Below are 93571 nucleotides of genomic sequence, written 5' to 3'. Positions count from 1 at the left end.
GCTCGGTTCAACCCGTTGTCCGGCCGGTACACGGTGCCCAGCGAACGCACCTTCCGTCGGGTCCTCGCCTGCCTGGACGGCGACGCCCTCGACACGGCGACCTGCGGTTACGCTACGGACGTCGTGCGAGGCGACGCGAGCGCGCCGGTCATCGCCGCGACCGAAGGACCCCTCGAACGCGAGCAACGCCGCACCGCGCAGCGGGCGGTGACCCACCCACGGCCGGACGGACTGCTCCCCACGGCAGCGGTCGACGGGAAACTGTTGCACGGCACCCGCACCCCGACCGGGCAGGTATTCCTCGTCGCCGCGATCACCCATCACAGCGGGGTGATCCTGGGCCAACGCCAGGTCCCCGACAAACGCGGCGAGAACGCGGTGGTCGCCGACCTGCTGGCACCGCTGGACGTGGCCGGGATGGTGCTGACCCTCGACGCGCTGCACACGACGAAGAAGACCGCCCGCCTGATCACCGACCAGCTGCACGCCCACTATCTTCTGATCTTGAAGGGGAATCAGCCGCTCGCCTACCAGGCCGCCCAGACGCTGTTATCCGGTAGCGACACCGAGTTCGCCGACCAGATGAGCATCGACGACGACCGCGGACACGGGCGTACCGAACGCCGAACCCTACGGGTCGCCCCCGCCGATGACAGCCTGTTCCCCGGCGCCCGGCAAGTCTTCCGGCTACGCCGCGACACCGGCGGCCTCGACGGTGTCCGCACACGCAAAGAAATCATCCACGGCATCGTCAGCCTGGACGCCGACCACGCCCGCCCGGACCACCTCAACCACTACACCCGAGGGCATTGGACGGTGGAAAACCGTCTGCACTGGACCCGTGATGTGACCTTCCGAGAAGACGATTCCCAGCTCAGGACCGGTACCACCCCGCGAGCCCTCGCCACCTTCCGCAACCTGGCTGTCAACACGTTCCGCCTCGCCGGCCGCGCGAACATCGCCCACGCCCGCCGCGACCTGCACGACCGCGTCGACACCTTCGCCGTCCACGGCATCTAACAAATCATGGTTAAAGCGGACGCAAAGGAACAACGCCGGGGCCGTGGGGTCCAGCCGAGGGTCTGTTTGAACAGCCGGAACGTGTGTTCGAGGTCGAAGCGGCGTAGGAACGACTGCCACCAGCGGTCCAGATCGGTGGATGGGGCGTCACGTCGTTCAACCCAGCCGTCGCCGGCGGCGGCGAGCTTGTCGGACCCGGCAGCTGCACAGGGTGAGCTGCAGCGCGGTCGGGCCGCGTGCGGTGCCGAGTCAACGGCTGCGTGGCTACGTAACCCATGGCCGTACGTGCGCGGGAAGCGGAATGCCGGACCACCGCTGTAAGGATCAAAGGCTTGGCTGGCTCTATCAGCCGAAAAATCTTGGGCGGTCCGAGCAACCGATCTCATCCCGCCGGTGCACTTAACGGTGAGAGGAGTCGGATGCGAGGCGAAGACGAGGATCGGCGGCAGTTCAGTGAGTACTTCGCTGCGCGGCGCGAGGTGGTGCGGCATTCTGCGTACCTGATGTGCGGGGACTGGCACTGGGCGGATGATTTGACTCAGGCGGCGTTTATCCGGGTTGCCTCGGCCTGGCATCGGGTCCGGGATCAGCAGGCGTTGGACGCGTTCGTGCGGACCTGTTTGGTCCGGACGTACTTGTCTGAGACGCGGCGGGTGTGGCGGCGCCGCGAGCGCGTTGTGGCGGAGATGCCTGATCTGGTCGGCGGGAATGATGACGCTGAGTCGGTGGCCCGTCGGGTGGTCTTTGCTCAGGCGTTGCGTCAGGTGCCACCTCGCCAGCGAGTGACCCTGATCTGCCGGTTCTATCAAGGGCTTGACGTGGCCGAGACGGCCGTCGCGTTGGGCTGCTCGGAGGGCACCGTGAAGAGTCAGACATCGAAGGGTCTCGCCACGCTACGCAAGGTTCTGGGTGACGCACTTCCTGTCCCCGCACTGGCCTGCGCTACGGAGGGAAAGGCATGACAGAGCTGCGTGAACTCTTAGAGGAAACGGCGAATTCAGCGCCGCCGCCGAGTCGGCTGGTCGCGGATGAGCTGTACGCGGCCGGACGCCGGCGTCGCCGTCGGCGGGCCGTCGCCAACTGCGCGGCCGTTGTGGCCCTCGTCATGACCGCCGGTACGGGTGTTGCTTCGATGATGAGGCAGGAGCGGTCCGTCAGTGGCGAGACGGGTGTTGATCAAGAGCAGTCGTTGCTTGGCGTTCTGCCACACCGCGGGGAGCTGATTCAGTGGGCCAGCGCGGCCGACGCACATCACCTTTATGTGACGATGTCGACGCATCTCAGCTGTTCCAAGGAGCCATGCGCCAAGACGATCGTGCAAATGGTTGGTTCCGACGATGGCGGGCGTACGTGGAGTGACCGGGGCGGGCCGATCAACGCCGTCAGCTTCAGGGTCCTTGGACCTGGCCGTTTGCTGGCGGCCATCCTGCCCGACACGCCCGGTGTGGGGGCGCGGACGCTGCAGGTCAGCACGGACGGCGGGCGGATTTGGCGCAAGCTGGTTCGGGCTTCTGCCGTCGCGGGGGTGCCGGCGGGAGGCACTGCCGTGTGCTGGCCGGAGTCCGACAAGGTGGCTGAGACGTGCACGGTGCACGCACTTGATGCGGCGCCACATCGGCTCGCGCCGTTGACGAGCCAACCCCCGTTCGCCCTCGATGAGGATTCGTCAATCGCGCAAACTGCCGGGCGACTGTGGGCGTCGGGTGTCGACCCGGCGACTGGCCGTCCGGCAGTCGCGGTGAGCCGGGATGCTGGGCGTAGCTGGGCCAGTGAAGTTTTCGCCGATGCGCCGGCCTGCCAACGGGGGGGTTGTCCGGCGCCGCACCTGGCGGTGGGTGACGGGCCGGCCGTGTATGCAGTGATCGATGGCGCGGGTCGCCTCGCGGTCTACCGCTATGTGGAGAGCGGCGGCCAGGGCGGTGATGGCTGGCAGCCCGTTTCTGGTGCGGATGAACTGCCGGCTGACCGCCTTGCCGGCGGCACGCCGTCGTTCGTCACGTCTGATGGAACGCATGTGCTGTCTGAGGTCGTGGCCCAGCCCGGCCAGGGTATCGATGGTTACCGCTGGTGGGCGGCCCGGCCGGATGGTGTGTACCAGCCAGTCGAACTGGATGGCCTTCCGCCCACCGTCAAACCCATCCGCCGCACGCCGGATGGCTGGTTCTACACCCACAGTTACACCGACGGAATGCTGTACGGGTCGGCCGATGGCTGGCGTTGGTTGCCGGTAGCACGCAGTTCGTAACACATCACGTCTCCTCGCGGTTCAAGTCGTTGGACGCCTGCACGGTTATAGCGGGTGTTAAGTCTGGAAGTAAGTCAGGAGAAACCAAACCGTGAATCGTTTAGATTTTCCACGCCGTTATCGGCACCACGCCGGGGCAGGGGCCGCTGTCATGGTTGCACTCGCGCTCAGCGCTTGCGGCGGCGCTGCGGAGGCGCCGCCGGTGGCCACGGCCGGCGGTTCCAGCGCCCAGCCGACAGGGTCGCCTAGCGCGGTCATTGGAGTGGTGGCCCAGTATGTCGAAGGGCGGCGCCAGTGGGTCAAATGCCTGCGAAAGGAGGGCTTTGACCTGCCGGACCCGGACGCTAAAGGATCTGTCGACATCGACTTAGGTGTACTTGGTGTGTCCAAAACTGATCCGAAGTGGAAAGCGGCTCTGACGAAGTGCATGGACTTCCTCCTGCCTGTCCCTGAGGAGTTGGAGGAGAAGGTGCCCCCGGCGACGGCGGAGCAGGTCGCGCACCGGCGTGAGTACGCCAAGTGCATGCGCGCGAACGGGATGCCGGACTGGCCTGACCCGGGACCCGATGGCGAATGGCCTGGGTGGGGTACTCGGGAGCTTACTCCGCAGGAGCAGACGGCGAATATTCGCGCGTTGCAGATTTGTGAGCCGGTGTTGGATGGGCGGCCGAAGACCACCCCGAACCCGAATGCGACCTACCCGGGATGAGCCAGCAAGTATCCCCGGCCGAGCCGGCCGCTACCCAATTGGGCTGGAGGCGGCGACGGCGGCTGCGGGCCGCGCTGGGCGGCGTTGCCGCGGTGGTCACCCTCGCGGTGGCCGGCGCGGCCACCCTTGGCCTCGGCGGACGCGGTAGGGATGAACCGCTGTCGGCGCGTACGGGGCCGGCCGCCACCGCGCAGGTCACTCGGCAGACGCTGGTCAAGACCGTGACGCTGGCCGGCGAACTTGGCTACGGCCCAGCCATACCGCTTGCCTCGACTGCCACGGGCACGGTGACCTGGCTACCTCAGGTTGGGGCCACGGTGCGGCGCGGCGGGGTGCTGCTGCGCGCTGATGAGCGGCCGGTGGTGCTGCTGTATGGGTTCCTGCCGATGTACCGGCCGCTGACCGAGGGCACAGAAGGCTCAGACGTGCGACAGTTCGAACGTAACCTCGCCGCCCTCGGCTATGGCGGGTTCACGGTGGACGAGAAGTTTTCTGCGGCCACCATCGAAGCGGTGAAGCGCTGGCAGAAGGACCTGGAACTGCCGGAGACCGGTACGGTCGAGCGAGGCCGGGTGATCTACGCGCCGAAGGCGATACGCATCGCACAGCACCTGGTACGCCTTGGCGCGAGTGCGACCGGGGACGTGTTGACGTACACCGGCAGCACCCGGATGGTGACGGTGTCCGCCGGCGCAGGTGAGGCTGGTTGGGCGGCGAAGGGCACCAAGGTCACCGTGACGTTGCCCACCGGCGGTTCGGTCGCTGGCGAGGTCAGTGCCGTCGGCGCCCCAGCATCCGGCGCCCCGGCCAGCGGTGGGCAGCAGCCTGCCAACCCGGAACGGCCCGGCACTGCCGCCGCCACGGTCGAGGTCACTGTCGCCATCGCTGATCAGAAGGCGTTAGGTGCGCTGGGCGCCACGCCGGTCGACGTGCGATACATCGCGGAGGAGCGCCGGGACGTGCTCACCGTGCCGGTGGAGGCGCTGTTGGCGCTCGCCGAGGGCGGGTACGGCGTGGAGGTGACCGGGCCGACGGGCACCCGGATCGTGGCGGTGGAAGCGGGCATGTTCGCCGACGGGCGGGTTGAGGTCAGCGGCGAAAGCCTGACCGAGAGCGTGATGGTGGGGGTGCCGCAGTGACTGATGTCATTGAACTCGTCGGGGTGTCTCGGGCCTATCCAGGCGGAGTGACAGCACTACGCAACGTCAACCTGACCATCGGCTGTGGGGAACTGGCTGGGATTGTCGGCCCCTCCGGATCAGGCAAGTCCACGCTGTTGAACCTGATCGGCACGCTTGACCGCCCGTCGACCGGCACGGTACGCATCGACGGGCACGACGTGCTCGCTCTCACCGACCGGGAGGTGTCCGCCCTCCGCAGCCACCGGATCGGCTTCGTATTCCAGCAGTTCCACCTGGCCGCCGGGGTACCCGTGCTGGACAACGTGGCCGACGGGCTGCTCTACGCCGGGGTACCCAGGCGGGAACGGCGGCGACGTGCGACGAACGCGCTGGCACGAGTCGGCCTCGACCACCGGCTCGACCACCGGCCGCATGAGCTGTCCGGCGGCGAACGGCAGCGGGTCGCGTTCGCACGTGCCGTCGTCGGCGAGCCGGCGCTGCTACTCGCCGACGAACCGACCGGCAACCTCGACTCGGCCGCCGGTGCAGCCGTGCTGGCGCTGCTACACGAGCTGCACGCCCAAGGCACAACGGTCGCGGTGATCACACATGACCAGGACATCGCGGCAAGCCTGCCCCGGCAGATCATGCTGCGCGATGGCCGGATTACTCGCGACTCCGGCGCGCCGCTGGCGGTGCGCCCGTGACCCGGAAAGCCGGCGGGGCCATGACGTTGAAACCTGGCACCGTGAAACCGAGACCGGCGCGGCTCAGCCCAGCCGACGTGGCCCGGCTGGGCGCGGCAGGATTGCGGGCCCGACCACTGCGGGTTTTCCTCTCCGCGCTGGGCATCGCCATCGGCATCGGAGCGATGCTGGCGGTAGTCGGCATCTCCACCTCCAGCCGAGCCGAACTGGACCAAACCCTCGACCGGCTCGGCACCAACCTGCTGACCGCAGCCCCAGGCGAAACCCGCACGGGCGAAGAGGCAGCCCTGCCCAAGGAGTCAACGGCGTCGGTCAGCCGGATCGGCCCGGTAGAAACGGTCAGTGCAACCGGTGCCATTGAAAAGTTCATCTACCGCAATGACCGGGTCCCCGCGGGCCAGACCGGCAGCATCCAGGTGCTCGCCGTTCAAGCTGAACTGTTGACCGTCGTTGACGCCACCATGCACGTCGGTTCCTGGTTCACGCCCGCCACCGCCACCTATCCAACGGTGGTGCTCGGCGCCACCGCCGCCCGCCGTTTGGACGTACCCGGAGTCGGGACGCGCGTATGGCTCGATGGCGAATGGTTCGCCGTGATCGGTATTCTGACGCCCGTACCCCTGGTCGAGGAGTTGGACTCGGCCGCGCTGGTGGGGTGGGATGCCGCTCAGTCTTACCTTGGTTTCGACGGCCATCCCACCCGGCTTTATCTCCGCGCCGCGCCGACTCAGGTCACGGCGGTTCGGGCAGTGCTCGGGCGCACCGTGAACCCGCAAGCACCAAACGAGGTGGCGGTATCCCGACCCTCCGACGCACTGGCTGCCCAACAAGCCACCGATAACGCGCTGAACGGGCTGCTCCTCGGACTGGGCGCGGTAGCGCTCCTGGTAGGGGGAGTCGGCATCGCCAACACCATGGTCATCTCGGTACTAGAACGCCGCGCCGAAGTGGGACTACGTCGAGCACTCGGTGCCACCCCCGGACAGATCCGCGGCCAGTTCCTGGCCGAGTCACTCCTACTCTCCACCCTAGGTTGCGCCGGCGGCACCCTGCTCGGCGTCGCCGCCACCGGGTTATACGCGGCCAGTCAAGGCTGGCCCATCGTGATGCCGGCCTGGTCAATGACCGGAGGGCTGGCAGCCACCCTCCTAATCGGCGTCGCCGCCGGCCTCTACCCCGCGATACAAGCAAGCCGACTCGCACCAACCGAAGCCCTCGCCGGACCATGATCACCAAGCCCCAGCGGCGTCCGGAGCGGAGCACGCAGAACGGTCGTCCGTCCGCCCGGACAGTCGATGTCGACCCGGCGTCCGTCGGCCGCAGAGTGAGGTGCCTCTTGCGCATCATGAGCGCTCGCAGCGGCAGAATCGGCGCGGTGGCCCCGGTGGCGGAGGCAAGTGACGGTTAGGCCGCAGGCGCGGCCAACCGGGGGCCGCCCCTCGGATCCGGCCGGTGGTCCGTGACGGTCTTCTGCCCCGGGCCACCGGTCAGCCGTCGTCCGGTGCTCAGCTGGTGGGGAGCTGGCTGGCGTTGTTGAGGACCTGATCGATCAGGCCGTAGTCGCGGGCCTGCTCGGCGGTGAACCAGCGGTCGCGGTCCCAGTCCTGCTGAATTTCGGCCAGGCTGCGCCCGCTGTGCTCTGCGATCAACTCTTGCATGGTCCGTTTCACGTGCAGCATGTTCTCCGCCTGGATGGTGATGTCGGAGGCGGTGCCACCCATCCCGCCGGAGGGCTGGTGCATCAGGATCCGGGTGTTCGGCAGCGCGTACCGCTTGCCGGCGGTGCCCGCGCAGAGCAGGAACTGACCCATCGAACCGGCCAGCCCCAGCGCCAGTGTCGCCACATCGTTGCGGACGAAGCGCATCGTGTCGTAGACCGCCATCCCCGCGCTCACCGAGCCGCCAGGTGAGTTGATGTAGAGGTGGATGTCCCGCTCTGAGTCCTCGGCGGCGAGCAGCAGGATCTGGGCGGAGATCCGGTTGGCGATCTCGTCGGTGACCTCGCTGCCGAGGAAGACGATTCGCTCCCGCAACAGTCGCTCGAAGACCTGGTCACCGAAGCCGCGCTGGCCGTCGTCCAACATCTTGATCATGGCGTCAACCTCCACCCGCCGGGGGCGACGTCGTGCGCCCGTGGACCGGCTTCCTCCAGCCTGCGCCAGCCGGGCGGCCCGGCTCGAGTGGTTCTGCCCCCGGCAGATCCGCCCACGGCAGAACGGGTGGGGCAGGTGCCGGCGGTGCGCACCCTCCGGAGGGATCAGCCTCCGGAGGGATCAGCCTCCGGTGGCGCCACCCAGGCCGGCGGTCGAGGCGGACAGGGCCCGGAGCCAGCGTCGTGTCCGGGCCAGCGTGCGACCTCGTCGGGTGGCCGCCACGGCTGAGCGTGCCTGTGCAGGTGCCCGTCGCGAGCCACCTGCCCGCCAACCGGCAGGCAGGTGGCGGTGTGCCGGGCTGTGGACTATCGCCTCGATGCCGGCGGGCGGGTCGGCGAACACGACGATCCGGATGCTGCCGTCCAGGCCGGCACCGAGCAGGCCACCGTCCAGGATGCTGCCGGGCGCGTCGTGGCGCAGACCGCTGCGGAACCCGCCGGACGAGCCGCCGCCGAACCTGGGCGCGGCGATCCCGGGCTCGCCGCCGGGGAACCTGCCGGCGACCAGCTTCCCGCCAGGGCCGAGACCAGGCGAGCTGGTGCTGACCTGGTTGCCGGCGATGCCGGTCCCGCCGGGCAGGATCACCTCGCTGCCGAAGCCGAGACCGTTCAGGCGGGCTACGGGATGTGTGGAGCCGTCGGTGCCGCGGCCGGCGGAGGTCGCGACCGCGGGAGCGCCGTGCCGGGCGATCGGGACGTGACCGGCCTTGGGAGCGGCCGGCAGCCGGCGTTCGACCCGCCGCAACTCGTCGCGGACCTCCTCAAGCAGGTCGGAGAGGTAGAGGTCGAGCGCCCGGCAGATCGCTGCGAGCACCTCCGAGGACGCCTCCTTGCGGCCGCGTTCGACCTCGGAGAGGTACGGCACGGAGACTCCGGCGGCGCGCGCGACCTCGCGCAACGTGCGGCTCTGGCGCTGGCGTTCCCGGCGCAGTACCGCGCCGATCACCCGTCGCAGCAACGACATGCGGGTCTCACTCTCGCCGGTCCTGCGCTGACCTTCCCATCATGCCTGTTCACCGGTCTGCCTGCCGTCCCTCCTTTGCCGCCACCGCCACATCCGGCTTCCCGATCACGGGCTATGTTGTGGGCGTGCAGGCGACCGAGGCGGGGCGGTGCCCCAGGTGATCCATTTTCCCGCGCAGCGGCGAGGCCCGCTGAGCGCGTTGAGCCTGCGGTTGGCCGCCGCCCTCGGGCTGGTGCTCGCCGTGGTGGCGATCGTGTTCATCGAGCGGGACGGTTATCGCGACGTCAACGGCGATGGACTGACGTTGCTGGACTGCTTCTACTACGCCGTGGTGTCGCTGTCGACCACCGGGTACGGCGACATCGTGCCGGCCACCCAGGAGGCTCGGCTGATCAACGTCCTGTTCATCACCCCGGCCCGGGTGCTGTTCCTGATCATCCTGGTCGGCACCACCCTCGAGGTTTTGACCGAGCAGTACCGGACCGGCCGTCGCCTGCACCGGTGGGAGAGAAAAGTGAAGGACCATGTCATCATCTGCGGCTACGGAACCAAGGGGCGGAGTGCGATCTCCGCGCTGATGGAGAACGGGCTGGACAAGTCCCGGATCGTGGTGGTGGAGCGCGACGGCCCGGCGTTGCGCCAGGCCACCTCGAACGGGCTCGTCGCGATTGAGGGGTCGGCGACCCGATCCTCGGTGCTCAACCAGGCGCACGTTCGTACCGCCAAGGCGGTGATCATCGCGACCGACAGCGACGACGCGTCGGTGCTGGTGGCGCTGACCGTACGCCAGTTGACGGCCGGCCAGGTCCGGATCATCGCGGCGGCTCGGGAGGCGGAGAACGCGCCGTTGCTCAAGCAGAGCGGCGCACACCACGTGATCGTCTCTTCGGCGACCGCCGGTCGGTTGCTGGGCCTGTCGACCTCGGCCCCGCCCCTGATCGACGTGGTGGAGGATCTGCTCACTCCGGGCCAGGGCATGGCGCTGGCCATGCGGTCGGCCGAGCGGCACGAGGTGGGTACGAATCCTCGTGATCTGGAGACGCTGGTGATCGCTTTGGTCCGGCGGGGCAAGGTGGTCACCGTGGCGGACCGGGCGGGCGCCGTCATCGAGACCGGGGACATGTTGGTGCATGTCCGCGACGACCGTCCCACGGCGAACACGCTGCCCTGACCGGGGCGACCGCGAGTTCATCGTGGTCACGTCCTGGGCGGCGGCTACGGCGCGGGCACCCCGCGCGGGAGGGCCGGGACCACGCCGAGACCTGGCTGCCGCACGGGCTCTGGCAGAACGGCTTCCAGCCGCGTTTCATCGCCGCCGAACTCACGCTCGCGCCGGTGGTGCCCGCCAGGGCCGAGCTGGTTCCACGGCACGGTGAGAGCCTCGCCGCCGCCCGAGCGGCGGTAAGGGTACGGTCAGCCGACGATCGTCCAGGTGTCGCCGCTGCTCAGCAGGCCGGTGAGCTGCTGCTCCGGGGTCTCGGTGACGTTGGCCTTCGCCTCGGCCAGCTGCGACTGCACCACGCTGTCGTACGACGGCCGACGCACCGACCGGAAGACTCCGATCGGGGTGTTGCGCAGGTCGAACCCGGGCAGCCGGGACAGCGCGAACGCGTACGCCGGGTCGGTGACCGTGGCGTCGTGCACGACGATTTCCTCGGCCGGGGTGGACGCAGTGTCGCGTACCTCCAGGCCGAAGCCGCCCGGCGGGTGTACCACGCAGAACTGGCCGTCGGAGCCGAACGTGATCGGCTGGCCGTGCGCCAACCGGATCAGGTGGTCGTCCCGGATGCCCGGCTCCTTGAGCTGCTCGAACGCCCCGTCGTTGAAGATGTTGCAGTTCTGGTAGATCTCCACGAAGGCTGACCCCTCGTGCTCTGCCGCGGCGCGCAGCACCGACTGGAGATGCTTGCGGTCGGAGTCGATGGTCCGGCCCACGAAGGTCGCCTCCGCGCCGAGTGCCAGCGAGAGCGGGTTGAACGGCGCGTCGGCCGAACCGACCGGCGTCGACTTTGTGATCTTGCCGACCTCGGAGGTGGGGCTGTACTGGCCCTTGGTCAGGCCGTAGATCCGGTTGTTGAACAGCAGGATCTTGAGGTTGACGTTGCGGCGCAGCGCATGTATCAGGTGGTTGCCGCCGATGGAGAGCGCGTCACCGTCGCCGGTGACCACCCAGACCGACAGGTCGGGGCGGGAGACCGACAGTCCGGTGGCGATCGCCGGCGCCCGACCGTGGATCGAGTGCATCCCGTAGGTGTTCATGTAGTACGGGAAGCGTGACGAGCAGCCGATGCCCGACACGAAGACGATGTTCTCCCGGGGGATGTTCAGCTCCGGCATGAACTGCTGCACGGCCGCGAGGATCGCGTAGTCACCGCAGCCGGGGCACCAGCGCACCTCCTGGTCGGACTTGAAGTCCTTCATGGTGAGCTTGAGGGCGACGGGCTCAGACATTCTTCAGGACCTCTTCCAGCGTCGTCTCCAACTCGGCGGCCGTGAACGGCAGGCCGCGAACCTGGTTGTAGCCGATCGCGTCGACCAGGTAGCGGGCCCGGATCACGTGGGCGAGCTGGCCGAGGTTCATCTCGGGGATGACCACTCGGTCGTAGGAGCGCAGCACCGCACCCAGGTTGGCCGGCATCGGGGCGAGGTGCCGCAGGTGCGCCTGCGCGATCGACAGCCCGCGCTGGCGCAGGGCGCGGCAGGCGGCGCCGATCGGGCCGTAGGTCGAGCCCCAGCCGAGAACCAGCACCCGGGCGTCGCCGTCCGGGTCCTCCACCTCGATGTCGGGCACCGGGATCGCCTCGATCCGGGCGGCCCGGGTACGCACCATGAAGTCGTGGTTCGCCGGGTCGTACGAGATGTCGCCGGTTTTGTCGGCCTTCTCCAGCCCGCCGATCCGGTGCTCCAGGCCCGGTGTGCCCGGGACGGCCCACGGCCGCGCCAGGGTCTCCGGGTCACGCAGGTACGGCAGGAAGGTGGTGCCGTCCTCGCCGTTGGGTGCCGTGGCGAACTCGACGCGCAGATCTGGCAGCGACCCCACCTCGGGTAGCAGCCACGGTTCGGAGCCGTTGGCGACGTAGTTGTCCGACAGCAGGATCACCGGGGTGCGGTAGGTAAGCGCGATTCGCGCCGCCTCCAGGGCGGCGTGGAAGCAGTCCGACGGCGACTTCGGCGCGATCACCGCCACCGGAGCCTCGCCGTGCCGGCCGAACAGCGCCATGTTGAGGTCGGCCTGCTCGGTCTTGGTCGGCAGGCCGGTGGACGGCCCGGCCCGCTGCACGTCGATGACCAGCAGCGGCAGCTCCAATGCGACCGCGAGGGAGATCGTCTCGCCCTTGAGCGCCACACCCGGGCCGCTGGTGGTCGTCACGCCCAGCGCGCCGCCGTACGACGCGCCAAGGGCCGCGCCGATCGCGGCGATCTCGTCCTCGGCCTGCATGGTGGTGACACCGAACCGCTTGTGCTTGCTCAGCTCGTGCAGGATGTCCGAGGCTGGCGTGATCGGGTACGCGCCGAGGAAGACCGGCAGGCCGGAGCGGACCCCCGCGGCGACGATGCCGAGCGACAAGGCGGCGTTGCCGGTGATGTTGCGGTAGGTGCCGGCCGGCATCTTGGCCGGCTTCACCTCGTAGCGGACGGCGAAGTCCTCGGTGGTCTCACCGAAGTTCCAGCCGGCCTTGAAGGCGGCGATGTTCGCCGCGACCAGCTCGGGTCGCTTGGCGAACTTGCGCTCCAGGAATCGGAGGGTCGAGGAGTACGGCCGCGAGTACATCCAGCTGAGCAGGCCGAGGGCGAACATGTTCTTGGCCCGCTCGGCGTCCTTCTTGGACACGTCCTGTTCGGCCAGGGCACCGATCGTCATCGAGGTCAGCGCGACCGGGTGCACGGCGTACCCGTCGAGGGTGTCGTCGTCCAGCGGGCTGCTCGAATACCCGACCTTGGCCAGGTTGCGCCTGGTGAACTCGTCGGTGTTGACGATGATGTCGGCACCGCGGGGCAGGTCGGCGAGGTTCGCCTTGAGCGCCGCCGGATTCATCGCGACCAGCACGTTCGGCGCGTCACCAGGAGTGAGGATGTCGTAGTCGGCGAAGTGGACCTGGAAGCTCGACACTCCCGGCAGGGTGCCGGCGGGCGCCCGGATCTCGGCCGGAAAGTTGGGCAACGTGGAGATGTCGTTGCCCAGTTGTGCCGTCTCGGAGGTGAACCGGTCACCGGTCAACTGCATTCCGTCGCCGGAGTCGCCGGCGAATCGGATGACCACCCGTTCCAGTTGGCGGATCTGCTTGGTCACGTCCGCACCTCGCTCTGCCGCGCCTGGCGCGGTCCGCTGAACTGGATGGTGACCTCGCCTTGCCCGGTCACGTGACCTCCTTGACGTGCCGCTGCACCGGCCGTCCGTGAGCGTACGGCCCGTCTGCCAGTCCTCACCGAGAAGCCTACGTCGGAATGGGGGGCCGCCAGCCCCAGAGGTCCGCCGACTGGGATCGGAATGTGAGAGTTTATGCGGGCTCTTGTGATGTTTCGCCCGGCCCGCCGTAATCCAGATCACCGCACGTCCCGGCCCGTACGGGTCAGGGTGCCGAGCCGGTCTCCGGGGCTGGAACCAGATATCCGCCCCGACGGCAGGAGTTGTTCTGGGACACCAGTCCCAGGTGAAACACATTCGTGGCGCCGTGCTGGGCGGGCGAGCCGGTAGGGTGATCCATCGTGACCGGCTACCTGGGCTCGTACGCGACGCTCGGGCTGCTGCTGCTCGCCGGCATCGGGTTCCTCGTGGTGGCGTTCGCGGCCAACCGGGTGCTCAGTCCCGCCCGTCCGGCCGACCCGCCCGGCAAGCGCGCCAGCTACGAGTGCGGCATCGACCCGGTCGGCGGCGACTGGGCGCAGATGCAGATCCGCTACTACGTCTACGCCTACCTCTACGTGCTCTTCGCCGTCGAGGCGGTTTTCCTCTTCCCCTGGGCGGTGGTCTTCGACCGGCCCGGCTTCGGTCTGGTCACCGCGGTGGAGATGGCGGTCTTCGTGGTGGTCCTCGCCCTCGGTCTCCTCTACGCCTGGCGGCGCAAGATCCTGACCTGGACCTGAACCCCGGTCAGCCGAGGCCGCGTCGGGTGAGCCGGGGTGCGCGGAGGCCCTGCACGGCGGCCACCATGTCGAGCACCCGGCGGGTCGGGCGAACCTGATGGGCCCGGAAGACCCGGGCGCCCAGCCAGGCGGAGACCGCCGTCGCGGCCAGTGTTCCCTCCAGCCGCTCCGTGACCGGCAGGTCCAGCGTCTCACCGATGAAGTCCTTGTTCGACAGCGCGACCAGCAGCGGCCAGCCGGTGGCGGTCAGTTCGCCGAGCCGCCGGGTGATCTCCAACGAGTGTCGGGTGTTCTTGCCGAAGTCATGTGCTGGATCGATGAGAATCCCGTCAGGGCGGACACCCAGCGAGACCGCGCGCTCGGCGAGCCCGGTCACCGTCGTCACCACGTCGGCCACCACGTCGACGAAGGCCGCCCGGTGCGGCCTGGTACGCGGGCTGACCCCGCCCGCGTGCGAGCAGACCAACCCGGCACCGGTGCGTGCGGCGACCCTGGCCAGCGCCGGATCCGCACCCGACCAGGTGTCGTTGAGCAGGTCGGCGCCGGCTGCCACCGCCTCCACCGCCACCTCGGCGCGCCAGGTGTCGATCGAGATGACCACCTCCGGGAAGGCGGCCCGGACGGCGGCGATGGTGTCCACCGTGCGCCGGATCTCCTCGGTGACGTCAACGTCGGCGCCCGGCCCGGCCTTCACGCCGCCGATGTCGACGATGTCCGCGCCGTCGTCCACCGCGCGTTCCACCGCCCGAAGCGCATTGTCCGACCGATACGTCGCGCCGCGGTCGAAGAACGAGTCTGGCGTGCGGTTGACGATCGCCATCACCACCAGCTGGTCGATGCCGAACGTACGTCCACCGAGCCGCAGCTCCCCGGCCACGCCGCCTCCCTCACCGCCGTACCTCGTCGGCCGATCGCGCCGCCGCCACGGTGACGCTATCCGGTCGCGGGCCGGGACGGTCCGTCCGGTTCGGCGCGCCGGGTGGGGTCGCTCCGTTCCCGTCGGCGTGCCACGATCAGTGCATGGGTCAGTTTCTGCTCCTGCTGGTCGTGGCGGTGACCGTCGCGGCGGTGGTGTTCGGCGTTACGGTGCTGGTCACCGGTCGGGATCCCGGCCTGGTGGCGGTCGAGGCGGACGGGCGGGCGGTGCCGCTGCCCGGTGACCGGCCGCTGCGCGAGTCCGACGTGGGCGAGGTTCGCTTCGACACCGCCCTTCGTGGGTACCGGATGGCGCAGGTCGACCAGGTGATGCGCCGGGCGGCGTACGACATCGGCTACAAGACCGAGCTGATCGGGGTGCTGGAGGCGGAGGTGACCGCGTTGCGGAGCGGGCGGACCGCCGAGGCCGACGAGTTGCGGCAGGCCCGTGAGCAGTCCTCGCGGCGGTCGGTCCTCCCGGCCGGGGAGGGCGGCGCGGAGCCGACCGGCGACACCGCACACCCTGCCGGGGTGGGCGGCGACGCCGACGCCGTCTCGGCCCCCGTCGTGTCCGTCGATGCCGCACCCGCACCCGCTGCCGAGGTCTCGGGCGATGGCGCATCGGGCGACGCCGGCTCCGGCGAGCCGCCGGCCGGTGCCGGGGAGCCGGATGCCGATTCGCGCACTCCCGTGGTGCGGTCGGAGCCGGCGTGAGCGGCTCGGACCGCTCCGACGATCTGCGGGAGGCGGCCCAGCCCGGCGCCGGTGAGGTCACCGCGACCGTGATCGTCAACGCGCCCGCCGAGCATGTTTTCGCCGGCCTACTGGCCTGGGAGCGGCAGTCCGACTGGATCCCGTTCACCACGGTCCGGGTGGTCGAGGGGGACGGCGGCGAGGGCAGCCTGGTGGAGGCGGTCACCACGCTCGGCCCGGTGGTGATCCGGGACAAGATGCGGGTGGTCCGGGTCGACGCGCCGTACGAGATCGGTGTGGTGCACTGCGGCACGCTGCTGCGGGGCCCGGGTGTGCTGCGCTGCACACAGTTGGCGAGCGGCCGCAGCCAGGTGGTCTGGCATGAGTGGTTCCACCTGCCGGGCGGGCCGGCCGGCCGGGTGGCCTGGCCGGTGCTCTGGCCCGGCTCGAAGTTCAGCCTGACGCGGGCACTGCGCAGGTTCGCCCGCCAGGTCGAGCAGGGCCGCCTGCCCTGACCCGCTCGGCCCGCCCTATCGTCCCCGGGCAACCAGGAGCGAGCAGGAGACCGGGCGGCGCGGCGAGCTGTCGGTGGCTCGCCTAACCTGATCGATGTGACTGAACTGGTGATCGGTGCTGATGGCCTGGCCAGGTGCGGGTGGGGCGCGAGTACCCCTGACTACGCGGTGTACCACGACACCGAATGGGGTCGCCCACTGCGCGGTGACAACGCGCTGTACGAGCGGATGACGCTGGAGGCGTTCCAGTCCGGGCTGTCCTGGTTGACCATCCTGCGGAAGCGGTCGGCGTTCCGGGCCGCCTTCGCCGACTTTCGGATCGACACGGTCGCGGGCTTCGGCGAGGCAGAGGTGACCCGGCTGCTGGTGGACGCGGGCATTGTCCGCAACCGGGCCAAGATCGAGGCGGCGATCGCCAACGCCCGGGCGGCCCAGGAGCTGCCCGAAGGGTTGTCGGCGCTGCTCTGGTCCTTCGCGCCACCGCCCGGGCGGGCCCGTCCGGCTTCGGTCACCGCCGTGCCGGCGCTCACCGAAGCGTCCACGACGATGGCCAAGGCGCTCAAGAAGCGAGGCTTCCGTTTCGTTGGCCCGACCACGGCCTACGCGTTGATGCAGGCGACCGGGATGGTCGACGACCATCTCGCGGGCTGCCACGTCGTGACGGACCGCGCGGGCGTGGTGGGATGAGGGCATGATGACCGACACCGCGCACCGGGCGCACGGGGTGAGCCACGCGGAGGGTACCGGCGCCTGGGCCGTGCTGCTGCCCGCCGGACGGTACGACGCCGAGCGGCTCGTCCATCACGACACGCTGGAGTTGACCGGGCTGGGTGAGGTGGTCCGACCCCGACCCGGTGACCAGGTGGCGGTGCTGGCCGACGAGCCGCCGCGGCTGGTGGCTGTGGGCCGGGTCGCCGGCCCGGCTGCCGCCCGTGCGGAGGATCCGGACGACCCGCAGTCCGACCGGGTGCCCGACACGCTGGTGGTGGCCTACACCCGGCGGGCCTTCGACGAACCGGTGCCGGTCGACTCACCGATCCTCGGTGGGCCCGTCACCGCGCTCGACCCGGTGACGTTCCGCGACCTGGTCGACCAGCTCGGCCCGGCGCCGCAGCGCCGCAACTGGCTGGTCAGTCTGGATCTGCCGATCGAAGCCGACACCCCGGCGGAGGCGGCCCGCCTGTTCTGGGCGTACGTGCAGGAGTTGGGCCCGCGCGAGCTGCCTGCCTTCGTCTCGCCTTCCGGCGACGAGCTGGCCATGCAGGCGTTCGTGCTCGGCGCCCAGGCGAACCAGGATCCTGAAGAGGACGACTGACCGCCGCCGGCGGGGCCGATACGGGCCACACCGGAATGGCTGTTGCCGGGCAGGGCGGCTCAGCGGCCCTCGAAGACCGGCTTCTGCTTGTTGACGAAGGACAGGGTGGCCGCCCGGTGGTCGGCTGTCTTGCCGCAGATCGCCTGGGCCTGCGCCTCGGCGGCCAGCGCGTCGGCCAGGGTGCCCGCGTCGGCGACGGAGAGCTGACGCTTGATCGCCCCGTACGCCACGGTCGGGCCGGCGGCGAGGCGGGCGGCGAGTTCCTGGGCGGCGGGCAGCACGGTCTCGTCGTCGTCCACCATCCGGGTGAGCAGCCCCAGCCGGGACGCCTCGTCGGCGCGTACCGGCTCGGCCAGCATCAGCAACTCGACGGCCTTGGCGTGGCCGACCAGCCGGGGCAGCGTCCAGGACGCGCCGGTGTCGGCGGCGAGCCCGACTTTCGCGAACGCCATCAGGAAACTGGTCGACGGCCCGCCGAGGCGGATGTCGGCCAGGAACGCCAGCGAGGCGCCTGCTCCGGCGGCCATCCCGCGGACTGCGGCGACCACCGGCTTGGGGAGGCTGGCCAGCCGGGCGGCGATCGGGTTGTAGTGCGCCCGGACGGTGTCCAGCGGCTTGCCGGCACTCGACTCCAGGGTGCTCACGTGCTCGCGTAGGTCCTGGCCGGCGCAGAAGGACCCGCCGGCTCCGGCGAGCACCACTGCCCGGCAGCTCCGGTCGGCCTCCACTTCGGCGAGGGTGTCGCGGAGCGCCTCCTTGAGTGCCACGTCCAGCGCGTTCATCGCTGTCGGGCGGTTCAGGGTGAGGGTGACGACGGCCTCGGTGCGGTCGACGAGCAGCGGTTCGGTCACGTCTGGCGACCCTTCTGTCGGGCTAACCGGTTTCCACCGTCGAGGCACTGCTCGACGTACCGGTCGGCGGCCGGCCTGAGCCGGGTCGCGTGCCGGTCGAAGAAGCCGGCCGCGGTGGTGCCGGGCCAGCGTTCGGGCAGCAGCGCCGGTGGCAGCTGCGGGTCCCGGAAGAGGAAGGTACGCCATGCGTGCACCAGCCGGAATCGGGCCGCGTACGCCTCCTCGTCGCCGCTGCGGGCGGTGACGCCGGTCAGCAGTGCCCGCTGCTCGGTGACGAACTGCTCGTACGCCCGGCCGATCTCGGCCAGGTCCCAGGCCCGGCGGACCAGGCCCATCGCGCCCGGGGTGCCGGCGGCGTGCGCGGCGGTGAACCGCTCGAAATGCACGCCGGCCTCGTTGAGAAGCAGGTCGACGTCCTCGCCGGGGCGGGTGGCCACCCAGGTCTGCTCGTCCATCGTGCCGTAGCCGAGGAAACGCAGGTTGCCGGCGAGTCTTTGGCGGTCCCGGCGTGCCGTTGGCGCGTCCAGCACCAGCAGGTCGAACCGGCCGTCCCAGGTGACCCGGCCGGTGCGGTAGATCCGGGCGGCGGCCTCGTCCAGCCGCCGGGCCGCCTTGGGTGTGATCGAATATCCCGGTCCAGCGGTCAACCTGACCGGTTCGAGCCAGCCCTGTCGCACCATGCGGGAAACCGCCGTCCGCACGGCGGGCGGGGCGATACCGAGCGGTGCCAGCAGCTTGACCAGGGCGGCAACGGGTGCGCGGCCACCCCGGGGTCGGAGGTGGTCGCCGTACAGGTCGAAGAGTGCCGACCGTGCCTGCATGACCGCACATTGTGACAGGCAATCTAAGGATAAGCTAGATGCTGTTACATCAATGCTGCTTCGGTTTGGGTCCGGCGGTGTTCATCAGGGAAAATCGTTGGTCGACACCCTCACGCAAGTTGCGGGTGGTCATGGCGAAGTGGCTGTGGGGCAACCCACCGACCCTGGTGTAGGTCTGAGGGGAGACAACATGGCGGCGATGAAGCCGCGGACGGGCGACGGTCCGCTGGAAGTCACCAAGGAGGGCCGGGGCATCGTCATGCGGGTCCCGCTGGAGGGCGGTGGCCGGCTCGTCGTCGAGATGACTCCCGACGAGGCGACCGCTCTGGGTGACGCGCTGAAGGCGGCCGCCGGCTGATCAAGGCCGGTTCGTCGGCGACGCTCGCCGCCGCGGACGGTTCGTCGAGGGCGTGTCTCCACCGAGTCATGCCCTCACCCTGAGCCACCGGCTCCGCCGGTGGCTCAGGGCCTTCGTACCAACTCCCGGGTTGCTGCCCCGGATACCCGATCTCGTGGAGCACCCGCTTCGCGACCCTTCCAGGAGGTACGGCTCCGCGTGCTCGCCATCCGTCTGACCGCCGAACCGGACCGGCTCGACACCCTGGCCCTGCCCGTGCGGTCGGGCGGCACTGCTGCCGCCCCGGCCGAGCCGCTCGCGACCTCGGTGGCGCTGCCCGACGAGGTCGCCGACGAAGCGGCCCAGTTGCTCCCGTTGGCCCGGTTCACCGGCCGGACCAGCGAGGTCCGGGTGCAGCTGCGCCCGGGGCGCATGCCGGATCGGTTGTTGCTGGTGGGGGTCGGCGAGGCGGACGAGGTCGGTTGGCGGGCCGCAGGCGCGGCGCTGGCCCGCGCCGGAAAAGATGAGACTCATATCACACTTGGGCTGCCGGTCGGGGTGACCCCGGAGGCGGTGCGTGCACTGGTCGAAGGGCTGCTGTTGGGCTCCTACCGGTTCCGGCTGGGCGAAGACGCCGACCCGCCCGAGCTGACCGGCGTCGACCTGGCGGTCACCGCCCCCGAGACGTACGAACGGGCGGTCGAGGTGGCCCGGACCACTGCCCGGATGACCTGGCTGGCCCGTGACCTCACCAACATGCCCTCGTCGGTCAAGAACCCGCAGTGGTTCGCGGCGCAGATCGCCGCGGCCGCCGCCGACCTGCCCGGCGTGGGTCTGCGGGTACGCGAGCCGGAAGAGTTGGCCGCCGAGGGCTTCGGCGGAATCCTCACCGTCGGCGGCGGATCGGCCAGCGGGCCGCGCCTGGTCGAGCTGGACTGGCATCCGGCCGACGCCCGTACCCACGTGGTGCTGGTCGGCAAGGGCATCACCTTCGACACCGGCGGCATCTCGATCAAGCCGGTGCCGGCGATGAAGCTGATGCGCAAGGACATGGCCGGAGCCGCCGCGGTTGTCGCGGCGACCCTCGGCGCTGCGGCGCTGCGACTGCCGGTTCGGGTCACCACGCTCGCGCCACTGGCCGAGAACATGGTCAGCGGCGGCGCGTTCCGGCCCGGCGACATCGTCCGCCACTACGGCGGGTTGACCAGCGAGACGACGAACTCCGACGCCGAGGGCCGCCTGGTCCTCGCCGACGCGCTGGCGTACGCGGTCAGGGAACTCAAGCCCGATCTACTCATCGACCTGGCCACCCTGACCGGCGCCAACTCGGTCGCGCTGGGCAGCCGCACCGGCGCCCTCTACAGCGACAACGACCAGTTGGCCAAGGACCTGCTCGCGGCCATCGACGCGGCGGGCGAGTCCGCCTGGCGGATGCCGTTGCCCGCCGACTACGTGGAGCACCTCGGCAGCGACCTGGCCGACCTGCACAGCGCTCCGAGGCAGGGCGCCGGCTCCGTGCTGGCGGCTCTCTACCTGCGGGAGTTCACCGGCGAGTTGTGCGACCGCTGGCTGCACTTGGACATGTCCGCGCCGTCCTGGAGCGACCGGGACGACGCGGAGCTGGCCCGGGGCGCGACCGGCTGGGGCGTACGCGGCCTGCTGCGCTGGCTGGCGACACTGACCTGACCGGGTTGCTCGGCAGCGCACCGGGGCTCGGTGGCTGTCAGCAGCGCACCGCGGCCAGCAGTCCGTGACCGATCGGCAGCAGCGCCGGGATCCAGTGCTCCGACTCGCGGATAGCCTTCACCGTCTCGCGTACCGTCACCGTCTCCGCGTCCCGGGCCGCCGGGTCACCGATCCGGCCGCCGGCGAACGCGCCGTTGAGCACCAGCACACCGCCCGGTCGCAGTAGCCGCAGCGCGGCGTCCACGCAGGCGGTGAAGCCGGTCGCCTCGGCGTCGACGAAGACCAGGTCGTACGCGCCGTCGGCGAGCCGGGGCAGGACGTCGCGGGCCCGGCCGGTGATGATGCGCGTCCGGCCGGCGACGAAGCCGGCCTCGGCGAAGATGCGGCGGGCGATCCGCTGATGCTCCACCTCGACGTCGATGGTGGTGAGCACCCCGTCTGCGCGCATGCCGCGCAGCAACCACACTCCGCTCACCCCGGTGCCGGTGCCGATCTCGACCACCCCGCGGGCGTTGCCAGCGGCGGCGAGCAGGCGCAACGCGGCGCCCGCGCCGGGCGTGACCGCTTCGAGGCCGACCTCGTGGGCGATGCTGCGGGCGGTACGCAGCACCAGATCCTCCGTGACGTACGACTCCGCGAACTGCAGGGCCGGGTTCGTCGAGCTGCCGGAACCGGCGACCGTGGCGATGGGGGACCTCCGGGGCGGCGAGCGTGGAGCGAGGGGCGGGTGGGCACTGTGACTCTAGAGGCGACCGGCCCCGAGCGCAGCCGGGCATCCACCCGCAGTGACAACCGCTGACCCGACGCGGCGCATCCGTGCAATCCTGGAAGCGGTATCCCGTCGATCGCACCTCTGGCGGCGCCCGATCGCGGATGGTGGATACCGGGGGACGGAGTGGGAGGCACCGAGTGACCGACGGCTGGGACTGGCGCCAGCCCGGCGCGAGCGGGGCACCGGCGGGACAACCGGTGCCCGGACAGCCGCTGGCCGGCGTGCCCTCGACACCACGCGACGGCGGCCACGGTGCCGAGTCGCCGTGGTGGTCCGACGCGCTCGCCGATCCGTGGCGGGACCCGAACGCCCCGACGGCGGTGGTGCTGCCCGTCGCAGTGGCCGCCGGCACCGAACCGGAGAGGGTCACCGACCCGGACTCGCCCGACCGGCCGACACTGGGCCAACTGCTGCTCGTACCTCTGATGATCGCCCTGCTCGCCGGGATGCTCGGCGGTGCGCTCGGCTACGCCTTCGCCATCCGGGCAGGTGCCGGCGGGCCGGTGCCCGGCGCGGCCCCAGGTCCGGTGCCCACGCTCGCGCAGCGCCCGCCGGAGTCGCTGGCCGGGGTCGCGGCACGCGTCCTGCCCAGCGTGGTCACCGTCCGGGTGGCCGGCGTGGGAGGCACCAGCGAGGGCTCCGGATTCATCGTCAGCGTCGACGGATACGTGATCACGAACGACCACGTGGTCGCCGGCGGTACCGGAAAGGCCTCGGTGATCTTCAACGACGGCAGTTCGGCCGGCGCGAGTGTGGTGGGCCAGGACCCGGAGTCCGACATCGCAGTGATCAAGGTCTCGCGCAACGGGCTGCGGCCGGTCGAGTTCGGTGACTCCGACGCGCTGGCGGTGGGCGACCCGGTGCTCGCCGTGGGTTCCCCGCTGTCGCTGGCGAACACCGTCACCGCGGGGATCGTCAGCGCCCTGGACCGGACCATGCACGCCGGCGAGCCGGGCGGCCCGACGCGCTACTACGCCGCGATCCAGACCGACGCCGCGGTCAACCACGGCAATTCGGGCGGGCCGCTGGTCGACTCGGCGGGACGGGTCATCGGCGTCAACTCCACGATCAAATCCCTGGTCGCCGACGGTCAGGAGGCCGGCAACATTGGCCTGGCCTTCGCAATTCCGATCAACCAGGCCAAGCGGATCACGCAGGACATCATCGGCACCGGCAAGGCCCGCCGTACCGTGATCGGCGCCCAGGTCGGCGGACCCGGATCGAGCACAAACGGCTCCGGCGTACGCCTGGGAACGGTCGAGCCGTCCGGACCGGCCGCCGGTGCCGGGCTACGGGCCGGTGACGTGATCCTGAAGCTCGGCGGCCGCCCGACCACCGAGCCGACCGACCTGATCGCCCTGGTCCGCAAGTACGCGCCGGGCTCGGTGGTGACGGTCGAGTACCGCCGGGGCTCGACCCGCCAGAACGCCTCGGTGACCCTCGCCGCGGACGCGAAGTGACCTCGCGCCCCCTTCTGGCCGAGCCACCGACGTGCGTACTCTGGCTTCGGTAGTGGGGGGAAGGAGGGTCGGAGGGTGTTCGAGAACCTGAACGTGTGGGAGGTCGGGGCGCTGCTGCTGCTGGCGCTGCTGATCTTCGGTGACCGGCTGCCGGTGGTGATCACCGACGGCCTGCGGATGGTGCGTAACCTCCGCAACATGGCCCGCACCGCCACCACCGATCTGAGCAAGGAACTCGGCACCGACATCCAGCTGGAGGACCTGCACCCCAAGGCGTTCATCCGCAAGCACCTGCTCACCGAGGAGGACGAGCAGGCGATCCGGAAGCCCTTGCAGGGCGTCTACGACGACCTTCGCGCCGACGTCACCGGCGTGCACAACGAGATCAAGGATGTCGCCACCGCAGCCGACCCGCGTCGGTCCGGGTCCGCGCCGGCACGCACCGACGCGCCGGCCCCCGCACCGCGTCCCGCCAGCTACGACGAGGTCACCTGACGCCCGGAACGCTCAGCGGCCGGCCGGCTTGAGGCCCAGCGGCTTACCGATCAGCGACTCGCGGCGGACCGCCAGTCGGTCGGCGACCTGGCCCAGCGCCTTCGACGCCGCAGAGTCCGGCTCGGCCAACACGATCGGGTTTCCGTCGTCGCCCGCCTCGCGTACCCGGGTGTCGAGCGGCACCTGACCCAGCAGCGGCACCTGCGCGCCGATGGTCTGCGTCAGCGAGTCAGCCACCGTCTGACCGCCGCCGGCACCGAAGATCTCCAGCCGGGAACCGTCCGGCAGCTCCAGCCAGGACATGTTCTCGATCACACCGACGATCCGTTGGTGCGTCTGCAGGGCTATCGCGCCGGCCCGCTCGGCCACCTCGGCGGCGGCGGCCTGTGGCGTGGTGACCACCAGGATCTCGGCGTTCGGCAGCAGTTGGGCCAGCGAGATGGCCACATCGCCGGTGCCGGGGGGCAGGTCCAGCAGGAGGACGTCGAGGTCACCCCAGTAGACATCGGCGAGGAACTGCTGCAACGCGCGGTGCAGCATCGGGCCGCGCCAGACCACGGCGGCGTTGCCGGCGGTGAACATGCCGATCGAGATGACCTTCACGCCGTGCGCCTCAGGCGGCATGATCATGTCTTCGACCCGGGTGGGAAGGCCCTCCGCGCCGAGCATCCGTGGCACGGAGTGTCCATAGATGTCCGCGTCGACCACGCCGACGGAGAGGCCCCGGGCAGCCAGTGAGGCGGCCAGGTTCACCGTCACGCTGGACTTGCCCACCCCACCCTTGCCGCTGGCCACCGCGTAGACCCGGGTACGACACCCCGGCTGGGCGAACGGGATGACAGGCTCCTGGCCGGCCGCGCCCCCGCCACGCAGCTTGGTCTGGAGCGCCTGGCGCTGCTCGGTGCTCATCACGCCGAACTCGATCTCGACGCCGGTGATCCCGCTCACCGCGCTCACCGCGGCGGTGATGTCCGAACGCAGCTTGTCCTTCAGCGGGCAGCCGGCCACGGTGAGCAGCAGCTCGACCCGGACCACACCGTCCTGGCCGACCTCGGCGGAGCGGACCATGCCGAGTTCGGTGATCGGCCGGTGGATCTCCGGGTCGTTGACGGTGGCCAGGGCGGCCTGAACCGCGTCGTTGACGGTGCTGACGGGAGCTGACATGCCGGCAATGTTACGTCGGTCCGGTCCGCCGCCGACGGCTGCCGCGGCCGGTGTGAGCGAGTCGATCGGGCGCCGGTGGTCAGCTCTGCGGGGCGCGGGGGGCTTCTGCGTCCTGGCGGCCGCCACCGGAATGGCCACCGTCGACCTCGTCGCGGGGCTCCTCCAGCCCGCCCCGACCGGCCAGCGTATCGGCGGAACTGTCCCGCTGCCGCCGGTCCCTCCGCTGCCGCCGCTGCGCCGCCTCGTCCAGCTCCTCGGCCAGCCGGGCCAGCTCCGAGCGGACGAAATCCCGGGTCGCCACCTCGCCCAGCGAGATCCGCAGCGCGGCGATCTCACGGGCCAGGTACTCCGTGTCAGCTTTCTGCATGGTGGCCCGGCGGCGGTCCTCCTCCATCCCCACCCGATCCCGGTCGGCCTGACGGTTCTGCGCCAGCAGGATCAGCGGAGCCGCGTACGACGCCTGGATGGACAGGACCAGGGTGAGGAAGGTGAAGGTGTACGGGTCGAAGCGCAGTCCGGACGGGGCGAGGGTGTTCCAGAGGAACCACGCGCTGATCACCAGCGTCATGTAGACGATGAAGTTCGCCGTGCCCATGCCACGTGCGATGCCCTCGGCCCAGCGCCCGAAGGTCTCCTGGTCGACCCGGGGCAGCTTCAGCCCGCGAGGCTCCCGCGGGAGGTCCAGCCGCTCCGCTCGTCGCTGCTCACTCATGTTTACCGTCCGTCGCCGCGTCGGGGGCGGCAGCCCTGGTCGCCGCGTCCGGGGTGGTGCCCACCACCGCGTCACGGTCCCGCCAGTCCCGGGGGAGTAGATGGTCCAGCACGTCGTCAACGGTGACCGCGCCCACCAGCCGGTTGTTCCGGTCGATCACCGGCATGGCCACCAGGTCGTAGGTGGCCATCCGGCGGGTGATCTCCGGCAGCGGAGTGTTCGGGCGCAGCGGGTCGATGTCGTTGACCACCACGCCGCCGAGCAGGTCGGCCGGCGGCTCCCGGAGCAGCCGTTGAAAGTGCACCATGCCCAGGTACCGTCCGGTGGGCGTGGCCATCGGCGTACGGGCCACGAACACCTGCGCGGCCACCGCCGGGGAGAGCTGCGGCTCCCGGATCCGGGCCAGCGCCTCCGCCACGGTCGCGTCGGGCGGCAGGATGACCGGCTCGGAGGTCATCACGCTGCCCGCCGTGCCCGGCGTGTAGTTCAGCAACTGCCGCACCGAGTCGGCCTCGTCCGGCTCCATCAGGTCGAGCAGCACGTCCTGCTCCGGCGGCGGCAGCTCGCCGAGCAGGTCGGCGGCGTCGTCCGGGTCCATCTCCTCCAGGACGTCGGCGGCCCGCTCGCGGTCCAGTGCGGCCAGGATCTCCACCTGGTCGCGTTCGGGCAGCTCACTGAGAACGTCGGCGAGCCGTTCGTCGTCCAGGGCGGCAGCTACCTCGTTGCGCCGGGTGTCGGGCAGGTCCTGCAACGCGTTGGCCAGGTCGGCCGGGCGCATCTCCTCCAGCACCGCCAGCAGGTTGGCGGTGCCGCGGGTGTCCGCCACACCACTGAGACCGCGGACCTGATCCCACTCGACCTGGTGCAGGTGGCCCCGGCGGGCCAGCCGGCCGGTCTGCTCGCGTACGGCCACCCGGGCCAACGACCACTCGCCACTGCGGTTGCACTCCATCGCCACGTCCACCACCGCCGCCGCCCGGCCCTCGGGGGCGACCTGCACCCGACGGTCCAGCAGTTCCTGCAGTACCAGCAGTTCGTTGGGGCGCTTCTCGAAGCGGCGCAGGTTGAGCGTGCCGCTGCCCAGCACGATGGCGTCGGCGTCGACCGAGGTGATCCGGTTGATGGAGAGGAAGATCCGTCGACGCATCGGCATCTCGGCGACCAGACCCACCACCTCGGGCGGCCGTTGACTCGCCCGCAACCGGGCGACCGCGTCGCGTACCCGGCCCACCTGGTCGCCGTTGGGGTCGAAGACCGCGACTCCGGCGAGGCGGGCGATGTAGACCCGGGTCGGCGTGCTCACGGGCACCAGCCTAGGGCGTGGGCCGAAGTCCCGGCCCGGCTGTGCCGTGGACAGACGCCGGAGGGCCTAGTGTTTATCACATGTCGACCTTGGCTTACGAGATCGTGGACGTCTTCACCGACCGTCCGTACGCCGGGAACCCGCTCGCGGTGGTCTTCGGTGCCGAAGGGCTGGCCACCGAGCAGATGCAGGCTCTGGCCCGGGAGTTCAACCTCTCGGAGACGGTCTTCGTGCTGCCTGCCACCCAGGTCGGCGCCACCTACCGGGCCCGGATCTTCACCCCGGTCGACGAACTGCCGTTCGCGGGTCATCCCAGCGTCGGCGCCGCGGTGACCGCCAGCCGGCGCGGTCTGTTCGATGCCGGGCAGGTGACCCAGGAATGCGGTGCGGGGGTGATGCCGATCGAGGTGACCGACGGCGCGGCCACCCTGACCGGCGGCACCCCCACCCTCGGGCCGGAGCTGGATCCGGAGCCGCTGCTGGAGATGGCCGGTCTGCGCGCCGGCGACCACCTCGGTCCGCCGCCGCGGGTGGCCGGCTGCGGACTGGAGTTCCCGTTCCTGCCGGTACGCCCCGACGCGCTGGCTCGGGCCGAGGTCGATTCGGTAACGGCACGGCGGTACGGGATCGAGCACGTCAGCGTCTTTTCCTGGGACGTCCCGACCCGAACCGCCCACGCCCGGGTCTTCGTTCCCGGTCTTGGTGTACCGGAGGATCCGGCAACCGGGTCGGCGGCGCTCGGCCTCGGGGTGTGGCTGGTCGCCAGCGGACTGCTGCCCGGCGACGAACGATCGTCGTACACCGTCCGGCAGGGCGCCGAGATGGGCCGGCCGTCCTCGTTGGCATGCACGGTCACTGCGGCCGGCGGCACGGTGCTGGGCGCCAGCGTCGCCGGTCAGGTGATGCCGGTGGCGCGGGGGGAGATCCTGGTCCCCCCGTTCGTCGGGTGAATGGTCGGCACGGACCAGCCCGGGTAGGAGAGGATGCGGCGGTGACCGACGAGCGGGACAGCAGCCCACTGGTGAACGAGGCGATGAAGAAGGCGTCGGTGGCCTGGGTGGCGGTGGCGGGTGGCCCGTCGCTCGCCCTGTGGTGCGTGCCGCTGGAGGGCGCGCTGTTCGTGGTCACCGGCCCCGGCGAGCAGTCCGCCCCCGGCCTGGCCGAGGCTTCCGAGGCTCAGGTGACGCTGCGTGGTGACCACGGCGGCCGGATCGTGACCTGGCCGGCGCGGGTGACCCGGGTGACCCCGGGCGGCGAGGAGTGGGAAACTCTGGCCCCGCTTGTGGGGGCCAAGCGGTTGAACGCCCGAGGTGCCACCGTGGACCTGGTGGCGCGCTGGGCGGCCGAGGGCTGCACGCTGCTGCGGCTCGCTGCCGGCGGTGAGCCGGAGCACGGCGGTGGGCTGCCCGACGGCTCGCTGGCCGAGTCACCCCGCCCGTCGCCGGCCGTGCGGGCCACCCGCAGGCCGTTCCGGCTGCACCGGGTCCGGCGGCGCTGAGGCCGGTCAGGCACCCGCGACTGGCGCCGGCACGATGATCTCCTCGACCAGGTCGAGCACCTCGCCCAGGGAGCCCAGCACCGGACCGGTCCACCCGGCGTCGAGGTTGAAGACCAGGTGCTGGGCGAGGTCCGGCGTGGCCAGCCGGACTGCGCTCAGGCCGGCGCGCCGCGCGCCGGTCAGCTCCTGGCTGCCGCCGTCACCCACGTAGAGGCAGTCCTGCGGGTGTAGGCCCAGCCGCGCGCAGGCGGCCAGGTAGAGCGCGGCGTCGGGTTTGCACCGTCCCGCCTGGATGGAAAAGACCTGGACGTCGAGCAGCGGGGCAATCGCCAACTCCGGCAGGAACAGTGGCAACTCGTGGGTGCAGTCGCTGATCACACCGGTCCGCACGCCCCGCCGCCGAAGCGCCCGCAGGGTCCCCACCGCCTCGTTCCGCAGCCGGGTGTCCGCGCGTACGGCCCGGTGCCGGGCAGCGACCGCGGCCCGCAGCATCTGCTCCGACGGGCGGACGCCGGCCTGCTCACACACCCACCGCAGGGTGGCTTCGGCGCTGCCTAAGCGCCCGCAGGCCCGTTCGTAGAAGCTGCCGTCGAGCACCTGCACGAAGGTGTCCGGCGGGCAGTTGAGCAACTCTGCGGTGCGGCGATGACCGGCGCCACGCTGGACCGGACGGGTCAGCGTGCCGAAAAAGTCGAACAGCACCGCCTGGAACCTGGGCATCGGGAACTGCCTCCGGGCGGATGGGGGGAGAGCCCCGGCGAGGACGCGCGTGATCGTAACCGAAGGCTGACGGAAAGTGGTGCCCGTTGACGTGTGAGGATTGCATCTCGTGTCCCCCGAACCCCACCGTCCGCCGCTCGACCTGCTGACCGGCGGAGCGCTGGCGCTCGCCGTCGTGGCCGTCTCGTCCTCCGCGCCGCTGATCGCCTTCGCCGCCGCACCCGCCCTGGCCATCGCGTTCTGGCGCAACGTGCTGGCGGTCGCCGTGCTGGGTCCGTTCGCCGTGGCTCGGCGACGGGACGAACTCCGGTCGCTGGTCAGCGGGGTCGGCCGGCGTGACGGCATGTTCTGCGTGCTGTCCGGGGTCGCGTTGGCGGCGCACTTCGCCACCTGGATGCCGAGTGCGAAACTCACTTCGGTGGCAGCGGCGACAGCGCTGGTCGCGACCCAGCCGGTCTGGCAGGGCCTGATCGCGAAAGCTCAGGGCCGCCGGCTGCCGGCCGGTGTCTGGGCCGGTATCGGCGTGGCGGTCGCCGGGGCGGTGCTGGCCACCGGGGCGGACTTCACGGTGTCCGCCGAGGCATTCGTGGGTGATCTCCTCGCGGTCGCCGGTGGTCTGTTCGCGGCGGTGTACACGGCGTTGGGCGAACGTGCCCGGGTCACGGTCAGCACCGCCACCTACACCACTATCTCCTACGGCGTCTGCGGGTTGATCCTGCTGGTCGTCTGCCTGGTCGGCCGGTTACCGCTGGGTGGCTTCGACACCGGGACGTGGCTGGCCGTGCTCGCCCTGGTCGCCGGGGCCCAACTGCTCGGCCACTCGATGTTCAGCTACGCGTTGCGGCGGATCTCGGCCACCACGGTCAGCGTGCTGATCCTGCTGGAGGCCCCCGGTGCCGCCCTGATCGGCTGGGCGTGGCTGGGCCAGCTGCCGGACCCGGTGACGCTGCCCGGCCTGTTGTTGCTGCTGGTGGGCGTCGCGGTGGTGGTGCTCTCCACCGCCCGCACGGCCCGCCGAGCCCGACGGGTGAGCACCGCCGTACCCGCCGACGCGGCTCCCATCCGCGAGTGAGGGCCGCCGGTCAGACCTCGTGCACCTCCAGCACCCGGGTCGTCGGCGCGGCCTCGCCCAGCATCGTGCGCAGGGCGGTCCGCTCCGGATCGGCCAGGGCCGCCTCGTAGCCGGCCCGGGTGTCGAACCGGATGACGTGCGCCTCGGTACGCCCGTCGCCGGTGCGTAGCCGCCGCTCCACCCGCCCGCCATGGCGCCGCAGCAGCGAGAGCACGGTGTCCTCGTACTGCTGGCCGGCCTCGACCGCGGCGGCCGGTATCTCGACCAGCGCGACCAGGCGCACCGCGGTGGCCGAGTCGGTGACCAGCGACTTCCAGAACTGGTGGTCGACGTGGCCACCCGGGATGCCCTCCCGGCGGCCGGTGTCGAGGTAGCCGTGTCGACGGTAGAAGTCGGGGGCCTGGAAGGAGAACGAGGCGACCGAGATCTCGGTGCAGCCGCGGCGACGGGCCTCCTCCTCGGCCGCCGCCAGCAGCCGGCTGCCCCAGCCCTCGCCCCGGCGGTCCGCGTGGACCCAGACCAGGTTGATCCCGGCACAGGCCCCCCAGCTCCACCCGGTCAGCCCGGCCACCAGGTCACCGCCCGAGTCGGTGACCTTCACCGAAAGGTCCGCCTCGTCGTCGGCGCCCGTCGCCTGCTGGTTGAAGGCGGTCAGCTCCGCCTCCAACCGGGCGGCCAACTCCTCGTCCTTGCCGTACACCCGCAGGTTGGTGCTCCCGGTCGTGGTCATGCCGCGGAGTATCGCAACGTGACCGGATCCCCGCGACCCTGTCGTGCTGCCGCCAGCGGCCTTCCGGTCAGGCGGTGATGCCGACGGCGACGGCGCTGGCCGTCCAGAGTCGGGCCGCGAGCCGCGGGTCGGCGGCCCTGGGCAGGGGACGGCGCGGCCGGCAGTCGAAGTAGTAACCGCCGTCGATCAGCCGGGACCGGTCCTGGTTGGCCAGCCACACCAGCGTCTGCGCACCCTTGACCGGGCCGCGCAGCGGCAGCAGGCGCATACCCAGGGCGACCACCCTGCTCTCGTTGCCGAAGCGGGTCCGCACCACGCCGGGGTGGAAGCAGTACGAGCCGACCGCCGGCCACCTGCGGGCCGCCTCCGCGGTGAACAAAATGTTCGCCTGTTTGCTGGTGCCGTACGCGGACAACGGGCCGTAGCCGCGCAGCGGCGCGTTGAGGTCGTCGGGGTCGAGGGTGCCGCTGCGGTGCGCGCCGGAGGCGGTGACCACCATCCGACGGACCCGGTCGGCCAGCAGGTTGCCGAGCAGGAATGGCGCCAGGTGGTTGGCCTGGATGGAGAGCTCGAAACCGTCGACCGTGGTGATCGGCTGGAGCACGATCGCGCCCGCGTTCTGGGCCAACACGTCGATCCGGTCGTACGCCGCGCGTAGCTGCCCGGCCAACTGCCGGACGTCGTCGAGCGCCGCGAAGTCGGCGCGGAACACCTCGGGCAGTTCCCCGGAGGCCTCGCGCACCTCGTCGGCGGCGGCCCGTAGCCGGGACGGGTCCCGGCCGACCAGCACCACCTGGTCGCCACGGCGCCCGAGGTCGACGGCGGCGGCCAGTCCGATGCCGGAACTGGCGCCCGTCACCACCACCAGTCGACGGTCAGTGAGATCTTCCGCAGGTCCATTCACCCCGGTCACGGACCGAGGTTACCGTGACGTCACAAGCACCTCGATGCCGCGAACGAGGTCTACTCGCATCGACGAGGCGTCCCGCAAGATGGCGCTGGTGGTCGCGGCCAAGGGGCGGGCCGCCGCCATGACGCGTACCTCCGCCTTCACCCCGCCCGCCGAGTGGTCGGCTCAGGTCACCTGTCTGCCCCGGCCGTCACCGGGGCAGACGGGCAACGGTTCAGACGTTCGACGAGTTCGCGATGGCGATGGCGATGGCGATGCCGTAGCCGATGATCACCAGCGCGAGCAGGCCGGTGAGGATCCAGCCGACGATGATGGCCGCCTTCGCCATTCCCTCGCCGCCCTCGCCGGTCTCCCGGATCTGGCGCATGGCAACGTGACCTATGATCGCCCCGACCGGGGCGGTGATGCACGAACCGATTCCGATCAGGGAGAGCACCAGGGCGACGATGGCCATGGAGTTCGTCTTCTGCTGTGGGTAGCCGTACCCGGGCGGTGGGTAGCCGTAGCCGGGTGGTGCCGGTGGATATCCCGGGGGTGGGGCGGGCGGGTACCCGGCTGGTGGATATCCGGCGGGTGGGTACGGTGCGGCGGCTGGTGGGGCACCGAGATCCGACTTCATGCCGGCGTACGGGTCGGCTGTCGGCTGGTACGGGTCGTACCCGGTGGGCTGCGATGGCACCGGTGGTTGTGGGCTCACCGGCATGGTCGGGTCGACGGGTGGGCTGGAAGGGTGGCCGGTCGACGCGGGGTCGGGCCAGCCGCCGGACGGCGGGGGCTGTGTCATCGGGGGTTCTCCTCCGTCGCGTTGCTGTGGCGCAGTCAGGGTAGTCACCGGGGGACAATTCCCGACGCGCCCGGCACCGGCCCGCGTTGCCCGGCGCGGCAGCAGAGGGCAGGATCTCGGCATGGGGATTGACGCACGCGCGACCGACCGTTCCGGCAACAGACCGAGACGGGACGTCAGCCGCCCAGGTGTGGCCCGGCGTTCCCGCCCCGTCGCGACGCCCGGGCCCACCGACCAGGACGCACCCGAGGCGCTGCCCGAGCCGGTGACGATGCGGTTGGACGGCAGGGTCGCGCTGGTGACCGGGGCGGGCAGCCCGGACGGCATCGGGTACGCCACCGCACGTCGACTGACCGATCTGGGCGCCCGGGTGGCGATCGTCTCGACCACCCGACGGATCCACGAACGGGCCGGCGAACTGGGCGTGATCGGCTTCGTGGCCGACCTCACCGACGAGTCGGAGGTGGGTGCGTTGGCCGACGCCGTGGCCGAACAGCTCGGTGACGTGGAGGTGCTGGTCAACAACGCCGGCCTGGCCAGCCGGGCCAGCCCGGAGGTGCTCCGCCCGGTCGCCCAGCTCAGCTACGACGAATGGCATGGGGAGATCGACCGGAACCTGACTACGGCCTTTCTGTGCAGCCGGGCGTTCATCGGCGGGATGGCCGAGCGCGGCTGGGGCCGGATCGTGAACCTGGCGGCGACCGCCGGGCCGGTCAACGCGCAGCCCACCGAGGCGGCGTACGCGGCGGCCAAGGCGGGTGTGGTGGGGCTGACCCGGGCGTTGGCGATGGAGATGATCGCCGACGGGGTGACCGTCAACGCGGTGGCTCCGGGCACCATCTACACCGCCGCCTCGACCATGGCCGAGCTCAAGCAGGGCCTGGGTACGCCGGTGGGGCGGCCCGGCACACCGGACGAGGTGGCCGCCGCGATCACGTTCCTCTGCTCGCCGGCCGCGTCGTACATCACGGGCCAGATGCTGGTGGTCGACGGCGGGAACAGTGTCCGGGAGTCCCAGTTCCGCTGAGCGGGGGTCAGGTGTTGGTGCTGCCGGAGCCGGCCCAGATCGCCAGCGCGAGCCAGCCGCAGCAGGCCACCAGGAAGATTCCGGTGAAAACGTAGCTGAGGATCAGACCCCAGGTGGCCAACTGTTCGCCGTCCTCGCCGCTGGTGCGCAGCTGCCGTTTGGCCAGATGCCCGAGAGCGATGCCGGCGGGGGCGAAGACGAAGGCGAAGACCAGCGACAGGACGGCGAGCACGTTGGTACCGCCACCGCCGCCCTGTGGAGACGGCGGGCCGTACTGCCCGTAGGGCACCTGCGGGGTGTACGGCGGCTGCTGTCCCCACTGCTGGCCGGGTGGCGGCTGGCCCGGGTGCTCGTACGCCGGCTGCCCGTAGGCCGGCTGGCCTGGCTGCGGCCCGTAGGTCTGGCCGTACTGGGGCTGGTCTGGCTGCTGCCCGGACGGCTGCCCGCCGGGAGGTGGCTCGTAGGGCGACGGTGGCTGGTCCGGTTCGGGTGGTTGGCTCACGTTCTCCTCCTCCGTGCCGCCCGGCGGCTCCGACCGGTACGCCCTGGTGGATGGGCACCCATTGCGGGACGCTACCCGCAGCGGTGAACCTTTTCACAGCGTTGTGTGGACTGGTCACCTTGGTCGCGTTCGGCCTCACCATCGCCGAGGTGCACGGCGGTCTCGGCGAGTCCCTGCTGACCTACGCCCTGGTGGTGGAGGAGCTTTCCCGGGGCTGGATGTCGATCTCCGGCATCGTCAACACGCACTTCATCGTGGCGTACCTGATCTCGCAGCACGGCTCCGCCGAGCAGCAGGCCCGGCTGCTGCCGAGAATGGCCACCGGCGAGGTGTGCGGAGCCTTCTCGATGTCGGAGCCGGAGTGCGGCTCCGACGTCTCGGCGATCAAGTCGAAGGCGTTCCGCATCCACGGCGGCTACGGCTACTCCACCGAGTACGAGATCGAACGGCTGATGCGGGAGGCGCCGTTCCTGCTCATCGGCGAGGGCACCTCCGAGATCCAGAAGACCATCATCTCCCGCGGCCTGCTCCGTTACTACAAGCTTTAAGGAAGGGCCCCCTGTCAACGCCTCCGGTAGAACTGGGGGCCCCTGTTAACGCCCGGCAGGTTGCGCGGCGCGCGTCAGTCGGAGTTGGCCGATTTCGGCCACGTTCTTCATCAGTTCGGCGTTGACCCACCCCAGCAACTGCGCGACGGTATGCCCGCTCTCTGCCGGCCAGGGAAATGCGGCGGTGGTGTCGAGGTCGGCGTCGGTCAGGGTGTCGGTCAGGGTCAGCCACCGCTCGCGCAGCTCGCGCAACCAGCTCACGGTCTCCTCTCCCGGCCCTGGCCAGTCGACGTCCTCGCGCGTCGGGACGGGCCGCCCGTGCAACTGGTCGATGGCCGCGCTCCACCACCAGCCGAGGTGCCAGGTGAGCCAGGCGATCGTGGGTACCGGGACCGGATCGGGTTCAGTGTCCGCCCAGTCCGGCGTCCAGGCTCCCTCGGAGCCTCGGTGCATGGTCCAGCTGAGTTCGGCTGGTTTCCAGCAGAAGTCCGTCGGTTCGAGCCGTTCGAGGTGGTACTCGAACAGCGACCAGGTCAGGTCGAACTGCCACCGCAGGAGGGCCCGGCAAGACATCGGCACCCGGAAAGGATGCTGGTCACCGCCGCCGAAGTCTACTGGAATTCAGTTCGCGCGGGTCAGTCCGGCGGCGGCGCGCTCCACGATGAGGCAGCGGTTCTCCACGTAGTCGACGCCGGCCTCCTCGGCGATCCGCCGGGCCGGTGGCGAGACGATGCCGAGCTGCAACCACACCGCCGGGGCCCCGAACGCCACCGCCTGGCGGACCACGTCCACGGCGTCCTCCGCCGGCCGGAACACGTCGACCAGGTCGACCGGGTGCGGAATGTCGGCCAGGGACCGGTACACCGGCTCGCCGAACAGCTCGTCGGCGATCGGGTTGACCGGGATGATGCGCCAGCCGTACCGCTGCAACTCGGCCGGCACCCGGTGGGCGGCCTTGGCCGGGTCGCGCGAGGCACCCACGACGGCGATCACGGCGGAGTCGGCGAGGATCTGCTGGGCGGAGCGCACCCGCCGACTCTAGCCGCGCCACCCGCCGGGCGATAACGGCAGGTCAGAGCAGGCTCAGCTGTTCAGGCTCCGGCGTAGGGGGCGGCACGTCGCGGTGTCCGCCGCGTTCGGGCCGGATCAGGCCGTGGCGGCGGGCGGCGATGCGTACCCGTGCGGTCAGTTCCCGTTGGTAGGACTGGGGCGCGTAGGAGCCCGACCGGTAGAGCTCACGGTAGCGGGGCAGGAGCCGGGGATGCTCGCGGGCGAGCCAATGCGCGTACCACTCGCGGGCGCCGGGGCGCAGGTGCAGCGGTAGCGGGGTCACGCTGGCCGCACCGGCGGCCGCGATCGCCGCGACGGTGGCCTCGATGGACTCGTCGGAGTCGCTGAGGCCGGGCAGGATCGGTGCCATCAACACCCCGACCTCGAAGCCGGCGTCGGCGAACTGGCGTACGGCGTCGAGACGTCGGCGTGGGCCCGGTGTGCCCGGCTCGACCGACCGCCACAACGCTTCGTCGACGGCGCCCACCGAGAAGGCGATGCCGACCCGGGTGACGTCGGCGGCCTGCCGCAGCAGCGGCAGGTCACGCAGGATCAGGGTGCCCTTGGTCAGGATCGAGAAGGGGTTCGCGAAGTCGCGCAGCGCCTCGATGATCGGTGGCATCAGCCGGTAGCGGCCCTCGGCCCGCTGGTAGCAGTCGACGTTGGTGCCCATCGCGAGGTGCGCACCCCGCCAGCGCGGCGCGGCCAGCTCGCGGCGTACCAGCTCGCCCGCGTTGACCTTGACGATCACCTGCCGGTCGAAGTCGGCCCCGGCGTCGAACTCAAGGTAGGTGTGGGTGTTGCGGGCGAAGCAGTTGTGGCTCACCACCCCGTCGGCGACGAAGTCACCGGTACCCGTGGTGATGTCCCACAGGGGAAGGTCCACCCCGAGAGATTCGATCGCGGTGACCCGGAGGCTGGCCTGGCACCTCACCGCCGCCCCCTCGACGATTTCCCGTCTGCGGGTGGTGGCGGGATCGGTCAGGTGAAAGAACCGTAGACGTTCAGCGAGGCCAACCGTAACCCGCAGGGTGCGGGCCCTGCTGGCCGGGTCACGGTCCTCGACGATGGAGGGCAGGACGAAGTGACGTAGTGCGTCCGCTGTCCGGGTCAGGATGGTCTCGTCGCCACAGGAGATCCGTAGGATCCCCCTGCTGCAACTTCCCCCGGCGTCGAAGATGCCGGCGAGGAAACCTCGGTACCAGTCGTCGTCGGGCTGCTCGGGCCACCTGATCAGCCTGCGGATAGCGCCTAGGTCCGCTTCCTTGGGGGAGCGGACGGCTTCCATCGCTCTGCGGCGTGAATTCGCAGGTGTGAAGGAGAACCATGCCGTTCCCACTCCGAAGGCGCGCAGGTAACGCCGGGCGCGGTGCAGCGCCTCCTCGTCGGCCGGTGCGGGCCGAAACCTGTGCGCGACGCCGTGCGGGTGAACGAGGGTGCCCAGGTTGCCGTCGCCACGAGTGATGCCGCAGAGATAACCTTGTCGGTAGGCGTCGTTCTCCTTCGGTCCGGCCGCGAATCGCCCTGTGCCGATCAAGCGGTCGTTCGTGGTCAGGTATGGGCGCCGGCTGTCGCCGTTCATGGCGCCCGTGACGTGCTTCCAGCCCTCGTCGGTGAGGAAGCGGTGGTCGCCGCTCGCGACGAGTGTCGTTCCGTCTGCGAGCGTGAGCCGGTAGGCCGGCTTCGTCGTCGACCACTTGGCCGCAACGGTGGTCACCGCGTAGCGGCGGTGGTCACCCTGCCGTTCGGTCCCGCAGATCCGATCGCCGACCACCAAATCGCGTATCGCTCTGGTACGTCCGTCGGCCATCAAGATCGGAGTGTCGCCAGACAGGCAGTAGACGCAGGCATGGCTGCATCCCCGGTACGGGTTGATCGTCCACTCGAAGGGTGCCCGTGATGTGCCGGGAACCTTGTTGAGGATCGACTTGGCCCGCACCTCGTAGAAAGTCATCCCGGCGAAGTCCGGGGTGTCGAAGGTGCGGACGACCGCGTCGGGCAGCGCCAGCGGCAGGGGTGGCGTCGCTGGCGCTGCCCGACCGGGAACTCCCTCGACCGGGGGAGCGGTGAGGTTGTCCCAGCGCATGGCTGCCATTCGAACACACGTACGATCACGGTGCAAGTGATCCGCCGGACACCCGAGCGCGGGCCCTCCTGCGCCGGGGGAGGATTGCGGCATGGAGAGGTCTACCTTCGTCTACGACGGGGACTGCGCGTTCTGCACCCGCTGCGCGGAGTTCATCGGGCGCCGGATCCCGACCGGGGCCCACGTGGTGCCCTGGCAGTTCGCCGACCTCGACCGGCTCGGCTTGACCGAGGCCGACTGCGAGGAGGCGGTGCAGTGGGTGGGGCGCGACGGCAGCCGCGCGGCCGGTCCGGAGGCGATCGCCGCGTTGCTCGGCGACAGCGGTCTGCTCTGGCGGGCCGCCGGGGTCGGGCTGCGGTTCCCGCCGGTACGCGCCGCCGCCTGGCCCGCGTATCGCTGGGTGGCCCGCAACCGGCACCGGATGCCTGGCGGCACGGCCGCCTGCTCGCTGCCCCAGGAGACACGGGATCGCCTGTACGGCCCGACGGGCAGCTGACTCCTGGCCTGGCCCGCGCAGAGTGCCACCGACCGCCGGCTACGGCGTGGCCGGACCGGGAACTGGCTCGCCCTCGACGAGCGGGACGTCCGGCTGCCTGGCGTCGTCGAGCGTTCCGGGGCCGGCGTCGGTGCCGTCGTCCGGGACCGACGGGGACGCGCGGCCGGTGTCGTTGCCGGGCCGGCGGGCCAGCAGTCGCCGGGCCGCGACGACCGGACGGACCCGCTCCAGGTGTAGGAAGCTGGTCATGGCGGCCAGGTGCGGTGCGAACGAGATGGTGATGGTCGCCATGGTGACCAGGTGGAACGAGTACAGGAAGCCGACCATGGCGTGCCGCCAGCGTTCGGGTAGTACGAAGATGACCGGACTGAGCAGCTCGAAGGCGAGGATGCCGAACTGGGCGACGAGCAGCAGGTGCGGCACCTGGGCGATCAGATCCGCCAGCTCGGTGCCGCGACGGATGATCGCCTTCGCCAGCACCGAGCCGGTCGCCCAGTCCAGGCCGCCGAACCGGAACTTCGCCAGGGTGGCGAGGAAGTAGGTGCAGATCACTGCGATCTGGGTGACCCGCAGGGCCCATCCGCCGGCCTCGCTCCTGGTCGGATCGCCGTGCCGGGCCCGGCCCGCGGTGGGGAGCACCGCCAGCGCGACGAGCAGGGCGAACCGGTCGTGGTCCACCTTTCCGTAGCTCATCGCGATGATCATCCACTCGAGATAGAGCGCGAAGACCGTCCAGCCGAGCAGCCGGGGTGCCCGCCCGGTGGCCGCGAGTAGGGCCAGCAGCAGCAGCACCCAGAAGATCACGCCCACCAGCGTCGCGGTGGGTGTGGGCAGCGGTAGTACCCGTCCGACGAAAAGTGGCTGGTAGAGGTCGCCGGGCACGTCGACGCGGGCGCGTACCCACGGGGTGAAGATGACCAGGTCGGCGGCGACGAAGAGGTAGACCAGGGTGCGGAAGGCGGCGACGCGGCCTCGGGGTACCGCCTCGGTCAGCCAGCGGCTCACGGCGTGACTTCCCAACGCACGACGGTCTCGTCGGCCCACCGGCCGGTGGGCCGACGGTCGGTGATGTCGTGCCAGCGAATCACGATCCTGACCTCGGCCAGCGGTGGAGCGGCGGGATGGCGTCGGGTGTAGGCATCGGCCACCTCCCGCAGCCGGCCAGGGTCGGCGACGTACTGGCTCTGCTGGCCTTCGATCTCGGCTCGCCGGATGCCGGTCGCGCCCTCGCCGAGGTCGACGAGGGCGCCGGCGTGGTCCACGCCCTCGATCCGGGTGTCCGGTGCATCCGCGTCAGCGGGATCGGAGGTGGAGTACATCCGGAAGGGCCCGAACGGGAAGTGGTCGTCCTGGCCCCATATGGTGCCGGCGAGCAGGACGGCCAGGCAGAGCGCTGTGACTCCCAGTCGGATGGTGCGGCCGCGGCTCGTCAACGCTTCCATAGCGTGGTGAAGATACGGCATGCGTGTCGGCCGGCGCAGCCCGATTGGCGGTGCCGGTCCGACCTGCGACGTGCGTGGTCCACGGACGCCGTCGGTGGCCGGGTCCCGAGTTCGGGCCCGGCCACCGGGTGGCGTCAGTGCTTGTGGTCGGCGAGCTTTTTGCGTACGTCGTCCATGTCGAGGGCGCGAACCTGCTCGATGAGGTTCTCCAGAGCCGAATCCGGAAGCGCGCCCGGCTGGGCGAAGACGATCACGCCGTCGCGGATCGCCATGATGGTCGGGATGGACCGGATGTCGAACTTGGCGGCGACTTCCTGCTGCGCCTCGGTGTCCACCTTGCCGAACGTGATGTCGGAGTGCTTCTCGGAAGAGCGCTCGTAGACCGGGGCGAACCGCTTGCAGGGGCCGCACCACTCGGCCCAGAAGTCGACCAGCACGATGCCGTCGCTCTCGGTCACCTGGTCGAAGTTAGCCGTGGTCAGCTCGACGGTTGCCATCTGAATCTCTCCGATCACGCGGAACAGGTACGTCTGGTTGGAACCGGTGGGTACCCCGTCGCATTCCCGCCGAGGTACCACCGAAACGCTGGGACGGTGCCGCTGGGTGCTTTGTCCGCATCGATCACCGTCGGTGCCGGAGCGCTCCGCAGATCGCAAATGCACGTCGCAATTGCGTAACCGGCCGTGATGGGAGCGTTTCCAGTGAGATCTACTCAATGTCGCGCTACGAGGTGGTAACTTCCGTGCTGACTAGCGCTGATTCGGCCTGCGGAGATCGCCTTTTGTTAGATGATCAATTACTCTGAGTAATGTAACAAGAAGGTAAATGTGACCTCGGTCTCTGTGCAGCAGGACACCCGTACGGCAGAATCTTGAAGCATCAGAGCGTGGGCGGCGGGTGCCGGGGAGGGCCCCGCCGCTCATTGCGTCCGGCCTCGGTCGGTGTGACTCTTCGCCACCGCCACCGCCACCGCCACCGCCACCGCCCAGCACTGCTTGACCTCAGAGCTGTGCGGCGGGCACCTGTGGCACGCCGTGGTGGGTTCGCGCCGGAGCGGCACCGGCCGGCACCGGGGCACATATGCTGACGCCGGAGGTGGCGGCATGAGTGGACGCGGCGGACGCGGCACAACCACCACGGAATTTTCCGCCACCGAATGGGATCTGCTCACCAGGCTGCCGGGCCGGGTGGTGGTGGCGACCGCCCAGCCCGGCCCCGGGCGACCGCACCGGGGAGTGGCCGCCGGCCTGGCTGGTCTGGACGCGATGGCCGCCGGTCGAGCCTTCGACAGCGACCTGGTCCGGGCGGTGGTGTCCACGATCTACGCCCGGCACGACGGCCCGCCCGCACCGGCGGTCCAACTCGCCGACCTCATGGATGTGCTCGCCGCCTGCCGAGCTGTGGTGCGGGTCCTCGACCGCCGGGCCGACCCGGCCGACTCGGCGGCTTACCGGCAGTGGGTGCAGTCGGTGGCGGCCCGGGTCTGTCGCACCGCGTCGGAGGTGGTGCCGGGCGGCGCGCTGCCCCCCGCCGACCGTCGCTTCCTCGACCGGCTGGGCGGTGCGCTCGACCTGGGCTGAGCGCTGGCGGGTCCGTCGGCCGGCTGCCTGGCGTCGGCCGCCCGGCCGGGGCGTAACCTGCGTGATCGTGACCGCTGAGCAGCTCGACGTCGGTGTGGGACCCTGGCCCGGAGATCCGCCGGACGACCCCCGCTACGACCCGGAGCTGCTCGCCGACGGCGACCGGCGCAACGTCGTCGACCGCTACCGCTACTGGCGGCGCGAGGCGGTCGTCGCCGACCTCGACCAGCGGCGCCACGACTTCCACGTGGCGATCGAGAATTGGCAGCACGACCTCAACATCGGCACGGTGGTGCGCAATGCCAACGCCTTCCTCGCCGCCGAGGTGCACATCGTGGGCCGGCGGCGGTGGAACCGGCGGGGTGCCATGGTGACCGATCGCTACCAGCACGTACGCCACCACGAGACGATCGAGCAGTTCGTCGCGTGGGCGGGAGAGCAGGCTCTGCCGCTGGTTGGGATCGACAATCTGCCCGGCTGTCGGCCGCTGGAGACCGCCACGCTGCCCGGGCGATGCGTGCTGGTGTTCGGCCAGGAGGGTCCGGGCCTCTCCGGTGCCGCACGGGCCGCCTGCGACCAGCTCTTCTCCATCGCCCAGTACGGCTCGACCCGCTCCATCAACGCGGGTGTGGCGAGCGGGATCGCCATGCACGCCTGGGTCCGCGCCCACGCCGGCCCCCCTCCCTCCTGATCCCGGGCACCCGGGGTGGGGAAAGGGGGTACTCCGCTTGACGGGGGGCCGGTGCGGGGCGACGGTTGGGTGGTGACTGTTGCGGTGAGTTGTCCCAGATGTGGTGGGTCGGTGCGTGGGCCGGACCTGATGCACGCCGAGTCCCGCTGCACCGACTGCGGGCCGGTCGCGCCACTGCACGTGCCGGAGAACATCGGCGCGGAGATCGTGGCCAGCGTGGTCGAACACATCCAGGCCGCCGCGCAGCCGAGGCAGCCGACGGTCCCGCTGTGGTGCCCGTGGCCGCTGCCGCCGGGTTGGACCACGACCGGGGTGGCCTGGGCCGGTGACGATCGACTCGGGGTGCGTGCCACGGCGGTCGCCTGCGCCGGCCCCGCGCCGTTCGGTGATGGGCCGGCGGACCTGGTCCTCGTGGCCGAGGAGCCGGGCGTGGGCCTGGGGCCACGGTACGCCGGGGTGTCCGGACCGGATGCCGGGCCGGAGTTGGCCGAGGCGCTGACCGATCCCGGGCCTGGGCATCCAGGGCATGTCGGGCGCGCCGGGATCAGGGTGGCCGGCCACCCGACTCCACTGTGGCTGGTGAGTTCGCTGACAGATCGAAGCGCGTACGCCGGCGAAGCTCGGGGAATGTGGCTCTATGCGATAGCCTGGCCGGCGAGTGCGGGGCATCTGCTCGCGGAGGACGTGCTGCTGCACGACCTGGTCGAGTGGACGCCACCCGAACTTGTGTACGGCGCACCATCTCCTTACCTGCACGGGAAGGCCTGACAAGCCCCCGGAATGTCGGAGAACGGACGCAGATATTCACGGTAAGACACCACGCTGATACTCTGGGTGCCGCTGCGGTAATGGGACCCGGCGCCGCGCGAGAGGATGGCCCGCCATGGTCAAGAAGGTCCTCACCTGGGCCGGAATCGCATTCTTGATCTTCTTCGTCGCCTACCGGCCAAATTCTGCCGCGGACGTGTTCAAGTCGCTGGGTGGCGGCATCATGGACATCGCCCAAGGCTTCGGCGACTTCTTCACGTCACTGGTCGCCTAGCCCGCGATGGGAAGCCCCCCCGGCCCACCCTTCGATCCCGACGACCCGGACCGGGCGCGCCGGGAACGTGACACCGAACCGATCCCCCGGGTCGATCCCGACGACGGCCCGGGCTTCGGTACTGGCCCCCGCCTCTCCGACGGTCCGTCCTTCTCCGACGACGCCGGCTACGGCGACGGTCCAGCCTACGCTGGTGAGGGCCGGTCGGGCCGGAACTTTTCGCATGATCCGGAGGCCGGCTACCTGCCGCCGCAGATCTCCGAGGAGGAGCTTGCCGGGCTGCGTGCCGACGCGAGCGGTTCCGCACCCCGGCGGGTGCTGCCGCTGGAGGACGAGCCCAGCTCACTGGTGGCCCGCTACCTGTTCCCCACCGAGCGGTACCGGGGCGAGTGGAAGCGGCACTGGATTCACCTCATCACCCCGGTCCTGATCGGCATCGCCGCCACCTTCGTGCTCGGCTATCTCTCCGGCTTCCTCGCCGGGCAGGATGTCGGCGCGCTCACCACGATCGCCGTCCTGCTCTGGTTCGGGGTGATGGGCTGGGTGGCGTGGCGGGTCGCCGACTGGTGGTATGACCGGTTCATCCTCACCAACAAGCGGGTCATGGTGGTCAACGGGATCATCACCCGGCGGGTCGCGATGATGCCCCTGGTCCGGGTCACCGACATGAAGTACGAACAGACGCCGGCTGGGCGTGCGCTCAACTACGGCACCTTCGTGCTGGAGTCCGCCGGTCAGGAACAGGCGCTGCGCGAGGTCAAGAACCTGCCCAACCCCAACGAACTCTACCTGCGTGTCGTCGAGGAGATGTACGAGCCGCAGGCGGTCGAGGCGCGGTTGGGCAAGGAGCAGGACGAGGCCAAGGCCGACGACGGAGCCTGATGGAGCGGCTGAAACCCTTCGGCCGATCATCGGCGATGTTGGACGCCTGTCGTCCTCGACCCTACGAGCCGGCTGCGGCAGGATCAGGCGCGGAGGTGGCAGGTGTCCAGCAGCAACCCGTTGGAAGAGGAGTTCCGTGACTTCGTCACGGCCCGCTCCGGCGCACTGCTGCGGACCGCCTATCTGCTCACCGGCGACTGGGGCACCGCCGAGGATCTGTTACAGACCGCGCTGACCAAGACGTACCTGGCATGGAAGCGCCTGGGTGGGATCGGGGCGCTCGAGCCGTACGCCCGCCGAGTCATGGTCAACACGTCGACGAGCTGGTGGCGGCGCCGCTGGCATGGTGAGCGCCCGACCGCGGTCCTGCCCGAGCATGCCGCCGCCGACGAGTTCGAGCAGCGGCTCGACCGGGACGTGCTCTGGCGACACCTCCGGGCGCTGCCCGCCAGGCAGCGCGCGGTGTTGGTGCTGCGCTTCTACGAGGACATGTCGGAAGCACAGACCGCCGCCCTGCTTGAGATCTCACCCGGCACGGTGAAGAGCCAGACCTCTCGGGCGCTGGCCACGCTGCGCCGGCGGATGGGCGCGGAGAAGACCTTCGTGCCGGCCGTCCACGCCACGTCCGTGCCGGGCTGTTCGGGCGGCGCCGCCCCTGACAGGGCACCGGGCGCTGACCGTCCCGCCGCTTCCGCGCCGCGCGGCGTCGGCGGTCGACGCGACCTGCTCGGCGGCGACCCGCCCGGCCGGGTGCCTCCCGGCCCGGCGGGCCGGGCCGCAACGACACCGCTGGCCTCGGCGCAGCCGGAAGATGCCCCGCCCGTGCCGCAGCCGGAGGGCAACCTGGTCGGAGAACCCCGGTGAGCGGCGTTTCCGGAGGTCGTGACAACCCGGCTGGGGCGTCGGATCGTTCATTGGACGTGCCGCAGAACGAGCTGGAGGACGCTGTCAGGAAGGCGTTGTCCGGACGGGTGGCAGCGCCGCCCGCGCTAACCGGTGATATCGCGAGTGCGGTGATCGGGCGCGCCAACCGCATCCAGCGTCGTCGAGCCGCAGCCGGGATAAGCCTGGCCGCGGTGGTGATCGTGCTGGTCAGTGTGGGTAGCGTGCAGCTGAGCGCCGACCGGCCACCGGTCGGCGGGTCGTTGGCCATCGGCGAGCCGGACCCGCCGCCAGCCGTCACCCGGACCGTCTCGTCGCCCGGGCCGAACACGATGACCCCGTTCGCCGAGATCGACCTGGTGTTGGGCGAGACGATCGTCACCGCGCAGGGTCGGATGGTGCCGCTGCTCGGCACCGGCGTCGTGGAGCGGGCACACCGCCTCACCGGCGGCAGCGGCTGGCTGGCCGTCGGTGAGCCGACCATCGCCGGGCGCGCACTGTGGGCGGTACGCCCGGACGGCACGTCACAGGTGCTGTTGGCTGGCGCCGACGAGATCATCCTGGGCCCGGAGGGCAAGCGGGTCGCCTGGAAACAGGGGACGGTGCTGGCCGCCGCCGGGATCGTCAACGGCGAACTGGTCGACACCGTACGCGCCGAAGTGCCGGCCGAGGTGGTGCCACAGCGGTTCGTCGACGGCGCCGTACTGGTGCGGTTGGCACCGGACCGTCCCGGGCACGCGTTGTGGGGCCCGATGCCCGGCCCGCTGGATCAGGGCACCGACCGGGTCAGCACCCGGATCTTCGATGTGCTGCCCGACGGACGTCTGGTCGGCGAGGTCGCCGTGGGCACAGGCCGACCGTCCTGCCTGACCATTCTCGACCCGGAACAGGGTCTCGCTCCGGCCGGCTCGGACTGTGGGCCGGAGCTGGGCGGCGACGGCCGTGGTTCGGCGTCACCGGACGGGCGTTGGTTGTTGGTGAACGGGCGATCCGAAGGTGAGGATTCGGCGTTGCTGGTGGACCTGAGCCGGTTCGACCCTTCGGCCGAGGTGCGGCCGGTCGGTCCTGCGATGACCGGCACCGTGGTCTGGAGTTCGGCGGGCACCGCCTACTACACCGACACCGCCGGGGAGCTGATCCGGGTGGCCGTCGACCAGGTGGGTGCCAGTCGACCCGCCACCCCGGTCACCCTTCCGGAACTCCCGTCCAGGGAGCTGCCGGTGGTGGTCAGCGGTGGCTGACCGGATCGACCTGCACACCCATTCGACCGCAAGCGACGGCACACTCAGCCCCGCCGAGTTGGTTCGCGCCGCCGCCGAGGCCGGCCTCGACGTGGTGGCCATCACTGACCACGACACCACCGACGGCTGGCAGCCGGCGCTGCGGGCCCTGCCGTCGGGGCTGCGCCTGGTCCGTGGGGCGGAGCTGTCCTGCCGGTGGTACGGCGAGCAGCCGCCGGTGCCCCTGCACCTACTGGCGTACCTCTTCGATCCGGACGCTCCGGAGCTGGTCGCCGAGCTGGCCCGGGTGCGGACCGCCCGGGTGGCCCGCGGCGAGCGGATCGTGGCGCTGCTGCGCGCCGACGGTGTCGACGTGAGCTGGCCGGAGGTCCTGGCCGGGGCGGCCGGCGGCACGATCGGTCGGCCGCACATCGCGCAGGCGCTGATCCGGGCTGGCCTGGTCGCCAGCACCACCGAGGCGTTCGGACCGGACTGGCTGGGGGTTCGGTACCGGCTGCCCAAGGAGGACATCGACGTCTTCCATGCCGTCCGGCTGGTCCGGGCCGCCGGCGGGGTGCCCGTCTTCGCCCATCCTCGGGCCAGTCGACGCGGCCGGATCGTGCCGGACGAACTGATCGCCGAGTTGGCGGCCGTCGGCCTGGTCGGGCTGGAGGCAGACCACGAGGACCACTCGCCGGACGAACGGGCACACGTCCACGGACTCGCCGCCGAACTGGGGCTGCTGGTGACCGGCTCGTCGGACTTCCACGGCACCCACAAGTCGGTGCGGTTGGGCGCGTTCACCACGGAGGCCGAGGCGTACGAGCGGCTCGTCGCCGCCTCCTCCGGGGTGACCGAGGTCGCTTCGGGCTGACCCGGGTTTCGGGCCCGCCGGCCGCCGCTACGGTGACCGGGTGGATCTCAAGCTCTTCGGCGAGGTCTTCGTGACCCTACTGGTGATCGTCGACCCGCCGGGCATGATGCCGATCTTCCTCGCGTTGACCGGCCCGCTGTCGGCGCGGGAACGCCACCGGGCCGCCTGGCAGGCGGTCGCCCTGGCGCTCGGTGTCATCGTGGTCTTCGCGGTGGCGGGCCAGACCCTCCTCGCGTACCTGCACGTCGACCTGCCGGCGCTGCAGGCGGCTGGTGGGCTGCTGCTGATCCTTGTCGCGTTGGAGCTGTTGACCGGCAAGACCGACGACCCGACGAAGCAGGCCACCGCCAACATCGCCCTGGTTCCGTTGGGTACGCCGCTGCTGGCCGGACCTGGTGCGATCGTGGCGACGATGCTCTTCGTCCAGCAGGCCGACCGGGCGGCGGACTACACCGCCATCGCCGCCGCGATCGTTGCGGTCATGCTGACGGTCTGGATCGTGCTGCGGTTCTCCGGCGGGATCGTGAAGGTCCTGCGGCCGGGCGGGATCGAGGTGCTCACCCGGATCGCCGGCCTGCTGTTGGCCGCGATCGCCGTGCAGCTCATCGCGGACGCGATCGCCGCGTTCGTCGTCCAGTACGGCGGCGGCTGACCCGGGTGGGTGGTTCTGTCGGGGGTGGATGGCAGGATCGCAGACGTGCGACGATCCTCCCCAGCCGGACGACCCGCCGCCGCTGGTCGCCCGCCCCGGCCCCGCGGCCAGCAGCCCGAGCAGCTCGGATTCGAGGGCATGCCGGAGCGGCTGTTCGTCTGCACACCGAGCAAACTCGGTGCCTACGAGGACTGTCCCCGGCGCTACCGCTACTCCTACGTCGACCGCCCGGCGCCGTCGAAGGGGCCACCATGGGCGCACAACTCGCTCGGCGCCAGTGTGCACACCGCTCTGAAGAACTGGTTCGCGCTGCCCGCCGACCGGCGACGGCCCGAGGTGCTGCCAACGCTGCTGAAGGGCACCTGGGTCCGGGACGGCTACCGCGACGACGAGCAGGAGCGCGACGCCTACCGTCGGGCGCTCGTCTGGTTGGAGACCTACGTTGGCGGGCTGGATCCGAGCGACGAGCCGGTCGGGGTGGAGCGGGTGGTCGCGGTGAAGACCGGGGTGCTGGCCTTCAACGGTCGCACCGACCGGATCGACTCCCGGCCCGGCTCGCACGGCCCGGAGCTGGTCATCGTCGACTACAAGACCGGCCGTACCGGCCTGGACGGCGACGACGCGAGAGGCTCTCAGGCGTTGGCGCTCTATGCGTACGCGGCCGAGCGGGTGTTCCGCCGACCGTGTCGCCGGGTCGAGCTGCACCACCTGCCCAGCGGCACGGTCGCCGGGCACGAGCACACCGTCGAGTCGCTGGCGCGGCAGGTGGCCCGGGCCGAGGATTCCGCCCGCGACATCATGGCCGCCGAACGGTCGGTCGCTGACGGCGGCGACCCGGACGACGCCTTTCCGACGGCAGCCGGTCCGCGCTGTGCCTGGTGCGACTTTCGGCGTAGCTGTCCGGCGGGCTCGGCGATCCCGGGCAAGGAGCCGTGGGCTGCGGTCGGGCGCATCACCGGGCCGCCCGCGGCACAGGGCTGATGCCGCCCGGTGGCGGTCAGCTGTTCTCGGTCAGCTGGGCGGCGCGTTCCTTGGCGGCGCGCTGCATCGGGCCTTCCCGCCAGTCGCGGGGCAGCGCGGTGAGGGCGAGCCGGAGCGCGCGAACCGTCACGTCCGCCGACAGGGCGGTGGTCGGCAGCCCCAACCCGCCGTAGAGCCGCCGTGCCCACGCCGGCAGCAGGGCGAACGCGGTCGCGGCGACCCCCAGGTACGCCCAACGGGGTGGCCCGAGGTTGAGCCCGACCCGGGCGGGCAGGCTGAGCTTCCAGGGCAGCGGCGGCACGCTCAGGAACAGGGCGGTCTCGGCGGCCTCCCGGGTCATCCGCAGCTCGGGCCGGATCAGCCGGTAGTACTCGGCCACCTCGCCGGCGGTGCCGGGCACCGTCTCCGGGGCCAGCCCGACCAGGGCTGCTGCACGCCGCTGCTCGGCGTAGTAGCGGTCAACCTCGGCGGCGTCCAGTCGTACGCCGGCCCGGCGCGCGGTGTCGAGGAACGACTCCACCTCGGTGACATGCACCCAGCGCAGCAGGTCGGGTTCGTTGATCCGGAACCGCTCACCGGAGGTCGCATCGACTGCGGTCATCCGCGCGTGCAGCCGGCGCAACCGAAGCCCGGCCCGCTCCGCCTCGGCGGTGGTGCCGTAGACGGTGGTCCCCACGTAGTCGGCGGTGCGGATCAACCGACCCCAGGCGTCATGGCGGTAGTTGCTGTTCTGCGCCACCCCGGCCATTGCCCGTGGATGCAGCGCCTGGAGGTAGAGGGAGCGTAGCCCAGCGACGAAGAGGATGGGCTCCTCGTGCAGTTTCCAGGTGACCGAGTCTGGACCGAACAGGCCGACGTCGACGGTTTCCACTGGTCAAGCGTGCCACGCCGGGCTGGACCCGCCCGGGGTGATCAGGTGTCGGCGCTGCGACGGGCCCGGCAGGAGGGGCAGAGACCCCAGAAAGTCACTTCCGCCTCGTCGATCTGGAAGCCGTGGGCCACGTCGGGATCGAGACAGGGTGCGCTGCCCGTGGTGCAGTCGATGTCCGCGATTTCGCCGCAGCCCCGGCACACCACGTGGTGATGATTGTCGCCGGCCCGGGCCTCGTAGCGGGCAGGGCTTCCGGCCGGCTCGATCCGGCGGGACAGCCCGGCGCGGGAGAGCGCGCCCAGCACGTCGTAGACCGCCTGGGTGGAGACGGAGTCGAGCCGCTCGCGGACCCGCCGGGTGATCTCGTCGACCTCCAGGTGGCCGCCCTCGGCCAGTACGTCGAGCACGGCGAGGCGCGGTCGGGTGACCCGCAGGCCCCTCGACCGGAGTAGGTCCTCGCGGCTGGACATGCGTCAATGACAGCATGGTCGCACCGAGGCGACAACCAACGACCGGGAATCCGTGGCGACGGCCACGGCTGGGCCGGTCCGCAGGCGCCCCGCTGAACCCGGTCGGTCGGCGATGCGTGTCGATGCAACAGGGTCCTGGGCTGATCAACGAGCGGCCCGTACGCTGACATCCCGCGATCATCTACCCCCGGAGGTGCCGATGTTCGAGAAGGTGCTGGGCCTGCCCGTGCACGTGTTGGTCGTACACGCGGTCGTCGTGTTCGTGCCGCTGCTGGTGCTGCTCGCCCTCGCGTACATCGTCGTGCCCCGGTTCCGGTCCCGGCTGGACTGGGCGGTGGCCATCCTGGCGGTGGTGGCGCCGATCACGGCCTGGGTCGGCACGCAGTCCGGCGATGCGCTTCAGCAGCGCCAGATCGCGCGCGGCTTCTCCGGTGAGATCCTGGACAAGATCAACGAACATGGCTCGTACGGCGAGATGCTGTTCGCGCTCACACTGGGACTGGCCCTGGCGGTCATACTGCTGCTGGTGGCGACCAGCGGTCACCCTCGGGTGCCGCAGCTACCGCGTTGGGTGCCTGCGGTGTTGTCGGTCGTGGTGGCGGGGCTGGGTGTCGCCGCTCTGGTCTACGTCTGGCTCGCCGGTCACTCGGGCAGCGAGATGGTCTGGGGCACTACCTTCGAGTAGGGCCGGGGCCGCCGACGGGCCGGGTGCAGCGTCGACGGGCGGATACCGGCTCAGAGGAACGCGCGGACGCAGAGCAGACAGCCGAGAACTAGCAGGACGGCACCGGCGATCGCGGCGACCGCCCAGGTCACCCGCTGCGCCCGCTGTTCTCCGGCGTCAAGTGCGCCGATGTCCTGATGGGGTAGTCGGCGCGGCGGTGCCGCCTGTAGGTGCACCGGTGGCCGCCAACCAGCCGGCGGTGCGGTGGTCGGCGGCGGCCCGTTGTATCCGCCCGCGCCAGCCGGGCTCGGACCGGCCGCCTGGCTGGGCGGGGCGGTTGTGCCCGCCGCGTCCGGCAGGGCCACCCGTGGGGGATGACCCGGTCCTCCCGGTGCTGGGTGGCGGTCCGCCGGGAGGCTGGCCGTGGACCCGTCGCCGGCTTCCGGCCGGCGCCACGGATCGTCGGAGGCTGGGCCGGGGTGGGGGGTCGTCACGCTGCCCGACGCTACCAACCACCCCCGCTGCTGTGGCTCAGGCCGCGCCGCGCCTCGGGCGCGGAGCCGGCGCCAGGGTGTAGGACGCCGCTTTCAGCCGCCGGCACCGATCTAGGCCGGTAGCGACCGGAAGCCCGGCCGCCGAGATCATCGGCTGCCGGGCAGCTGCGGCTGCGTTACCCTTGCCGCTCGTGACCATCCAGGATCCAGGTGGCCGGGGCGACGAGGATCGTTCACTCGACCTCAGCGACGACTTCGTGGTGCTGCCCGAGCAGACTGCCGACGACACCGATCAGGGGTGGGGTGAGCGGGCTGTCGGCAATGACGACTGGCTGCTCGCCGAGCGTCCACCCCACTGGGACTGACCGGCCGACTGCTCGCGGTGTGCGTCGCGCAGACCTGGGCCCTGTGGCGCCGCCCGGGACCGGTATCTGGCTGGCGGAGTGGTCATTTGGTGCCGGTCGCGGCCGGCGCCTTGCTCGCACCGCCACCGGAGGATCCGCCCGACGAACCGCTGCCGGAGCCGGACGGGGCGGAGCCGGACGACGAGGTGTTCGAGTTGGGTGAGCCGGATGGCGACGATTCGGACTTGCTCGTGGAGTTGCCCGAGTTGGCGTCCGAGCCGGAGGAGTCGGCGCTGCTGGCGGCGCGGGAGTCGGTGCGGTAGAAACCCGAACCCTTGAACACGACGCCGACGGAGTTGAACAGCTTCCGCAGCCGCCCTTCGCACGTCGGGCAGGCGGTCAGCGGCTCGTCAGAGAAGGACTGCACTGCCTCAAGCTGGTGACCGCACGCGGTGCAGGCGTACTGGTACGTGGGCACGTTCTCCTCCGGGTCTGACACGGCCGGTTGGCACTCGACGTATTCGAGTGCCAATGGTGCGTCATCGGCCCCCGGTTCGTCCAGCTGAAGTGTGGGGGACGACACCCGGGAGGGCGGTCAGGTAGTGGACGCCGCCGGTCGGGGTGACCACCGCACGGACCGGCCGGTCGTGCGGCTCGGCGGGCAGCGCCTCCACCAGTTCACCGTCGTGCAGCGGCACCACGGTGAGGACATCCGGGGGCACCCGCGCCAGGGCCCGGTCGTACGAGCCGCCACCCCGGCCCAGCCGCACGCCCTGACGGTCCACGGCGAGCGCGGGCACCACGACCAGTTCCGCCGTGGCGATCGCGGTGCGCCCCAGCCGAGGGCCGGTCGGCTCGCGGATGCCCCGCCCCGCGGCGATCATCGCCGCCGGCCCGGCCCAGACGGCCCAGTCGAGATCCAGGTCGTCGCGGACCACCGGCAGCAGCAGCTGTCCGCCGGCGGGTTGCGCGTCGGCGAGCACCGCCGGTAGGTCCGGGCCGCCGGGCTCGCCGTGCACCGGCACGTACCCGGCGATCCTGGTCGGCCGCAACCGGTGGACCAGAGCCGTCAGCTCGGCCTGGACGCGCGTCGCGGCCCTGGTGCGCTCGGCTTCGGGGCGCGCCCGTCGGCCCGCGAGCAGGGCGACGCGCGCCTCCCGCTTCGCGTCATGTGTCACTTCCGCTCCCTTCAGCAAATTCCGGCACGCAACACTCCTCACGCAGCGCTCCTCATAACGTCGCTCTGTGTCAACATCGCAGACAACGGTCGCGCAACTTCCGGGGGGAAGTGTTGACGCTACGCGGGCGGTTGACCGCAGCCTTCCTGGCCGTGGCGTTCGGTCCGGTGCTGCTCGGCGCGGTCTTCGTCGCGTCCACCGTGACGGCGGTGGACCGTAGCCGCGCCACCGAGCGGCTGGCGGTGGCCGCCACGGCGGTGCGCACCTCGATCGATGCTCTCTGCCAGCAGTTGCGCGCCGCCGCCGACGCGGTCGCCCTCACCACGGACCACGCCGGTGCCGCCACCCAGGCGGTCAGTCGGGGCCTCGCCGCCGCGGTGCTGGTGACCGACGTGACCGGGCGGGTCAGCCACGCCACTCCGGACGCCCCACCGGCGCCCTGGCGGGACTGCGCCGCACCGGAACCGCCGGCTGGGTCGGTCAGCGCACTGGTGGCCCGGGTGGAGCTGCGCGACACCGCCGGCCTGGCGCTGGGCACCGTCGCCGCCGCCCAACCGGTCGACCCCGCGCTCATCTCGCGGCTCGCCGCGGTGACCGGGGTCGCGGTGACCCTGCTCGACGGCGCCAGCGGGCCGCTCCAGGCGGCACACAGCACCGAGTCCGCAGGTGGGCGTGGCGCGGTGCTCGCCGCCGTGGCGTCCCTGCCGCACGGGCGGGTCAGCGGCACCACCGACGGCCGGTACGCCCGACGGGCCGGCCCAACCACCGGGCAACCCCTGCCCCTGGTGCTCTCGGTGCCCAGCAACCAGCCGCCCGGTCTGCACGCCGTGCTGGTCGCCGTGGTGCTGCTGGCCGCGCTACTCGGGGTGGCGGTGGCCTGGCGGCTGGCCCGGGTGACCACCCGCCCGTTGGTGGAGTTGGCCGGCGCGGTCGACCGGGTCGCAGCCGGAGACCTCACGACCCGGGTGCCGGTACGCAGCGACGACGAGATCGGCCGGCTGGCTGTCGCCTTCAACCGGATGACCCGCGAGACCGGCGGCTACCTGGCGGCGCTGGCCAGTAGCCGGGACCAGTTGCGCGGGCATCTGGCGGTGCTCGGTGACACCCTGGCCAGCACCCACGACCTGCAACGGATCCTGCGGGTGATCCTGCACAGCGCGCTCGCCGTGACCGGTGCCCGGGCCGGGGCGGTGCTGCTCACCGACCCGGGCGGCATGCTCGTCGCGCAGTGCACCGAAGGCTTCGACGGGCGCTGGCCGGATGCCGGTGCGCCGCTGGGTGGCGGCGTGGTCGGCACGGTAGCGGCGACCGGACAACCTCGTCGTGGTCGGGTCGGCCCGGCGCCGGGCGAGCCCGGCGACCCGCCGTGCCGGACGTACATCGCGGTCCCGTTCGCGGCCCCGGCCGGACGTGGCGAGACCGGCCCGGTCTCTGCGGCCGACGGCGACACCCCGTCGGTGCTGGCGTTGGGTGTGCTGGCCCTCTACGACCGGCTCGGCGGCGAGGAGTTCGACGACGAGGACGTGATCACCCTGCGGACCTTCGCCGGCCACGCGGCGGTCGCCGTCGACAACGTCCGTGTGCACGAGGAGAACCAGCGGCTGTCGCTCACCGATCCGCTGACCGGGCTGTGGAACTACCGCTACCTTCGCGAGTCGCTGCGCCGGGAGGTGGAGCGGGCCAGCCGGTTCGGCCGGATGGTGAGCATCCTCGTCCTTGACCTTGACCGGTTCAAGCAGGTCAACGACACGTACGGTCACCCGGCCGGGGACACCGTGCTGGCCGAGTTCGCCCGACGGGTACACGGTGAGGTCCGGGAGGTGGACCTCGCCTTCCGTCAGGGTGGGGAGGAGTTCGTGGTGCTGTTGCCGGAGACCGACGCCCGGGGCGCCACGATCGTCGCCGAGCGGCTCGGCGCGGCCGTCCGGGGCACTCCGGTGAGCGTGGTGGGGCACACCGGGGTGCGGATGCCCGTCCCGGTGACCGTCTCCATCGGCATCGCCGTCTTTCCCGATCACGCCGACAGCGGCCCCCAGGTGCTCCAGGCGGCCGACGAGGCGTTGTACGCGGCGAAGGCCGCAGGCCGGGACACCTGGCGGGTGGCGTCGGCCCGGCAGGCCTCGGTCACCCGGGAGATGCCCGTACCGCCGGCTGCGCGTAGCCCCTCCGACGGGCTGCCTCGCGCCGGACCCGGCACCGGCAGAACCGGCCCGGTGGGCGGCGCGTCTTCTGGTCCTCACCCGCCGGGGCACGGCCATGGCCGATAGTCTCGCGGCATGTCGGAGCACTCAGCGAACCCCTCAGCGGCCGCCACCGGTCGTCCCCGTGCCGTCAAGGCCGTCATCCCGGCCGCCGGTCTGGCCACCCGGTTCCTGCCGGCCACCAAGGCGGTACCCAAGGAGCTGTTGCCGGTGGTGGACCGGCCGGTGTTGCAGTACATCGTCGAGGAGGCAGCCCAGGCCGGCATCGGCGACGTGCTGCTGATCACCGGCCGGGGCAAGACGTCGATGGTGGACCACTTCGACCGCCGCCCCGACCTGGAGGAACGGCTCGCGAAGAAGCCCGACCTGCTTGCCGCGGTCAAGCGGACCGAGGAGTTGGCGGCTATCTACACATGCCGGCAGCCGGAGCAACTGGGCCTCGGCCACGCGGTCGGGTACGCCGAGTCGCACGTCGGTGACCAGCCCTTCGCGGTGCTGCTCGGCGACGAATTCGTCAACCTCTCCGAGCCGCTGCTGCCGGCCATGCTGGAGCTGCAGGCCCGTACCGGTGGGGTGGTGCTCGCCTTCTTCGAGGTGGACGCGGCCGAGACGAAGCGCTACGGGATCGCCTCGGTGGAGCCGGCGGAGTCCGAGCTGACCGACATCGGCGAGGTCGTGAAGGTGACCGGCATGGTGGAGAAGCCGGAGCCGGAGGACGCGCCGAGCAACCTCGCCGTGCTCGGCCGGTACGTGCTGCCCGGCAAGATCTTCGACGCTATCCGCCGTACCGAACCCGGTAGCGGCGGGGAGATCCAGTTGACCGACGCGATGGAGTTGCTGCGCACCGAGGGCATTCCGGTGCACGCGATCGTGTATCGGGGCATCCGCTACGACACCGGCATGCCGCTGGGCTACCTGCAGACAGTGGTACAGATCGCCGCCGAACGCGAGGATCTGGGCGCCGAGTTCCGCAAGTGGCTGGCCGAGTTCGTCAACTCCGAGGCGTCGGGCGGTCCGAATACATGACAGCGACGGCCGACGCCGAGGCGGCCGAAAACGGGTTGACGCCGCTCGCCGACTACCTGGGCAGCGTGCTGCGCAGGCTGCGTGCGTTGCCTCCACTCGACCTCGACCTCACCCAGGCGTACGGCAACGTCCTCGCCGAGGATGTCGTCGCACCGCACTCGTTCCCGGCCTTCGACCAGGCGGCCGTCGACGGGTACGCCGCGCGCTGGGAGGACATCTCGGGCGGTGGCCGGGGATACGTCCCGGCCCAGTCCGGCGGGTCGGGCGGGCGCACCGTACGGCTCAACGTCGTCGGTGACCTCGGTGCGGCGAGCTGGCGGCCGGTCCGGCTCACCCCGGGCTCGTGCTTCTCGGCCGCCGCCGGAGCGCCGCTGCCCATCGGGGCCGACGTGGTCGTCCCGGTGGAGTGGACCGACCAGGGCATGGCGGCGGTGGAGATCTTCCGCGTCCCTAAACGAGGGTACGGGCTACGCCGGACCGGTGAGGAGGTGACCGGGGGTGCCGTGCTGGCTCGCTGTGGCACCTACGTCTCGCCGGCGCTGGTCGCGGTGCTCGCCGCCACCGGCATCGGCCACGTGGTGGTGCGGCCCAGTCCACGGGTGGTCATCGTGGCCACCGGCGACGAACTGGTCGACGTGGGCCGCGGCAGCCAACCCGGCCAGGTGGTCGACGCCAACTCGCACGCCCTGACGGCCGCGGCGGCCGAGGCCGGCGCGCTCGCGTACCGGGTGGGCATCTGCGACGACGATCCGGAAGGGTTGCGCGGGCTGCTGGAGGACCAGACCCTGAATGCCGACCTGATCATTACGACCGGCGGCACCGGCACCGGGCCGGGCGACATGGTGCGCCGCATCCTGTCCCGTCGGGAGGGCAGCCGGGCCGGGCCGGTGACCTTCACCGATGTGGCGCTCTACCCCGGTACCGCGCTGGGGTTCGGCACCGTCGGCGCCGAGGAGGTGCCGGTGGTCTGCCTGCCCGGCGACCCGGGGGCCGCGATGATCGGTTTCGAGGTGCTGGCCCGCCCCGCGATCAACCTGCTGGCCGGCGCCGAGCCGGTGTTCCGTCCGAGTGTGCGGGCGCACCTGCTGGAGACCGTCGCTTCCCCGTCCGGGCTGCGGGAGTTCCGGCCGGCGCACGTCGCCGAGCGGCGCGGCGGAGGTTACACTGTCCAACCGCTCAACGGCGGCCCGTTCACCCTCTCCGGCCTGGCGGAGGCGAATGGACTTCTCGTTCTCGGTGAACGAGTGACGGCCGCCGCCGCCGGCTCCACCGTGGACGTGCTGCTGCTGGATCGCCGACGGTGAGCCGCCGGTAATGCTCGGGAGTGGAGGTTCGGTGTTCCGACGGGCACCCGGCTGGCCGGCGATGCTCTCCGACGGTCCGGTGCTGCTGCGGCCCTACCGACGTTCCGACGCGCTGGCCTGGTCCGAGGTTCGTCGCGCGAACCGGGACTGGCTGGCCCCCTGGGAGTCGTCGATCCCCGGTGACTGGGAGGATTTGAACTCCCCGGCCGCCTTCCGCTGGATGTACCGCGACCAGCGACGCTCGGCCCGTACCGGTGAGGGGATGCCGTTCGTGGTCTGCCTCCACGACGGCGGCGAGGAACGGTTGGTCGGCCACATCAACGTGGGCAACATCGTGCGGCGGGCATTCTGCTCCGGGTACATCGGCTACTGGGTGGACCGCCGGGTCGCCGGCCGTGGGGTGATTCCCACCGCGCTGGCGCTCGTCGTGGACCACGCCTTCGGCCCTGGCGGGCTGCACCGCATCGAGATCAACATTCGTCCGGAGAACCGGGCGTCGCGCCGGGTGGTCGAGAAGCTGGGCTTCCGCGAGGAGGCGTACCACGCTCGATACATGCACATCGACGGCGCCTGGCGCGACCACATCGGATACGCGACGACCAGCGAGGAGGTCGCCGCCGAGGGTGGCCTGCTGGCCCGCTGGCAGCGGCTGCGCGCCCGCACACCGTGAGGCGTCCCACGTGCGGGATCGGCGCGGCGCGCCGGCTCCGGCGACGGTGGCCCGTAACCTCAGGTAACTGCAAGCTGCGGCAGGTGCTGCCCGCTCCGCACGATTAACGTCGCCGACGTCGATTGGTGAAAGATCCTGCGGCCGGTCGGAGCTTGCTCCGAATTCGGTGACGGGAGGGGTGAGGGTGCCGACCTCGGTGCTCCTCGCCGTCCTCGCCGCCGCCGGCCTGCTCGCCCTCGCTCCGGCGCTGGTTCGCCGGTACGACGCCGCCGAGCGGCTGGTGGCGGAGCGGGCGCAAACGACGGCGCGGGTGCTCCAGCGCCGCCGCCGACGCCGCACTGTCCCGGGCCGGCGGCCGGTCAACCCGTCCCGCGCCCTGGTGGTCACCCTCAGCGAGGACGCCGACTCGGGCACCCTCGCCGGCCCGGTCTCCGGACCACCCGCCACGCGCCGTACCGGCCCCCCTGTGCCTGGCGGCTCAGCTGCCGGGCCCGGCGGAGGGCCACTCCCGCGCCGCACCGGTGAGCCGGGCGAGGGCTCCCGGCACTCTGCCAGGGAGGGGGGCGGGCGGCCGCCGCGTCGCTCCGGTCGGCCGAGTCGGCTGCGGTCCGTGCCGCCGGGCGGGGGTCGACCCCGCCGCCGTACCGACCGGCGGCACCAGCACACCCCGGCCATCTACCGCCGCCGTCGGGTCCTTGCCGCGCTGGTGCTGCTCAACGCCGTCGAGTTGGTCGGCGTGCTGGTGGTCGGCCCCGGCTTCTGGGTCAGCTTCGGGGTCACCGCCACTCTGCTGGTCGTGTACGTCGTTCACCTGCGCGCCCGCGCTCTGGCCGACCGTCGACGCCGGCGGGCGCGGGCACGCGAGGCCGCCTGGCTGGCCGTTCGGCAGGCCGAGGTACGCCGGGAGCAGGCCCGCCGCGCCGCAGCCCGTCGAGAGGCGCAGCACCGGCTGGCCGCCCAGCGGGAGTCGGTCCGGCGTACCGCCATGGGCCTGGACCGCCCGGCCGACCTGCCACCGGCGGCCGGCGGCGGCTCGGTGTCCTACCGCCGGTCCGGCGGCCTACGTGGCCGCCCCTACGAATCCGGCCCCGGCTCCCACACCGCCTGACCCCCGGGCGCTGCCCGTTCAGGACAAGGCGGCAGTTTCGGGGAAGCTGCTGCGTCGCGGCCGTGGAAGGCCACAACTCGGGTGCGGTTTCGCGGATCTTGCGTGCTGCCGGTGAGCGGGGCGGTTCGCGGCGAGGGCGGCCGACCTGTTAGCCTTGCTGCCGGCCCGCCCGGTGACAGCCGGGTGGGACCGATGCCGGTCAGCCGGCGGAGGGGCTGTGGCGCAGACTGGTAGCGCACCTCGTTCGCATCGAGGGGGTCAGGGGTTCAAATCCCCTCAGCTCCACCACAAAGCAGCAGGTCAGAGGCGGGTTTCCGGTTGATCGGGAGCCCGCTCTCGATCATTAAGTCGACAGAGCGACCACATTCGGCCCTGTTGCCGCAACGAACGGTGCCGGCGGTTGGGCACTATCGTTCTGGCGTGCACATCCGTTTCGACATCCCAGCCGATCCCGCCTACCCGGGCCGCGTGGCCGTCGCGCTCAGCAGCGTGCAGTTGCGAAGGTACGGCTACGTAGGCGCGGTGCTGGCGGCGGTTGGCGCGATCGCTTTCGCGGTCTCGCGGGGGTTCGCGTGGGGCGAGCAGCTCTCGTCGCTGTGGCTGACGATGCTGGTGGGCGGCCTGCTGGCGATGCTGTGGGGGCCGTGGGTGCGGTTGCGCGCCCGGCGCCGCTCAGGTCGCTACGCGGTCGAGGGCAGTTACGACATCACCGAGGACAACATCATGATGCGCAGCGGCTCGGAGACCGGCGGCATCGCCTGGGACGGGGTCTCCCAGGTGAGGGACACCGCGGAGTTCTGGATCGTGTACGTCGGCGGGATGCCGGCGACCGTGATCCCCCGCCGGTCGATGTCTCCCGACGACGCCGAGACGTTGCGTACCTTCATGGCCAGACGTGGGCTGCTGTAGCCAGCCGTTGAGGACCTGGCCACCGCACTGGACGCCGACCTCGCTCGTGGCTGTGGGAACGGGCCGAGGCGCTACTCGCGGGCCGACGTCCGAATCGGGCGCCACCGGCGGGTGCCGGCGGTGCCCGCCGGTGACGGTGTGGCGGACCGCCGGCAGGTCGCGACCGGGCATCTGAATGCGACCTGCCGGCTGGGCACGGCTGGTGATGGAACCTATCCGCGGACCCGACCGGTTGGGGGGCGGCGGGTCAGGGCGAAGCCGACCACACCGGCCACCGCGGCCAGGATTCCGCCGACGGCGGTCCAGATCCAGCGGGAGCCGGCCGCGGGCAGCCAGCCGGTGAGGTCGAGGTTCCAGTCGCTGTCCGCTTCGGCCTCCGACGCAACCGCCGGCTCGGCGTCCAACACGGCGCCGGCGTTGGTCGGCGGCACCAGCGCGGCCGCCAACCTGCCGTCGTCGGACGAGGTGTCGGCGTCACCGGTGGTGGAGACCAACAGGTCCACGTCGATCGGCAGACCGAGGTCGGGCTCGGGCACCTCGACCACCGTCAGCCGGACGTAGTACCTGCCGGGCAGCGGATCGGCGGACCACGGCTCGGCCCACGGGCGAACCCGCCGCAGGGTGCAGCCGATCGCCACGCTGCGCGCCGAGGCGTCGGCGGTTGGCGTCTGCGCGCCGGCCGTGCACGCCTGCCGGCGGCGCAGCCCGTCGAAGACCTCGACGGTCCAGGTGGACCGGCCGCTGCGACTCTGGGCGAGAGCGACCGTCGCGGTGATCTCGTGGATCTCGCCAGCATCGGCCGGGAACGCCCAGTACAGGTACTCGCCGGTCGATGCGCTGACCCGTACGGGCTGGCCAGCGGCGAGGGGGGTGGCACTCAGGAACGTGGTGCCGGCCTTGGTGACGGTGGTGGCACCGGGGGAGGGGGTGGGGGTGGGCGCTGCCAGCGCCGTGGCCGGGGCCAGGGCGACGCCGGCGGCCAGCAGCGCGGTGACGCTTGCCGAGACGATACGCATCTTCAGTTCCTCCAGGTGGCTAGCCACCAGCGGGTGAGCAGTCCGGTGACGAGCCCGGTGAGCAGGCCGGCCAGGGTCAGCAGGAGCAGCAGCACCCAGCCTCGACCGAGATCCGGGCCGTCGGGTGCGGGTGACGCGGCGACCACGTCGACGGTCAGCTCGACCGGCAGGCCCGGGTCGGCCGCGGTGCCGGCTGCGGGCGAGAACATGTTGCTGACCACGAGGCAGACGGTGGTGACGGCCGGGGGCGCGCTGGTCGCCGGATTCGGTGTGGCGTCCCCGTCGCGCTCGGTGTCGTCGCTGTCCTCGGCGGCGGACCAGCGCAGGCCGGCAGAGACGACATCAGTGCGTCCACTGCCGGCGTCCACCCCCCGGACGAGTTCCCGGCCGTCGGTGGCGGTGGCGCGCAGCAGTACGCCGTGGTCGAGGTTGACCGGCCGGTCGAGCGCCATGCTGACCGAGGCGCGTAGCTCCTGCCCCGGCCGGACCGGCACCCGGTACCAGCGGTGCTCGGAGAAGGTTTCCCGGTCGCTGTACACGCCGGGGGCGAGAAGCGGTGCGTCCTGGCAGGCGTCGGTTCCGCCGACCTTTGCCGGCGTGGTCGTGTACGTGTCACGGGCCCGCTCCACCAGTTGCTTGAGCCGGTCGGTGAGATCCTCGGCGCTCTGCGCCGCGGTGTAGGTACCGCCGGTGGCGGCGGCGATGCAGAGCAACTGCCGGCGTACCTTCTCGTCGGGGGCGAGACCGAGTGTGTCGACCACCAGCGCGGTGCCCTGGGCGGCCAGTTCCCGCGCCACCTGGCACGGGTCGGGAGGGGCGCAGGTGTCCTCGCCGTCGGTGATCAGCACGATCCGCCGGGCGGTGGTGCCGGCACCGAGGTCCTTGGCTGCCTCGCGTAGGGCGAGTCCCACCGGGGTGAAGCCGGTCGGGCGCAGCGTGGCGACGGCTGCTTTCGCCGTTGCCCGGTCGACCGTGCCGACCGGGACGATCTGCTGGGTGTCGAGGCAGCCCTGCTTCTTGTCCTTGCCCTGGTAGGTGGCGCCGAGCACCCGGATGCCCAGTTGTGTCTCGTCGGGTAGGGCGTCCACCACCTCGCCGAACGCCTGCTGCGCCACCGAGATCCGGCTGCGCCCGTCAATGTCTGTGGCCCGCATCGAGCCGCTGACGTCCAACACGAGCTGGACGCGGGGTGGCTCCACGATGGGTTCTGCTCTGTCGTCGGCGGATGCCGGAACCGGGCCGGCCAGCGTGGTCGCCGCCAGCAGCCCGAGTAGGACCGCTGACGACCATCTCTTGTTGATCACCGGGCGGAGTGTAGCGATGTCCACTGCGGACACGTACTCGGGCTGGAGCCGCGCCACCGTCGCCTTGCCCCGCCCGGTCCGAGGCGCTGGCCCGTCCGGCGGTGCCGACGGCGGCGTCAGCAGGGGGCGTCACCGGGTGGGGAGCGTGGCAGCGGTGCGTACAAGGTCGCCGTCGATCGCGAAGCGCCCGGTGACCAGCGACGGCGGGTGGGTGGCTGCGGCGGCGTCGACCCGGGCCGGCGAGATCCGTGCCGTGAACGTCCCGGCGTCAGGGTCGACGTGTACCAGCGCGTCGTGGAAGTCCAACCAACCGCCGACGATCGGGTGCCAGATCTTGTAGACGGTCTCCTTGGCGCTGAAGATCACCGTCGGCCAGGAGATACCCGGCGCCAGCCTCGCGCACCAGTCGTCCTCCTCGGGCAGGCAGATCAGGCGGCGCACCCCCGCGCTCAGCTCCTTGTGCCGTTCGGCGTCCATGCCTACCGCCCGGACCTCGCTGCTGCGGGCCACGGCGGCGGCGCAGTAGTCGCGGGTGTGCGTTATGGTGCCGACGACTCCTGCCGGCCAGACCGGTGACCGGTCGGCGGCGGCCGGCACGGCGACCGGGGGCAGGCCGAGTGCGGCCATTGCCCGCCGGGCGCACACCCGGCCGGCGGTGAAGTCGCGTCGGCGGCTCTCGACCGCGCCCTCGCCGAGGTGGGCCAGCTCCGCGGCGTGCAGCTGTCCGGACCAGTCGTCCGGCTGGGCCACGACCACCGCGACGGCGGGCGGAAGCAGGTCACGCACCTTCGGCCCCGTGGTGGTGCTTTCCGCCGGTGGTGCCGGTACCGTCGGCCGGCGACGGTGGATGCGCTGGGTTTGTGTCCTGCCTACAGCGGGTCGCGGTGACCATGGTTGGTCAAAGTACCGCAGCGGTGTAACACCGTGGTGTCCCTGGGGCGCTGATGCTTGCGCACGGGCAGGTACAGACCGGCGGCGGGTGCCGATCCGCCGCCCAGTCGGATGCGGAGGGGAGCGCGATGACAGGTGTTGCGGATCGCTCGGGTGTCACGGTGGTCGAGACGTGTGGAACCGCGCCGCAGACCCAGGTCGGCGAGCACGCCCCAGTGGCTCCCGACTGGACGTGTGGTACCTGCGGCGCTGTCTGGCCCTGCGAGCCGAAGCAGGACCGGCTGCTGACCGAGTACGGTGCGGATCGGGCGATGCTCAGCGTCTATCTGGGTGCCTGCCTGGCTGCCGCAGCCGCGGATCTGCACGCCAGCGGATCGACCTCGTTGCAGGACCGGTTCTTCGGCTGGCTGCCGCGCCGCCCCAGGCGGTCCTGATCGCCGGCCGCAGCCGTTCTGGTCGCCTGGTCACCCGCCGCCCCAATTCGGACTTGCGTTCGAGCTGGATCGATGCAAGGGCTCCTTGCGCTGCTAGATGGAACGATTTAGCGCGTCGGCAAGGTGGAAGTTCCAGCACGGCGCAGAGTGTGCAGTCGATTACGCAGTGATAGCCTCGGGCGGGGATTCCCTCCATCTCGCGCCCGCGTCGGGAATCTGACTTGTGCCGCCCCGTTGTGCCGCTGGTCGCGGGTAGTTAAGCTGCTGATGCGCGCCCCAATCGCCCGCTTCCCCCGTGGCAGGCGATCGGGGCGCGCCCTATTTCTGCCGGCATGAGCATGCCGACCATGGAGAAGGCCCGCACGCTCCTGGCGTGCGGGCCTTCTCCATGCAGCGGGGGATCAGTCTCGTCGGCTCATATCCAACGTCCGTCCAACCACATCCGTCTCGACCAGTCGTCGTAGGGCAGCACGTCACCCACGAAAATCGGATAGAAGTACGCGAAGCAGAGGACGACCAGCACCACGTAGACGCCCGCGATCACCCCACCGACCAGCCGGCGGTCCTGGCTCGCCTCCTCGTGGGCTCCGCCCACCGGTCGGCTGCCGCTCGGCCCGGCCGGAGAGGCGATGGCACCGAGCACGTAGACCACCGCGAGCACGAGGAACGGCAGCGCGGGCGCGGCGTAGAAGGAGAACATCGTCCGGCCGTCCAGGGCGAACCAGAACCAGGGCAGCAGTCCGGCCGCCACGGTGAGCAGGATCGTTCCGGCCCGCCAGTCCCGCCGGGCCAGGCCGAGCCACCCCAGCGCCACCAGCGCGGGCAGGAACGACCACCACAGCAGCGGGGTGCCCAGCAGCAGCACCTCCTCGGCGCAGCTCGCCGCACCGCAGGGGCCCTCACCGGTCCAGTGGAAAGCCACCGGCCGGCCCAGCAGCAGCCACTGCCACGGCCACGACTGGTACTTGTGCGGATCGTCGAGCTGGCTGTGGAAGCCGAGCGCGGCCTGGTGGTACTGCACCAGGTTCCACAGGGGGCCGATGAGCGGGGTGTCGCTGAGCCCGGCATCCGGGTACCGCTCGGCGAGCCGGTAGTAGCCCTCCTGGCCGAACAACCAGCCGGACCACGTAGCCACGTAGGTGACCGCCATCAGCAGACCGGCGAGCACCATCCAGGGCACTCCGTCGAGCAGGGTCTCCCGCCACGGTCGGCGTACCCCCGCGGAGCGGCGGGCGCCGACGTCCCAGAGGAACATCAGCAGCACGAAGACGGGGACGAAGAAGAGCGCACTCCACTTCACGGCGAAGGCACAGCCGAGCAGCACCCCGGTCGCCAGCCGCCACCAGGGCCAGTTCCGCCAGCCGGTCGGCGGGCGGCCGGCGCGCCCCCGGGCGGTCGGATCCAACCCCGCCTCCAGGGCCCGAGCCCAGCGTCGCCGGGTCGCGTCCCGGTCGAGCACCAGCGCCCCGAAGGCGGCCAGCACGAAGAAGAGCAGGAACATGTCCAGCAGCGCGGTGCGGGAGAGCACCAGGTGAAAGCCGTCGACCGCTAGCAGTAGTCCCGCGGCGCAACCGAGCACGGTCGAGCGGAACATCCGGCGGCCGATGCGGACCAGCAGCAGCACCGAGAGGGTCCCGACAACCGCCGCCGAGAAACGCCAACCGAACTCTGGCGAGGTGGTGAAGAGGTGGCCGGCCACGGAGATGCCGTGCTCGGCGTCGGAGTAGCCGAAGGCCCACTCGCCGAATCCGATCAGCCACTTGCCGAGCGGCGGGTGGACCACGTACGACGGGCCGCCGTCCTTGTAGTTCCACTCGACGCCCCTGTCGACCAGGCCCCAGGCGTCCCGGGCGTAGTAGACCTCGTCGAAGATCTTGCTGGGCGGATGGCTGAGGTTGGCGAAGCGGAGAACCGCGGCGATAGCCACCACCACGGCTGTGGCAAGCCATGAACGGTCGTCCAGACCCGCCTCGATGGTGGCCAGCCGCCGCCGGATCGCCGCCGGCACGCCACCACCCTCCGAATGGCTGGAGGTGGCCGTGGTCGCCGTGAGATCCGGCGGCGGCTGGTCCGGGCCCGCGCTCTGTGCTGTCGACGCACTCGTCACCCGGCGATCGTAGGCTGCGGAGGGGGCGGTGGCGTCCACCGTCCCCAAATCCGGAACGGTCATCGATGAAGGAGCGCGTTCTTGTGGGCGAGATGTCGGAAATAGGTCGCCTGGTGTTGCTCGGCGCGCCGCTCGGCAACCCCGCCGACGCCTCTACCCGACTGGGCGAGGTGCTCTCCACCGCCGACGTGGTCGCCGCCGAGGACACCCGCCGGCTGAGCCGGCTCGCCCGAGACCTCGACGTGACCATTCCCGGGCGTGTCGTCTCCTACTTCGAGGGCAACGAGGAACGGCGTACCCCCGAACTGGTCGAGGTGCTCACCGCTGGCCACCTCGTCGCACTGGTCACCGACGGCGGCATGCCCAGCGTCTCCGACCCCGGCTATCGGCTGGTCCGCGCGGCGCTGGACGCCGGGATCCCGGTCACCGCCGCACCCGGGCCCAGCGCCGTAACCACCGCCCTCGCCCTGTCCGGCCTGCCCTGCGACCGGTTCTGCTTCGAAGGGTTCCTGCCGCGCAGCCGCGGCGCCCGTCGGGCCCGGCTACGCGCGCTGGTCACCGAGGAACGGACCCTGGTCCTCTTCGAGGCGCCACACCGGGTCGCCGCCGCGCTGGCCGACCTGGCCGACACGTTCGGCGTCGACCGGCCCGCCGCCCTGTGCCGCGAGCTGACCAAGACGTACGAGGAGGTGCTGCGCCGCCCGCTCGGCGACCTGGCCCGATGGGCCGCAGAGGGCGACCCGCGCGGCGAGATCACCCTCGTGGTGGCCGGCGCCCCCGCGACGCCACCGGCCCGCCCGGACGACGACGCGCTGCGCGCACTCGTGGCCGAGCGGGAGGCGGCAGGCCGTACCCGCCGGGATGCGGTCACCGACGTCGCGACCGACCACGGGTTGCGCCGCCGTGACGTGTACGCCGTTGTGCACCAGCAGCAGTAGAAGCGCTCACCAGGCGGCGGCGAGGAAGCCGAGAGCGATCAGCGCCGGGCCGGTGAGCGAGGCGGCGACCGCCCAGCGTCGGGTGCCCGGGTCGGGCAGTCGGGTCGCGCCGGTCCAGCGGGCGATGCCCACCCCGCAGCCGAGCACCGTCAGCAGGCCGAGCAGCCAACGAAGCTGGGCGGCGGCCCCCTGGTCGGCGTACGCGACCTCGCCGCCCGGACCGGTCACCCGGGCGGGCAGCGCCGTACCGGCCGCCGTCCGATGCCCGGGCACCCCGCTGACCCGTACGCCGTGAGTCCGGAACTGCCCGTCGGTCGGGGTGAAGATGCCCCGACAGCGCTGGGCCAGACCGTCGCCGGTGCACCCGCTCAGGACCACCGTGCCCGGGCTGGCGTGCCCGACGGCAAGCCAGAACGGGCCGGCGCTCACCCAGGCGAAGAAGGCCGCGGCGAGGCTCAACCCGACCAGCGCGGCCAGCCCCGCCAACGGATCCGGCGGGTGGGCGGCCCTCACCCGGCGTCGGGGCACCGGCCAGAGCCGACGCCACCACGGGAGCCTCGGCGCCTCCTGCCGCACCGGGGTGCCGTCCCAGTGCACCTCCTCGATCGGTGCCCAGAACGTCTCCTCCTCCGGCGTACCGTCGTCGGAGGACCGGCCCCGGCGGCCCCGGCGGGTGGCCGACCGGAGTGGGACCCGGCGTGGCAGGGTGTCGGCCGGCGCACCGGTGGTCGCCTCCAGTTCGACGCCGGCCGGGTCGGCTCGGCCGGGTCCGACCGGCATCCCGCCGTCGGGCGCTGCCGCGACCGTGCGGGGGTGTGGCGCCAGCGCCTGGGTACGCGACGACCCGGTCGGCTCCGGTCGGATGTCGATGGGAAGGCTGTCCTCGTGGTCTCGGCTGCCCGTCACGCGCTTCATTGGACACCGGCGCAGATGTTTGACCGGGCAGCTCAGGCAGCGTGTCGGCGACAAATCGGACCATCGGCCGAGCGGTACCGGGCCGCTGGGCACACCGCAGACCTCCATTGATTCGCGGTCGCTCCCGACGGGTCACTAGGCTTTCTGCCCATGAGTCACGTTCTCGCGGCAGTGGCCTGGCCGTACGCCAACGGCCCGCGCCACATCGGCCACGTCTCCGGTTTCGGCGTTCCCTCCGACGTCTTCGCCCGATACATGCGGATGGCCGGCCACGACGTGCTCATGGTCTCCGGCACCGACGAGCACGGCACGCCGATCCAGGTGCAGGCCGACGCCGAGGGGCTGACCCCGCGTGAGCTGGCCGACCGGTACAACCGGGTGATCGTGGAGGACCTGCACGGTCTCGGCCTCTCCTACGACCTGTTCACCCGCACCACCACCCGTAACCATCACGCGGTGGTGCAGGAGCTCTTCGAGGGGATGTACCGCAACGGCTACATCGTGCCGAAGACCACCATGGGCGCCATCTCGCCGTCGACCGGCCGGACCCTGCCCGACCGGTACATCGAGGGCACCTGCCCGATCTGTGGTTACGACAGCGCCCGCGGCGACCAGTGTGACAACTGCGGCAACCAGCTCGATCCGATCGACCTGATCAACCCCCGCTCGAAGATCAACGGGGAGACGCCGAAGTTCGTCGAAACCGAACACTTCTTCCTCGACCTGCCGGCGCTCGCCGAGGTGCTGCGGCAGTGGCTCGACACCCGGGACGGCTGGCGCCCCAACGTGCTGCGGTTCTCCAGGAACCTGCTGGACGACCTCCAGCCCCGGGCCATCACCCGGGACCTGGAGTGGGGTGTCCCGATCCCGCTCGACGGCTGGCGCGACCGCACCGACAAGCGGATCTACGTCTGGTTCGACGCCGTCATCGGCTACCTGTCAGCGTCCGTCGAGTGGGCCCGCCGCTCCGGTGACCCGCAGGCGTGGCGAAAGTGGTGGTCAACCGACGGCGAAGGAAAGGACTCCCAGTCCTACTACTTCATGGGCAAGGACAACATCGTCTTCCACTCGGTGATCTGGCCCGCGCTGCTCGCCGGCTACTCGGGTGAGGGAAGCCACGACGGCGAGCCGGGCCAGCTCGGGCGGCTCAACCTGCCCACCGAGGTGGTCTCCAGCGAGTTCCTGACCATGGAGGGGCGCAAGTTCTCCTCGTCACGACGAGTGGTCATCTACGTCCGGGACTTCCTCGAACGCTACGACGCGGACGCCCTGCGTTACTTCATCGCGGTGGCCGGCCCGGAGAACAACGACACCGACTTCACCTGGGCCGAGTTCCTCCGCCGCAACAACGACGAACTGGTCGCCGGCTGGGGCAACCTGGTCAACCGGTCCATCTCGCTGGCTTCGAAGAACTTCGGCGCGATCCCGCCGGTCGGCCCCGACGGGCTCACCGAGGCCGACGAGACACTGCTGGCGGTCGGCCGGGCCGGCTTCACCACCGTCGGTGAGCTGATCGCCCGGCACCGGCAGAAGCAGGCCATCGGCGAGGCGATGAAGGTGGCCGCCGAAGCTAACAAGTACCTCTCCGAACAGGCACCGTGGAAGCTCAAGGCCGAGGCCGACAAGCCCCGGATGGGCACCATCCTGCACGTCGCCCTCCAGGTGGTCGGCGACATCAACACGCTGCTCACCCCATTCCTGCCGCACTCCGCGCAGAAGGTCCACGAGCTGCTCGGCGGCGTCGGGGTGCACGCGCCGATGCCGATCATCGAGGAGGTCGCCGATCTCGACGGCGGACCGGCGTACCCGGTGCTGACCGGGGACTACACGCAGGGCGTGCGCTGGGAGTCCGTACCCCTGGAGGTCGGTCGGCCGCTCGCGGCGCCCAAGCCGGTGTTCCGCAAGCTCGACCCGTCGATCGTCGACGAGGAGCTGGCTCGGCTCGACGGCTGAGGTGGCGCCGCGCCCGCGACGGGCGCGGCCCGTCACAAGGGCCGCGCCCGTCGCGCGTCAGTGCGGTGCCGCAGGTCAGGCCGGGGCCATCGACGGCGAGCCGATGAACTCCATGATCGCCTGGTTGACCTCGTTGGCGTTGGTCCAGGGTGTGCCGTGCGGCGCGCCCTTGAGGGTGACCAGCCGGCTGTCGGCGATCATGGGCTGAAGGCGCTGGCCCGTCTTCGGGTACGGCAGGACGTTGTCCTTGTCGCCCTGCACGATCAGCACCGGCACGTCGATCCGCGACACGTCGGCCCGGAAGTCGGTACCCCAGGCGTCCACCGAGTTGAGCGTGGCGATCGCCGAGGCCCGCGCGCCGATCTCCCAGTGCGCCCGGTACGCCTCCTCGCTGACCAGCCTGCCCCTGTTCTCGTCGTAGTTGAAGAAGTTGTTGCAGAACTGGGTGAGGTAGGCGAACCGATCCTGCGCGATCGCCTGCTTGAACCCGTCGAAGACGCTCGTCTCCACGCCCTCCGGGTTGTCCGGCGCCTGCCGCAGATACGGCGCCAGCGGCGCCAGCAGCACCGCCCGGTCCACCCGCTCCGAGCCGTACGCACCCAGGTAGCGGGTCACCTCACCGGTGCCCATCGAGTGACCGACCAGGATCGTGTTACGCAGATCCAGCTCCGTCATCAGCACGTCGAGGTCGGCGGCGAAGGTGTCGTAGTCGTACCCGAACGTCGGCTGCGCCGAACTGCCGTAACCGCGCCGGTCGTACGTGATCACCCGGTACCCGGCGTCGAGCAGTGGCCCGGAAACCTTCTCCCAGGTCGCCCCGTTGAACGGGAACCCGTGGATCAGCACGATCGGCTGACCCGATCCATGGTCCTCGTAGTACAGGTCGATGGGCGCGGAGTTCTCCGTGCCGACGGTGATGAAGGGCATCTGGTCCTCCTGTCAGGGTGGGCAAACCGAGCCTTCCCCGGCGTACGGCCGTTATTCCTGGCCGTCGCTACCCCGGCCGGGCAGCTCAGAGGAGGCACGGGTGGTCCACCACCTGGTCGTCGACGACCTCTCCGCCCGGGGCCCACACCTCGTAGACGCCCTGTTCGTGGCACTGTGCGCCGGTGATGGCGAGCGCGTCCGGATTCGGGTGCCGCAGCCGTAGCCGCAGCCAGTCAGCCTTCTCCCGGAGCACCAGGCACGGCACCGTCCGCCAGGCGGCCAGACGCAACCGGCGGGCCACCCCGTCGACCGGGTACCGGGCGGCCCGGGTCAACGCCAGCACCCGAAAACCGCCGGGAAGGTCGGCGACCGCCTCGTACTCGCCGCCCGCGTACGTGCCGACCAGGGTGGTCGATCGCGGCGCGTCCCCGATCGGCACGTACTCGCTAGCCGAGGTGAACTGTGGGTGGCGGCCGGGTGGATCCGGCCGGTGTGTGATGCTGTCGAGGAGATGAGTGAGTCGACCAGCCTCCGCAGCCAGCGCGCGGCCCGCCGCGCCGGAGAGTTCCCACCCGCGCCGGAGCCGCTGCCCCGCCCGGTGCTGGACAGCCACACCCACCTCGACATCACCGTCAGCGAGGTCGGGGTACCGGGGGGTGGTGGTGCCGCCGATCCGGTCGCGGCGGCCATCGATGTCGCCGCCGCCGTGGGAGTGGACCGGCTGGTACAGGTCGGGGTGGACGTGGAATCTTCCCGGTGGGGCGCCGAGATGGCAACCAGGCATCCGGCGGTGGTGGCCACGGTGGCGCTGCACCCCAACGAGGCCCCCCGGCTGGCCGACCTCGACGCGGCACTGCGCCAGGTCGAGGCGCTGGCCGGCCAGGACCGGGTGCGCGGCATCGGCGAGACCGGAATGGACTTTTTCCGCACCGGTGACGAGGGCCGCGCCGCGCAGGAGGAGAGCTTCCGCGCCCACATCGCCATCGCCAAGCGGTACGGCCGGACTCTGGTCGTCCACGACCGGGACGCCCACGCCGACGTGCTGCGCATCCTCGACGACGAGGGCGCGCCGGAGACGGTGGTGCTGCACTGCTTCTCCGGAGACGCCGAGTTCGCCCGCGACTGTGTTCGCCGCGGCTACCTGCTCAGCTTCGCCGGCACCGTCACCTTCGCCAGTGCCGCGCCGCTGCGCGAGGCCGCCGCGCTGACCCCACTGGGCCAGATCCTGGTGGAGACCGACGCGCCCTACCTCACGCCGGTGCCGCACCGGGGTCGCCCCAACGCTTCGTATCTGATTCCGCTGACTGTCCGGTCCCTGGCTGCCACCACCGGTGCCGACCTCGACGACCTGTGCGCCGCGATCTCCGCCACCGGGGAACGAGCCTTCGGCCCCTGGCGGTGAGACCAGGCGACCGAGCTGTCAGGACGGGCACCTAACACGAGGCGTTAATAGGGGGTCCTTCCCTACCCCGTAGGGTGTCGCTATGGCCGCAGATCTGCTCGGCCCGGCGGAGATCCGGGACCTCGCCGCCCGGCTCGGCGTCGCACCCACGAAGCGGCTCGGCCAGAATTTCGTGCACGACCCGAACACTGTCCGCCGGATCGCCGCCGCCGCCGGGCTGACCGGCGACGACGTGGCGCTTGAGGTCGGCCCCGGACTCGGCTCGCTCACGCTCGCCCTACTGCCCGCCACCGCCCACATGCATGCCGTCGAGATCGATCGGGCGCTGGCCGGCGCGCTGCCCGCCACGGCCGCCCGGCACGCCGGTCCGTTCGCTGCCCGGCTCACCGTGCACCACGCCGACGCGCTCCGGATCACCGCTGCCGACCTTGCCGATCCGGCTCCCACCGTGCTCGTGGCCAACCTGCCCTACAACGTCGCCGTGCCGGTGGTGCTGCACCTGCTCGCCGAACTGCCCAGCCTGCGGCACGGGCTGGTGATGGTGCAGAAGGAGGTCGCCGACCGGCTCGTCGCCGGTCCCGGCTCCAAGGTGTACGGGGTGCCGTCGGTCAAGCTCGCCTGGTACGCCCACGCGCGGGCCGCCGGGAGGGTGCCGCCGAACGTGTTCTGGCCGGTGCCCAACGTCGACTCCGGTCTGGTTGCCTTCACCCGGCGTGAGCCGCCCCGCGCCGACGTACCTCGGGTACAGGTCTTCGCCGTGGTGGACGCCGCTTTCGCGCAGCGCCGCAAGACTCTGCGTGCCGCGCTGGCCGGTTGGGCCGGTGGTGCCGACCGGGCCGGTGCGGCGCTCGTTGCCGCCGGGGTCGACCCCGGTGCGCGCGGCGAGTCACTCACCGTGGAGCAGTTCGCCGCCGTCGCCGCGTCGGCTCCGAGCCGTACGCCCGCAGCGCAGTAGGCTGACGCCGTGTCCGTCGAGGAGGTGTACGAGTGACCGCCCAGCCGATCGAGCCCGACGCCGAGCAGGTGGGTTTCGTCGAGGGCGTCTCGCGGGGCACCTGGCGTCGGGACCGGTTCGAGCCCGCCGACTCCGCCGAGGAGCTGATCGTGACCAAGCCGTTCGACGTGCGGTTGCCCGCCCGGGACACCACCCCGTGACCGAGGCCTGGCGACCGGATGACGACGAGCCGCGCGGAGCCAGCGGTCCGGTCCGGGTACGGGTGCCGGCGAAGGTCAACCTGCACCTGGGGGTCGGCCCGCTGCGCCGGGACGGCTACCACGAGCTGAACACCGTCTACCACGCGATCTCGATCTACGACGAGCTGACCGCGCGGCGGGGCGACACGCTCACCCTCACCATGGAGGGCGAGGGCGCCGGAGAACTCGCCCTCGACGACTCGAACCTGGCCATCCGGGCCGCCCACGCCCTCGCCGGATATGCCGGCGTCATGCCGCACGCCCGGCTGCACCTGCGCAAGCAGATTCCGCTCGCCGGTGGGCTCGCCGGCGGCAGCGCCGACGCCGCCGCCGCCCTGGTCGCCTGCGACGCGCTCTGGGGTACCGGCCTGTCCCGCGACGAACTCGCCGGCATCGCCGTCGATCTCGGCTCGGACGTGCCGTTCCTGATCTACGGCGGCACTGCGCTGGGCACCGGCCGGGGCGAAGCGGTCAGCCCCGTCCTGGCCCGCCCCACCTCCTGGCACTGGGTGTTGGCCTTCGCCAACGGCGGGCTCTCCACGCCGGAGGCGTATCGAGAACTCGACCGGCTCCGCGAGGCCGGTGCGGCCGGTGCGCCGCTCGGCAGCACCGACCGGCTGCTCGCCGCGCTGCGGCAGCGCGACCCCCGGGTGCTCGCTGCCAGCCTCGGCAACGACCTACAGGACGCCGCGCTGGCCATGCGCCCGTCGCTGGCTGCCACCCTCAAGGCCGGCGAGGCGGCCGGAGCGCTGGCCGGCGTCGTCTCCGGCTCCGGACCGACCTGCGTCTTCCTCACCGCCGACGCCGCCGACGCCGAGCGCGTCGCGGCGGAACTGGAGGCCGCCGACGTCTGCCGACACGCGCGCACCGCGTACGGCCCGGTGCACGGCGCCCGCGTCACCTGACCGGCGGGCGGTGGTCCGAACCGTTCGCCGAACTGGTGGTTGCGGAGCGCGGCGAACACCGCCGTGCCGAAGTAAATCACGGCCGGCGCCCTCGTGGCGGCCGGGCGGCGCGGGTACGCCAACCCGCCGCGTACCCTGGAATGCCAGGCGTCCAGGTGCCCGCCGGCACCCGGGACGCCTTGATCATGGAAGGTGGGTTCGTGGCCAACATCGTCAACCTGGACCGGGTGTCCAAGGGCTACGGCGCGGCCGGGCAACTGCTCACCGACGTCTCGCTCGGTCTCGACGACTCCGACCGGATCGGCGTCGTCGGGCTCAACGGCGCCGGCAAGTCCACCCTGCTGCGGCTGCTCACCCGCATCGAGGAACCCGACGACGGCCGCGTCACCCACCGCCGCGACCTGCGGGTCGCCTGGCTGCCACAGAACCTCACCCTCAGTCCTGACGTCACCGTCCGGGACGTCGTGCTCGGGACCGTCTGGCTCGCCGAGAGTATGGGCGCCGAACACGAATGGGCCGGCGACTCCGGCGTACGCGCCATCCTCGACGGACTCGGCATGCCCCACCTCGGCCTCGACACCCAGGTCGGGCCGATGTCCGGCGGCGAACGCCGCCGGGTGGCGCTGGCCGCCCTACTGGTCCGCGAAGCCGACCTGCTCATCCTCGACGAGCCCACCAACCATCTCGACGTCGGCGGCGTCGACTGGCTGGCCCGGCACCTGCTCGGCCGCAAGGGCGCCCTGGTCGTGGTCACCCACGACCGGTGGTTCCTCGACGCCGTCTGCACCACCACCTGGGAGGTCGCCGGCCAGGCCGTCCACGCCTACGAGGGTGGCTACGCCGCCTGGATCCTCACCCGCGCCGAACGGGAACGGGTCGCCGCCGCCACCGAGGCCCGCCGGCAGAACCTGCTCCGCAAGGAGATCGCCTGGCTGCGCCGCGGCCCACCGGCCCGCACCTCCAAGCCGAAGTTCCGCATTGACGCGGCCAACGCGCTCATCGCCGACGTGCCACCGGCGCGCGACACCATGTCCCTGCAACGGCTGGCCACCGCCCGGCTCGGCAAGCAGGTGTACGACCTGGAGGGCGTCCGGCTGCACGCCGGTCCCAAGATGATCCTCGACGACACCACCTGGCAGGTCGGCCCCGGCGACCGGGTCGCCATCCTCGGCGCCAACGGCGCCGGCAAGACGACCCTGCTGCGGATGCTCGCCGGTGCCATCCACCCCGGCAGCGGTCGGCTGATCACCGGCTCCACCGTCCGCCCCGCGTTCCTCTCCCAGGAACTCACCGAACTCCCCAGCGAGCTGCGCGTCCTCGAAGCCGTCGAGGAGATCGCCCGGCGGGTCCGCCTCGGTGACCGGGAGATCTCCGCCGCCCAGTTGGCCGAGGTGTTCGGCTTCGACGACCGGCGCCTGTGGACACCGGTCGTCGACCTCTCCGGAGGTGAACGCCGCCGGTTGCAGATGCTGCGCCTGCTCGCCGGCGAGCCGAACGTGCTGCTGCTGGACGAGCCCACCAACGACCTCGACACCGACACCCTGGCCGCCCTGGAGGACCTGCTCGACTCCTGGCCCGGCACGATCGTGGTGGCCAGCCACGACCGCTACCTCATCGAGCGGGTGACCGACGCGGCGTACGGGCTGTTCGGCGACGGTCGGTTGGTGCACCTGCCCGGCGGTGTCGAGGAGTACCTCGCCCGTACCGCCGACCGTCCCGGACCCGGCCGGAACGTCTCGCCCACCGCCAGGGACAACGGCCAGTCGGACGGTAGCGGCGGGATGAGCGCCGCCGAGGCCCGGCAGGCCCGTAAGGAACTGGCGCGCCTGGAGCGGCAGGTCGGCAAGCTGGAGCAGAAGGAGGCCGGTCTGCTCGACCAGCTGGCTACCAACGCCACCGACTACACCAGGGTCGCCGAGCTGGATGCCCAGCTCAACCTGGTCCGCGCCGAACGGGAGCAGGTCGAGGAGACCTGGCTTGCGCTGGCCGACGAGATCCCGGCCGGCTGAACTGGTAGCGCCGATCGGCTGCCGGCGCGGCAACGACCGGCGTTCGCCCAGGGACCCCACGTGCGGCGTCACACCGTAGGGTGCGGAAGAATCGCCCAAGACCCTCACCCAACGGCGTTGGAGACACAGCCATGGCCCACACCCCCGTCAACCACCCCGCGCGGCCGATCTACCGGGCGATCGGCGGGCTGTCCGGTCTGTACCTGGTGGCCTTTGGAGCGATCGGCCTAATCGCCAGCACCGGCGACCCCCTCTTCGGCAGGGGTGAGGCGCAGCTCCTCGGCCAGGGCACCAACCTCGGCTTCTCGCTGTTCAGCATCGTGGCCGGGGCGCTCGTGCTGGTCGGCACGGCCATCGGCCGCAACCTCGACGTGCTGATCAACCAGTGGATGGCGTACCTGATCATGGTGGTCAGCCTGGCCGGGCTCGCCTTCATCCGGACGGAGGCGAACATCTTCAACCTGAGCGTCGCCACAGTCGTCGTCCTGATGGTGCTCAGCCTGGTGCTGCTGATGGCCGGCATGTACGGCAAGGTCGGCACCGACGAGGAGCGGGAGAGCTGGGAGAAGGCCCGCCTCGTGCTCTGAGGGTCAGGCTTGATCCCGGGGCGGTCGGGCTCCGGTGAAACCTGTCGTGGACGGTGGCAAATAGGGAACAATGTGCTTATTGTCGTCGTTGGCGTGGAGGAGTCATGCCGCACTTGCCGGTGAACCATCCCGCGCGACCGATCTACCGAGCGCTGTCCGCTCTGATCGGGCTCTACATCCTGGTCTTCGGCGTTTGGGGCACCGCCCTCACCTGGGGTGAACCGCTCTTCGGCCGGGGCAGCAACTGGGCCCTCGGGCTCCGTACCAACCTGGCGTTCTCGCTGGTCTCCATCGTCTTCGGGAGCGTGCTCATGGTGAGCGCGTCCCGGCGCAACAACCTCGGCCACTACATGAATCTCACCGCCGGGGTGGTCTTCCTGGCCACCAGCATCCTGATGATGTCGGTGCTCCAGACCGACGGCAACTTCTTGAACTTCTCGATGTCGACCGTGGTCGTCTCGATGCTCTTCGGCCTGATCCTGCTCGGTACCGGCCTCTACGACAAGGTTGGCCCGCCCGAGGACGCCGAGGCTGAACGGAACCGCCGCAACCACCCGGTCGCCGAGATCCACCGTCGCGGCTGACCGGGACGATCGGCGCCGGTCCGCCCCAGCGGTCAACGTTCGCGGGTGGTGATCAGCCCCGGGTTGGCCTCCAGATTCGACAGCCCGTTCCAGGACAGGTTCACCAGATGCGCGGCCACCATCTCCTTGCGTGGCTTGCGCACCTCCAGCCACCAGCGGCCGGTCAACGCCACCATGCCCACCAGCGCCTGCGCGTACAACTCGGCGAGCTTCGAGTCGTATCCCCGGCTGGAGAACTCCGCGCCGAGGATGTGCTCCACCTGATGCGCGACGTCATTCATCACGCTGCTGAAGTTGCCGGTCGCGGAGAGCACCGGCGACTCCCGCACCAGCACCCGGAACCCGCTCGTCTCCTCCTCGATGTAGCTGAGCAGGGCCAGCGCGGCCTGCTCCAGCAACTCTCTCGGATCGCCCGCCGTCAGCGCCGTGGTGATCCGGTCCAGCAGGGAGCGGACCTCCCGGTCCACCACCACCGCGTAGAGCCCTTCCTTGCCCCCGAAGTGCTCGTAGATCACCGGCTTGGACACCTTCGCGCGGGACGCCACCTCCTCGATCGAGGTGGCGTCGAAGCCGCGCTCGGCGAAGATCTGCCGTCCAATGGAGATCAACTGCTCGCGGCGCTGAGCCGCCGACATGCGTACCCGGGAGGCCGCCTTGGCGGGTGCCGTCGGCCGCCGGTGCTTGGCACCCTCGTCGCCTGGGGCCTCAGCCATCTCGTCACCTCGCCGGCGCTCGGTGACGCCCTGTAGTGGGATGCTGCCTGCGTTCTGCCCGGTCACCCGGACATACTGTCAGGTAACTTGCCGGCGCGACGCCCGATCTAGGCGGCCACCTGGTCCGCGGGCTTCGCCAGCTTCGCCGTGATCCGCTCCGGCTTCGGCCATCGGACGTCCCACGCCGCGCCCACCCTCTCGAACAGCCAGATCACCCGGGCCGAGATGTCGATCTGACCCCGCAGGACGCCGTGCCGCGCGCTCGTCGGGTCGGCATGGTGCAGGTTGTGCCAGCTCTCCCCGAAGGAGATCAGCGCCAACGGCCAGAAGTTGGCCGCCCGGTCGCCGTGGCGCATCATGAACGGTCGTTCCCCGTACACGTGGCACACCGAGTTGATCGACCAGGTGACATGGTGCAGCAGTGAGATGCGGACCAGACCCGCCCAGAACAACGCGGTCAGCGCGCCCTGCCAGGACCAGGTCAGCAGTCCACCCATCAGCGCCGGACCGAGCACCGACACGATCACCACCACCGGGAACAGCCGGTCCATCCGCCTGATGTCCCGGTCGGCCAGCAGGTCCGGTGCGAAGCGCTCCCGGTTCGACAACTCGCGCCCGAACAGCCAGCCGATGTGCGCGTGGAACAGCCCTTTGGTCAGGCCGCGCAGGGTGGCGCCGAACCGCCACGGCGAGTGTGGGTCACCCTCCAGGTCGGAGAACGCGTGGTGGCGACGGTGGTCGGCCACCCATTGGATGATCTCGCCCTGCACGGCGAGCGAGCCGGAGGCGGCCATCGCGATGCGGAGCCAGCGCTTGGCCTTGAAGGAGCCGTGGGTGAAGTAGCGGTGGTACCCGACCGTGATGCCCAACCCCGACACGACGTACCAGAAGGCCGCGACGCCCACGTCGACCCAGCTGAGCCAGCCGCCCCACGCCACCGGGACAGCGGCGACCAGCGCCGCGAACGGGATCACCACGAAGGACCACAGCGCGATCAGGATGCCCCGCGACTGGGTGCCCTGGGTGAGCGGCTTCGGGCCGGTCGGGTCGAGCAGGGTAGTGGACATGGGCACCTCGCATGGGACGGTGGTGAACGCGAAACTACGCCTACGTCACCGTAACTTACGGCGCCGGTAGATCACATCGGCAACGACACGGGCAGATGCCCGATGCTGTCGTACGGTCGTGCCGACCTGCGCCTTCGGCTGACCTCGATGCCGCCGAGGTGCCCCGGCCGCGTACCGAGGAGATTCTCACGGGCTGGCGAGATCCGCGCCCGCACCGGCCTCGACCGCGACCCGGCTCAGGAGCGGGAACGCCGCCGTGTCGGAGCACTGCGTGTTGGTGGGGCGGCGCTCTGCCGGACCGAGGGCACCGAGGGGATCATGAAGGGGATGAGCGGTGGTGCCGCGGCAGCGGGGCGCTAAGGTGTAGGAGTTCCGACTGGCAGTGACTTTTGTGCATTTTAGGCTGTCCCGGGTCGTCTAATGGCAGGACGTCAGGTTTTGGTCCTGATTATAGGGGTTCGAATCCTCTCCCGGGAGCTTCCGCTGATCCGCGGCTGATGTCTGGTTAGCATGGCCGCGAGACTGTCCGCGTTCCGACGGGAGCCACGTCGTGTCCGAGCCCCACTCCCGCACCGTCGTCGTGCTTGCCGCCGGTGAGGGCAAGCGGATGAAATCATCGCTGCCCAAGGTGTTGCATCCGCTGCTCGGCCGGACGCTAGTCGGCCACGTGCTGAACGCCGCCGGCCCGCTGGCCGCGGTGCGCACCCTGGTGGTGGTGGGGCACGGCGCGGACCAGGTTCGCGACCACCTGGCCTGGACCGCGCCGGAGGCGATCGCGGTCCACCAGGCCGAGCAGCTCGGTACCGGCCACGCGGTGCGGATCGCGTTGGAGGCCGCTCCCGAGGTGACGGGCACCGTGGTGGTGCTCAACGGCGACGTGCCGCTGCTGCGGCCGGAGACTGTCGCCGAGCTGGTCGCCTCGCACGAGAACGAGGGTGCGGCGGCGACCGTGCTGGCGGCCGAGGTGCCGGACCCGACCGGGCTCGGGCGCATCGTTCGCGACGGCGCGGGCCGTCTCGAACAGATCGTCGAGCAGCGTGACGCCACGCCCGACCAGCTCGCCTTGCGGGAGATCAACGCAGGTATCTACGCCTTCGACGCGGCCCGGCTGCGGGACGTGCTCAGCAAGGTCTCCACCGACAACGACCAGGGCGAGGAGTACCTCACCGACGTCTTCAAGATGCTGGTCTCCGCCGGCGAGCCGGTGGGGGTACATCTGGCCGGCGACCACACCGAGACGCTCGGCTGCAATGACCGGGTGGAGTTGGCGGCGCTGCGGCGGCTGCTGCGCGATCGGGTCAACGAGCGCTGGATGCGCGCCGGGGTGAGTCTGCGCGACCCGGAGACAACCTGGATCGACGTGACGGTGGCCCTGGACCGGGACGCGGTGGTCGACCAGAACACCCAGTTGTGTGGCGGCTCGGTGGTCGGCAGCGGCGCCGTGGTCGGGCCCGACGTCACCCTGATCGACACGGTGGTCGGGCCGGGCGCGACCATCCTGCGCAGCCACGCGGTCGGCGCCGAGGTCGGACCGGGTGCCAGCGTCGGACCGTACGCGTACTTGAGGCCGGCCGCGCGGCTGGCGGAGCGGTCGAAGGTCGGCACCTTCGTCGAGGTGAAGAACTCGGAGATCGGTGCCGGCTCGAAGGTGCCACACCTGACGTACGTGGGTGACGCGACGATCGGCGAGCAGAGCAACATCGGTGCGGCGTCGGTGTTCGTGAACTACGACGGTGTGAAGAAGCACCGCACAGTGATCGGCAGCCATGCCCGGACCGGCGCGGACAACATGTTCGTCGCGCCGGTGGAGGTGGGTGACGGGGCCTACACCGCGGCCGGCTCGGTGATCATCGAGAACGTGCCGGCGGGCGCGATGGGGGTGGCTCGGGCGCGGCAGCGCAACATCGAGGGCTGGGTGCTGGAGCGGCGGGCCGGCACCGCCGCCGCCGAGGCGGCCGAGCAGGCCCTGCGGGGCGGCACGAAGGATGCGCCGGCCCCGACCTCGTCCGCAAGCGAAGGTGAGGCAATCCACGGCACCGCCGCGTCGGTGGGCGGTACGCACGGCGCGGGAGATACTGCAACCGAATAGTCCCTGGCCGACCACCACCATGGCCGGGTACCACCGACCTAAACGGGAGCAGACGGGCCCATGGGCAGTATCGTCGCCGAAAACCGCAAAAGCCTGATGCTCTTCTCCGGACGTGGCTTTCCGGAGCTGGCCACAGAGATCGGTGAGGTCCTCGGCGTCGCGCCGACACCGACCGACGCGTACGAGTTCGCCAACGGCGAGATCTTCGTACGGTTTAAGGACTCGGTGCGTGGTTCGGACGCCTTCGTGGTGCAGTCGATCACGCACGGGGTGAACACCTGGGTCATGGAGACCCTGATCATGATCGACGCGTTGAAGCGCGGTTCGGCCAAGCGGATCACTGTGGTCTTGCCGTTCTATCCGTACTCCCGCCAGGACAAGAAGCACCGCGGCCGGGAGCCGATCTCGGCGCGGCTGGTCGCCGACCTGATGAAGTCGGCGGGAGCGAACCGGATCCTCACCGTGGACCTGCACACCGCGCAGATCCAGGGTTTCTTCGACGGCCCGGTGGATCACCTCTTCGCGATGGACATCCTGGCCGAGTACGTGGAGCGCAAGTACGCGGGCCGGCCGATGACGGTGGTCGCGCCGGACTCGGGTCGGGTACGGGTGGCCGAGCGGTGGACCGACCGGTTGGGTGGCTGCCCGTTGGCCTTCATCCACAAGACCCGGGATCCGTCCAAGCCGAACCAGGTGGTGGCGAACCGGGTGGTCGGTGAGGTCGAGGGTCGGGTCTGCCTGGTCGTCGACGACATGATCGACACGGGTGGCACGATCAGCAAGGCGGCGGACATCCTCAAGGAGTCGGGGGCGGCGGACGTGATCGTGGCGTCCACTCACGCGCTACTCTCCGACCCGGCGACGGAGCGGTTGAAGAACAGCCCGATCAGCGAGGTGGTGGTGACCAACACGCTTCCGTTGCCGCCGGAGAAACAGCTCGACAAGATCACCGTGTTGTCGATCGCGCCGCTGCTGGCGCGGGCGATCCGTGAGGTGTTCGACGACGGCTCGGTGACGACGCTCTTCGGCGGACTGAGCTGAGCGAGGCGGGCTGAGTTGGGCGTCGTGGGCTGAGTCGGGGCGCGGTTCGTCGTGGGTGGCCTGGTGTCGGGCGGGTCGGCCGGTGCGGTCGGCCCGTCCGGCTGCCGCGTTGTGACGGTCGTCCCGAGCGGTTTCCCTGGCATCCGGGGACTGCCGGATGCCAGGGAAACCGCTCGGGTAGACTGGTGCGGTTGCCACGGCGAGGGTGCCCTGCGGGCCGCTGAGAAGCGCCGCACGGATGCACCGTGATCGACGCGGTGCTCCGGGCAGTCTTTGACGCATGAGCCCCTGCGAGCCCCCCGCCCAGCACCGCCAGACGACAAGCTGCCGCAGCGAAGCATCAGGAGTTTCCCCGTGTCCGAGGTAAAGATCAGCGCCGAGCCCCGCACCGAGTTCGGCAAGGGTGGTGCCCGCCGTACCCGCCGGGCCGGCAAGGTGCCCGCCGTGCTTTACGGCCATGGCGAGAAGCCCAAGCACATCGCACTGCCAGCCCTCGAGTTCGCGGCCGCGATCCGCAAGGGCGGCGCGAACCAGCTTTTCGCGATCGACGTCAGCGACGGCACCCAGGCGCTGGCGCTGCCCAAGGCGATCCAGCGTGACCCGATCAAGGACACGTTCGAGCACGTCGACCTGTTGCTGGTGCGCCGGGGCGAGAAGGTCACCATCGAAGTGCCGGTCCAGCTGACCGGTGATGCCGCGAGGAACACCCTGATCGTGCACGACCACGACGCCCTCGCGGTGACCGCCGACGCCACCAGGGTGCCGGATCACCTGGAGGCGTCGATCGAGGGCGCCGAGCCGGGTGCGCAGATCACTGCGGCCGACGTCGAGTTGCCCGTCGGCGTCGAGCTGGCCGTCGACCCGCAGCTGATGATCGCCAGCGTCACCGCCGCGCCGACCGCCGAGCAGCTCGAGGCCACGATGCCCGAGGTCGAGCAGGCCACCGAGGAGGCCGAGGCCGGTACCAGCGAGATCACCGAGGCGCCGGCCGCCGACGATGTCGAGGCGGCCACCGAGGCCCGCAGCGAGGCCTGATCGTTTCGCGGTTCAGTGTGCGGCAGGCGTCCCCGGTCTTTCGGGGGCGCCTGCCGGCGTATCGGCGGATCGTCGACGCCGGGGCTCCGGTGAGCGTCGGCGGCAAGGGGAGGGGCGGGGCGTGACGGACGATTCCGGGCCGTGGCTGGTGGCCGGCCTGGGCAACCCGGGCCGGGAGTACGCGGGCAACCGGCACAACGTCGGGTTCCTGGTCGTCGACCTGCTGGTCGGTCGGCTGGGCGGGAGGTTCGGCCGGCACAAGCGGGCGGTGGCGGAGGTCGCCGAGGGGCGGCTCGGCCTGGGTGGGCCCAAGCTGGTGCTGGTCAAGCCGTTGACGTACATGAATCTTTCCGGCGGACCGGTGGTCAGCCTGGCCCAGTTCTACAAGGTGCCGCCGGAGCGGGTGATCGCGGTGCACGACGAGTTGGATGTCGGCTACGGTCAGCTGCGGATCAAGTGCGGCGGTGGTGAGGGCGGTCACAACGGCCTGCGGTCGTTGTCGAAGTCGTTGGGTACGAAGGACTACGTGCGGGTGCGGTTCGGCATCGGCCGACCGCCGGGACGGCAGGACCCGGCGGACTACGTGCTGTCGGACTTCGCCCAGGTGGAGCGCAAGGAGCTGGACTTCCTGGTGGACCGGGCGGCGGACGTGGTGGAGTCCGTGGTCGCCCGGGGCGTGGAGCCGACGCAGAATCTCTACCACGCGAGCTGAGGACGGGCCGTGGCGGCCGCGCTCGGTGGCGGCCGGTAGTGTGCGGGTTCGGCGGCCGGGCGGGGGTCGGCCGCTCTGCGTACGCCGGATCGTGGCGAGCGACGGGAGCGGGAGCATGAGCGGTCCACCGATGATCGACGGCGCGTTCGCGCGGTGGTTGGCGTCGCAGGCCGGTGCGGCACTGGTGAGTCTGCGGGCGGAGATGGGGTTCGCGGACGCCGGTGGGCTGAAGGCGGCGGGAGACAAGATCTCACATGACCTGATCCGGTCGGAGTTGGCCAGGTGGCGTCCAGGCGACGGGGTGCTCTCCGAGGAGGACGAGGGTTCCCGGCTGGCGTGGGCGGCCGAGGTGAACTTTGCCAGCGTCTCCCGGCTGACCGCCGACCGGGTCTGGATCATCGACCCGCTGGACGGTACGCGGGAGTTCAGCGAGCAGGGGCGTGCGGACTGGGCGGTGCATGTGGCGCTCTGGGCGCGGAACGCGTCGGCGCCGCACGGCTTGGTCGCCGGTGCGGTCGGGCTGCCGGCCCAGCATCGGGTGCTTGGCACGGACCTTCCGCCGGCCTATCCGCCGATGACGCCGGAGGCGGCGACCATGGGTGGCGCCCGCCAGATGCGGTTGGCGGCCAGCCGGAGCCGGCCGCCAGTGTTCCTGACCGACCTCGCCGAGGAGGTCGGGGCGCACCTGGTGCCGATGGGCTCGGCCGGGGCGAAGATCGCCGCGGTGGTGACCGGAGAGGTGGATGCCTACATCCACGCCGGCGGGCAGTACGAGTGGGATTCGGCGGCCCCGGTGGCTGTGGCGACGGCCACCGGACTGCATGCTTCCCGGATCGACGGTTCTGCGCTGAAATACAACGGGGCGGATCCACGCCTGCCCGATCTGTTGGTGTGCCGTAAGGATCTCGCCAGCCGGTTACTTGCAGCGCTGCACCGGCATTGCGGGTAGCCTGGCGCTACTTCCTGACATCCCCGACCGGAAAGGTCTGGAAAGCGGATGAGTGAGCGAATCGAGTCCGGGTCATGACCGCCAGCGCGGCCTACCAGGTCACTCACCTCGACGCGCTGGAGGCGGAGAGCGTCTTCGTGATGCGCGAGGTCGTCGCCGAGATGGAGCGGCCGGTGCTGCTCTTCTCCGGCGGCAAGGACTCGATCGTCATGCTCCGGCTGGCGCAGAAGGCTTTCGCGCCGGCACAGGTGCCCTTCCCGGTGATGCACGTCGACACCGGCCACAACTTCCCCGAGGTGCTCGACTACCGCGATCGGCGAGTCGCCGAGCTGGGTCTGCACCTGGTGGTGGCCAGCGTGCCGGAGGCCCTGACCAGTGGGCTGGTCCGCGAGTCGGCTGACGGGATGCGCAACCGGATCCAGACTCCGGTGCTGCTCGAGGCGGTGGAGAAGCACCGTTTCAACGCGCTCTTCGGTGGGGCCCGGCGGGACGAGGAGAAGGCACGGGCCAAGGAGCGGATGTTCAGCTTCCGAGACGAGTTCGGCCAGTGGGATCCGAAGAACCAGCGGCCGGAGCTGTGGGCGCTCTACAACGGCCGGCACCACCCGGGCGAGTCGATCCGGGTCTTCCCGCTGTCCAACTGGACCGAGCTGGATGTGTGGCACTACATCGCCCGGGAGCGGATCGAGCTGCCGGCGATCTATTACGCGCACGAGCGTGAGGTGGTCGAGCGCGACGGGATGCTCTACGCGGTCAACGACTTCCTGCCGGCGCGGGCGGGCGAGGAGCGGTTCAAGGCGCGGGTGCGGTATCGCACGGTGGGCGACGCCTCGTGCACGGCGGCGGTCAGCTCCGACGCGGACACGGTCGAGAAGGTCATCGAGGAGGTCGCCGCGACCCGGATCACCGAGCGTGGGGCAACCCGGGGTGACGACCGGGTCAGCGAGGCCGCGATGGAGGATCGCAAGCGGGAAGGCTATTTCTGATGACCACCACCGAGGTCCAGGCCCGGCCGATGGACCTGCTCCGTTTCGCCACTGCGGGCAGTGTGGACGACGGCAAGTCGACCCTCATCGGCCGGCTCCTCTACGACACGAAGTCGCTGTTCACCGACCAGTTGGCCGCGGTGGAGGCGGTCAGCGCGGCACGCGGCGACGAGTACACGAACCTGGCGCTGCTCACCGACGGTCTGCGGGCTGAGCGGGAGCAGGGCATCACGATCGACGTGGCGTACCGCTACTTCGCCACGCCCCGTCGCAAGTTCATCATCGCCGACACTCCGGGGCACATCCAGTACACCCGGAACATGGTGACCGGGGCCTCCACCGCGGACCTGGCTCTGATCCTGGTGGACGCCCGCAAAGGGTTGGTCGAGCAGTCCCGCCGGCACGCCTTCCTCTGCTCGCTGCTGCGGGTGCCGCACCTGGTTCTCTGCGTCAACAAGATGGATCTGGTCGACTTCTCCCAGGAGGTCTTCGAGCGGATCGCCGACGAGTTCACGGCGTTCGCCGCGAAGCTGGACGTCCCGGATCTCACGGTGGTGCCCGTCTCGGCCCTGAAGGGCGACAACATCGTCTCCCGTTCGGAGAACATGCCCTGGTACGAGGGCCCGGCGTTGCTGCACCACCTGGAGCGGGTGCACATCGCCAGCGACCGTAACCTGGTCGACGTCCGTTTCCCGGTGCAGTACGTGATCCGGCCGCAGTCGAGGGTGGTCACCGACTACCGGGGCTATGCCGGTCAGGTCGCCTCGGGTGTGCTCAAGCCGGGTGACGAGGTGATGGTGCTGCCGTCGGGCTTCACCAGCCGGATCGCCGCCGTGGAGACCGCCGACGGCCCGGTGGCGGAGGCGTTCCCGCCGATGTCGGTGACGGTACGCCTGGAAGACGAGATCGACATTTCGCGGGGCGACTTGATCTGCCGGCCGAACAACGCCCCGGCGGTCGCGCAGGACATCGAGGCGATGGTCTGCTGGATGGACGAGACCCGCCCATTGCGGGTGGGCGGCAAGTACGCGATCAAGCACACCACCCGCTCGGCGCGGGCCATCGTCCGGGGCCTGCACTACCGCCTCGACATCAACTCCCTGCACCGCGACGACTCGGCGGCCGAGTTGCGTCTCAACGAGATCGGCCGGGTCCGGTTGCGGACCACCGTTCCGTTGTTGGCCGACGAGTATCGCCGTAACCGCACCACGGGTGGTTTCATCATCATCGACGAGGCCACCAACCGCACGGTCGCCGCCGGCATGATCGTCGAAACCACCTGACCTTTCCCCGCTAGTTGAGCCGGGTGGTGCCGGTGGAGGGGGTCACGGTGCGGGGGGTGGGGGCGGTGAGGCCTCGGGCGGCGTACGCGCTGGTGACCGCGGCGGCCACCCGGTCGGCGTCGGCAGTCTCCACCAGCGCGAGTACGCAGCCGCCGAAGCCCCCGCCGGTCATCCGGGCGCCGAGCGCTCCGGCTGTCAGCGCCGCCTCGACGGCGGTGTCCACCTCGGGCACGGTGATGGCGAAGTCGTCGCGCATGGAGGCGTGCGAGGCGGTGAGCAGCCCGCCGATGTGGCGGATCCGTCCGCCGCGGAGCAGCGCGACGGTGTCCAGCACCCGCTGGTCCTCGGTGACCACGTGCCGGACCAGGCGGCGGGTCTCGTCGTCGGGCAGCCGGGCCAGCGCGGTGTCGAGCTCGCCGGCGGGCACGTCCCGCAGCGCGGGCACGCCGAGCAGCGCCGCGGCCCTCTCGCAGCCGGCCCGGCGGGCCGCGTACTCGCCGTCGACGTGCCGGTGGGGGGCGTGGCTGTCGATCACGAGTATCGCGAGACCGGCGCGGATCAGGTCGAACGGAACATGCTCCACCTGTTCGCTGCGGCAGTCGAGGAAGAGTGCGTGCCCGGCGCGGCAGCGGATCGTCGCCGACTGGTCCATGATGCCGGTGGGCGCACCGACGTAGTGGTTCTCGGCCCGCTGGGCGAGCCGGGGCTGGTCCTCGGTGGGCAGACTCAGGCCGCCGAGGTCGACCAGCGCGGTGAGGACGGCGGCCTCCAGGGCGGCGGAGGAGGACAGCCCGGCGCCGAGCGGCACGTCGGAGGCGATGGCCAGCCGGGCCCCAGGTACCTGGTGGCCGGCTTCGCGCAGCGCCCACACCACGCCCGCCACGTATGCTCCCCAGCCGGTGACCCGGCCGGGGGCGGCCACCTCGTCGGCGCCGAAGCCGACGGTCTCGCCGGTCAGCTCGGACCAGACGGTCCAGGTGTCGTCCGCCTGGGGTGCGGCGGCGGCCACGGTACGCAGCGGAAGCGCGAACGGCAGCACGAAGCCGTCGTTGTAGTCGGTGTGCTCGCCGATCAGGTTGACCCGGCCGGGAGCCGCCCAGCGGCCGGCAGGTGCTTCGCCGTACACCGTCTGGAAGCCGGTGCTGGCGCGTCGGGTGACGTCGGGGCGGTGGTCGGTCACCGGCCGTGCACCGACCGCGTGCGGTGGAACGCCCAGGCGTCGGTGACCATGTCGTGCAGGGTGGGCTTGCGGGGTTGCCAACCCAACTCGGCGCGGGCCAGCGCCGATGAGGCGACCAGTTCGGCCGGGTCGCCCTCACGGCGGGGCGCCACCTCGACCGGTACCGGATGGCCGGTGACCTCGCGGACGACCTCGACCACCTGACGGTTGGTGAAGCCGTTGCCGTTGCCGAGGTTGTAGACGCGGTGCTGCCCGGCCCATGCCGCGTCGAGGGCGAGCAGGTGGGCGCGGGCCAGGTCGGCGACGTGGATGTAGTCGCGGACGCAGGTGCCGTCGCTGGTGGGGTAGTCGTCGCCGAAGAGTTGTAGCTTCTCCCGTCGTCCGGCGGCGACCTCCAGCGCGATCGGGATGAGGTGGGTCTCGGGGTCGTGTCGCTCGCCGAGGGCGATGTCGCCGTCGAGGTGAGCTCCGGCGACGTTGAAGTAGCGCAGTGAGACGGCGGCCAGGCCGTGTCCGGCCGCCTCGGAGGTGAGCGCCATGTCGACGGCGAGCTTGGTCGCGCCGTACGTGTTGGTGGGCGCCTTGGCGGCGGTCTCCGGGATGGGCAGTTCGGTGGGGTTGCCGTAGACGGCGGCGGTGGAGGAGAAGACCATCCGTGGCACGCCGGCGGCCCGCACCGCGTCGAGCAGCGCCAGCGAGCCGACGGTGTTGTTGTGCCAGTACCTCTCCGGGGTGACCATCGACTCGCCGGCGGCGATCAGCGCGGCGAAGTGCAGCACGCCGTCGAAGCCGGCCTGCGGGGTGAGCACGCTCGCCGCATCGTGGATGCCGGCCTCGACGTGGACGGCGTCGGGGGCGAGCGCTTCCCGGTGGCCGGTGCGCAGGTCGTCGAGGACGACCACCTCGTGTCCGGCGTTGAGCAGCATCCGGGTCGCCACGCTGCCGACGAAGCCGGCACCGCCGGTGACGAGCAGTTTCACGTCGGTATTCCTCCTATCTGGGCCCGTCTGGTCGGTGCCTCGCGCTGATCACCCTACGGAAGGCCGGCGATGCCCACGCCGTCCCCACGGCTGGTCCATTTGACCATGAACAATCAGTTTCGAACAGAGTCGAACACTGACGGGCTGCCTGCCGCTGGTTACCATCAATGCCATGCGGGCAGCGCGTCAGCGCGTACGCCGGCGGCGCGGCCACGAACGGCCCCGCCGCCAACCCGGCCCGCTGGCCAGAGCGATCGCCCGGGTTGTCGTCCGGGCCGCCGACGGCACTCTGCGGCTCGTCACCGAGCTGCTCGGAGCCGGCCCGGCCGCCGGCCGCGAGCGGATCAGCGAAGCGGAACTGCGGGACCTCGTCGCCGCCAACACGGTGCTCGACCCGGTGGGTCGCCGCATCATCGACGAGGTGCTGGTGGCGGGCGCGCGACTGGTCCGTGAGGTGATGATGCCCCGCACCGAGGTGGTCTTCCTCTCCGCCGCGTCGACCGTCGCCCAGGCGGAACCCATGGTCCGGGCCGGCCCACACACCCGCTACCCGGTGGTGGACGGCACCCACGACGACGTGGTCGGCGTCGTACACGTGCGCGACCTGCTGCTGGGACCGGACCGGGCACCGGGCACCACGGTCGGCCAGTTGGCCCGTGAGGTCATGCGCCTGCCGGCCAGCAAACGGGTGCTGCCCGCGCTGACCGAGATGCGGCGGGAGGGGCACCACCTGGCTGTGGTGGTCGACGAGTACGGCGGCACCGCCGGCATCGTCACCTGCGAGGACCTGGTCGAGGAGCTGGTTGGGAAGATCCACGACGAGCACGCCGACGCGGCCGAACCCGCGCTGGCCGGGCTGCCGGCCGTGGTGCAGGGGCGGCTCAACCTCGCCGACTTCACCGACCGCACCGGGGTGCCGCTGCCCGGCGGGCCATACGAGACGGTGGGTGGTTTCGTGATGGCGGCGTTGGGGCGGCTGCCGGCGCCGGGCGACGAGATCGCGGTGCCGGCCGAGGCCGGCCGCCCGGACGGTGGCTGGCTGCTGCGGGTGCTGACCCTGGAGGGGCGGCGGGTGGCCCGGCTCGCGGTCACCGCCGCCCGGCTGCCCGAGCAGCGACGAGAGGCCGTCGCCGGCATCGAGCGGGCCCGACCCGTCGGCCCGTCATGACGTGCGCCGGGTGTTGCTGACAGAATTGCCGGCATGTCCGACGTTCCCGTCCGCCCCCGCGTACTCTCCGGCATCCAGCCAACGGCCGACTCGTTCCATCTCGGCAACTACCTCGGCGCGGTGCGGCACTGGGTGGCGTTGCAGGAGTCGCACGACGCGTTCTACTGCGTGGTCGACCTGCACGCCATCACCGCGGGACACGACCCCAAGGTGCTGCACCAGCGCTCCCGGGTGGCCGCCGCGCAGTTGCTCGCGGTCGGGTTGGACCCGGAGCGCTGCACCCTGTTCGTCCAGTCGCAGGTGCCCGAGCACGCGCAGCTTGCCTGGCTGCTGGGCTGCATCACCGGCTTCGGCGAGGCCAGCCGGATGACCCAGTTCAAGGACAAGTCGCAGCGGCAGGGCAATGAGCGGGCCAGCGTCGGCCTGTTCACGTACCCGATCCTGCAGGCCGCCGACATCCTGCTCTACCAGGCCAACGCCGTACCGGTGGGCGAGGACCAGCGCCAGCACCTGGAGCTCTCCCGCGACCTGGCGCAGCGGTTCAACTCGTTGTTCGGCGGGACCTTCACGGTCCCGGCGCCGCACATCGTCAAGGCCACCGCGAAGATCACCGACCTGCAGGACCCGACCGCCAAGATGTCGAAGTCGTCCTCGTCGCCGGCGGGCATCGTCGACCTGCTCGACGATCCGGCCCGCTCGGCCAAGAAGATCCGTTCGGCGGTGACCGACACCGGCCGGGAGATCGTCTTCGACGAGCAGACCAAGCCGGGGATCTCCAACCTGCTCACCATCTTCTCGGCACTGAGCGGACGTGGCGTCGACGACCTGGTCGCCGGGTACGCAGGCAAGGGCTACGGCGATCTGAAGAAGGACCTGGCCGAGGCGGTCCGGGAATTCGTCACTCCGATCCAGCAGCGCACCCGTGCGCACCTCGACGATCCCGCCCAGCTGGACAAGCTCCTCGCTGCCGGGGCGGAGAAGGCTCGCGCGGCGGCGACGCCGACGCTGCGTACCGCGTACGAACGGGTGGGGTTCTTCCCGCCGGTAGGCGGCCGGTGATCGTCCGCGCGAGGGCGGCGGGGCGGGCGGGGATCGATGGCCGGAGGGGTGGCGCGGAGGGTGGATCAGGGGTACGGATCGTCGACGACCGGCGACACCGTCCAGATCGGCATCGCGGTGGACATCCCGGAGCCGTGGGGCAGTGTGCTGACCCGGCGGCGCCTGGAGGCCGGTGACCCGAACGCGGTGCAGGCGCACGTCACCCTGCTGGGGCCGACCGAGATCCCGGTGGCCGCGCTGCCCGCGGTGGAGCGGCACCTCGCCCAGGTCGCTGCCGCTCACCTGCCGTTCACCCTGCACCTGCGGGGTACCGGCACCTTCCGGCCGGTCACCCAGGTGGTCTTCGTCGCGGTGGCCGCCGGGATCAGCGAGTGCGAACTGCTGGCCGCCGCGATCAACGCCGCCCCACAACTGCGCCGGGAACTGCACTTTCCCTACCATCCACATGTAACGGTGGCGCAGGACGTCTCGCCGGAGGGGCTCGACCGGGCGTACGAGGACCTGGCCGACTTCTCCGCGATGTTCGAGGTCGAGTGTTTCACCCTCTTCTCGCACAGCGGGCAGACGCGGTGGCAGCCGCGCCGAGACTTCCGGCTGGGTGGTTGACCCGTCCGGTGGCGGCCGTCCGGTTGGGTAACCGACGGGTTCCGGGCGCGCCGATCAAAGGTCGGCGAGGATGACGACGTGAAGCTTCTGGGGCGGGTGGAGGCGGCCATCGACAGCCGGTTGGTCGCCGCGCGTCGCCGATCCCCGGTCTTCGCGCACCTGTGGCGCGCCGGGGTGCTCTACACCGATCTACAGGGCGGCCGGCTCGCCGCCGCGATCGCCTACTACGGCTTCTTCGCGGCCTTCGCCCTGGCCCTGGTCGGGTACGCGATCTTTGGCGCGATCCTGGAGGACGACGACGAACTGCGCGGTGCGGCGGAGGAGTTCCTCGGGGAGAACCTGCCGTTCCTGGACCCCGCGCAGGTCGCCGACAGCAGCGGTACCGCCGGACTGGTCGGCCTGCTCATCCTGGTGCTGACCGGGATCGGCTGGGTGGAGGCGATCCGCTCCTCGCAACGGTTGATCCACGGCTTCGACCAGCACCCCGGCAACCTGATCCTCCGGCGTCTGGTCGATCTCGGCGTGCTGCTCGTGGTCTTCGTGCTCCTCGGTGTGTCGGTGGCGGCGGTGGACGCGCTGGAGTCGCTGCTGCGGTTCCTGCTGCGCAGCACCGGCTCGGTCGGACTGACCACGGTCAGCGCCCTGCTCAGCGTGCTGGTCAACGCGGTGCTGGCCACGCTGCTGCTGGTCGCGGTACCCCGGCTGCGGATGAGTCGGGCTCGGCTGCGTCCGGTGGTGCTGTTCGTCGCCATCGGCATCACCCTGATCAATACCGTCGGCCGGTTCTGGGTGGGGCGCATCGAGCACAATCCGGCGTACACGGTGGTGGCCACGGCCGTGGGCCTGCTGGTCTACCTCTATCTGCTGAACCAACTGGTGCTCTTCGGGGCCGCGTTGGCCGCGACCAGCAGACGTGGGCAGGTGGTGGACCTGGCCGGCGGCGACGGGCCGGGCGACCCTGATCCACTCAGCGATCCCGGTACCCCGGGCGGTGCCGGCTGAGTGGGAACGGGCCGAACCGGCCCCCGCCCCCTTCTGTAGCGACGATGATGGGCCGGTGGGGGCTCTCGTGACGTTGGATCTGCCGAGCGACTCGCCGCTGCGCGACCTGCCGTGGATCATCACCTTCGGTCCGCTCTCCGACGCGGACGAGTGGGAGCCGGTCGTCTGTGGCCCGTACGAGCGGCCGCACGCGCTGGCGCTGGCCGAGGCGGTGGTCGCGGCCGAGCAGCTGATGGCGGTGGTCGAACCGCTGGTGCCCGCGGTGTCGGTGGAGCAGATCCGGGGTGAGCTCGCCGCCGCGCAAGGTGCCGCGCAGGACGAGGGCGTCCGGGTGGACCAGGCCGACCTCTACGGCGACTACGAGGACACCGTCGACGAGGAAGAGGATCTGGTGGCCGAGTACGACCACGGGACCGGCCCGTTGCCGGCACCGGACGTGGCCGAGCTGCGTGCCGGTTTCGCCCGGATCGCGACCCAGCTGACCGGCACCTGACGTACCCACGGTGACCGGCGCCCGGGGGTCGCCCGTGGCGCCAGCGGCCGGTGGCAGCGATCTGGTGACGGCATTGCTCGCCACCGAGCTTT

The 93571-nt window shown here is 71.1% G+C and carries 99 protein-coding genes, 2 tRNA genes and 4 pseudogenes; 68 read left to right on the top strand and 37 right to left on the bottom strand.

The features are described 5' to 3' along the window. The 7 genes from ACFHWY_RS20360 to ACFHWY_RS20330 form a co-directional block, all read left to right on the top strand. A partial coding sequence (locus ACFHWY_RS20360; RefSeq protein WP_416581802.1) for an ISAs1 family transposase occupies positions 1 to 1020 on the top strand: 1020 nt, incomplete at its 5' end. Between the two features lie 419 nt (positions 1021 to 1439). Beyond that, entirely contained in the window at positions 1440 to 1982 is a 543-nt protein-coding gene (locus ACFHWY_RS20355) for a SigE family RNA polymerase sigma factor (protein WP_416581801.1), read from the top strand. Further along, entirely contained in the window at positions 1979 to 3265 is a 1287-nt protein-coding gene (locus ACFHWY_RS20350; RefSeq protein ID WP_416581800.1) for a sialidase family protein, read from the top strand. The genes ACFHWY_RS20355 and ACFHWY_RS20350 overlap by 4 nt, the downstream gene beginning before the upstream one ends. Before the next feature lie 151 nt (positions 3266 to 3416). After that, positions 3417 to 3974: a hypothetical protein gene (locus tag ACFHWY_RS20345; protein ID WP_416581799.1), complete on the top strand. Its 558-nt coding sequence runs from the start codon at positions 3417 to 3419 to the stop codon at positions 3972 to 3974. Then, positions 3971 to 5113, top strand: coding sequence for a peptidoglycan-binding domain-containing protein (locus tag ACFHWY_RS20340; RefSeq protein ID WP_416581798.1), 1143 nt, complete (start codon positions 3971 to 3973; stop codon positions 5111 to 5113). The genes ACFHWY_RS20345 and ACFHWY_RS20340 overlap by 4 nt, the downstream gene beginning before the upstream one ends. Continuing rightward, positions 5110 to 5802: an ABC transporter ATP-binding protein gene (locus tag ACFHWY_RS20335; protein ID WP_416581797.1), complete on the top strand. Its 693-nt coding sequence runs from the start codon at positions 5110 to 5112 to the stop codon at positions 5800 to 5802. Before ACFHWY_RS20340 ends, ACFHWY_RS20335 begins: the two co-directional genes overlap by 4 nt. 20 nt (positions 5803 to 5822) lie before the next feature. Beyond that, positions 5823 to 7031, top strand: a complete 1209-nt coding sequence (locus tag ACFHWY_RS20330) for an ABC transporter permease (protein WP_416581813.1) — start codon at positions 5823 to 5825, stop codon at positions 7029 to 7031. Positions 7032 to 7307: 276 nt separating this feature from the next. On the opposite strand, the gene ACFHWY_RS20325 is transcribed toward ACFHWY_RS20330, so the two are convergent. Next, positions 7308 to 7895, bottom strand: coding sequence for a ClpP family protease (locus ACFHWY_RS20325; protein ID WP_416581796.1), 588 nt, complete (start codon positions 7893 to 7895; stop codon positions 7308 to 7310). A gap of 180 nt (positions 7896 to 8075) precedes the next feature. Continuing rightward, positions 8076 to 8918, bottom strand: coding sequence for a helix-turn-helix domain-containing protein (locus ACFHWY_RS20320; protein ID WP_416581795.1), 843 nt, complete (start codon positions 8916 to 8918; stop codon positions 8076 to 8078). A gap of 157 nt (positions 8919 to 9075) precedes the next feature. On the opposite strand from ACFHWY_RS20320, the gene ACFHWY_RS20315 reads away from it, so the two are divergent. Then, entirely contained in the window at positions 9076 to 10089 is a 1014-nt protein-coding gene (locus tag ACFHWY_RS20315) for a potassium channel family protein (protein ID WP_416581812.1), read from the top strand. 242 nt (positions 10090 to 10331) lie between these two features. Here ACFHWY_RS20315 and ACFHWY_RS20310 read toward each other — a convergent pair whose 3' ends face one another. Beyond that, positions 10332 to 11369 carry a 2-oxoacid:ferredoxin oxidoreductase subunit beta gene (locus ACFHWY_RS20310; RefSeq protein ID WP_416581794.1) on the bottom strand — a complete coding sequence of 346 codons (1038 nt, stop codon included), beginning with the start codon at positions 11367 to 11369 and terminating at the stop codon, positions 10332 to 10334. Then, the gene (locus ACFHWY_RS20305; protein WP_416581793.1) at positions 11362 to 13209 is read right to left on the bottom strand and encodes a 2-oxoacid:acceptor oxidoreductase subunit alpha; all 1848 of its coding nucleotides are present in this window, start codon (positions 13207 to 13209) and stop codon (positions 11362 to 11364) included. The genes ACFHWY_RS20310 and ACFHWY_RS20305 overlap by 8 nt, the downstream gene beginning before the upstream one ends. Before the next feature lie 416 nt (positions 13210 to 13625). Here ACFHWY_RS20305 and ndhC point away from each other — a divergent pair, with 416 nt between their 5' ends. Continuing rightward, complete coding sequence (ndhC, locus tag ACFHWY_RS20300) at positions 13626 to 14003, top strand: NADH-quinone oxidoreductase subunit A (protein WP_416581792.1); 378 nt, start codon at positions 13626 to 13628, stop codon at positions 14001 to 14003. A 7-nt stretch (positions 14004 to 14010) separates the two neighbouring features. On the opposite strand, the gene folP is transcribed toward ndhC, so the two are convergent. Beyond that, positions 14011 to 14880: a dihydropteroate synthase gene (gene folP / locus ACFHWY_RS20295; RefSeq protein ID WP_416581791.1), complete on the bottom strand. Its 870-nt coding sequence runs from the start codon at positions 14878 to 14880 to the stop codon at positions 14011 to 14013. A gap of 143 nt (positions 14881 to 15023) precedes the next feature. On the opposite strand from folP, the gene ACFHWY_RS20290 reads away from it, so the two are divergent. From ACFHWY_RS20290 to ACFHWY_RS20275, 4 genes are all read left to right on the top strand, one after another. Then, entirely contained in the window at positions 15024 to 15632 is a 609-nt protein-coding gene (locus ACFHWY_RS20290; protein ID WP_416581790.1) for a DivIVA domain-containing protein, read from the top strand. Then, positions 15629 to 16126 (top strand): SRPBCC family protein, encoded by a 498-nt coding sequence (locus ACFHWY_RS20285; protein WP_416581789.1) that lies wholly within the window; start codon positions 15629 to 15631, stop codon positions 16124 to 16126. The genes ACFHWY_RS20290 and ACFHWY_RS20285 overlap by 4 nt, the downstream gene beginning before the upstream one ends. 96 nt (positions 16127 to 16222) lie before the next feature. Continuing rightward, a complete protein-coding gene (locus ACFHWY_RS20280) occupies positions 16223 to 16813 on the top strand; it encodes a DNA-3-methyladenine glycosylase I (protein WP_416581788.1) in 591 nt (196 codons plus the stop codon). A gap of 4 nt (positions 16814 to 16817) precedes the next feature. Further along, complete coding sequence (locus ACFHWY_RS20275) at positions 16818 to 17441, top strand: hypothetical protein (protein WP_416581787.1); 624 nt, start codon at positions 16818 to 16820, stop codon at positions 17439 to 17441. Positions 17442 to 17500: 59 nt separating this feature from the next. Here ACFHWY_RS20275 and ACFHWY_RS20270 read toward each other — a convergent pair whose 3' ends face one another. Together ACFHWY_RS20270 and ACFHWY_RS20265 are read right to left on the bottom strand one after the other, a co-directional pair. After that, a complete protein-coding gene (locus tag ACFHWY_RS20270) occupies positions 17501 to 18292 on the bottom strand; it encodes an enoyl-CoA hydratase-related protein (protein ID WP_416581786.1) in 792 nt (263 codons plus the stop codon). Beyond that, positions 18289 to 19113, bottom strand: a complete 825-nt coding sequence (locus tag ACFHWY_RS20265) for a PaaX family transcriptional regulator C-terminal domain-containing protein (RefSeq protein ID WP_416581785.1) — start codon at positions 19111 to 19113, stop codon at positions 18289 to 18291. The genes ACFHWY_RS20270 and ACFHWY_RS20265 overlap by 4 nt, the downstream gene beginning before the upstream one ends. Before the next feature lie 190 nt (positions 19114 to 19303). On the opposite strand from ACFHWY_RS20265, the gene ACFHWY_RS20260 reads away from it, so the two are divergent. After that, positions 19304 to 19471, top strand: coding sequence for a DUF3117 domain-containing protein (locus ACFHWY_RS20260; RefSeq protein ID WP_013283866.1), 168 nt, complete (start codon positions 19304 to 19306; stop codon positions 19469 to 19471). Positions 19472 to 19669: 198 nt separating this feature from the next. Beyond that, a complete protein-coding gene (locus ACFHWY_RS20255; protein ID WP_416581784.1) occupies positions 19670 to 21136 on the top strand; it encodes a leucyl aminopeptidase family protein in 1467 nt (488 codons plus the stop codon). 37 nt (positions 21137 to 21173) lie between these two features. Here the strand turns inward: ACFHWY_RS20255 and ACFHWY_RS20250 are convergent, their stop codons facing one another. Next, positions 21174 to 21782: an O-methyltransferase gene (locus tag ACFHWY_RS20250; RefSeq protein WP_416581811.1), complete on the bottom strand. Its 609-nt coding sequence runs from the start codon at positions 21780 to 21782 to the stop codon at positions 21174 to 21176. 338 nt (positions 21783 to 22120) lie between these two features. Between ACFHWY_RS20250 and ACFHWY_RS20245 the strand changes: the two genes are divergently transcribed. Together ACFHWY_RS20245 and ACFHWY_RS20240 are read left to right on the top strand one after the other, a co-directional pair. Then, positions 22121 to 23368: a S1C family serine protease gene (locus tag ACFHWY_RS20245; RefSeq protein WP_416581810.1), complete on the top strand. Its 1248-nt coding sequence runs from the start codon at positions 22121 to 22123 to the stop codon at positions 23366 to 23368. A 75-nt stretch (positions 23369 to 23443) separates the two neighbouring features. Next, positions 23444 to 23863 (top strand): preprotein translocase subunit TatB, encoded by a 420-nt coding sequence (locus ACFHWY_RS20240; RefSeq protein WP_416581783.1) that lies wholly within the window; start codon positions 23444 to 23446, stop codon positions 23861 to 23863. Between the two features lie 12 nt (positions 23864 to 23875). Here ACFHWY_RS20240 and ACFHWY_RS20235 read toward each other — a convergent pair whose 3' ends face one another. The 3 genes from ACFHWY_RS20235 to ACFHWY_RS20225 all read right to left on the bottom strand — a co-directional run bounded on the left by ACFHWY_RS20235 (position 23876) and on the right by ACFHWY_RS20225 (position 27042). Further along, the gene (locus ACFHWY_RS20235) at positions 23876 to 25027 is read right to left on the bottom strand and encodes an Mrp/NBP35 family ATP-binding protein (RefSeq protein WP_416581782.1); all 1152 of its coding nucleotides are present in this window, start codon (positions 25025 to 25027) and stop codon (positions 23876 to 23878) included. A 79-nt stretch (positions 25028 to 25106) separates the two neighbouring features. Continuing rightward, positions 25107 to 25739 carry a DUF1003 domain-containing protein gene (locus ACFHWY_RS20230; protein ID WP_416581781.1) on the bottom strand — a complete coding sequence of 211 codons (633 nt, stop codon included), beginning with the start codon at positions 25737 to 25739 and terminating at the stop codon, positions 25107 to 25109. Continuing rightward, positions 25732 to 27042 (bottom strand): magnesium transporter MgtE N-terminal domain-containing protein, encoded by a 1311-nt coding sequence (locus tag ACFHWY_RS20225; protein ID WP_416581780.1) that lies wholly within the window; start codon positions 27040 to 27042, stop codon positions 25732 to 25734. Before ACFHWY_RS20225 ends, ACFHWY_RS20230 begins: the two co-directional genes overlap by 8 nt. 80 nt (positions 27043 to 27122) lie before the next feature. On the opposite strand from ACFHWY_RS20225, the gene ACFHWY_RS20220 reads away from it, so the two are divergent. Together ACFHWY_RS20220 and ACFHWY_RS20215 are read left to right on the top strand one after the other, a co-directional pair. Next, positions 27123 to 27992 carry a PhzF family phenazine biosynthesis protein gene (locus tag ACFHWY_RS20220; protein ID WP_416581779.1) on the top strand — a complete coding sequence of 290 codons (870 nt, stop codon included), beginning with the start codon at positions 27123 to 27125 and terminating at the stop codon, positions 27990 to 27992. Between the two features lie 83 nt (positions 27993 to 28075). After that, on the top strand, positions 28076 to 28540 hold the full coding sequence (locus ACFHWY_RS20215) for a hypothetical protein (protein ID WP_416581809.1): 465 nt from the start codon (positions 28076 to 28078) through the stop codon (positions 28538 to 28540). A gap of 6 nt (positions 28541 to 28546) precedes the next feature. Here the strand turns inward: ACFHWY_RS20215 and ACFHWY_RS20210 are convergent, their stop codons facing one another. After that, a complete protein-coding gene (locus tag ACFHWY_RS20210) occupies positions 28547 to 29260 on the bottom strand; it encodes an HAD family hydrolase (RefSeq protein ID WP_416581778.1) in 714 nt (237 codons plus the stop codon). A gap of 109 nt (positions 29261 to 29369) precedes the next feature. Between ACFHWY_RS20210 and ACFHWY_RS20205 the strand changes: the two genes are divergently transcribed. Beyond that, complete coding sequence (locus tag ACFHWY_RS20205) at positions 29370 to 30332, top strand: DMT family transporter (RefSeq protein WP_416581777.1); 963 nt, start codon at positions 29370 to 29372, stop codon at positions 30330 to 30332. A gap of 10 nt (positions 30333 to 30342) precedes the next feature. Here the strand turns inward: ACFHWY_RS20205 and ACFHWY_RS20200 are convergent, their stop codons facing one another. Together ACFHWY_RS20200 and ACFHWY_RS20195 are read right to left on the bottom strand one after the other, a co-directional pair. Beyond that, positions 30343 to 31062 (bottom strand): GNAT family N-acetyltransferase, encoded by a 720-nt coding sequence (locus ACFHWY_RS20200; RefSeq protein ID WP_416581776.1) that lies wholly within the window; start codon positions 31060 to 31062, stop codon positions 30343 to 30345. Positions 31063 to 31129: 67 nt separating this feature from the next. Further along, a complete protein-coding gene (locus tag ACFHWY_RS20195; RefSeq protein ID WP_416581775.1) occupies positions 31130 to 31975 on the bottom strand; it encodes an SDR family NAD(P)-dependent oxidoreductase in 846 nt (281 codons plus the stop codon). A 58-nt stretch (positions 31976 to 32033) separates the two neighbouring features. On the opposite strand from ACFHWY_RS20195, the pseudogene ACFHWY_RS20190 reads away from it, so the two are divergent. Continuing rightward, positions 32034 to 32129, top strand: a pseudogene (locus tag ACFHWY_RS20190) (CoA ester lyase); the annotation flags it as partial. A gap of 57 nt (positions 32130 to 32186) precedes the next feature. On the opposite strand, the gene ACFHWY_RS20185 reads toward ACFHWY_RS20190, so the two are convergent. Further along, the gene (locus tag ACFHWY_RS20185; RefSeq protein WP_416581774.1) at positions 32187 to 32756 is read right to left on the bottom strand and encodes a DUF4190 domain-containing protein; all 570 of its coding nucleotides are present in this window, start codon (positions 32754 to 32756) and stop codon (positions 32187 to 32189) included. A gap of 190 nt (positions 32757 to 32946) precedes the next feature. On the opposite strand from ACFHWY_RS20185, the gene ACFHWY_RS20180 reads away from it, so the two are divergent. After that, complete coding sequence (locus tag ACFHWY_RS20180) at positions 32947 to 33783, top strand: SDR family NAD(P)-dependent oxidoreductase (protein WP_416581808.1); 837 nt, start codon at positions 32947 to 32949, stop codon at positions 33781 to 33783. Between the two features lie 7 nt (positions 33784 to 33790). Here ACFHWY_RS20180 and ACFHWY_RS20175 read toward each other — a convergent pair whose 3' ends face one another. Continuing rightward, complete coding sequence (locus ACFHWY_RS20175; RefSeq protein ID WP_416581773.1) at positions 33791 to 34285, bottom strand: DUF4190 domain-containing protein; 495 nt, start codon at positions 34283 to 34285, stop codon at positions 33791 to 33793. Positions 34286 to 34344: 59 nt separating this feature from the next. Between ACFHWY_RS20175 and ACFHWY_RS20170 the strand changes: the two are divergent. Next, a pseudogene (locus tag ACFHWY_RS20170) lies at positions 34345 to 34833 on the top strand (acyl-CoA dehydrogenase family protein); the annotation flags it as partial. Positions 34834 to 34878: 45 nt separating this feature from the next. On the opposite strand, the gene ACFHWY_RS20165 reads toward ACFHWY_RS20170, so the two are convergent. From ACFHWY_RS20165 to ACFHWY_RS20155, 3 genes are read right to left on the bottom strand one after another with little or no spacing between them, the layout of a single operon-like run. After that, positions 34879 to 35406: a DinB family protein gene (locus ACFHWY_RS20165; protein ID WP_416581807.1), complete on the bottom strand. Its 528-nt coding sequence runs from the start codon at positions 35404 to 35406 to the stop codon at positions 34879 to 34881. Positions 35407 to 35454: 48 nt separating this feature from the next. Then, positions 35455 to 35862 carry a CoA-binding protein gene (locus tag ACFHWY_RS20160; RefSeq protein ID WP_416581772.1) on the bottom strand — a complete coding sequence of 136 codons (408 nt, stop codon included), beginning with the start codon at positions 35860 to 35862 and terminating at the stop codon, positions 35455 to 35457. Between the two features lie 43 nt (positions 35863 to 35905). Then, entirely contained in the window at positions 35906 to 37969 is a 2064-nt protein-coding gene (locus ACFHWY_RS20155) for an intein-containing Rv2578c family radical SAM protein (RefSeq protein WP_416581806.1), read from the bottom strand. A gap of 91 nt (positions 37970 to 38060) precedes the next feature. On the opposite strand from ACFHWY_RS20155, the gene ACFHWY_RS20150 reads away from it, so the two are divergent. Beyond that, the gene (locus ACFHWY_RS20150) at positions 38061 to 38465 is read left to right on the top strand and encodes a thiol-disulfide oxidoreductase DCC family protein (RefSeq protein WP_416581771.1); all 405 of its coding nucleotides are present in this window, start codon (positions 38061 to 38063) and stop codon (positions 38463 to 38465) included. Positions 38466 to 38504: 39 nt separating this feature from the next. On the opposite strand, the gene ACFHWY_RS20145 is transcribed toward ACFHWY_RS20150, so the two are convergent. The 3 genes from ACFHWY_RS20145 to trxA form a co-directional block, all read right to left on the bottom strand. After that, the gene (locus ACFHWY_RS20145) at positions 38505 to 39470 is read right to left on the bottom strand and encodes an MFS transporter permease (protein ID WP_416581770.1); all 966 of its coding nucleotides are present in this window, start codon (positions 39468 to 39470) and stop codon (positions 38505 to 38507) included. Then, positions 39467 to 39907: a hypothetical protein gene (locus tag ACFHWY_RS20140; RefSeq protein WP_416581769.1), complete on the bottom strand. Its 441-nt coding sequence runs from the start codon at positions 39905 to 39907 to the stop codon at positions 39467 to 39469. Before ACFHWY_RS20140 ends, ACFHWY_RS20145 begins: the two co-directional genes overlap by 4 nt. A 134-nt stretch (positions 39908 to 40041) precedes the next feature. Then, positions 40042 to 40404 carry a thioredoxin gene (gene trxA, locus ACFHWY_RS20135; RefSeq protein ID WP_416581768.1) on the bottom strand — a complete coding sequence of 121 codons (363 nt, stop codon included), beginning with the start codon at positions 40402 to 40404 and terminating at the stop codon, positions 40042 to 40044. Positions 40405 to 41010: 606 nt separating this feature from the next. Here trxA and ACFHWY_RS20130 point away from each other — a divergent pair. The 10 genes from ACFHWY_RS20130 to ACFHWY_RS20085 all read left to right on the top strand — a co-directional run bounded on the left by ACFHWY_RS20130 (position 41011) and on the right by ACFHWY_RS20085 (position 48711). Then, positions 41011 to 41487: a hypothetical protein gene (locus ACFHWY_RS20130; protein ID WP_416581767.1), complete on the top strand. Its 477-nt coding sequence runs from the start codon at positions 41011 to 41013 to the stop codon at positions 41485 to 41487. A gap of 67 nt (positions 41488 to 41554) precedes the next feature. Continuing rightward, positions 41555 to 42178, top strand: a complete 624-nt coding sequence (locus ACFHWY_RS20125) for a TrmH family RNA methyltransferase (protein ID WP_416581766.1) — start codon at positions 41555 to 41557, stop codon at positions 42176 to 42178. A gap of 15 nt (positions 42179 to 42193) precedes the next feature. Further along, on the top strand, positions 42194 to 42946 hold the full coding sequence (locus ACFHWY_RS20120) for a DUF6758 family protein (RefSeq protein WP_416581765.1): 753 nt from the start codon (positions 42194 to 42196) through the stop codon (positions 42944 to 42946). A gap of 115 nt (positions 42947 to 43061) precedes the next feature. Beyond that, a complete protein-coding gene (locus ACFHWY_RS20115) occupies positions 43062 to 43220 on the top strand; it encodes a hypothetical protein (RefSeq protein ID WP_007455302.1) in 159 nt (52 codons plus the stop codon). Positions 43221 to 43226: 6 nt separating this feature from the next. Then, positions 43227 to 44102, top strand: coding sequence for a PH domain-containing protein (locus ACFHWY_RS20110; protein ID WP_416581764.1), 876 nt, complete (start codon positions 43227 to 43229; stop codon positions 44100 to 44102). 102 nt (positions 44103 to 44204) lie between these two features. Further along, positions 44205 to 44966 carry a SigE family RNA polymerase sigma factor gene (locus tag ACFHWY_RS20105; protein ID WP_416581763.1) on the top strand — a complete coding sequence of 254 codons (762 nt, stop codon included), beginning with the start codon at positions 44205 to 44207 and terminating at the stop codon, positions 44964 to 44966. A 56-nt stretch (positions 44967 to 45022) separates the two neighbouring features. Then, complete coding sequence (locus ACFHWY_RS20100) at positions 45023 to 46225, top strand: hypothetical protein (protein ID WP_416581762.1); 1203 nt, start codon at positions 45023 to 45025, stop codon at positions 46223 to 46225. Continuing rightward, positions 46218 to 47078 (top strand): PHP domain-containing protein, encoded by an 861-nt coding sequence (locus ACFHWY_RS20095; protein WP_416581761.1) that lies wholly within the window; start codon positions 46218 to 46220, stop codon positions 47076 to 47078. The genes ACFHWY_RS20100 and ACFHWY_RS20095 overlap by 8 nt, the downstream gene beginning before the upstream one ends. Positions 47079 to 47118: 40 nt before the next feature. Further along, entirely contained in the window at positions 47119 to 47730 is a 612-nt protein-coding gene (locus ACFHWY_RS20090; RefSeq protein WP_416581760.1) for a MarC family protein, read from the top strand. Between the two features lie 138 nt (positions 47731 to 47868). Continuing rightward, positions 47869 to 48711, top strand: a complete 843-nt coding sequence (locus ACFHWY_RS20085; protein ID WP_416581805.1) for a PD-(D/E)XK nuclease family protein — start codon at positions 47869 to 47871, stop codon at positions 48709 to 48711. 16 nt (positions 48712 to 48727) lie between these two features. Here the strand turns inward: ACFHWY_RS20085 and ACFHWY_RS20080 are convergent, their stop codons facing one another. Together ACFHWY_RS20080 and ACFHWY_RS20075 are read right to left on the bottom strand one after the other, a co-directional pair. Next, positions 48728 to 49582, bottom strand: coding sequence for an oxygenase MpaB family protein (locus ACFHWY_RS20080; protein ID WP_416581759.1), 855 nt, complete (start codon positions 49580 to 49582; stop codon positions 48728 to 48730). 41 nt (positions 49583 to 49623) lie between these two features. Continuing rightward, on the bottom strand, positions 49624 to 50052 hold the full coding sequence (locus ACFHWY_RS20075) for a Fur family transcriptional regulator (protein WP_416581758.1): 429 nt from the start codon (positions 50050 to 50052) through the stop codon (positions 49624 to 49626). A 199-nt stretch (positions 50053 to 50251) separates the two neighbouring features. Between ACFHWY_RS20075 and ACFHWY_RS20070 the strand changes: the two genes are divergently transcribed. Then, positions 50252 to 50737: a DUF2231 domain-containing protein gene (locus ACFHWY_RS20070; RefSeq protein ID WP_416581757.1), complete on the top strand. Its 486-nt coding sequence runs from the start codon at positions 50252 to 50254 to the stop codon at positions 50735 to 50737. A gap of 50 nt (positions 50738 to 50787) precedes the next feature. On the opposite strand, the gene ACFHWY_RS20065 is transcribed toward ACFHWY_RS20070, so the two are convergent. Next, on the bottom strand, positions 50788 to 51081 hold the full coding sequence (locus ACFHWY_RS20065; RefSeq protein ID WP_416581756.1) for a hypothetical protein: 294 nt from the start codon (positions 51079 to 51081) through the stop codon (positions 50788 to 50790). Between the two features lie 320 nt (positions 51082 to 51401). Between ACFHWY_RS20065 and ACFHWY_RS20060 the strand changes: the two genes are divergently transcribed. Beyond that, positions 51402 to 51575 carry a hypothetical protein gene (locus ACFHWY_RS20060; RefSeq protein ID WP_416581755.1) on the top strand — a complete coding sequence of 58 codons (174 nt, stop codon included), beginning with the start codon at positions 51402 to 51404 and terminating at the stop codon, positions 51573 to 51575. 89 nt (positions 51576 to 51664) lie between these two features. Continuing rightward, positions 51665 to 51877 (top strand): hypothetical protein, encoded by a 213-nt coding sequence (locus tag ACFHWY_RS20055; RefSeq protein WP_416581814.1) that lies wholly within the window; start codon positions 51665 to 51667, stop codon positions 51875 to 51877. A 216-nt stretch (positions 51878 to 52093) separates the two neighbouring features. Here the strand turns inward: ACFHWY_RS20055 and ACFHWY_RS20050 are convergent, their stop codons facing one another. Continuing rightward, entirely contained in the window at positions 52094 to 52732 is a 639-nt protein-coding gene (locus tag ACFHWY_RS20050) for a 5-formyltetrahydrofolate cyclo-ligase (protein ID WP_416581754.1), read from the bottom strand. Positions 52733 to 52845: 113 nt separating this feature from the next. Here ACFHWY_RS20050 and ACFHWY_RS20045 point away from each other — a divergent pair, with 113 nt between their 5' ends. The 8 genes and pseudogenes from ACFHWY_RS20045 (at position 52846) to ACFHWY_RS20010 (ending at position 59950) form a co-directional block, all read left to right on the top strand. Next, positions 52846 to 54999 carry a diguanylate cyclase gene (locus ACFHWY_RS20045; RefSeq protein ID WP_416581753.1) on the top strand — a complete coding sequence of 718 codons (2154 nt, stop codon included), beginning with the start codon at positions 52846 to 52848 and terminating at the stop codon, positions 54997 to 54999. A gap of 9 nt (positions 55000 to 55008) precedes the next feature. Further along, complete coding sequence (locus tag ACFHWY_RS20040) at positions 55009 to 55959, top strand: UTP--glucose-1-phosphate uridylyltransferase (RefSeq protein ID WP_416581752.1); 951 nt, start codon at positions 55009 to 55011, stop codon at positions 55957 to 55959. Next, on the top strand, positions 55956 to 57263 hold the full coding sequence (gene glp / locus ACFHWY_RS20035) for a gephyrin-like molybdotransferase Glp (protein ID WP_416581751.1): 1308 nt from the start codon (positions 55956 to 55958) through the stop codon (positions 57261 to 57263). The genes ACFHWY_RS20040 and glp overlap by 4 nt, the downstream gene beginning before the upstream one ends. Before the next feature lie 61 nt (positions 57264 to 57324). Next, complete coding sequence (locus ACFHWY_RS20030) at positions 57325 to 57933, top strand: GNAT family N-acetyltransferase (RefSeq protein ID WP_416581804.1); 609 nt, start codon at positions 57325 to 57327, stop codon at positions 57931 to 57933. A 178-nt stretch (positions 57934 to 58111) separates the two neighbouring features. After that, positions 58112 to 58355, top strand: a pseudogene (locus ACFHWY_RS20025) (hypothetical protein); the annotation flags it as partial. 131 nt (positions 58356 to 58486) lie between these two features. Continuing rightward, positions 58487 to 59041, top strand: a pseudogene (locus ACFHWY_RS20020) (hypothetical protein); the annotation flags it as partial. Positions 59042 to 59252: 211 nt separating this feature from the next. Further along, positions 59253 to 59329: transfer RNA gene (locus ACFHWY_RS20015), tRNA-Ala, on the top strand. Between the two features lie 132 nt (positions 59330 to 59461). Further along, positions 59462 to 59950: a YcxB family protein gene (locus ACFHWY_RS20010; protein WP_416581750.1), complete on the top strand. Its 489-nt coding sequence runs from the start codon at positions 59462 to 59464 to the stop codon at positions 59948 to 59950. A gap of 212 nt (positions 59951 to 60162) precedes the next feature. Here the strand turns inward: ACFHWY_RS20010 and ACFHWY_RS20005 are convergent, their stop codons facing one another. The 3 genes from ACFHWY_RS20005 to ACFHWY_RS19995 form a co-directional block, all read right to left on the bottom strand. Then, entirely contained in the window at positions 60163 to 60966 is an 804-nt protein-coding gene (locus tag ACFHWY_RS20005) for a peptidase (protein WP_416581749.1), read from the bottom strand. A gap of 2 nt (positions 60967 to 60968) precedes the next feature. Then, positions 60969 to 62270 carry a VWA domain-containing protein gene (locus ACFHWY_RS20000; protein WP_416581748.1) on the bottom strand — a complete coding sequence of 434 codons (1302 nt, stop codon included), beginning with the start codon at positions 62268 to 62270 and terminating at the stop codon, positions 60969 to 60971. A 129-nt stretch (positions 62271 to 62399) separates the two neighbouring features. Further along, entirely contained in the window at positions 62400 to 63056 is a 657-nt protein-coding gene (locus ACFHWY_RS19995) for a 4'-phosphopantetheinyl transferase family protein (protein WP_416581747.1), read from the bottom strand. Between the two features lie 233 nt (positions 63057 to 63289). Between ACFHWY_RS19995 and ACFHWY_RS19990 the strand changes: the two genes are divergently transcribed. Continuing rightward, positions 63290 to 63595: a hypothetical protein gene (locus tag ACFHWY_RS19990; RefSeq protein ID WP_416581746.1), complete on the top strand. Its 306-nt coding sequence runs from the start codon at positions 63290 to 63292 to the stop codon at positions 63593 to 63595. A gap of 415 nt (positions 63596 to 64010) precedes the next feature. Here ACFHWY_RS19990 and ACFHWY_RS19985 read toward each other — a convergent pair whose 3' ends face one another. Then, positions 64011 to 65702, bottom strand: a complete 1692-nt coding sequence (locus ACFHWY_RS19985) for a dolichyl-phosphate-mannose--protein mannosyltransferase (RefSeq protein ID WP_416581745.1) — start codon at positions 65700 to 65702, stop codon at positions 64011 to 64013. A gap of 65 nt (positions 65703 to 65767) precedes the next feature. On the opposite strand from ACFHWY_RS19985, the gene rsmI reads away from it, so the two are divergent. Next, entirely contained in the window at positions 65768 to 66640 is an 873-nt protein-coding gene (gene rsmI, locus ACFHWY_RS19980; RefSeq protein WP_416581744.1) for a 16S rRNA (cytidine(1402)-2'-O)-methyltransferase, read from the top strand. Positions 66641 to 66646: 6 nt separating this feature from the next. Here the strand turns inward: rsmI and ACFHWY_RS19975 are convergent, their stop codons facing one another. Further along, positions 66647 to 67555, bottom strand: coding sequence for a hypothetical protein (locus ACFHWY_RS19975; protein ID WP_416581743.1), 909 nt, complete (start codon positions 67553 to 67555; stop codon positions 66647 to 66649). Between the two features lie 150 nt (positions 67556 to 67705). Here ACFHWY_RS19975 and metG point away from each other — a divergent pair, with 150 nt between their 5' ends. Further along, on the top strand, positions 67706 to 69508 hold the full coding sequence (gene metG / locus ACFHWY_RS19970; RefSeq protein WP_416581742.1) for a methionine--tRNA ligase: 1803 nt from the start codon (positions 67706 to 67708) through the stop codon (positions 69506 to 69508). A gap of 75 nt (positions 69509 to 69583) precedes the next feature. Here metG and ACFHWY_RS19965 read toward each other — a convergent pair whose 3' ends face one another. Together ACFHWY_RS19965 and ACFHWY_RS19960 are read right to left on the bottom strand one after the other, a co-directional pair. Continuing rightward, the gene (locus ACFHWY_RS19965) at positions 69584 to 70435 is read right to left on the bottom strand and encodes an alpha/beta fold hydrolase (protein ID WP_416581741.1); all 852 of its coding nucleotides are present in this window, start codon (positions 70433 to 70435) and stop codon (positions 69584 to 69586) included. An 85-nt stretch (positions 70436 to 70520) separates the two neighbouring features. Next, positions 70521 to 70874, bottom strand: a complete 354-nt coding sequence (locus tag ACFHWY_RS19960; protein ID WP_416581740.1) for a hypothetical protein — start codon at positions 70872 to 70874, stop codon at positions 70521 to 70523. A 72-nt stretch (positions 70875 to 70946) separates the two neighbouring features. On the opposite strand from ACFHWY_RS19960, the gene ACFHWY_RS19955 reads away from it, so the two are divergent. The 7 genes from ACFHWY_RS19955 (at position 70947) to ACFHWY_RS19925 (ending at position 77116) form a co-directional block, all read left to right on the top strand. Continuing rightward, positions 70947 to 71837 (top strand): TatD family hydrolase, encoded by an 891-nt coding sequence (locus tag ACFHWY_RS19955; protein WP_416581739.1) that lies wholly within the window; start codon positions 70947 to 70949, stop codon positions 71835 to 71837. 82 nt (positions 71838 to 71919) lie between these two features. Next, entirely contained in the window at positions 71920 to 72792 is an 873-nt protein-coding gene (gene rsmA, locus ACFHWY_RS19950; protein WP_416581738.1) for a 16S rRNA (adenine(1518)-N(6)/adenine(1519)-N(6))-dimethyltransferase RsmA, read from the top strand. A 32-nt stretch (positions 72793 to 72824) separates the two neighbouring features. Further along, on the top strand, positions 72825 to 72992 hold the full coding sequence (locus tag ACFHWY_RS19945) for a hypothetical protein (protein WP_416581737.1): 168 nt from the start codon (positions 72825 to 72827) through the stop codon (positions 72990 to 72992). Continuing rightward, positions 72989 to 73936, top strand: a complete 948-nt coding sequence (locus tag ACFHWY_RS19940; RefSeq protein ID WP_416581736.1) for a 4-(cytidine 5'-diphospho)-2-C-methyl-D-erythritol kinase — start codon at positions 72989 to 72991, stop codon at positions 73934 to 73936. The genes ACFHWY_RS19945 and ACFHWY_RS19940 overlap by 4 nt, the downstream gene beginning before the upstream one ends. Positions 73937 to 74136: 200 nt before the next feature. Beyond that, positions 74137 to 75945 (top strand): ABC-F family ATP-binding cassette domain-containing protein, encoded by a 1809-nt coding sequence (locus ACFHWY_RS19935; protein ID WP_416581803.1) that lies wholly within the window; start codon positions 74137 to 74139, stop codon positions 75943 to 75945. Positions 75946 to 76076: 131 nt separating this feature from the next. After that, the gene (locus tag ACFHWY_RS19930) at positions 76077 to 76532 is read left to right on the top strand and encodes a DUF4383 domain-containing protein (RefSeq protein ID WP_416581735.1); all 456 of its coding nucleotides are present in this window, start codon (positions 76077 to 76079) and stop codon (positions 76530 to 76532) included. Positions 76533 to 76636: 104 nt separating this feature from the next. Continuing rightward, positions 76637 to 77116 carry a DUF4383 domain-containing protein gene (locus ACFHWY_RS19925; RefSeq protein WP_416581734.1) on the top strand — a complete coding sequence of 160 codons (480 nt, stop codon included), beginning with the start codon at positions 76637 to 76639 and terminating at the stop codon, positions 77114 to 77116. 32 nt (positions 77117 to 77148) lie between these two features. On the opposite strand, the gene ACFHWY_RS19920 is transcribed toward ACFHWY_RS19925, so the two are convergent. Both ACFHWY_RS19920 and ACFHWY_RS19915 read right to left on the bottom strand, forming a co-directional pair. Further along, on the bottom strand, positions 77149 to 77829 hold the full coding sequence (locus ACFHWY_RS19920; protein ID WP_416581733.1) for a TetR family transcriptional regulator: 681 nt from the start codon (positions 77827 to 77829) through the stop codon (positions 77149 to 77151). Between the two features lie 107 nt (positions 77830 to 77936). Beyond that, positions 77937 to 78896 carry an acyl-CoA desaturase gene (locus ACFHWY_RS19915; RefSeq protein ID WP_416581732.1) on the bottom strand — a complete coding sequence of 320 codons (960 nt, stop codon included), beginning with the start codon at positions 78894 to 78896 and terminating at the stop codon, positions 77937 to 77939. Positions 78897 to 79302: 406 nt separating this feature from the next. On the opposite strand from ACFHWY_RS19915, the gene ACFHWY_RS19910 reads away from it, so the two are divergent. The 8 genes from ACFHWY_RS19910 (at position 79303) to cysN (ending at position 86991) form a co-directional block, all read left to right on the top strand. Then, a tRNA-Gln gene (locus tag ACFHWY_RS19910) sits at positions 79303 to 79373 on the top strand. A 73-nt stretch (positions 79374 to 79446) separates the two neighbouring features. Then, positions 79447 to 80985: a bifunctional UDP-N-acetylglucosamine diphosphorylase/glucosamine-1-phosphate N-acetyltransferase GlmU gene (glmU, locus tag ACFHWY_RS19905; RefSeq protein ID WP_416581731.1), complete on the top strand. Its 1539-nt coding sequence runs from the start codon at positions 79447 to 79449 to the stop codon at positions 80983 to 80985. Between the two features lie 60 nt (positions 80986 to 81045). Further along, positions 81046 to 82026, top strand: coding sequence for a ribose-phosphate diphosphokinase (locus ACFHWY_RS19900; RefSeq protein ID WP_416581730.1), 981 nt, complete (start codon positions 81046 to 81048; stop codon positions 82024 to 82026). A gap of 354 nt (positions 82027 to 82380) precedes the next feature. Next, positions 82381 to 83061, top strand: a complete 681-nt coding sequence (locus ACFHWY_RS19895; RefSeq protein WP_416581729.1) for a 50S ribosomal protein L25/general stress protein Ctc — start codon at positions 82381 to 82383, stop codon at positions 83059 to 83061. A 121-nt stretch (positions 83062 to 83182) separates the two neighbouring features. After that, entirely contained in the window at positions 83183 to 83773 is a 591-nt protein-coding gene (gene pth, locus ACFHWY_RS19890; RefSeq protein ID WP_416581728.1) for an aminoacyl-tRNA hydrolase, read from the top strand. A 115-nt stretch (positions 83774 to 83888) separates the two neighbouring features. Next, complete coding sequence (locus ACFHWY_RS19885) at positions 83889 to 84722, top strand: inositol monophosphatase family protein (RefSeq protein WP_416581727.1); 834 nt, start codon at positions 83889 to 83891, stop codon at positions 84720 to 84722. A gap of 74 nt (positions 84723 to 84796) precedes the next feature. After that, complete coding sequence (gene cysD, locus ACFHWY_RS19880; RefSeq protein ID WP_416581726.1) at positions 84797 to 85708, top strand: sulfate adenylyltransferase subunit CysD; 912 nt, start codon at positions 84797 to 84799, stop codon at positions 85706 to 85708. Continuing rightward, complete coding sequence (cysN, locus tag ACFHWY_RS19875; RefSeq protein WP_416581725.1) at positions 85708 to 86991, top strand: sulfate adenylyltransferase subunit CysN; 1284 nt, start codon at positions 85708 to 85710, stop codon at positions 86989 to 86991. Before cysD ends, cysN begins: the two co-directional genes overlap by 1 nt. A 10-nt stretch (positions 86992 to 87001) precedes the next feature. On the opposite strand, the gene galK is transcribed toward cysN, so the two are convergent. Together galK and galE are read right to left on the bottom strand one after the other, a co-directional pair. Continuing rightward, entirely contained in the window at positions 87002 to 88171 is a 1170-nt protein-coding gene (gene galK, locus ACFHWY_RS19870; protein WP_416581724.1) for a galactokinase, read from the bottom strand. Beyond that, positions 88168 to 89151 carry a UDP-glucose 4-epimerase GalE gene (galE, locus tag ACFHWY_RS19865; RefSeq protein WP_416581723.1) on the bottom strand — a complete coding sequence of 328 codons (984 nt, stop codon included), beginning with the start codon at positions 89149 to 89151 and terminating at the stop codon, positions 88168 to 88170. Before galE ends, galK begins: the two co-directional genes overlap by 4 nt. 172 nt (positions 89152 to 89323) lie before the next feature. On the opposite strand from galE, the gene ACFHWY_RS19860 reads away from it, so the two are divergent. The 5 genes from ACFHWY_RS19860 (at position 89324) to ACFHWY_RS19840 (ending at position 93479) form a co-directional block, all read left to right on the top strand. After that, complete coding sequence (locus tag ACFHWY_RS19860; protein WP_416581722.1) at positions 89324 to 90319, top strand: hemolysin family protein; 996 nt, start codon at positions 89324 to 89326, stop codon at positions 90317 to 90319. A 33-nt stretch (positions 90320 to 90352) separates the two neighbouring features. Beyond that, positions 90353 to 91378, top strand: a complete 1026-nt coding sequence (trpS, locus tag ACFHWY_RS19855; RefSeq protein WP_416581721.1) for a tryptophan--tRNA ligase — start codon at positions 90353 to 90355, stop codon at positions 91376 to 91378. 36 nt (positions 91379 to 91414) lie between these two features. After that, positions 91415 to 91984, top strand: coding sequence for a 2'-5' RNA ligase family protein (locus ACFHWY_RS19850; protein WP_416581720.1), 570 nt, complete (start codon positions 91415 to 91417; stop codon positions 91982 to 91984). A gap of 78 nt (positions 91985 to 92062) precedes the next feature. After that, entirely contained in the window at positions 92063 to 92986 is a 924-nt protein-coding gene (locus ACFHWY_RS19845) for a YhjD/YihY/BrkB family envelope integrity protein (RefSeq protein ID WP_416581719.1), read from the top strand. A gap of 55 nt (positions 92987 to 93041) precedes the next feature. Continuing rightward, positions 93042 to 93479 (top strand): hypothetical protein, encoded by a 438-nt coding sequence (locus ACFHWY_RS19840; RefSeq protein ID WP_416581718.1) that lies wholly within the window; start codon positions 93042 to 93044, stop codon positions 93477 to 93479. The last annotated feature ends 92 nt before the right edge of the window (positions 93480 to 93571 follow it).

Source organism: Micromonospora sp. LOL_024, assembly GCF_048060415.1.
Taxonomy (GTDB): Bacteria; Actinomycetota; Actinomycetes; order Mycobacteriales; family Micromonosporaceae; genus Micromonospora.
This window is presented reverse-complemented; position numbering and strand designations above follow the sequence as displayed.

Excerpts from the sequence above, each read along its gene's own strand:
- ACFHWY_RS20085 (WP_416581805.1), top strand. The coding sequence starts at position 47,869 with ATGCCGGAGCGGCTGTTCGTCTGCACACCGAGCAAACTCGGTGCCTAC.
- trpS (WP_416581721.1), top strand. The coding sequence starts at position 90,353 with ATGTCCGACGTTCCCGTCCGCCCCCGCGTACTCTCCGGCATCCAGCCA.
- ACFHWY_RS19965 (WP_416581741.1), bottom strand. The coding sequence starts at position 70,435 with ATGCCCTTCATCACCGTCGGCACGGAGAACTCCGCGCCCATCGACCTG.
- ACFHWY_RS20235 (WP_416581782.1), bottom strand. The coding sequence starts at position 25,027 with ATGTCAGCTCCCGTCAGCACCGTCAACGACGCGGTTCAGGCCGCCCTG.
- ACFHWY_RS20075 (WP_416581758.1), bottom strand. The coding sequence starts at position 50,052 with ATGTCCAGCCGCGAGGACCTACTCCGGTCGAGGGGCCTGCGGGTCACC.
- ACFHWY_RS20265 (WP_416581785.1), bottom strand. The coding sequence starts at position 19,113 with ATGCAGGCACGGTCGGCACTCTTCGACCTGTACGGCGACCACCTCCGA.
- ACFHWY_RS19975 (WP_416581743.1), bottom strand. The coding sequence starts at position 67,555 with ATGAAGCGCGTGACGGGCAGCCGAGACCACGAGGACAGCCTTCCCATC.
- ACFHWY_RS20330 (WP_416581813.1), top strand. The coding sequence starts at position 5,823 with ATGACGTTGAAACCTGGCACCGTGAAACCGAGACCGGCGCGGCTCAGC.
- ACFHWY_RS20260 (WP_013283866.1), top strand. The coding sequence starts at position 19,304 with ATGGCGGCGATGAAGCCGCGGACGGGCGACGGTCCGCTGGAAGTCACC.
- rsmI (WP_416581744.1), top strand. The coding sequence starts at position 65,768 with ATGAAGGAGCGCGTTCTTGTGGGCGAGATGTCGGAAATAGGTCGCCTG.
- ACFHWY_RS20310 (WP_416581794.1), bottom strand. The coding sequence starts at position 11,369 with ATGTCTGAGCCCGTCGCCCTCAAGCTCACCATGAAGGACTTCAAGTCC.
- ACFHWY_RS20165 (WP_416581807.1), bottom strand. The coding sequence starts at position 35,406 with ATGTCTTGCCGGGCCCTCCTGCGGTGGCAGTTCGACCTGACCTGGTCG.
- ACFHWY_RS20325 (WP_416581796.1), bottom strand. The coding sequence starts at position 7,895 with ATGATCAAGATGTTGGACGACGGCCAGCGCGGCTTCGGTGACCAGGTC.
- ACFHWY_RS20210 (WP_416581778.1), bottom strand. The coding sequence starts at position 29,260 with ATGCCCAGGTTCCAGGCGGTGCTGTTCGACTTTTTCGGCACGCTGACC.
- ACFHWY_RS20290 (WP_416581790.1), top strand. The coding sequence starts at position 15,024 with ATGGGTCAGTTTCTGCTCCTGCTGGTCGTGGCGGTGACCGTCGCGGCG.
- ACFHWY_RS20040 (WP_416581752.1), top strand. The coding sequence starts at position 55,009 with ATGTCGGAGCACTCAGCGAACCCCTCAGCGGCCGCCACCGGTCGTCCC.
- ACFHWY_RS19955 (WP_416581739.1), top strand. The coding sequence starts at position 70,947 with ATGAGTGAGTCGACCAGCCTCCGCAGCCAGCGCGCGGCCCGCCGCGCC.
- ACFHWY_RS20320 (WP_416581795.1), bottom strand. The coding sequence starts at position 8,918 with ATGTCGTTGCTGCGACGGGTGATCGGCGCGGTACTGCGCCGGGAACGC.
- ACFHWY_RS20070 (WP_416581757.1), top strand. The coding sequence starts at position 50,252 with ATGTTCGAGAAGGTGCTGGGCCTGCCCGTGCACGTGTTGGTCGTACAC.
- ACFHWY_RS20185 (WP_416581774.1), bottom strand. The coding sequence starts at position 32,756 with ATGACACAGCCCCCGCCGTCCGGCGGCTGGCCCGACCCCGCGTCGACC.
- ACFHWY_RS20355 (WP_416581801.1), top strand. The coding sequence starts at position 1,440 with ATGCGAGGCGAAGACGAGGATCGGCGGCAGTTCAGTGAGTACTTCGCT.
- ACFHWY_RS19930 (WP_416581735.1), top strand. The coding sequence starts at position 76,077 with ATGGCCCACACCCCCGTCAACCACCCCGCGCGGCCGATCTACCGGGCG.
- rsmA (WP_416581738.1), top strand. The coding sequence starts at position 71,920 with ATGGCCGCAGATCTGCTCGGCCCGGCGGAGATCCGGGACCTCGCCGCC.
- trxA (WP_416581768.1), bottom strand. The coding sequence starts at position 40,404 with ATGGCAACCGTCGAGCTGACCACGGCTAACTTCGACCAGGTGACCGAG.
- metG (WP_416581742.1), top strand. The coding sequence starts at position 67,706 with ATGAGTCACGTTCTCGCGGCAGTGGCCTGGCCGTACGCCAACGGCCCG.
- ACFHWY_RS20155 (WP_416581806.1), bottom strand. The coding sequence starts at position 37,969 with ATGCGCTGGGACAACCTCACCGCTCCCCCGGTCGAGGGAGTTCCCGGT.
- ACFHWY_RS19850 (WP_416581720.1), top strand. The coding sequence starts at position 91,415 with ATGGCCGGAGGGGTGGCGCGGAGGGTGGATCAGGGGTACGGATCGTCG.
- ACFHWY_RS19925 (WP_416581734.1), top strand. The coding sequence starts at position 76,637 with ATGCCGCACTTGCCGGTGAACCATCCCGCGCGACCGATCTACCGAGCG.
- cysN (WP_416581725.1), top strand. The coding sequence starts at position 85,708 with ATGACCACCACCGAGGTCCAGGCCCGGCCGATGGACCTGCTCCGTTTC.
- ACFHWY_RS20350 (WP_416581800.1), top strand. The coding sequence starts at position 1,979 with ATGACAGAGCTGCGTGAACTCTTAGAGGAAACGGCGAATTCAGCGCCG.
- ACFHWY_RS19990 (WP_416581746.1), top strand. The coding sequence starts at position 63,290 with ATGACAGGTGTTGCGGATCGCTCGGGTGTCACGGTGGTCGAGACGTGT.
- ACFHWY_RS20275 (WP_416581787.1), top strand. The coding sequence starts at position 16,818 with ATGATGACCGACACCGCGCACCGGGCGCACGGGGTGAGCCACGCGGAG.
- ACFHWY_RS20220 (WP_416581779.1), top strand. The coding sequence starts at position 27,123 with ATGTCGACCTTGGCTTACGAGATCGTGGACGTCTTCACCGACCGTCCG.
- glp (WP_416581751.1), top strand. The coding sequence starts at position 55,956 with ATGACAGCGACGGCCGACGCCGAGGCGGCCGAAAACGGGTTGACGCCG.
- ACFHWY_RS20115 (WP_007455302.1), top strand. The coding sequence starts at position 43,062 with ATGGTCAAGAAGGTCCTCACCTGGGCCGGAATCGCATTCTTGATCTTC.
- ACFHWY_RS20005 (WP_416581749.1), bottom strand. The coding sequence starts at position 60,966 with ATGCGTATCGTCTCGGCAAGCGTCACCGCGCTGCTGGCCGCCGGCGTC.
- ACFHWY_RS20230 (WP_416581781.1), bottom strand. The coding sequence starts at position 25,739 with ATGAGTGAGCAGCGACGAGCGGAGCGGCTGGACCTCCCGCGGGAGCCT.
- ACFHWY_RS20150 (WP_416581771.1), top strand. The coding sequence starts at position 38,061 with ATGGAGAGGTCTACCTTCGTCTACGACGGGGACTGCGCGTTCTGCACC.
- ACFHWY_RS19900 (WP_416581730.1), top strand. The coding sequence starts at position 81,046 with ATGGGCAGTATCGTCGCCGAAAACCGCAAAAGCCTGATGCTCTTCTCC.
- ACFHWY_RS19885 (WP_416581727.1), top strand. The coding sequence starts at position 83,889 with ATGAGCGGTCCACCGATGATCGACGGCGCGTTCGCGCGGTGGTTGGCG.
- ACFHWY_RS20140 (WP_416581769.1), bottom strand. The coding sequence starts at position 39,907 with ATGGAAGCGTTGACGAGCCGCGGCCGCACCATCCGACTGGGAGTCACA.
- ACFHWY_RS19915 (WP_416581732.1), bottom strand. The coding sequence starts at position 78,896 with ATGTCCACTACCCTGCTCGACCCGACCGGCCCGAAGCCGCTCACCCAG.
- ACFHWY_RS20340 (WP_416581798.1), top strand. The coding sequence starts at position 3,971 with ATGAGCCAGCAAGTATCCCCGGCCGAGCCGGCCGCTACCCAATTGGGC.
- ACFHWY_RS19920 (WP_416581733.1), bottom strand. The coding sequence starts at position 77,829 with ATGGCTGAGGCCCCAGGCGACGAGGGTGCCAAGCACCGGCGGCCGACG.
- ACFHWY_RS19860 (WP_416581722.1), top strand. The coding sequence starts at position 89,324 with ATGCGGGCAGCGCGTCAGCGCGTACGCCGGCGGCGCGGCCACGAACGG.
- ACFHWY_RS20345 (WP_416581799.1), top strand. The coding sequence starts at position 3,417 with ATGGTTGCACTCGCGCTCAGCGCTTGCGGCGGCGCTGCGGAGGCGCCG.
- ACFHWY_RS20215 (WP_416581809.1), top strand. The coding sequence starts at position 28,076 with ATGAAGAAGGCGTCGGTGGCCTGGGTGGCGGTGGCGGGTGGCCCGTCG.
- ACFHWY_RS20200 (WP_416581776.1), bottom strand. The coding sequence starts at position 31,062 with ATGACCACGACCGGGAGCACCAACCTGCGGGTGTACGGCAAGGACGAG.
- ACFHWY_RS20110 (WP_416581764.1), top strand. The coding sequence starts at position 43,227 with ATGGGAAGCCCCCCCGGCCCACCCTTCGATCCCGACGACCCGGACCGG.
- ACFHWY_RS20130 (WP_416581767.1), top strand. The coding sequence starts at position 41,011 with ATGAGTGGACGCGGCGGACGCGGCACAACCACCACGGAATTTTCCGCC.
- ACFHWY_RS20030 (WP_416581804.1), top strand. The coding sequence starts at position 57,325 with ATGCTCTCCGACGGTCCGGTGCTGCTGCGGCCCTACCGACGTTCCGAC.
- cysD (WP_416581726.1), top strand. The coding sequence starts at position 84,797 with ATGACCGCCAGCGCGGCCTACCAGGTCACTCACCTCGACGCGCTGGAG.